General features: G+C 38.2%; 109 protein-coding genes, 1 rRNA gene and 3 riboswitches (1 of these 113 running past the window's edge). Of the genes, 22 read left to right on the top strand and 88 right to left on the bottom strand.

Annotated elements, in window-relative coordinates; genetic code table 11:
* A protein-coding gene (locus M3225_RS23445; protein WP_251398282.1) for a heavy metal translocating P-type ATPase crosses the window boundary here: on the top strand, positions 1 to 1,131 show its 3' portion. 789 nt of this gene lie to the left of the window's left edge; the window shows 1,131 of its 1,920 coding nt (coding positions 790–1,920); its start codon lies beyond the left edge, outside the window; the stop codon is at positions 1,129 to 1,131.
* Between the two features lie 232 nt (positions 1,132 to 1,363).
* Here M3225_RS23445 and M3225_RS23440 read toward each other — a convergent pair whose 3' ends face one another.
* Genes M3225_RS23440 through M3225_RS23430 form a run of 3 tightly spaced genes read right to left on the bottom strand, consistent with a single transcriptional unit; the run spans position 1,364 to position 3,066 of the window.
* On the bottom strand, positions 1,364 to 2,200 hold the full coding sequence (locus M3225_RS23440; RefSeq protein WP_251398279.1) for a YihY/virulence factor BrkB family protein: 837 nt from the start codon (positions 2,198 to 2,200) through the stop codon (positions 1,364 to 1,366).
* Positions 2,201 to 2,214: 14 nt separating this feature from the next.
* A complete protein-coding gene (locus tag M3225_RS23435) occupies positions 2,215 to 2,553 on the bottom strand; it encodes a YtxH domain-containing protein (protein WP_251398276.1) in 339 nt (112 codons plus the stop codon).
* A gap of 39 nt (positions 2,554 to 2,592) precedes the next feature.
* On the bottom strand, positions 2,593 to 3,066 hold the full coding sequence (locus tag M3225_RS23430; RefSeq protein WP_251398273.1) for a low molecular weight protein-tyrosine-phosphatase: 474 nt from the start codon (positions 3,064 to 3,066) through the stop codon (positions 2,593 to 2,595).
* Positions 3,067 to 3,242: 176 nt separating this feature from the next.
* Here M3225_RS23430 and M3225_RS23425 point away from each other — a divergent pair, with 176 nt between their 5' ends.
* Both M3225_RS23425 and ade read left to right on the top strand, forming a co-directional pair.
* Positions 3,243 to 3,470: a DUF1128 domain-containing protein gene (locus M3225_RS23425; protein ID WP_013055127.1), complete on the top strand. Its 228-nt coding sequence runs from the start codon at positions 3,243 to 3,245 to the stop codon at positions 3,468 to 3,470.
* 181 nt (positions 3,471 to 3,651) lie between these two features.
* A riboswitch (purine riboswitch) is annotated at positions 3,652 to 3,753 on the top strand.
* Positions 3,754 to 3,836: 83 nt separating this feature from the next.
* Complete coding sequence (gene ade, locus M3225_RS23420; protein ID WP_251398270.1) at positions 3,837 to 5,573, top strand: adenine deaminase; 1,737 nt, start codon at positions 3,837 to 3,839, stop codon at positions 5,571 to 5,573.
* Positions 5,574 to 5,810: 237 nt separating this feature from the next.
* On the opposite strand, the gene M3225_RS23415 is transcribed toward ade, so the two are convergent.
* The 4 genes from M3225_RS23415 to hmpA all read right to left on the bottom strand — a co-directional run bounded on the left by M3225_RS23415 (position 5,811) and on the right by hmpA (position 10,114).
* Entirely contained in the window at positions 5,811 to 6,557 is a 747-nt protein-coding gene (locus M3225_RS23415; RefSeq protein ID WP_251398266.1) for a CAP domain-containing protein, read from the bottom strand.
* Positions 6,558 to 6,914: 357 nt separating this feature from the next.
* On the bottom strand, positions 6,915 to 7,427 hold the full coding sequence (locus M3225_RS23410) for a type 1 glutamine amidotransferase domain-containing protein (protein ID WP_013081517.1): 513 nt from the start codon (positions 7,425 to 7,427) through the stop codon (positions 6,915 to 6,917).
* 143 nt (positions 7,428 to 7,570) lie between these two features.
* Complete coding sequence (locus tag M3225_RS23405) at positions 7,571 to 8,860, bottom strand: lysine N(6)-hydroxylase/L-ornithine N(5)-oxygenase family protein (protein WP_251398252.1); 1,290 nt, start codon at positions 8,858 to 8,860, stop codon at positions 7,571 to 7,573.
* Between the two features lie 72 nt (positions 8,861 to 8,932).
* A complete protein-coding gene (gene hmpA / locus M3225_RS23400) occupies positions 8,933 to 10,114 on the bottom strand; it encodes an NO-inducible flavohemoprotein (RefSeq protein ID WP_251398249.1) in 1,182 nt (393 codons plus the stop codon).
* Positions 10,115 to 10,329: 215 nt separating this feature from the next.
* On the opposite strand from hmpA, the gene M3225_RS23395 reads away from it, so the two are divergent.
* A complete protein-coding gene (locus M3225_RS23395) occupies positions 10,330 to 10,779 on the top strand; it encodes an RrF2 family transcriptional regulator (protein ID WP_251398246.1) in 450 nt (149 codons plus the stop codon).
* Positions 10,780 to 10,952: 173 nt separating this feature from the next.
* Positions 10,953 to 11,084, top strand: coding sequence for a YflJ family protein (locus M3225_RS23390; RefSeq protein WP_016762840.1), 132 nt, complete (start codon positions 10,953 to 10,955; stop codon positions 11,082 to 11,084).
* Between the two features lie 47 nt (positions 11,085 to 11,131).
* Here M3225_RS23390 and M3225_RS23385 read toward each other — a convergent pair whose 3' ends face one another.
* Entirely contained in the window at positions 11,132 to 12,217 is a 1,086-nt protein-coding gene (locus M3225_RS23385; protein ID WP_251398243.1) for a nitric oxide synthase oxygenase, read from the bottom strand.
* 99 nt (positions 12,218 to 12,316) lie between these two features.
* A complete protein-coding gene (locus tag M3225_RS23380; RefSeq protein WP_251398240.1) occupies positions 12,317 to 13,249 on the bottom strand; it encodes a D-2-hydroxyacid dehydrogenase in 933 nt (310 codons plus the stop codon).
* Between the two features lie 262 nt (positions 13,250 to 13,511).
* Between M3225_RS23380 and M3225_RS23375 the strand changes: the two genes are divergently transcribed.
* Positions 13,512 to 15,068, top strand: a complete 1,557-nt coding sequence (locus M3225_RS23375) for an ABC-F family ATP-binding cassette domain-containing protein (RefSeq protein WP_025752798.1) — start codon at positions 13,512 to 13,514, stop codon at positions 15,066 to 15,068.
* Between the two features lie 195 nt (positions 15,069 to 15,263).
* Here M3225_RS23375 and M3225_RS23370 read toward each other — a convergent pair whose 3' ends face one another.
* Complete coding sequence (locus M3225_RS23370; protein WP_251398237.1) at positions 15,264 to 16,160, bottom strand: amidase; 897 nt, start codon at positions 16,158 to 16,160, stop codon at positions 15,264 to 15,266.
* A gap of 161 nt (positions 16,161 to 16,321) precedes the next feature.
* Positions 16,322 to 17,668 (bottom strand): ATP-binding protein, encoded by a 1,347-nt coding sequence (locus M3225_RS23365; protein WP_251398234.1) that lies wholly within the window; start codon positions 17,666 to 17,668, stop codon positions 16,322 to 16,324.
* 368 nt (positions 17,669 to 18,036) lie between these two features.
* On the opposite strand from M3225_RS23365, the gene msrA reads away from it, so the two are divergent.
* The gene (gene msrA / locus M3225_RS23360) at positions 18,037 to 18,552 is read left to right on the top strand and encodes a peptide-methionine (S)-S-oxide reductase MsrA (protein WP_251398231.1); all 516 of its coding nucleotides are present in this window, start codon (positions 18,037 to 18,039) and stop codon (positions 18,550 to 18,552) included.
* 51 nt (positions 18,553 to 18,603) lie between these two features.
* Here the strand turns inward: msrA and M3225_RS23355 are convergent, their stop codons facing one another.
* Both M3225_RS23355 and M3225_RS23350 read right to left on the bottom strand, forming a co-directional pair.
* Positions 18,604 to 20,241 (bottom strand): family 14 glycosylhydrolase, encoded by a 1,638-nt coding sequence (locus tag M3225_RS23355; RefSeq protein ID WP_285885939.1) that lies wholly within the window; start codon positions 20,239 to 20,241, stop codon positions 18,604 to 18,606.
* 103 nt (positions 20,242 to 20,344) lie between these two features.
* On the bottom strand, positions 20,345 to 21,499 hold the full coding sequence (locus M3225_RS23350; protein ID WP_251398228.1) for an endonuclease: 1,155 nt from the start codon (positions 21,497 to 21,499) through the stop codon (positions 20,345 to 20,347).
* A 287-nt stretch (positions 21,500 to 21,786) separates the two neighbouring features.
* On the opposite strand from M3225_RS23350, the gene M3225_RS23345 reads away from it, so the two are divergent.
* Complete coding sequence (locus tag M3225_RS23345; protein ID WP_251398225.1) at positions 21,787 to 22,263, top strand: hypothetical protein; 477 nt, start codon at positions 21,787 to 21,789, stop codon at positions 22,261 to 22,263.
* A 50-nt stretch (positions 22,264 to 22,313) separates the two neighbouring features.
* On the opposite strand, the gene essA is transcribed toward M3225_RS23345, so the two are convergent.
* The 17 genes from essA to corA form a co-directional block, all read right to left on the bottom strand.
* A complete protein-coding gene (essA, locus tag M3225_RS23340; protein WP_251398223.1) occupies positions 22,314 to 22,811 on the bottom strand; it encodes a type VII secretion protein EssA in 498 nt (165 codons plus the stop codon).
* Positions 22,789 to 25,962: a type VII secretion protein EsaA gene (gene esaA / locus M3225_RS23335; protein WP_251398221.1), complete on the bottom strand. Its 3,174-nt coding sequence runs from the start codon at positions 25,960 to 25,962 to the stop codon at positions 22,789 to 22,791. The genes essA and esaA overlap by 23 nt, the downstream gene beginning before the upstream one ends.
* On the bottom strand, positions 25,959 to 30,437 hold the full coding sequence (gene essC / locus M3225_RS23330; RefSeq protein WP_251398219.1) for a type VII secretion protein EssC: 4,479 nt from the start codon (positions 30,435 to 30,437) through the stop codon (positions 25,959 to 25,961). Before essC ends, esaA begins: the two co-directional genes overlap by 4 nt.
* A 12-nt stretch (positions 30,438 to 30,449) precedes the next feature.
* Positions 30,450 to 31,754 (bottom strand): type VII secretion protein EssB, encoded by a 1,305-nt coding sequence (gene essB / locus M3225_RS23325; RefSeq protein WP_251398217.1) that lies wholly within the window; start codon positions 31,752 to 31,754, stop codon positions 30,450 to 30,452.
* Positions 31,755 to 31,768: 14 nt separating this feature from the next.
* Positions 31,769 to 32,008: an EsaB/YukD family protein gene (locus M3225_RS23320; protein WP_251398215.1), complete on the bottom strand. Its 240-nt coding sequence runs from the start codon at positions 32,006 to 32,008 to the stop codon at positions 31,769 to 31,771.
* A 93-nt stretch (positions 32,009 to 32,101) separates the two neighbouring features.
* Positions 32,102 to 32,395 carry a WXG100 family type VII secretion target gene (locus tag M3225_RS23315; protein ID WP_013055105.1) on the bottom strand — a complete coding sequence of 98 codons (294 nt, stop codon included), beginning with the start codon at positions 32,393 to 32,395 and terminating at the stop codon, positions 32,102 to 32,104.
* A gap of 382 nt (positions 32,396 to 32,777) precedes the next feature.
* Positions 32,778 to 33,167: an SseB family protein gene (locus M3225_RS23310; RefSeq protein ID WP_251398200.1), complete on the bottom strand. Its 390-nt coding sequence runs from the start codon at positions 33,165 to 33,167 to the stop codon at positions 32,778 to 32,780.
* A 61-nt stretch (positions 33,168 to 33,228) separates the two neighbouring features.
* Complete coding sequence (locus M3225_RS23305; RefSeq protein WP_251398197.1) at positions 33,229 to 33,828, bottom strand: WXG100 family type VII secretion target; 600 nt, start codon at positions 33,826 to 33,828, stop codon at positions 33,229 to 33,231.
* Positions 33,829 to 33,937: 109 nt separating this feature from the next.
* Positions 33,938 to 34,255, bottom strand: a complete 318-nt coding sequence (locus tag M3225_RS23300) for a hypothetical protein (RefSeq protein WP_013055102.1) — start codon at positions 34,253 to 34,255, stop codon at positions 33,938 to 33,940.
* Positions 34,256 to 34,507: 252 nt separating this feature from the next.
* Positions 34,508 to 35,713: a DEAD/DEAH box helicase gene (locus tag M3225_RS23295; protein ID WP_251398193.1), complete on the bottom strand. Its 1,206-nt coding sequence runs from the start codon at positions 35,711 to 35,713 to the stop codon at positions 34,508 to 34,510.
* A 373-nt stretch (positions 35,714 to 36,086) separates the two neighbouring features.
* Positions 36,087 to 37,394 (bottom strand): ATP-binding protein, encoded by a 1,308-nt coding sequence (locus M3225_RS23290; protein ID WP_251398407.1) that lies wholly within the window; start codon positions 37,392 to 37,394, stop codon positions 36,087 to 36,089.
* Positions 37,395 to 37,474: 80 nt separating this feature from the next.
* A complete protein-coding gene (locus M3225_RS23285; protein WP_251398190.1) occupies positions 37,475 to 38,227 on the bottom strand; it encodes an STAS domain-containing protein in 753 nt (250 codons plus the stop codon).
* Positions 38,214 to 38,591, bottom strand: a complete 378-nt coding sequence (locus M3225_RS23280; RefSeq protein ID WP_251398187.1) for a cobalamin B12-binding domain-containing protein — start codon at positions 38,589 to 38,591, stop codon at positions 38,214 to 38,216. Before M3225_RS23280 ends, M3225_RS23285 begins: the two co-directional genes overlap by 14 nt.
* Positions 38,582 to 38,872, bottom strand: coding sequence for a B12-binding domain-containing protein (locus M3225_RS23275; RefSeq protein WP_251398184.1), 291 nt, complete (start codon positions 38,870 to 38,872; stop codon positions 38,582 to 38,584). Before M3225_RS23275 ends, M3225_RS23280 begins: the two co-directional genes overlap by 10 nt.
* Positions 38,873 to 39,012: 140 nt before the next feature.
* Positions 39,013 to 39,738 (bottom strand): response regulator, encoded by a 726-nt coding sequence (locus M3225_RS23270; protein WP_251398181.1) that lies wholly within the window; start codon positions 39,736 to 39,738, stop codon positions 39,013 to 39,015.
* Positions 39,731 to 41,317 carry a DcuS/MalK family sensor histidine kinase gene (gene dcuS, locus M3225_RS23265; RefSeq protein WP_251398405.1) on the bottom strand — a complete coding sequence of 529 codons (1,587 nt, stop codon included), beginning with the start codon at positions 41,315 to 41,317 and terminating at the stop codon, positions 39,731 to 39,733. The genes M3225_RS23270 and dcuS overlap by 8 nt, the downstream gene beginning before the upstream one ends.
* A 154-nt stretch (positions 41,318 to 41,471) precedes the next feature.
* Complete coding sequence (corA, locus tag M3225_RS23260) at positions 41,472 to 42,437, bottom strand: magnesium/cobalt transporter CorA (RefSeq protein ID WP_251398178.1); 966 nt, start codon at positions 42,435 to 42,437, stop codon at positions 41,472 to 41,474.
* A 226-nt stretch (positions 42,438 to 42,663) separates the two neighbouring features.
* Between corA and M3225_RS23255 the strand changes: the two genes are divergently transcribed.
* Positions 42,664 to 43,044 (top strand): ferritin-like domain-containing protein, encoded by a 381-nt coding sequence (locus M3225_RS23255; protein WP_308215767.1) that lies wholly within the window; start codon positions 42,664 to 42,666, stop codon positions 43,042 to 43,044.
* Between the two features lie 54 nt (positions 43,045 to 43,098).
* Here the strand turns inward: M3225_RS23255 and M3225_RS23250 are convergent, their stop codons facing one another.
* The gene (locus M3225_RS23250; protein WP_251398175.1) at positions 43,099 to 44,265 is read right to left on the bottom strand and encodes a M20 family metallopeptidase; all 1,167 of its coding nucleotides are present in this window, start codon (positions 44,263 to 44,265) and stop codon (positions 43,099 to 43,101) included.
* A 254-nt stretch (positions 44,266 to 44,519) separates the two neighbouring features.
* Here M3225_RS23250 and M3225_RS23245 point away from each other — a divergent pair, with 254 nt between their 5' ends.
* A complete protein-coding gene (locus tag M3225_RS23245) occupies positions 44,520 to 45,272 on the top strand; it encodes a lipase family protein (protein WP_251398172.1) in 753 nt (250 codons plus the stop codon).
* Positions 45,273 to 45,297: 25 nt separating this feature from the next.
* Here M3225_RS23245 and M3225_RS23240 read toward each other — a convergent pair whose 3' ends face one another.
* The 9 genes from M3225_RS23240 to M3225_RS23200 form a co-directional block, all read right to left on the bottom strand.
* Positions 45,298 to 45,786, bottom strand: coding sequence for a DinB family protein (locus tag M3225_RS23240; protein WP_251398169.1), 489 nt, complete (start codon positions 45,784 to 45,786; stop codon positions 45,298 to 45,300).
* Between the two features lie 947 nt (positions 45,787 to 46,733).
* Entirely contained in the window at positions 46,734 to 47,183 is a 450-nt protein-coding gene (locus M3225_RS23235; protein ID WP_251398166.1) for a DUF4176 domain-containing protein, read from the bottom strand.
* Positions 47,170 to 47,481 carry a DUF4176 domain-containing protein gene (locus M3225_RS23230; protein ID WP_251398162.1) on the bottom strand — a complete coding sequence of 104 codons (312 nt, stop codon included), beginning with the start codon at positions 47,479 to 47,481 and terminating at the stop codon, positions 47,170 to 47,172. The genes M3225_RS23235 and M3225_RS23230 overlap by 14 nt, the downstream gene beginning before the upstream one ends.
* Complete coding sequence (locus tag M3225_RS23225; protein ID WP_251398159.1) at positions 47,478 to 47,720, bottom strand: hypothetical protein; 243 nt, start codon at positions 47,718 to 47,720, stop codon at positions 47,478 to 47,480. Before M3225_RS23225 ends, M3225_RS23230 begins: the two co-directional genes overlap by 4 nt.
* Before the next feature lie 415 nt (positions 47,721 to 48,135).
* Positions 48,136 to 48,348 (bottom strand): T7SS effector LXG polymorphic toxin, encoded by a 213-nt coding sequence (locus M3225_RS29980; RefSeq protein ID WP_374109850.1) that lies wholly within the window; start codon positions 48,346 to 48,348, stop codon positions 48,136 to 48,138.
* A gap of 14 nt (positions 48,349 to 48,362) precedes the next feature.
* Positions 48,363 to 48,647 carry a YwqI/YxiC family protein gene (locus M3225_RS23215; protein WP_251398154.1) on the bottom strand — a complete coding sequence of 95 codons (285 nt, stop codon included), beginning with the start codon at positions 48,645 to 48,647 and terminating at the stop codon, positions 48,363 to 48,365.
* Positions 48,647 to 49,012 (bottom strand): YwqH-like family protein, encoded by a 366-nt coding sequence (locus M3225_RS23210; RefSeq protein ID WP_251398399.1) that lies wholly within the window; start codon positions 49,010 to 49,012, stop codon positions 48,647 to 48,649. Before M3225_RS23210 ends, M3225_RS23215 begins: the two co-directional genes overlap by 1 nt.
* Positions 49,013 to 49,042: 30 nt before the next feature.
* Entirely contained in the window at positions 49,043 to 49,243 is a 201-nt protein-coding gene (locus M3225_RS23205; RefSeq protein ID WP_251398151.1) for a hypothetical protein, read from the bottom strand.
* A gap of 237 nt (positions 49,244 to 49,480) precedes the next feature.
* Positions 49,481 to 50,005: a type 1 glutamine amidotransferase domain-containing protein gene (locus M3225_RS23200; protein WP_251398148.1), complete on the bottom strand. Its 525-nt coding sequence runs from the start codon at positions 50,003 to 50,005 to the stop codon at positions 49,481 to 49,483.
* 305 nt (positions 50,006 to 50,310) lie between these two features.
* Between M3225_RS23200 and M3225_RS23195 the strand changes: the two genes are divergently transcribed.
* A complete protein-coding gene (locus tag M3225_RS23195; protein ID WP_251398145.1) occupies positions 50,311 to 50,733 on the top strand; it encodes a DoxX family protein in 423 nt (140 codons plus the stop codon).
* A gap of 65 nt (positions 50,734 to 50,798) precedes the next feature.
* Here the strand turns inward: M3225_RS23195 and M3225_RS23190 are convergent, their stop codons facing one another.
* The 7 genes from M3225_RS23190 to M3225_RS23160 form a co-directional block, all read right to left on the bottom strand.
* Positions 50,799 to 51,962 carry a M20 family metallopeptidase gene (locus tag M3225_RS23190; protein ID WP_251398142.1) on the bottom strand — a complete coding sequence of 388 codons (1,164 nt, stop codon included), beginning with the start codon at positions 51,960 to 51,962 and terminating at the stop codon, positions 50,799 to 50,801.
* Between the two features lie 229 nt (positions 51,963 to 52,191).
* Positions 52,192 to 52,989: a HoxN/HupN/NixA family nickel/cobalt transporter gene (locus M3225_RS23185; protein WP_251398139.1), complete on the bottom strand. Its 798-nt coding sequence runs from the start codon at positions 52,987 to 52,989 to the stop codon at positions 52,192 to 52,194.
* 133 nt (positions 52,990 to 53,122) lie between these two features.
* Positions 53,123 to 53,305: riboswitch (cobalamin riboswitch) on the bottom strand.
* Between the two features lie 105 nt (positions 53,306 to 53,410).
* On the bottom strand, positions 53,411 to 53,830 hold the full coding sequence (locus tag M3225_RS23180; protein ID WP_251398137.1) for an organic hydroperoxide resistance protein: 420 nt from the start codon (positions 53,828 to 53,830) through the stop codon (positions 53,411 to 53,413).
* A gap of 143 nt (positions 53,831 to 53,973) precedes the next feature.
* Positions 53,974 to 54,567 carry an undecaprenyl-diphosphatase gene (locus tag M3225_RS23175; RefSeq protein ID WP_251398135.1) on the bottom strand — a complete coding sequence of 198 codons (594 nt, stop codon included), beginning with the start codon at positions 54,565 to 54,567 and terminating at the stop codon, positions 53,974 to 53,976.
* Positions 54,568 to 54,750: 183 nt separating this feature from the next.
* Positions 54,751 to 55,683 carry an ABC transporter ATP-binding protein gene (locus M3225_RS23170; RefSeq protein WP_251398133.1) on the bottom strand — a complete coding sequence of 311 codons (933 nt, stop codon included), beginning with the start codon at positions 55,681 to 55,683 and terminating at the stop codon, positions 54,751 to 54,753.
* Positions 55,684 to 55,844: 161 nt separating this feature from the next.
* Positions 55,845 to 56,369 (bottom strand): ABC transporter permease, encoded by a 525-nt coding sequence (locus tag M3225_RS23165; protein WP_251398131.1) that lies wholly within the window; start codon positions 56,367 to 56,369, stop codon positions 55,845 to 55,847.
* Between the two features lie 36 nt (positions 56,370 to 56,405).
* Positions 56,406 to 57,620: a DUF418 domain-containing protein gene (locus tag M3225_RS23160; protein ID WP_251398129.1), complete on the bottom strand. Its 1,215-nt coding sequence runs from the start codon at positions 57,618 to 57,620 to the stop codon at positions 56,406 to 56,408.
* Positions 57,621 to 57,790: 170 nt separating this feature from the next.
* On the opposite strand from M3225_RS23160, the gene M3225_RS23155 reads away from it, so the two are divergent.
* From M3225_RS23155 to M3225_RS23130, 6 genes are all read left to right on the top strand, one after another.
* A complete protein-coding gene (locus tag M3225_RS23155) occupies positions 57,791 to 58,516 on the top strand; it encodes a response regulator transcription factor (protein ID WP_251398127.1) in 726 nt (241 codons plus the stop codon).
* Positions 58,513 to 60,267: a sensor histidine kinase gene (locus tag M3225_RS23150; protein WP_251398124.1), complete on the top strand. Its 1,755-nt coding sequence runs from the start codon at positions 58,513 to 58,515 to the stop codon at positions 60,265 to 60,267. The genes M3225_RS23155 and M3225_RS23150 overlap by 4 nt, the downstream gene beginning before the upstream one ends.
* Before the next feature lie 42 nt (positions 60,268 to 60,309).
* Positions 60,310 to 61,041 carry a response regulator transcription factor gene (locus M3225_RS23145; RefSeq protein ID WP_285885936.1) on the top strand — a complete coding sequence of 244 codons (732 nt, stop codon included), beginning with the start codon at positions 60,310 to 60,312 and terminating at the stop codon, positions 61,039 to 61,041.
* A gap of 3 nt (positions 61,042 to 61,044) precedes the next feature.
* The gene (locus M3225_RS23140) at positions 61,045 to 62,391 is read left to right on the top strand and encodes a HAMP domain-containing sensor histidine kinase (protein ID WP_251398118.1); all 1,347 of its coding nucleotides are present in this window, start codon (positions 61,045 to 61,047) and stop codon (positions 62,389 to 62,391) included.
* A gap of 72 nt (positions 62,392 to 62,463) precedes the next feature.
* A complete protein-coding gene (locus M3225_RS23135; protein WP_251398115.1) occupies positions 62,464 to 63,039 on the top strand; it encodes a PepSY domain-containing protein in 576 nt (191 codons plus the stop codon).
* A gap of 136 nt (positions 63,040 to 63,175) precedes the next feature.
* The gene (locus tag M3225_RS23130; protein WP_251398112.1) at positions 63,176 to 63,715 is read left to right on the top strand and encodes a PepSY domain-containing protein; all 540 of its coding nucleotides are present in this window, start codon (positions 63,176 to 63,178) and stop codon (positions 63,713 to 63,715) included.
* A 36-nt stretch (positions 63,716 to 63,751) separates the two neighbouring features.
* Here the strand turns inward: M3225_RS23130 and M3225_RS23125 are convergent, their stop codons facing one another.
* From M3225_RS23125 to M3225_RS23095, 7 genes are all read right to left on the bottom strand, one after another.
* On the bottom strand, positions 63,752 to 65,029 hold the full coding sequence (locus tag M3225_RS23125; RefSeq protein WP_251398109.1) for a DUF445 domain-containing protein: 1,278 nt from the start codon (positions 65,027 to 65,029) through the stop codon (positions 63,752 to 63,754).
* Positions 65,030 to 65,156: 127 nt separating this feature from the next.
* A complete protein-coding gene (locus M3225_RS23120) occupies positions 65,157 to 66,512 on the bottom strand; it encodes an amino acid permease (RefSeq protein ID WP_251398106.1) in 1,356 nt (451 codons plus the stop codon).
* Positions 66,513 to 66,736: 224 nt separating this feature from the next.
* The gene (locus M3225_RS23115) at positions 66,737 to 67,387 is read right to left on the bottom strand and encodes an amino acid ABC transporter permease (RefSeq protein WP_251398104.1); all 651 of its coding nucleotides are present in this window, start codon (positions 67,385 to 67,387) and stop codon (positions 66,737 to 66,739) included.
* A gap of 14 nt (positions 67,388 to 67,401) precedes the next feature.
* Positions 67,402 to 68,040 (bottom strand): amino acid ABC transporter permease, encoded by a 639-nt coding sequence (locus tag M3225_RS23110; RefSeq protein ID WP_251398101.1) that lies wholly within the window; start codon positions 68,038 to 68,040, stop codon positions 67,402 to 67,404.
* Between the two features lie 74 nt (positions 68,041 to 68,114).
* Positions 68,115 to 68,930 (bottom strand): transporter substrate-binding domain-containing protein, encoded by an 816-nt coding sequence (locus M3225_RS23105; protein ID WP_251398098.1) that lies wholly within the window; start codon positions 68,928 to 68,930, stop codon positions 68,115 to 68,117.
* 21 nt (positions 68,931 to 68,951) lie between these two features.
* Positions 68,952 to 69,680, bottom strand: coding sequence for an amino acid ABC transporter ATP-binding protein (locus tag M3225_RS23100; RefSeq protein ID WP_251398095.1), 729 nt, complete (start codon positions 69,678 to 69,680; stop codon positions 68,952 to 68,954).
* Between the two features lie 474 nt (positions 69,681 to 70,154).
* A complete protein-coding gene (locus M3225_RS23095; protein WP_251398092.1) occupies positions 70,155 to 70,676 on the bottom strand; it encodes a M15 family metallopeptidase in 522 nt (173 codons plus the stop codon).
* Between the two features lie 216 nt (positions 70,677 to 70,892).
* Here M3225_RS23095 and M3225_RS23090 point away from each other — a divergent pair, with 216 nt between their 5' ends.
* Positions 70,893 to 71,405: a hypothetical protein gene (locus M3225_RS23090; RefSeq protein WP_251398089.1), complete on the top strand. Its 513-nt coding sequence runs from the start codon at positions 70,893 to 70,895 to the stop codon at positions 71,403 to 71,405.
* 41 nt (positions 71,406 to 71,446) lie between these two features.
* Here the strand turns inward: M3225_RS23090 and M3225_RS23085 are convergent, their stop codons facing one another.
* The 4 genes from M3225_RS23085 to M3225_RS23070 all read right to left on the bottom strand — a co-directional run bounded on the left by M3225_RS23085 (position 71,447) and on the right by M3225_RS23070 (position 75,873).
* The gene (locus tag M3225_RS23085) at positions 71,447 to 72,667 is read right to left on the bottom strand and encodes a multidrug effflux MFS transporter (RefSeq protein ID WP_251398085.1); all 1,221 of its coding nucleotides are present in this window, start codon (positions 72,665 to 72,667) and stop codon (positions 71,447 to 71,449) included.
* Between the two features lie 67 nt (positions 72,668 to 72,734).
* Positions 72,735 to 73,556, bottom strand: coding sequence for a MerR family transcriptional regulator (locus tag M3225_RS23080; RefSeq protein ID WP_251398082.1), 822 nt, complete (start codon positions 73,554 to 73,556; stop codon positions 72,735 to 72,737).
* Positions 73,557 to 73,619: 63 nt separating this feature from the next.
* Positions 73,620 to 74,633, bottom strand: a complete 1,014-nt coding sequence (locus M3225_RS23075) for a nitronate monooxygenase (protein WP_251398080.1) — start codon at positions 74,631 to 74,633, stop codon at positions 73,620 to 73,622.
* A gap of 175 nt (positions 74,634 to 74,808) precedes the next feature.
* The gene (locus M3225_RS23070; protein ID WP_251398077.1) at positions 74,809 to 75,873 is read right to left on the bottom strand and encodes a lactonase family protein; all 1,065 of its coding nucleotides are present in this window, start codon (positions 75,871 to 75,873) and stop codon (positions 74,809 to 74,811) included.
* Between the two features lie 333 nt (positions 75,874 to 76,206).
* On the opposite strand from M3225_RS23070, the gene map reads away from it, so the two are divergent.
* Positions 76,207 to 76,953: a type I methionyl aminopeptidase gene (gene map / locus M3225_RS23065; protein WP_013055065.1), complete on the top strand. Its 747-nt coding sequence runs from the start codon at positions 76,207 to 76,209 to the stop codon at positions 76,951 to 76,953.
* Between the two features lie 27 nt (positions 76,954 to 76,980).
* On the opposite strand, the gene M3225_RS23060 is transcribed toward map, so the two are convergent.
* From M3225_RS23060 to gatC, 10 genes are all read right to left on the bottom strand, one after another.
* Positions 76,981 to 78,786 carry an ATP-binding protein gene (locus M3225_RS23060; RefSeq protein ID WP_251398074.1) on the bottom strand — a complete coding sequence of 602 codons (1,806 nt, stop codon included), beginning with the start codon at positions 78,784 to 78,786 and terminating at the stop codon, positions 76,981 to 76,983.
* 23 nt (positions 78,787 to 78,809) lie between these two features.
* On the bottom strand, positions 78,810 to 79,793 hold the full coding sequence (locus M3225_RS23055) for a BMP family ABC transporter substrate-binding protein (protein ID WP_251398071.1): 984 nt from the start codon (positions 79,791 to 79,793) through the stop codon (positions 78,810 to 78,812).
* A gap of 170 nt (positions 79,794 to 79,963) precedes the next feature.
* Positions 79,964 to 80,194: an excisionase family DNA-binding protein gene (locus M3225_RS23050; protein WP_057245309.1), complete on the bottom strand. Its 231-nt coding sequence runs from the start codon at positions 80,192 to 80,194 to the stop codon at positions 79,964 to 79,966.
* Positions 80,195 to 80,208: 14 nt separating this feature from the next.
* On the bottom strand, positions 80,209 to 82,947 hold the full coding sequence (locus M3225_RS23045) for a GTPase domain-containing protein (protein ID WP_251398054.1): 2,739 nt from the start codon (positions 82,945 to 82,947) through the stop codon (positions 80,209 to 80,211).
* A 195-nt stretch (positions 82,948 to 83,142) separates the two neighbouring features.
* The gene (locus M3225_RS23040; protein ID WP_013055060.1) at positions 83,143 to 83,958 is read right to left on the bottom strand and encodes a YitT family protein; all 816 of its coding nucleotides are present in this window, start codon (positions 83,956 to 83,958) and stop codon (positions 83,143 to 83,145) included.
* Between the two features lie 276 nt (positions 83,959 to 84,234).
* Positions 84,235 to 85,608 carry a 23S rRNA (uracil(1939)-C(5))-methyltransferase RlmD gene (gene rlmD / locus M3225_RS23035; RefSeq protein ID WP_251398051.1) on the bottom strand — a complete coding sequence of 458 codons (1,374 nt, stop codon included), beginning with the start codon at positions 85,606 to 85,608 and terminating at the stop codon, positions 84,235 to 84,237.
* A 95-nt stretch (positions 85,609 to 85,703) separates the two neighbouring features.
* On the bottom strand, positions 85,704 to 86,636 hold the full coding sequence (locus M3225_RS23030; protein WP_016762783.1) for a diacylglycerol kinase: 933 nt from the start codon (positions 86,634 to 86,636) through the stop codon (positions 85,704 to 85,706).
* A gap of 234 nt (positions 86,637 to 86,870) precedes the next feature.
* Positions 86,871 to 88,301 (bottom strand): Asp-tRNA(Asn)/Glu-tRNA(Gln) amidotransferase subunit GatB, encoded by a 1,431-nt coding sequence (gene gatB / locus M3225_RS23025; RefSeq protein ID WP_251398048.1) that lies wholly within the window; start codon positions 88,299 to 88,301, stop codon positions 86,871 to 86,873.
* Positions 88,302 to 88,315: 14 nt separating this feature from the next.
* Positions 88,316 to 89,773: an Asp-tRNA(Asn)/Glu-tRNA(Gln) amidotransferase subunit GatA gene (gatA, locus tag M3225_RS23020; RefSeq protein WP_013055056.1), complete on the bottom strand. Its 1,458-nt coding sequence runs from the start codon at positions 89,771 to 89,773 to the stop codon at positions 88,316 to 88,318.
* Between the two features lie 16 nt (positions 89,774 to 89,789).
* A complete protein-coding gene (gene gatC / locus M3225_RS23015; RefSeq protein ID WP_013055055.1) occupies positions 89,790 to 90,080 on the bottom strand; it encodes an Asp-tRNA(Asn)/Glu-tRNA(Gln) amidotransferase subunit GatC in 291 nt (96 codons plus the stop codon).
* A 365-nt stretch (positions 90,081 to 90,445) separates the two neighbouring features.
* Here gatC and M3225_RS23010 point away from each other — a divergent pair, with 365 nt between their 5' ends.
* Complete coding sequence (locus M3225_RS23010; RefSeq protein WP_251398045.1) at positions 90,446 to 90,931, top strand: DUF3920 family protein; 486 nt, start codon at positions 90,446 to 90,448, stop codon at positions 90,929 to 90,931.
* A 54-nt stretch (positions 90,932 to 90,985) separates the two neighbouring features.
* Here the strand turns inward: M3225_RS23010 and M3225_RS23005 are convergent, their stop codons facing one another.
* Genes M3225_RS23005 through M3225_RS22990 form a run of 4 tightly spaced genes read right to left on the bottom strand, consistent with a single transcriptional unit; the run spans position 90,986 to position 97,196 of the window.
* Positions 90,986 to 92,179: a CamS family sex pheromone protein gene (locus tag M3225_RS23005; protein ID WP_251398042.1), complete on the bottom strand. Its 1,194-nt coding sequence runs from the start codon at positions 92,177 to 92,179 to the stop codon at positions 90,986 to 90,988.
* 13 nt (positions 92,180 to 92,192) lie between these two features.
* Positions 92,193 to 94,199, bottom strand: coding sequence for an NAD-dependent DNA ligase LigA (gene ligA / locus M3225_RS23000; protein WP_251398039.1), 2,007 nt, complete (start codon positions 94,197 to 94,199; stop codon positions 92,193 to 92,195).
* A gap of 20 nt (positions 94,200 to 94,219) precedes the next feature.
* Positions 94,220 to 96,445, bottom strand: a complete 2,226-nt coding sequence (gene pcrA / locus M3225_RS22995) for a DNA helicase PcrA (RefSeq protein ID WP_308215766.1) — start codon at positions 96,443 to 96,445, stop codon at positions 94,220 to 94,222.
* Between the two features lie 52 nt (positions 96,446 to 96,497).
* Positions 96,498 to 97,196: a heptaprenylglyceryl phosphate synthase gene (locus tag M3225_RS22990; RefSeq protein ID WP_251398033.1), complete on the bottom strand. Its 699-nt coding sequence runs from the start codon at positions 97,194 to 97,196 to the stop codon at positions 96,498 to 96,500.
* 511 nt (positions 97,197 to 97,707) lie between these two features.
* Between M3225_RS22990 and M3225_RS22985 the strand changes: the two genes are divergently transcribed.
* The gene (locus M3225_RS22985) at positions 97,708 to 99,090 is read left to right on the top strand and encodes a glycine--tRNA ligase (protein WP_013055049.1); all 1,383 of its coding nucleotides are present in this window, start codon (positions 97,708 to 97,710) and stop codon (positions 99,088 to 99,090) included.
* 38 nt (positions 99,091 to 99,128) lie between these two features.
* On the opposite strand, the gene M3225_RS22980 is transcribed toward M3225_RS22985, so the two are convergent.
* Both M3225_RS22980 and M3225_RS22975 read right to left on the bottom strand, forming a co-directional pair.
* The gene (locus M3225_RS22980; RefSeq protein ID WP_013055048.1) at positions 99,129 to 99,434 is read right to left on the bottom strand and encodes a YerC/YecD family TrpR-related protein; all 306 of its coding nucleotides are present in this window, start codon (positions 99,432 to 99,434) and stop codon (positions 99,129 to 99,131) included.
* A 147-nt stretch (positions 99,435 to 99,581) separates the two neighbouring features.
* A complete protein-coding gene (locus M3225_RS22975) occupies positions 99,582 to 101,330 on the bottom strand; it encodes an adenine deaminase C-terminal domain-containing protein (RefSeq protein ID WP_251398030.1) in 1,749 nt (582 codons plus the stop codon).
* A gap of 102 nt (positions 101,331 to 101,432) precedes the next feature.
* Here M3225_RS22975 and M3225_RS22970 point away from each other — a divergent pair, with 102 nt between their 5' ends.
* Entirely contained in the window at positions 101,433 to 101,690 is a 258-nt protein-coding gene (locus M3225_RS22970) for a YgaP family membrane protein (RefSeq protein ID WP_251398014.1), read from the top strand.
* Between the two features lie 30 nt (positions 101,691 to 101,720).
* On the opposite strand, the gene purD is transcribed toward M3225_RS22970, so the two are convergent.
* The 14 genes from purD to rrf form a co-directional block, all read right to left on the bottom strand.
* Positions 101,721 to 102,995 carry a phosphoribosylamine--glycine ligase gene (gene purD / locus M3225_RS22965; RefSeq protein WP_251398011.1) on the bottom strand — a complete coding sequence of 425 codons (1,275 nt, stop codon included), beginning with the start codon at positions 102,993 to 102,995 and terminating at the stop codon, positions 101,721 to 101,723.
* A gap of 13 nt (positions 102,996 to 103,008) precedes the next feature.
* Complete coding sequence (purH, locus tag M3225_RS22960; RefSeq protein ID WP_251397997.1) at positions 103,009 to 104,547, bottom strand: bifunctional phosphoribosylaminoimidazolecarboxamide formyltransferase/IMP cyclohydrolase; 1,539 nt, start codon at positions 104,545 to 104,547, stop codon at positions 103,009 to 103,011.
* 103 nt (positions 104,548 to 104,650) lie between these two features.
* Complete coding sequence (gene purN / locus M3225_RS22955) at positions 104,651 to 105,229, bottom strand: phosphoribosylglycinamide formyltransferase (RefSeq protein ID WP_251397980.1); 579 nt, start codon at positions 105,227 to 105,229, stop codon at positions 104,651 to 104,653.
* Entirely contained in the window at positions 105,226 to 106,263 is a 1,038-nt protein-coding gene (gene purM, locus M3225_RS22950; protein ID WP_251397964.1) for a phosphoribosylformylglycinamidine cyclo-ligase, read from the bottom strand. The genes purN and purM overlap by 4 nt, the downstream gene beginning before the upstream one ends.
* Before the next feature lie 26 nt (positions 106,264 to 106,289).
* The gene (purF, locus tag M3225_RS22945; protein ID WP_251397951.1) at positions 106,290 to 107,705 is read right to left on the bottom strand and encodes an amidophosphoribosyltransferase; all 1,416 of its coding nucleotides are present in this window, start codon (positions 107,703 to 107,705) and stop codon (positions 106,290 to 106,292) included.
* Complete coding sequence (gene purL, locus M3225_RS22940) at positions 107,681 to 109,912, bottom strand: phosphoribosylformylglycinamidine synthase subunit PurL (protein ID WP_251397937.1); 2,232 nt, start codon at positions 109,910 to 109,912, stop codon at positions 107,681 to 107,683. Before purL ends, purF begins: the two co-directional genes overlap by 25 nt.
* Positions 109,896 to 110,582, bottom strand: coding sequence for a phosphoribosylformylglycinamidine synthase subunit PurQ (purQ, locus tag M3225_RS22935; protein ID WP_013055039.1), 687 nt, complete (start codon positions 110,580 to 110,582; stop codon positions 109,896 to 109,898). The genes purL and purQ overlap by 17 nt, the downstream gene beginning before the upstream one ends.
* A complete protein-coding gene (purS, locus tag M3225_RS22930; RefSeq protein WP_014461938.1) occupies positions 110,579 to 110,830 on the bottom strand; it encodes a phosphoribosylformylglycinamidine synthase subunit PurS in 252 nt (83 codons plus the stop codon). Before purS ends, purQ begins: the two co-directional genes overlap by 4 nt.
* Positions 110,831 to 110,837: 7 nt before the next feature.
* Positions 110,838 to 111,545: a phosphoribosylaminoimidazolesuccinocarboxamide synthase gene (gene purC / locus M3225_RS22925; RefSeq protein ID WP_251397918.1), complete on the bottom strand. Its 708-nt coding sequence runs from the start codon at positions 111,543 to 111,545 to the stop codon at positions 110,838 to 110,840.
* 74 nt (positions 111,546 to 111,619) lie between these two features.
* Complete coding sequence (gene purB, locus M3225_RS22920) at positions 111,620 to 112,912, bottom strand: adenylosuccinate lyase (protein WP_028412532.1); 1,293 nt, start codon at positions 112,910 to 112,912, stop codon at positions 111,620 to 111,622.
* Complete coding sequence (purK, locus tag M3225_RS22915; protein WP_251397915.1) at positions 112,909 to 114,054, bottom strand: 5-(carboxyamino)imidazole ribonucleotide synthase; 1,146 nt, start codon at positions 114,052 to 114,054, stop codon at positions 112,909 to 112,911. The genes purB and purK overlap by 4 nt, the downstream gene beginning before the upstream one ends.
* Complete coding sequence (gene purE, locus M3225_RS22910) at positions 114,047 to 114,535, bottom strand: 5-(carboxyamino)imidazole ribonucleotide mutase (protein ID WP_013055034.1); 489 nt, start codon at positions 114,533 to 114,535, stop codon at positions 114,047 to 114,049. Before purE ends, purK begins: the two co-directional genes overlap by 8 nt.
* 128 nt (positions 114,536 to 114,663) lie before the next feature.
* A riboswitch (purine riboswitch) is annotated at positions 114,664 to 114,765 on the bottom strand.
* A gap of 84 nt (positions 114,766 to 114,849) precedes the next feature.
* Complete coding sequence (locus tag M3225_RS22905) at positions 114,850 to 115,050, bottom strand: NETI motif-containing protein (RefSeq protein ID WP_057240125.1); 201 nt, start codon at positions 115,048 to 115,050, stop codon at positions 114,850 to 114,852.
* 166 nt (positions 115,051 to 115,216) lie between these two features.
* Positions 115,217 to 115,332 (bottom strand): 5S ribosomal RNA (gene rrf / locus M3225_RS22900).
* Between the last annotated feature and the right edge of the window lie 11 nt (positions 115,333 to 115,343).

Raw genomic sequence — 115,343 nt, 5'->3', positions numbered from 1 at the left:
GCAGTTATGCTGTTTCTACCACACTATGTGCTTGGATGGAGCTGGACCGAGACATTTTACAGAGCAATGATTCTCTTAGTTGTAGCGTCTCCTTGCGCCCTAGTTGCATCCATCACCCCTGCTTCGCTGTCTGCTATTTCAAACGGAGCAAAAAAAGGAATTTTGTTCAAAGGCGGCGTGCATTTGGAAAGATTAAGCCATTTAAGCGCAATTGCTTTTGATAAAACAGGAACGTTAACAAAAGGAAAGCCAGAAGTGACCAATGTCATTGTACGTTCTGATATGAACGAACAAGAATTTCTTATTAAAATAGCATCAATTGAACGTCAGTCCAATCATCCGCTTGCTCAATCCATTGTTGACTTTGTGAAAAACAAGCAGGAATTGACGCTCGTTCAGCCAGATTCACTTGAAGACGTTCCCGGATACGGTGTCATTGGGTCTCTTCAAGGAGATACGTGGAAGATAGGAAAAGCAGATTTTGTAGGTAAAGAAGATGCAGCTGAATTTGAAAATCAGATTTCATCTACGCTTGCCAGTGAAGGAAAAACGATTGTGTACGCAAAAGACCAGCATGGTATTGTGGGATTACTTGCGCTAAAAGACGTTGTACGAACAGAAGCTGTAGACGCTGTTAAATCTCTTAAAGAGCAGGGTATTCATACCGTCATGATTACAGGAGACAGCGAAAAAACAGCCGAAGCCATTTCAAAAGAATGTGCAGTCGATGAATACATTGCAGAATGTTTGCCTGAAGCTAAAGTAGATAAAATTAAAGCTTTAAAAGACAAATTCCCTACCGTTTCAATGGTGGGAGATGGCATTAACGATGCACCTGCTCTTGCTACTGCTAACGTTGGAGTAGCCATGGGAGAAGGAACAGATGTGGCACTTGAAACAGCGGATATTGTTTTAATGAAAAATGATTTATCGAAAATTTCGGATGCAGTAGCTCTCTCCAGACGGATGAACTCAATTGTGAAGCAAAACGTTATTTTTTCTATTGCCGTCATCTTTTTATTAATTTGTTCAAATTTTTTCCAAGTGCTTGATATGCCATTTGGTGTTATTGGTCACGAAGGCAGCACCATTTTAGTTATCTTAAACGGTCTTCGCTTGCTAAAATCTTAACGCAAAAAAGCCTAACGTATTTGTTAGGCTTTTTATTAGAGAAATCGAGGCCTTAATGGTAACCGTTTTGTCCATTTTGGCTGTTGCTTGTTTTATGCTTCGGCTGGCTCTTTTTATTTTGCTTTGTATTGCTTCCGTCTTTTTTCGTATGCTTTGTCATGATGTAAAACCTCCCTTTCACTTTGTTAGTATGCTCATATCTCGCGAATGATTTCATCCCAATTTGTGACTATTAAGATTTGACTCGACGGTCGTAGAAAATAGCGTTAATCTCTCCTCCAATAACGATAATCATCCCCGATAGGTACAGCCAAATAAGCAAGATAATAATTCCGCCCAAGCTTCCATATGTAGCTGTATAGTTATTGAAATGATTTACGTAATACGCAAATAGCATCGATACCACCGTCCAGCCGACCGTAGCAAAAGCTGCTCCTTTTACAACATTTCGAATCAGCAGCTTTTTATTAGGGGCAAAGTAATATAACCCCGTAAAAACAGTAAATAAAATGAGGCCGCTGATAATCCAGCGGGAAGCAGACCATAAAGCGAGAAAGGTTTCTGAAAATCCAAACGTAGACGATAAATAAAGTCCAATCATATGACCGAAAACAGGAAGTAAAAGCGCTACAATAATAACAAATATCATCGCAAAAGTAAGTAGAACTGCCATGCCTCTCGCCACTAAAAAAGGCCGATTCTCTTGTACGTGATACGCTCGGTTAAATGCTCTTACGATAGCATTAATTCCATTTGAAGCAGACCACATCGTGGCAATGATACCAAAGGACAATAGTTTTTCATTATGAGAACCAATGATATGAGAAACGTTGCTTTCAATCATGTGCAGCGTTTGCTGTGGCGCTACATTTTCGACCAAGTCAAGCAGGTCCGTCGATTCTAATGGCAAAAATCCAATCAGCGTAATTAAGAAAATTAAAAAAGGAAATAGCGAGAGCAGCAAGTAATAAGCCAATTCAGCTGATAAACTGGGCAGCTCATCTCGATGAATGCGGCCCATCAGTTCTTTGCCAAACCTTACGATGTTATTCATGTACATTCCAGCCATATGTGCCTCCTTATTTATTTTTGTTCATCACCATACTTCTCCACAAATGCCTCTTTTGTATCGTTTATAATTTCCATCACCTGAGGCGTTGTTTTTTTTAACTTTTCTACTTTTCCTGCTACAAACGATACATCTTCAGACACTTGCTCGATGGTCGTACGGATGGTTTCATATTTCTCTTTCACAGTATCCGTTACAAGTTCAGGGTGCTGAATAAGAGTTGTTGTTTTGTCTTTCAGTTTTTTACTTCCTTGAATGACGGAGTTTCTTGTTTCTTTATCAAATAAAGAAATAGCTCCTCCTATAATTGCTCCAATGACAATACCTTCTACTAGCTTATTTCGTTTACCCATTTGTCGTTTCTCCTCCGCTTTTTATTTTTTAAGTATCACTTATTCCGAGAAATGCTTCTCTATAATTTCGTCTAAAAGAGCCTTGCATCCTTCTTGAACTAAGTCATATACTTCGTCAAAATTTCCCGTGAAATAAGGATCAGGCACATCTTCAATATGTAAATCGGGCACAAAATCCAAAAGCCTTCCAATATAACCTGTTTTAGTATGTCCAGCCATCCTTCTCAGATTTCCTACATTTTCGACGTCCATTCCAATAATATAGTGGAATCTAGCTACATCCTCTTGAATAACTTGTCTTGCTGTTTGTCCCTTAAAATCAATATTATTTTTCGTTAAAATAGATTGCGTCCCTTCATGAGGAGGATTTCCTTTGTGCCAGCCTCCTGTTCCTGCAGAATCTACGTGAATTTGTCCTTCTAGCCCTTTTTTCTTCACCATATCTTTAAAGACCGCTTCTGCCATCGGTGAACGACAAATATTTCCCAAACAAACGAATAATACGTTAATCATAGTCTCGACTCCTTTCCCTTATTACAAACATTATATACAATCATTTTCAAACTAAAAAATAGTTTTCTTTTATTTATATTGTTTCCATTCTTCTGTGGATAAGAACCTGACATAAAAGTGTTCACACGATAAAAACATGTTACAATAAAAAAAACGCAACTGGAAGGATGAACAAAGTGGATTTATCAGTAAAATCTCCAGAGAATATTAAACATATGGTCGATAGCATTAGTGAAAAACTGCGCATGCTAAATATCGGAGCAATCAAAGCTGAAGCTTTTGACGAAGAAATGTACGAAGACTTAAAATACTTATACGATATGGTAATGAGAAAAGATTCTTTTAGCCCAAGTGAAATGCAAGCGATCGCGGAAGAATTAGGTACACTGCGCAAACAAGCTTGATGACAACTCCGTCAATGACTAATAGCCATTGACGGTTTTTTTTACATTTTTTTCTATACATGAATGTTGCACCTTTTAGCGAGCAAATAAGAGTTAAATCGTTTACATACACATAGATGGAATATTCCCAAAAATCTTTCTTTTCCATTAGGAATTGACGTTTTTATTATTTGTCTATAGAATGTATCGAAATACCTAAGCTCGTATAGTCTTGGAAATAGGGTCCAAGAGTTTCTACCGAACTACCGTAAATAGTTGGACTACGAGGGTTGAACATCATTCATCCTGCATTTTTATTCTTCTTTATGTTCTCCCTTACATAGTCCTTCATTGTTATCCAGTTATACAATGAGAGGAGTCACATTCATGTCAAATACAAAAACAACATTAAAAAAACAGCTTGCTGTTGCCAATAAAAAAACACCTGCAGATCTTGTAGTGAAAAACGGAAAAATCATCGATGTCTTTACGCTTTCCATCATTAAAGCCGATATTGCGATTGCTGATGGAATTATTGTTGGAATAGGTCAATACGATGGACATAACGTCGTTGATGCAAAAGGAAAATACATTTCTCCTACATTCATTGATGGACACGTTCATATCGAATCATCAATGGTTACACCCAAAGAGTTCTCAAAACTTCTTGTACCTAGAGGCGTCACAACTGTCGTAACGGATCCTCATGAAATTGCTAATGTTTCAGGAAAATCTGGCATTGAATTTATGCTTCACAACTCGGATTCCATCCCTTTGGACGTATTTGTGAACTTACCTTCAAGCGTTCCAGCAACTCCTTTTGAAAGCTCTGGAGCAGTCTTAAAAGCAGCTGACTTAGCCCCATTTTTCTCTCACCCTCGCGTGCTTGGATTAGCAGAAGTGATGGATTTCCCTGCTGTGCGAGATGGAGATGACGATATGCTCGATAAATTACAAGCAGCTAGCAGTGCAAACGGCGTAATTGATGGGCACGGCTCAGGGCTAGATGCCACGGGCGTTAATATTTATCGTACGGCTAACATTTCAACAGATCATGAATGCGTAACAGCAGAAGAAGCAATTGAACGTATTCAGCGCGGGATGTATGTTCTGATCCGCCAAGGTTCTGTCGCTAAAGATTTGAAACAATTATTACCTGCTGTAAATGAACGTAACGCGCGCAGATTTTTATTCTGTACCGATGACAAACATCTAGATGATTTATTAACGGAAGGTTCTATTGATTACAATGTTCGTTTTGCCATTGAACTCGGGCTGGACCCGTTAATTGCTATTCAAATGGCTTCATTAAATGCCGCCGAATGCTACGGGTTAAAAGATAGAGGTGCGGTTGCTCCTGGTTACAAAGCCAACTTTATTCTATTGGACGACTTAACCGATATATCTGCAGCACATGTTTATCAAAACGGAGAGCTCATTGCTGAAAATGGAGAGATGCTTTCTGTTCAAGAAGAACAAATTGGTCTTCCAACAGAACTAATGAATTCTGTTCATTTGAAAGAGTTTTCTATTAACAAACTTACGATACCACTTCAACACAATCGCGCTAATATTATTGAAATTAATCCAAACAGCCTGCTTACAAATCATATTGTAGAAGAAGTTCAAGTGAAGCAAAACGAATTTCAGTCTTCTGTAGAAAACGATCAGCTGAAAATGGCTGTTGTTGAGCGTCATCATCTAACAGGGAATATTGGTCTTGGGATCGTAAAAGGCTTTCAGTTAAAAGACGGAGCGATCGCTACTACGATTGCTCACGATTCACATAATATCGTAGCTGTAGGAACAAATGATGAGGATTTAGCAAAAGCAATTGCAGCAATTGAAGAAATCGGCGGAGGTATTGTTATTGTAAAAGGCAATGAAGTGATTGGCTCCCTTCCTCTTTCCATCGGAGGGTTAATGTCACCTCACCCTTACAATGAAGTGAATAGCTTACTTAAGCAGCTTCACGGCGCTCTTCATGAGCTCGATATCTCACAGAAATTTAACCCGTTGCTGACATTATCTTTCTTAAGCTTGCCTGTTATCCCATGTCTAAAGTTAACCGACAAAGGATTATTTAACGTAAAAGAATTTAAGCATATCCCTGTTCAAGCATAAAATAAAAGGACTCTTTCGAGTCCTTTTTATTTATACCCTTTAGACGGCGTAGTTCGAGTTTTACGATTTTTATAATGACGATATCCTTCTTTTAAAAGGATAGGAAAAACAGCGACTAAGATTTTTTTTAATATACGTCCCAATTTAAGGCACTCCTTTACGTGTTCTTACTTTACTATACCCAAATTGGACAGCTAAAAACGCAAAAAAGAGCAGGTATATCCTGCTCTTTTTGTATTACTTACCGATAAATTGTTGAGTCCAGTACGTAGTATCACCTTTTACGTATCCAACACCAATTTCAGTGAAATCAGGGTTTAGAATGTTTTTACGGTGACCGTCACTATTCATCCAAGCATTCATTACCTCTTCAGGAGATTGCTGACCTTTTGCAATATTTTCACCTGCAGTTGTATATTCGATGCCGAATTGTTTCATCATATCAAATGGTGAACCATATGTTGGTGAATTGTGGTCAAAGTAACCTTTTTCCATCATATCTTTTGATTTAGTACGTGCAACGTCACTTAATTTTTTGTTAAGTGTTAGAGGTTTTAAACCTTGTTTTTCACGCTCTTGGTTCACTAAATCTACTACCTTTTGTTCAAATTGACTAGCATCTTTTGTTTGTTCTGCTTTATCAGTATTTTCTGATTGTTGAGCTTTTGTATTTTGCTGTGTTTGCTCAGGAGCTTTTGCTTCTTCACTTTGCTCTGGTGCTTTTGCTTGTTCCTGTGGAGCTGCTTCAGCTTGATTTGGTGCTTGTGTTTCTTGTTGTGGAGCTGCTGCTTGAGCAGATTGTCCTTGAGCGTTAAATTTCTTTAATAGCTCATCTACATTTATATTTTGTGCTGCTTGAGCATCTTTAATGTTAATTTGTTTTGGAGTGTTGCAATCAGGAGCTGCTGCATTTGCTTGTCCTGCTGTTAGTAATCCTAATGATACGGCACCTGCGACAGTGGCAATACGAAACCTTTTCTTCATGTTTGAAATCCTCCTATGTGATAATAAAGTTTTTTATAAAACCGCAACGCATCTAAGCTTGTAGCAAGCCAATCTCGTGATGCACCCTCATTGTTGCACGAAAACTATGAAACTCGCAACGCCTTTTAAGCTACCAAAATTATACTTTCATTTATGTGAAAAATATTTCGATTGTATTACGTGGCTTCTATCTATTGATAGTAAAAGGTTTTCATATTCTTTTAGAAACCGCTTCACCCAATGCAGTAATATAACTGTAAATCTCTCGTCAAAATCGTTACATACAAAAAGGCGACAACAGAGTGGTAAATCACCCTGTTATCGCCTTTTGCAGAAAATTTTACTAATATTATTTACTTATTTTAAGACATTTACTGATTCACGTACGAATGCTTCCATATCGTCTGGTGTACGGCTTGTAACTAGTTGATTACCGCATACCACCACTTCTTTATCATGGAAGTTTGCACCTGCATTTTTCAAATCAATAGCAATTGATTTGAAACCAGTTACATCACGTCCTTTTAATGTTTCAGCATTGATTAGCAGCTGTGGTCCGTGACAAATAGCCATAACCGGTTTGCCTTCATCCATAAATGATTTTGTGAAAGCTACGACCTGATCGTCCGCACGCAAGATATCTGGTGAGAAGCCTCCCGGTAAAAACAATGCGTCAAAATCTTCTGGTTTTACATCCGCAATTGCTTTATCAATTGTTAATGTTGTTTCGCCTTGTTTACCTGTTACTTCACCTGTTTTAACATCGATTTTTGTTAGCGTATGGCCTTCTTCTTCAAAGGCTTTGGCTGGATCTGTATATTCCACATCTTCAAATAAATCTGTTACTAATACTGCAATTTTCTTACTCATTCTAAGCAACTCCTTAATTGATTTGTGTACTAATGTTCTATAAATAAAATACCCGTGCACTATTCTTTTAAACATGGTTTATGAGTAAAAAACTTTTCTCCAATAATCAAAAAACACATTGAAAGTTTTTATAAAGCAGAAATTCAAAACAAATTAAATGTCTGAAACGTCGTCTCTTCTGGAACTGGGTACACATCTCTACCTGCAATCACGTTCAGAATACGCTGATTGCGCTGAACGGATAAACCAAGATTTGTTGCGCCAGATCCATGTGAATGTTCGATATTGGTTAAAGTAAAAAAGTGGTGGTTACGGGGTTGTTTAAAGACAAGCCGGTAATCTTTTGTGACTTTGAAACGCTTGTCATCTTCCCATTCGATATCACCTTTTATTCGTTCGATGAACGGCGAAATCTTTGGCTTGTAGCCCGTGGATAAGATCAAGCGATCCGCTTCGTATTGAAAAGAGCGTTCAGTCTTTAATTGTTTGCACTCCAACTCATATCCATTTCCTTTTTTATGAATATCACTTACTTCTGTCGAGGCTTGAATCGTAACGGGTACTTTTTCTTTAATTGAACGATGATAGAGTAAATCATAGATTTTCGTTAAGGTAGAAGATTCAATTCCGTGACGTAAAGGATTTAAATCTTCAACTGTGCTTGTACGTTCTTCAAAAGGCAGCGAATGAAAGTAATCTACATAGTCTGGCGAAAATAACTCTTGAGCAAGCTTGGATTGATCAAGCTGAAAAAAATTAGAGGATCTTGTAAACCATGTAAGGTGGTAATGATGTTCAGTCTGTTCTTCTAGTAAATTAAGAAAAATCTCCGCAGCACTTTGCCCTGACCCAACGATCGTTACATGCTTTCCTTTTTGAATCTCTTCTTTTTTATGTAAATAGCCGCTGCTGTGTAAGATATGCTCATTCAGCTTTTCTTCAAAAGCCGGAGGCACAAGTGGAATGCTTCCTGTTCCCATTACGACGTGTTTAGCATTTACCGTTTGAATTCCTTCAGGTGTTTCTACCTTTACTTCATAATACTCTTCTTCATTTTTCGGTATCACATCCACGACTTTTGAAGAAAAATAGCAGGAAGATAGCTGCTCGGCTACCCATTTTGCGTACTCGTTATATTCTTGACGCGGAATGTCAAAACGATTAAAGAAAAAGAATGGATATAAGCGTTTTTGCTTATGAATATAATTTAAAAAAGAATAGGGACTTGTTGGATCCGCAAATGTAACTAAGTCTGCTAGAAACGGAATCTGCAAATCCGTGCCATCAATTAACATCCCCGGATGCCATTCAAATTTCTCTTCTTTATCAAAGAAGACGGCATCAATTTCATCAAGAGGCTCAGCAAGGGCCGCTAAACCTAAATTAAAAGGTCCTATTCCTATTCCCACCATGTCATACTGCTTATGTGTCATCTTTAAACTCCCTTTCATAAAAAAAGCTAACAGTATTGTCTACTGTTAGCTTTTTACCCTTTTTCCATACATTTATGCGGAAGGAGTCATACTCATTTTCGGGCCAAACGATTCATACATGATATTTTCTTGGGAAATACCCATTTCAGCTAAGCCTTCTAACACCATTTGCGTAAATGAAGAAGATCCACAGACATAATAATATGCATCTTTATCGCTTGCATATTTAGCTAGCTCCTTTTTAGTTAAGCGACCATACGTTATATGTTCATCATGCTGCCCTGCTTGCGCCTGACTATAGAAAACGTGTTGTTCAAACATATACTTCTCTGACAACGATTGAAGCTCTCGTTTCATTGCATGAAACTGCTCATTTTTAGCACTGTGAATAAATGTTACTTCTTGATTGTTTTCCAATGCTTGATGAAGCATTGACATCATTGGAGTGATTCCTACACCTCCGCTGATAAATACTGATTTTCTATTTTCTTTTAAGACAAAATCTCCTGCTGGAACGCTGACTTCAAGCAAGTCTCCTTCTTTCAATTGGTCATGTAAATAAGTTGACACGACCCCTTCTTCCATTTGTTTTTCTCTTTTCACCGTAATTTTATAGTATGGTTGGTTTGGATAGCCAGATAAGCTGTATTGGCGAATTGATAAATACTCTTGACCAGGAATTCGTACACTCACATATTGACCTGGCAGAAAAGCAGGCAGCGCTTTTTGATCAGGTGATAGTAAATAAAACGAATATACGTCTTCTGTTTCTTTTACTTTTTTATCAATCATTAGTTTTTTATAATCTTTCCATCCTTTTTCTTCAGCTTCTTCATATAACTCTTGCTCCACACTTATGAATACGTCTGCAATGGCACCGTAAGCTTCTTTCCAAGCTTCCATAATCTCATCGGTAGCAGCTTCTTTTAAAACATCTTTAATTGCCTTTAATAAGAACTCCCCGACAATTGGATAGTGCTCTGCTTTCACGCCGATACTGCGATGTTTATGGGCGATTTGCTTCACAACTGGAAGCAGCGTTTCAAGCCGATCGATGTACTGCGCAGCGGCATAAACTGTATTAGCTAACGCCATTTGCTGACGTCCTGTTTTTTGATTCGTTTGGTTGAATACATTTTTTAAAGAAGGATACTGTTCAAAAAGCATCTCATAAAAACGAGTTGTGATTGCTTGACCATGCTTTTCTAAAACAGGAACTGTACTTTTTACAATAGAAATAGTTGTTTGTTTCATAACTTTCGCCTCCGAAAGATTCATTTTAAAAGATATATTTTTAATACATCTTTATAATACTCATATCCAACTCGAAAAGATATATTTTATATACATATTTAAAGAAATGTTCACAAATTTACTCCTTCAAAAATGAGAGCATTCTTTCTGTATTTCTTAGATATAGACATGCTATTATAGATACATCAGTTGCTGATAAGAGAAGAGGTAAAAAGATGAGGCTCACACAATATACAGATTACTCACTGCGAGTTTTATTATATTTAGGCGTTCGCGATAATAATAAACTAAGCAATATAAAGGAAATTGCTGAAGCGTATAATATTTCAAAAAACCATCTTATGAAAATCATTCACGAGCTTGGAAAACTTGGCTTAATTGAAACGATCCGAGGACGAAACGGCGGTATTCGTTTAGCTCAGCTTCCAAAAGACATTAATATTGGCAAAGTGGTACGTCAAACAGAAGAAGATTTTCATATTGTTGAATGTTTTGACCGTGAAGGAAACTTCTGCATTATTAGCCCCGTCTGTAAGTTAAAAAGTGTTTTGCATGAAGCTATGCAAGCCTTCGTTAAGGTGTTAGATCAATATACATTGGAAGATCTAATCCAAAATAAAAATGAATTAAACCTCCTGCTTCTATCTCAAAAAAACGAGGAATGAGCAAACTAAATTTCACCTGAAATTATTCTCGTTTTTTTAACCTTTTTCCCTTTCATCATAAAATAAAAGATGTTACAATGAGGCACGTATTGGAAAGACAAGATGTCTCCATTCGAGCAGACAATGAACCTCATTCTGTTCATCCTAAAAAAATGACGAAAGGGTGTTTGAGTATGCACGTAGGAAGCAAAGGTTGGTATGTTGAGGAACTTAAAAAACGAGGAGTTCGCAACCACGAAGGCCGCAAAGTGGAAAAGTACAAAACATATGTACTTGCTAACTTGCTTGATAAACACAAAAATTAATAACGTGTAATAAGAGAGTACAAATGCGTACTCTCTTTTTTGTTCATTTAATAAGCAGCGTCTTGATAAAAATAATTTGGTGATAATACTTTATTTTTATAAGGCTTATGAAAAATATGTGTGGTAGCTGGCGAAATCGGTGGAATCAACCACGTCCAGTTCCCAGTCACTTCCCGGCCATTTTTTTGCTCTCTTTCTTCAAACAAGTGAAATTGCTGAGCAGCAGTGTGATGGTCTACAATGCTAACGCCTTCTCGTTTGAAAGAAGAAAGCACTGCAACGTTTAATTCAACAAGGGCCTTGTCCTTCCAAAGGGTCGCGTTGTAATCCATGTTCAATCCCATCATAGAAGCTATTTTTGGAAGTTGATTATAGCGATACGTATCCGCTAAATTTCGCGCACCAATTTCAGTTCCCATGTACCATCCATTAAATGGTGCTGCGACGTAATCAACCCCTCCAATTTCTAACTTCATATCTGAAATCATTGGGACAGCGTACCATTTTAACTGTAAGCCTTCAAATTCAGGAAGTTCTGGATGCGTAATAGCTACTTCTTTCACTAAATGTTTTGGGATCTCAAAACATCGAGGTGACTCTTCATTAACTTGCAGGACAAGAGGAAGAACATCAAAGTGAGTTTTCTCACCTTCCCACCCTAACTTTTGGCAGACTTCCGTGAACGCAACAGAATCAGGATCTCCTATCATACCATATTCCGTCTCGTACCCAGCATAGCGGATTAGCTGATGATTCCATATTCTAACCGGCTCTTTTGCTTGCATTTTCGGTTTAAACACCGTAATAGTAGGTCGGATTTTTCCGTCATTTGTTGCATTTTCAATATGGTGAAAAAGGGCGTCTCTTACCTCTTCAACTGTGCTCGCCTCTCGCTTATCAAATACATTGAGCGATTGCCAAAATAGTCGTCCGATACATTTATTGCTGTTTCTCCAAGCCATACGAGCTCCGTGCTCTAACTCTTCAAATGTATGATCATAATGTCCGAGTGACATAATTTGCTGATGAATTTCTTTTAATCGCTTGTTTTTGTCCGCTTCGCTTTTTTCAAGTTCAGCGTAACACGTCTCTATAAATACACGTGCTTGTTCAAATAATTCTTCTTGCTTCAATGTTTGTTCCCCCTAGAAGAACAGATTTCATTCTCTTCGTTCAAGAAAAGCAAGTTTCAGTATACCATTCCCATAGCGGAAAACGCGCATCATAATGCTTTAATAGCCTCTTTCAATATTAACCAAGTTAGAAGGCAATTCGCCTTGCTCAACTTTTTGCAGCGTTTCAACAAAACACTCGACGGCTTCTTCAGGCGTAGTCACCGCTGAAATATGAGGTGTTATGATGATATGTGAATGATTCCACCAAGAAGATTCTTTCGTTAACGGCTCATGTTCAAACACATCTATGTATGCTTTTCGAATACGCTTTTGCTCAATGGCTCCTACTAACGCATTTTCATCTACAGTTGCACCTCGTCCAACATTTATAAAGTATGCATTTTCAACTAAATTCATCCATTTTTGATCAAAGTAGCTTTTTGTTTCATTCGTTAACGGCATTGTACTAATAATCCAATCAGCTTCTTTTAGCAAGTCTTTTTCCTTTAAAATCGAGACCACTTGATCAAATGACGGCTTTTCATTTCCACTTTTAGATACTCCTATCACTCGTACACCAAAAGATTTTAAAACAGCTGCAAGACGTCCGCCGATTTCACCTGTTCCATAAATTATGACCGTTTGAGTAGAAAGCTGCTTAGGCTCTATTACTTTCCACTGCTTTTGTTTTTGCTGATGTTGAAACTGTGCGTGGTGCTGAAGTTCAGCTAGCATATAACTAAGGCAATATTCACTGATTCGCTGACCGAATGAACAAACCGTACGTGTTAACATCACACTCTTTTTCCAATCACCACTTTCTAAAAACCGATCGACTCCTGCGCCGAGAGAATGAATCCATTTAAAGGTATGATCTTCAAAGTAATCTGTTGGACCGAACGATAAAAGCGCGTCAGCCCAGTTTAAATCTTCAATTGTAACGTCTTGCTCTTCTATAAATCGAAACGTCTGTGTGAGCTGCTTTTGGTTGATCATCTCCCGCAGCTCTTTATGCATTCTTCCTGCCACTAGTATCGTATAAATTTTCATTTCTTCTCCCCCTGCCTTTTTATTCTTCTTTTACATACTCTATTTGAATAATTCCGTTTGACCGTTCCTTCGTCATGCCGGATTTTCTACTTTGATATATAGTATGGATGAAATGAAAGGAAGACGCGAGTGAATTTTATATGACTTTCAGGGCTAGAAAACTCATATGGATTTATGTATATAAGTTCGCTATAATCGTTATGAATCAATTTGTTTATAACGAAACGTACGATAGATATTTTAAAAGAAAAGGTGTGTCAGCATGAGTGTATTAAACGTAAAAAATCTAAGCCATGGTTTTGGTGACCGTGCGATTTTTAACGATGTATCATTTCGATTGTTAAAAGGTGAACACGTAGGCTTAATTGGAGCAAATGGTGAAGGTAAATCAACATTTATGAACATCATTACAGGGAAGCTAGAACCGGATGCTGGAAAAGTAGAATGGTCTAAAAAAGTGCGCGTCGGCTATTTAGATCAACACACGGCATTAGAGCGCGGTCTTTCTATTCGTGATGTACTAAAAAGTGCTTTTCAATACTTATTTGATTTAGAAGCTCAAATGAATGGTCTCTATGAGAAAATGGCGGATGTATCACCAGAAGAACTCGAAAAACTATTAGAAGAAGTCGGTACACTTCAAGACCTCTTAACAAACAATGACTTTTATGTCATCGACGCAAAAGTCGAAGAAATTGCACGCGGATTAGGATTAGAAGATATCGGCTTAGATCGCGATGTACAAGATTTAAGCGGTGGACAGCGTACAAAAGTATTACTAGCCAAACTGCTGCTGGAAAAACCAGAAATTCTATTACTTGATGAGCCTACAAACTACTTGGATGAACAGCATATTGAGTGGCTACGACGCTACTTGCAAGAATATGAAAATGCCTTTATTTTAATTTCTCACGATCTTCCATTTTTAAATAGCGTGATCAATTTGATTTATCATATGGAAAACCAAGAGTTAAATCGCTATGTAGGCGACTACGACGATTTTATGAAAGTATATGAGATGAAAAAACAGCAGCTTGAAGCAGCTTATAAAAAGCAACAGCAAGAAATGGCAGATTTAAAAGATTTCGTAGCGAGAAACAAAGCGCGTGTGTCGACAAGAAATATGGCCATGTCCCGTCAAAAAAAGCTGGATAAAATGGAAGTAATTGAGCTAGCTCAAGAGCGTCCAAAACCAGAGTTTAACTTTAAGAGTGCTCGTACTTCAAGCAAATTAATTTTTGAAACATCTGATTTAGTCATCGGATACGAAGAGCCGCTTTCTAAGCCATTGAATTTAAAGATGGAGCGAGGTCAAAAGATTGCCCTTGTAGGAGCGAACGGAATTGGGAAAACAACTCTTTTAAAAAGTATTTTAGGAGAAATCAAACCGATTTCAGGCTCTGTAGAAAAAGGAGATTACCAGCACATTGGCTATTTTGAACAAGAAATCAAAACGGCTAATTACAATACGTGTATTGAAGAAGCATGGAATGAGTTTCCTCACTTTACTCAATATGAGATTCGTGCAGCTCTGGCTAAATGCGGCTTAACAACGAAACATATTGAAAGTAAAGTAGAAGTTCTAAGCGGTGGAGAAAAAGCAAAAGTTCGTCTATGTAAGCTGATTAACAATGAAACCAACATTCTTGTACTGGATGAGCCTACAAACCACTTAGATGTAGATGCGAAAGATGAATTGAAGCGAGCTTTAAAAGAATACAAAGGAAGTATCTTAATTATTTGTCACGAACCTGAATTTTATCAAGATGTTGTCACAGACGTGTGGAACTGCGAATCTTGGACGACTAAATTATTTTAAAAAAACAGGTTAAAAGAGGAATATCTTTTAGAAAAAGTGGGAATGATAAGATTAAGTTCCCCCCCCTTTGTGTGAGTAGCCATTTTTTAAATGGTTACTTTTTTTATGTATAGTCCTTTAATAAAATGGCTATATTGTATCTATACTCCCTAAACCCAAAAAGACCGCTGCAGCGATGCAGCGGTCTTTTCATTGTCATGGCTTCATCTGTAGCCAGCTATCAAAACGATGAACAGCTATACTGCTTGGAGGATTTTTAGCTTGACACTCCGTAAGCAGAATATCCAGCTCTTGCATCATCATTTCTTCTCCTTTAGCGGAAAAAGAAATGTATTCTCCTTCATCTGAGGACATCGTTTCTACCCCTATTTCAATTGGAGTGGATAGCACACGCCCCCACTTGCGTTCATTTTCCGTTATTTCAGCAATACCGTTTTCTTTACCTGCGTGGTTTCGGTACCCCATGATTGTGACTTCATCAGCGTATTGAATAACCCACCGCCCCAGCGAACCAGAACCGTTGCTATTTTTGAAGGGAACTTCGTCAAACCAGAACGGTATATCTACAGCAAGCGGCAAGTCTAACTGACGAGACTGTACAACGGCTTGAGAAATGACATATTGGTACTGCAGAATACTTTTCGCTCGATTATTTCCCCAGCTTTTATACAAATATGGCTCTACATCCAAATGAACCCCTGAAAATTGCTGTAGTTCTTCCGCTTCTGCTTGGTAAGCTTTTATCCAATTAAAAAATGCGTCTTGCTTTTCTATACCAGAAGTCCCTATCCAATAAGGAGCGCCGTCAAGTGCGTAAACACTTATACCCTGGACTTGCGCTTGTTCAATAAAATGCTTATATACGAAGAATGAAAAATGAGTATCAATTTGTAAATAAACCTTTGTGACCTTTTTTTCTTGAAGTTTTTCGAGGATAGCCTCTTGGTGCAACATCCATTTTTTTGTATCCCACACCCACGTCGACAGCGGTATATTCATCTCTGCATTCACCTTTGATTCACACCCTATTCCTTTCCCCATATTAAACAACCATACAACCACCAGAAAAATAAGAACGCACTTGCTTTTCACACTCTTTTTTCCTCCTTTATACGAGCCAGAACTCATATAAAGAGAGTCTGGCAGCTTGGCAACTTTATGGTGAATTTCTCCCTTAGATCTGTAGCTTTCAGCAAACTCGCCCTTATCAATTTTTTCAGCCTAATCTTTATATGTTCTATCGGTTGCTTGATTTACTTCTCTATTTCTTTCTTATTAAATAAATATGCCTGCTTTGGATGGTTTGGCTGATTTGGATATTTTAACTGTAATTGTCCTTTTCGTAATAGCTTTGTTAAATAATTATTACGTACTCCATCCGGCGTTCTTTCTAATAAATAAGCAAACTCTTTAAGCATGAGCGGTTTTTCTTTGCATAACTCAAGAATAATATGCTCCATCTGATTCGGCGAAAGCCGTTTTTTTTCACGAGCCAGCGCTGCAATATCCCATAACTTCGTATCAATATCCTCAACATTCACTGAATTAGACAAATCATCTTTCGGTTCTTTATTATAGGAGTTATAAATATTATTATAGGAGTCAACTTCTTTATTATAGGGGTTATACCCACTATTATAGCAGTTCTCTCCTTTATTACAGGAGTTTTCATCGTTATTATATGACTCTAACTCCTCTATTAACTCTTCATCACCTTTATTATAGGAGTTGTCATTTTTATTATAGGAGTTTATTTCGACATTGTTTTTAGGTGTATTTTGATATTTTTCGACACCTTTAAAATTATTTCCCGAACCGGTTATGGACGTATTATAAGTGTCTTTTTCAGAAGAACTCACCTGTCTTTCTTGAGTGGACAGAGATAAAGTAACCACTGTACGATGCATAGAAGCATCTTGATCAATAGCCGGCGTTTTATAATGATGCAAGCTCCAATTTTGCTTTACTTTTTTCAAACCAGAGCCCGAACGTTCACATAGCCCTAGTAAACTGAATAACTTAACGATATTTGGGTTTCGAAGCTGACTAACGGTATTGCTAAAAACTGAATCTGAAGGTACTAATAAAAGACCAGGGTTAGAAAAAACGTAATAAGAAGGTTGCTTTTCTAAAATAACGCCGCCCTCGCCATTATAATCTGCATGAATAAGCATATTGATTAAAACTTCTGTTAAAGAGGAAGCGATTGACGGCTGGGGTTCGCTATTACGAACAATTTCATGAATATGAAAATAAAAATCAAAAATATTTCCTGACCAAGTCCCGTCTTGAGAGGTAAAGCGCTCTGTCCATTCTTCATTCCCTTTACTTTCCCGGTATTCTAAAAAGTATTGTGGTAAAACTTCTGTAATAATCCGTTCTTCACTGAATAAAAGCAGGCCTGCGAGTGTGACCCCTTCTTTATGGGTATCTCTAACCTTTCCCCAAGCTCCTACTTTGTATAAAAACTCCTTTGTTTCAAGCGCATTCCAAGGATGAGCTGGTTTTACTTCAGCAAATCGATCCCGGTAGCTTTTGATCGTATCAAAATTTAATTCGTTTAATCCATAGTGCTCTAGGATGAGATTATCTTGTAACATATTCAACTCTCCTATTATCTTTGTATATTTATTTAACAGCGCGAATATGCTGTTTCTTACCCCTTATTAATAGCGTACTCAATTTACTTATATAGATGACATCGGCACCCTAAAATACTGCGCGTAAATTGCACTTCTGTCGCGCAATCTCTTCTACATCGATATATACATCTCATCTATTCTATCATTTTTTCTTTATTCTCTCCTTCATTTTTCAATCTTCAAAAAAGTAGAGTTTATTGTGTAAAAGCTGTGGATATTTACCTTTATCCACAGCTTTTACACAACCTACAAATCCTTTTCTAGCTGTTTTAATATAAATTTGATATAATACCCTTCATAACAACGGAGTAAGTGAGGGATTACGTATGGAAAAAGCTACATTTGCAGGTGGATGTTTCTGGTGTATGGTTACACCTTTTGAAGAGCTAGAAGGTATTCACGGCATTGTATCAGGATATATGGGGGGAACTGTGGATAACCCTACTTATGAGCAAGTGAAATCTGGCACAAGCGGTTACTACGAAGTGGTTCAAATTACATTTGACCCTGAAGTATTTCCCTATAAGCGTTTATTAGATCTTTATTGGCCACAAATTGATCCAACAGATGACGGAGGTCAATTCCAAGATCGCGGTTCGCAATATCGGACAGCAATTTTTTACCATAACGATAGTCAAAAACAGGCAGCTGAAGAGACGAAGCTAGAGGTCGCAAAAAGCGGACGTTTTAAAAAACCAATCGTGACAAGCATCCTTCCTGCCTCTAAGTTTTATGAAGCCGAAGAGTATCATCAAGATTTTCACAAGAAAAATCCAGACCACTATAAAGAAGACCGCGCTAAGTCCGGTCGGGATGAATTTATTCAAACTAACTGGAAATAAACTTCCTGTATTCAAAACAAAGCCGCATAGCAAACGCTATGCGGCTTTGTTTTACCAATTATCTGTATAAGTTGTTGTTGTCGACGGCACGCTCCAATATTGCTGTGCAGGCTGCCATGCTTTTAACGAGCCATCAGCCTTCTTCACAATTGCTTTAAATTGAACATTTTGACTCGCAGGAAAATAAACGGTGCCTCTCCAATCAGCTGTAGATGAATTGTATGTTAATTTAATTGGATAAATGGACGTATCCCACTGACCTAGCTCAGCTCTGTCTCCAACAATATAAACCGTTTCTCCTACTGTAGCTGGCGCATTTTTTACTACAACCGTTTGCGCAACTGGTGTAACGCCCAAAGTATTTTTAAATTGCCCCATAAGCGTATCATTGTTAATTACATCGTAGAAACGAAGCAAAGTAAATCCTGCAAAATTATAGTTAAAGGCCATTTCAGCTGCTTTTTTATATTGATCTTCACTGCCTATAGTTAAAGCATTTTCTCCATTTAAAACAATTCCTTTTGCATTCGCAATACCTGCTACTTGGCGTACAAGCGTCTTTGGCATAGAATATTCCGGATAACTTCCGCTGTCCGTCATTTCTAAACACGTAAAAGTGATATCTAATTTAGCTGTTTTAAACGCATCTAAAAGCGCATTGTAATCATTGTATCCAGCCGGTTTTTCTGCAGCATGAGGAATCGTCGGATTATTGTATTGCCAATGGATTCCTGCCACTTTTGCACCGATTGGTACGTTAAAGGTGGAATCAAAAGCCTGATGAGCTAACTGTCCAATACGTTTTGTGTGATCTTCCAAAGCTCCTTGATACCACGCTAAGAAATCTTTTCCATAAGCTGTTGAATAACCATCTTTTAAGAACTGATAGCCATCTGATGGCGGTAAAATTTGCGATATAGAGGTTAAATTGGTTCCCCATGCCTGATTAACGCCGGCGAGTGAACCGTATTTAGTCAAAGCATATGATTGAAACTTGCTTTTGGCGAAGTTCGTATACACTTGAAATTTCCCTCTAGACGGATAGCCGGTTCCGTCTGCTGCTGTATAGGACGGATAACGAATTTCACCTGCAGGACCTCCGGATAAATAGATTTTAGCAATCACGTCTTTATAAGGTGCTAACGCTTGCGCAAATGCCGTATAGAGCTCTCCATATTGCTTAGAAATAACGTCGGTTGCAAGCGGGCTTAGCGTTTCTTTATTTATCGTACCTGTTTCAGATTTAAAGTAAAGGCTGTCATCACTTTTTAAGTTCCATACCCAAGACGGAAGCGGAACGTTACAATCATCTCCTACATTACCGCCGCACTGATGAGTAGAAATAATTGGAACGATCTTTATACCCGCATTACGAGCAGCTTGAGCAAAACGCTGAGCATAGGAAAAATCGAACTGCTGATCACCGTTTTTCTCCATATCTCCCCACCAGAAGTCTACTGTCACTGCATAAAATCCATTTTGTTTCGCTTTGCGTAAATCGTTCTCAAACACTTCCCATGTCGTATAGTCTGTTACCTTTTTTAACGGCGCCATTAAATAGGTTTTATAACCCGGATTCATTGATTTTCCATCTACGGCAGCCGCTCCATTAATTGGATTCAAAATGAAAACGCTAACAAAAATGGCCATCAAAACGAAAGCCGATCCTTTTTTACATAGCTGTTTCATATCTTCCCTCCATTTTTCAAAATCACCTATAGGTATTCGGCGGATTTTGGTTTTTTCCTTTTTCTTTTATAAAAAAAGACGCCCTGCCAGGACGCCTTCTTCATTAGTTCCAAATCTCATTTACCCATTCAGGATGATCAATAAATGGATTGCGGTTATGCTGATAGTCTGAATAAATAATATCATTTCTACGTCGTTCTCGATCATCTACTGGGTCTTGGGCGTTCCATTGAAGAAGCACAGATACCTTTCCGTGATAAGGAGCAGTGCCATTATTCACTACGTTATTAAGTTCTAAGTCAGGCTCATCACTTACATCGCCTTCATAGCGCACAGCCATATAAAACAACATACGAGCCACGTCACCTTTTACTTCATCTCGAGGTTCCCATGAATCACTGTCAAAATAATTTCCGAGTGCTTCGCTATGTTCCGTCCCTCCGTTATCAAAATCTAAGTTTCCTCTCGTACTGTTTACAGACACATCGGTTGGACGTAAATGATGGAGGTCTGTTCCAGGCCCCATAGCTGTTCCAAAATCCCCGTGAGACTTTGCCCAGACGTGCTCACGATTCCAATCGTCCACTCCGCCTCCATTTGTACTCTTAGCCTGTGAACGCCCCGTATAGAGCAAAATAACGTTATTTGCGTTAGCTGGATCTTCATCCGTTTTCTTTAAAGCTTCCCATACGGCTGAATACGATAGTTCTGTGTGATGGTCAATAATGTTATGAAGCTCTGTTTTTAAGGTGTTTCCTGTTTTTCCAGCTGCGGTACGATAATAGTCTTCTACTGGAATGGTTGGCTCTGTAGGATCTGGAGTCGGATCAGTTCCTCCTGTTTCTGTACTGATAGAAGTAACTGATTTTATTCCTGGGTGTGAAAAATAAGGAGTGAGTGTTCCTGTAACAGTAAGACTTTTCCCTTTTAACTCCGGGTGACTTTGAAGTCCAAATGTACTTCGTAAATTTGAAGGAATTTGAACGTATACCATTTTGTCTGTGTTGGTTTCATTTGAACTGTCAGCAAGAGCAAGTGCATAATCGTTTGAGTAATTGCTCGTAATAACTGTAGATGTGCCTGTAGGTTGACCTACTACATATCCTTTAACCGTTTGTACACTGTTGTTTTGATTCTCAAGAGCTTGTGCAACAGATAAAGATGCGGCTGCTTGACTAATAGGAGTTAAGCTCACTAAAAGAGCAAAAACAAGCAGGGACATTGCCCATGTTTTTTTATACAGAGCGTGTAATCTCACTTTTTTATTCCTCCTTATGATAGGTTTGAAAACTAGTTTTCTTCCACCTCTTTATATTATTTTTTTGCTGTGAATTCCCTGCCTCTTTTTTGTTAAGTTTTATAGTGAAAAAGATGTGTTCTTCTTTACAGTGACAGCCACTTTATGCGAAGGGTTATATTTTTAAAAGTTCACATTGGAAAAAGCATTATGTGTCTTTCTTTATATATGGTATAATCAACCGAATCATAAAAGAGCTTATACCATTTCAGAAAATGAAATGATTTAAATAGAAATGAGGATTGTCTATGCTTAGTTTTGACGAAAAATTAGCTATTATTTCATCGTTTCCAGAGCTGCATCGAAAAGATGTATCTTTAGGACGCGTGAATTTTCATTATGAAGAAAGCGTGTACGATAAAACGGTTGTTGTGCATCACCTGCATCCTAACGGAAATGGTTTTGTATATGCAGGGTTTTTAAAAGGGTATGAAGCAAATGACAAAGGTCTTGTGAATATCCGCGATTATACAGAAGAAGAGCTTCGCTCAATTATTCAAGCTTCTATTGAATCTTTGTCTACCCTTCCTGATACAGCTAGAGAAGAAGCTATTGTAGGAAATGGAAATGAACAGCGCTGGAACGGCCCAGACAACGCAACGCTTTTACTTGTTCATGAAGATGACCTGTGGAATATTTATTCTGGCTTGAATTTAGAGGCAGCATTCTTATCTTACGAAGAAGCAGAAGATTATTTGTTTGAAGAAGGCTTCCGCCGCCTATAAATTTGCGTCTATACGCAAAAACCTCGCTGTTGATTAACAGCGAGGTTTTTTCATTTTTTTGCAGAAGGCTGAGGGCTAATTCGCGGTATTAAAACGGCAAATAATACAACAACCCCCACACCAATCAATACTAAATAAAACCATTGTAAGTCTGATGACTTTTCAGAAGCAGTTTGTTCTGTTCGATCTTTCTTGTAGGAAGTGTTTTTAGAAGAAAACAAGTTATATTCTTTTGCTTTCGCAGAAATCGTATTATCTTCAGCTGATGCGTTCGCAAAAAGACTTTCTTTTAAGCTCTCTTTCTCTACATCTTCCTCTTTTTCAAATGTAAGATCTTTTATTTCCTCCGGAATATTGCCTACTTCTTTTTTATTTTCTAGCAGAGATTCAGGGTCCAATTTAATCGGATCATCTTTATATACATTTGGTTTGATACCTTCAACGTTTCCGTCATCGGCTTCAGCCGCTGCTGCTATAGGGAAACAAAGAAGAGAAAAAATAAGAACAATACTTCCAATCTTCTTATTAAGCACTATAGGTTTCATCATTTTCAACCTCTTTAGTCGTCTTTAAAGCACGAATAATAGATGGTAGAACACTTAAAACGGAAGTCATTCCCAGTAATACAATAAGCGCCTGTCCAAACAGAGACTGCGTATCATATTGAATTGACATATACACTTTAGATACTGGGTCTTCGTAATTAAAGTTTGGCATAGATAAGTTAAGAAGCGGGGTAATATAAAATAAAATCAACCCTACTGTCGTCACCCATCCAGCGAAGCTTCCTAATAAGAAAGCAATACGTACGAGTGTAGATGAAGCAAGCAATAAGACGATCGTAAAGATTGACCATTCCATTGCCCGGTCTCCCGATAACGAATAAATATTAAAGCTAAAGATACTTACCATTAACCCTACAATCAAATTCAATAACCCAAACAGCGTACCTTTTACAAGCATCGGTGCATGTCGATAGTATTGACTGAAATAACCAATTAGTAAGCTGCTGATTAAGATAATAACCAAAATGACAACCGGTGGAACCTCTTTTACTTTTTCAGCCGGCACTTCACCGCTTACTTGAAGAGGATTGGCTAAATAATGATAAACGTAATCATTATTCTGTCCATCCACTAATGTATTATTTAACAAACGGTATACCTGGCCGCGAACCAACTTCGTTGAATCTACGTTTTGGGCCCACTTGCTGTTAAGCGTATCAGCTTTATCCTGTACTTCATTTACTCGCTTCTGCAACTCATCCGTGTATGTGACAACATTAGCTTGTCTTTCACCTAAAGATGAAATGAGTTCGTTCATTCCTTGTAACTCCTGACCCATGCTTTGCTGCAGCGTCATTAAGCCTGTTACACCCGGAGCTTCTTTCTTTTCTAATGCTTGATCTTCACTTGAACTAGATTGAAGCTCTTGATTCATTGCATTTGCTTTTTCTTGGATAGCTGATAGCTCTTCCATAATAGATGCTTGTTCAGCATCAACTGTTTGTCCATATTGATCAGCAAAATCTTGCACTGAACTTTGGAACTGCGCTAACTCTTCTTCTGTTAGAGACAGGTTTTGTTGGATTTGCTTACGCGCGTCTTGAGAAGAGACGGTTCCAGTTAACACCTGCTGCAAACTTCCTTTAATAGAGTCATTGTTAAGGATGCTGTTCTGTATGTCTGTATTTCCTACTTGAGCTAAAGTCAAATCATACTGCGATAAATCACCGTAGTACTTTAGCATATCCTCTCCATTGCTGCTTTTAATCTTACCTGAGAATATATTGCTCAGCTTTTCCTTGCGAGAAGCTGAAAGGTTTGGAGAAGATAAGATTTTATCTTCTTTGTTTTTAATCATCGTAATAAGATTGTCTACATCCACACTACCTTTAGAAGGCTTTTTGCCGTCTTCTTTCAACTTTTCATTCTCTTTTTTTAATCGTTCATTTTCTTCTTGAAGCTTAGCAATTTGACTGCTGGACGACTTTGTTGCTTCTTCTAAGTCTTTCTCTGCTTTTTTTTTCTGTGCTGTCAAAGACTTAACGTCTGCCTCCAAACTTGCAATTTTCTGCTTCAGCGTATCCGTATTTTCTTCTGAAGTCTCAGGCTGAACTGTTACGTTTTGCAGCTCATCTCTGACTGCTTGTACCTGCGTTTTCAGATTGGTCACTTTTTCAAGCGCACTTTTCACAGCATTGGATGTACCTGATGCGTCCGGTGTTTCAGGTGTTTCAGGTGTTTCCGTTGCCTCAGGTGTGTCAGGCGCTTCAGGTGTTTCGCTCGTCATTCCTTGGAGCTGCTGTTCTAAATCCTCAAGCCCTTTTGATATGTCATCAAGCTTTGCTGTTTGCTGAGATAAATCCACTTTAATTGGTGCTGACGTTCCTTCGCCTTGACCTGAATCTGGCTGAGTTCCATCGCCTTCTCCAGGATCCGTTGGCGTCTCTCCACCTTGATTTGGATCGGGCTGAGTTCCGTCATCTTCCCCTGGATTCGTTGGCGTCTCTCCGTCTTGATTTGGATCGGGCTGAGCTCCATCGTCTTCCCCTGAATCCGTTATATCATCTGAGCCTCCGCCACCATCATTTGATGAAGCTGTCTCTAGCTGTGCACGAAGCGGCTTTAGCTTGTTTTCAATTTGATTTAGCGTTGTTTGCTCAGACTGCTGTTTGTATGAACTGATTATTTGGCCGTTCAAATCTTGCAGAGCTTTTTCTTGTTCACTGACGTTATCCGCTTGTTTGTCCCCAAGTTCTCCAACGGCTTTTTGATTTTCATCCAGCTGCTGTTGAATGGAAGACAAGCCGCTGAATAATTGATTGGCCTGTTCGTCAAAGTTTTGCTTGGAGCTTGGCTGATTAGATTCAAGGGAAAACAACCCTTCTTGAATCGCAGCGACGCTTTGAGCCTGCGTTTTTTCAAGCATTTGCTTCTGTGTTTCTTGATATGTTTGATACTGGTTCACATATTCAATGAAGCTTTTTAAATTCTTTTCAACCTGTTCTACGTCGCCTTGTCTGTCGCTAGAACCTTTTTCCGCTTTATTTACATTATCTTGGATTTGCTGAAGAATTTTCTTTTGATCGTTTAATTCACCCGCTAAATCTTTTGAATTTGGTTTATAAAAAGCGACCATTGTTTTTTGAAAGGCGATTTCTTTATTTAAAATTTTATCAAACTGTCCGCGTACCTTATCCACTTCTTGTGATACATAACTCCAGTACAAAGAGGACATTTCATTATTAACCTTTGTAGTAGCATCTTCTAATTCCCCTACTACTTTTTCCTTATTAACTGCGTTAAGCTGACTTTGAACTTTATATTCCAAATTAGCTTTTTCTGGCTTTTTTTCCTGATACGATAAAATATTTTGTGAGAAAGTCGAGGGAATATAGATAACCGCATCATATTTCCCATTCTGTAAACCGCTTGTAGCCGCGCTTCGTCCAAGTACGGTCCATTGATAATCCGACCCCTCCTGTAAAAGAGGAGTCACTTTTTCTCCAAATTCTATCGCTTTTTCACTGTTTTCTTTTACTCCATTATCTTCGTTAACAACCGCAATCGTTCTTGTTGAGTTTTCTATGACTTGCAGCGGGTTGTCTCCAATATACTGGAAAAAGAAAGAAGGAAGAGCCAAAATTAAAACAACAGCTAATATGACTTTAAGTGTATACTTGCGCTGTTCGGTCATGTTAAGATCTTCCTTTCACTTACACATAGCGGGATTTGAATTCTCGTTTCTTTTCCACTTTTAATATAATAACCGAAGCCAGGATTAACGTCGGCTTCTTTTCGGTCATAAGGAAGTGTAAATAAGCTTTGCTCCGTTTTCTTCATCAGCAACACGGCTTGGCCAATTTGCTTCACTTCTGTTGTTAACGCGTCAAATCCTTTTGAAAACTCATTGTTGTTGCCTGCAACAATCAAGTTAAAGCCCAAGTGGCTATAATTTTTCATCAATTTCGTAATGCGATCCTGCAGGACGCTGTCTAAGTTTTGCTGGAATCGTACAAATCCGTCTACTACAAGCATTATCGGAGCAAATGAAAGGCTGTGTACTGTTCCTTCCTGCACTGCTTCCAAATACTTATTTTCACGTCGCTGCAATCGTTCTTCGGTTAGATTAAGCCAGTCGATAATCTGTTCTTTTGTTTCCATGTAAAAAACTTGCTCTTCAGCTGCATAGCTTGATAAACCACGGTCAACCGAATCAAATAGTCCGATTTGCTTTACGCCTTGTTCAAGCGCTGTTTGCAGTATGACTTTCACTACATTTGTCTTTCCTTTTTGCGTCTGCCCCATGACGATACAATGCTTATTTTTCGTAAAGTTCATATGCACTGGTCGAACAAACTCTTCATCTAATCCAAGAGGAATAACTCCTTTTTCCCGAATAACTCTTCTGTCCGTCATAAACTCGGCAAGTACAAGTTTCGGTGACAGCATTGGCACAGGCTCCGGAAGAATAGCATCAGCATATTGATCTTTTAATCGTTGAATGTGCAGTTTAACCTCATCATAAATTTCAAAATCATCTTTTCCTTCCGCAGGTAAAAACAGCTGCGCAAAATAAGGGTGATCCGTTTTGATAATAGCCCGGCCAGGAATAGACTCTAGCGCGTACGGCGTACGTCCTAAAATAGAATACGCTTCTGAATGATCCATTAAATAATGAACAACCTTTGTTTTCAAGTTATTCATAAGCGACTGACGAATAGAATTCACGCGCGTCGCGGTAAAGATCATATAAATTCCTAAAGACTGACCGTCACGCACAAGCTGTGTGAACTGCATTTCTAGATCTTGCATTTCTTCTTTGACAAGATCAAAATTATCAATCGTGATAAAAATTAGAGGAAGCTCTTCTGGACTTAGAGCATTATACATTTTGATATTGCTAACTTCCTGCTGCTGAAATAACTGCTTTCGCCTTGCGATTTCTTGTTTGATAATCGTCATGAATTTTTCAATTTTACGCATTTGATCCATTAAGAAATAATCCGCCGTATGAGGCAGCTGACGAAGCGGCAGCAGCGTACCGTTTCCAAAGTCAAAAATGTAATAATGAAGCTGCTCCGGACTCTGTCTTTCAGCTAGACTAAGAAGCAACATCATGACTGTAAACGATTTACCGTATCCTGACGAACCAAATATACCAATATTTCCATCGTCCATCAGCTGATAGTTATATACCGTTTGACTTTGCTTTTCCGGTTCATCAATCAAGCCAATTGGGAATACTCCGTCTCGCTTCTCTTTGTACTCACTGCGAAGCAATCTCTCTTTAAGAGGCGGAAGCCATGGACTATTTAATTTTTTGATACCTAATTCTTGCTGCGTTTGTTCAATTTTTTGCACCACAACATCAATTTCTGCTTCCGCTTGTTTAGATGATGTCTGCTGAGTGGATACATCAGATAAAGGAACCAACCCTAGGTCTGTTACAATGGCTACTTCATCTTCAGCTCCATACGTATCTTCCATATACGGCGCGCCGCTCCAAGCTGACTGAAACAGTTCATACACTTCATTGTTTCCAACCTGCAGATAGCCTCGACCAGTCACCGTAATAGAAGCAGCGTCCGCATTTTTTAAGATTTCTTTACTATCAGCGGCATCTTGGACTTTTAACGCTACTTTAAAGCGCGCATTACTCCAAATTTGATCGTCAATAACACCGCCTGGCTTTTGAGTTGCTAAAATTAAATGAACGCCTAGACTACGTCCAATGCGCGCCGCGCTGACTAATTCGCGAATGAACTCTGGTTCTTCACTTTTTAACTCGGCAAATTCATCCGAAATTAAGAATAAATGAGGCAGAGGTTCTTCTGCCATACCTTGCTTATATAAATCTGTATAATCATTAATATGATTTACTTCATATCTATCAAACAAGCGTTGGCGTCGCTTTAATTCACTTTTAATAGAAGCTAAGGCTCTTGTACTAAAATTCTTACTTCCTTCAATGTTTGTAATGGTTCCAAGCAGGTGAGGCATGTTTTTAAACGGCTGAGCCATTCCTCCGCCTTTATAGTCAATCAATAAAAACGCGACTTCATGGGGGTGGAAATTCACCGCTAGAGAAAGAATGTACGTTTGTAAAAATTCACTTTTCCCTGACCCCGTCGTACCTGCAAGCAATCCATGAGGGCCGTGAGCTTTTTCGTGAAGATTTAGTTCAACAATATCTTCTTTTCCTTTTAAACCAACCGGAACTGCTAGCGACTTAGCTGATTCATTGCCGTGCCACCTTTGCACGATATCCAATTCACCAATTTCTCTTGCTTTAAATAATTCTAAGAATGAAACGCTATTTGGAATTGAGTTGGTCATGCCAACTTGGTGATCCAATGTCCGCAGCATCCTTGCAAATCTTTCATTATAATCAAGCATGTGTTTATCAAGCTGAAATGGAATATTCACAGCTTTTTGCTTTTGAATTAATATATCCCCCTCGGATTCGTTAATATAACGAACGAGTGTGTGAACATGCTCCGTTAAGCTTTCCTTTGTCTCTGCTGCAAATATCGTAGAGAACCCAAGGTGAGGGTGATATCCTTCTAAATACTCTAAGATAACGTGATCTGCAATTAACTGCTGATTCGTAATAAGAAAAACAAAATGAGGCAGGAAAACCCCTTCCCCTTTTGCTTCATCTAAGTCGCGTTCTCTTAGCATTTCATAAATAGAAGATAAAAGCTGATCCCTCGTTTGTTCATTATAAATGAAACCTTTCGCAAAAGAATGCGGAAGCTGAAAATGAGGAAGCCACTTCATCCATTCCCACTCTTTATATTCTTCTTCATCAAAAATGAATACGAATCTCACATCATGATAACTGTGAGAAAATGCCAGCTGTCCTACGAGCTGATGCAATTCATTCTTCACCGTTTTCATCTTTCCTACCAGACCGATAGAACCTCGGCCTAAATGAGCGGTAACGGGGGCATTTTTCACTTCTCGATAGACCTTTTCCATATGCTGAGACTGCTCAAGCAAATCATCAATTTCTCTATTAGCCATATCTCCGCTATTTAAGGAAATTTGATAGCTTCCCGGAACTGTTCCTGTTCCAAGACGCACCTGTAAAAAATCACTGCTCTCCACAGTTCGTTCCCAAATCCGATCAGAAATCTGTTCAGTTAAATATTTCATTCGTTCAAACGTCGGAAAATGATAAGATAATACATCTCGTTGAACTGATACTAGTTCTTGTAATTCCTCACGTTTGTTTTCTAAGTACTTTGTATAGATTCGACGACGACGCTCTTGTCGCTTCTTGCGCTGTTTCTTGTCTTTGAAATATTGAACGGTAGATACAATCAGCGTGGTCGTAAACATCATGACAGATATAATAATAAAAATTCCCCTAGGCTGAATAATCGATACCGTACCCATCACTAACAGCATGACTAATGGCGGTAAAATGGTAAGCCATAAGCTTCGGCTATTTTCATCATTGTCTTGAGATGGGAAGGACAAGCTCACCTTATCATCAGGCAAATCATATACCATACGCGGGGTCCGTCTATAAACCGGATACTTCTTTTTCATTTCAGAAATAGGCTGTGCCGTAGCTGGAAGCTTAGATGCATAATCATAGTAGCCTTGAATTTTCAACAAATCTTTTTCAATCAATTGAATCGTCATAGAGGACCATAAAATAAGATCTCCCGGCTGAAGGTTCGTATTCTCTTCTAGTCGGTGTCCGTTAAGATAAAGCGGTTCTTGGTTATAAAAGACCTTCCATTTCCCATTGATTTTTGATAAGTAAAATCCTTCTTTTGGCTCTACTACACACTTTTCTTTCTGCTGATGCACATCAGCTGCTTCATCGCTTATGGAAAACGAAACTTCTGATCCGTAATCAATATAATAGACAGCTTCTTTAACAGCTGACTCTGTAAAAACAAAAGTTAAAGCCTGTCCTTGTTCTTGCCATACAAACGACTCAGAAACAGATAACTCTGCTATCCTTTCTTCTCCGTAGGAAATCAAGAGCCTGCCGTTTTTTTCAGACGACAGCGTCATTTGCCCTTTCTCAAACGGATAGGAAAAAGTAAAAGTTTGATGCTGAGTGTTCCCAACCGTTGCTTGGCGAAAGGTTTTAAAATCTATAGGCAGCTGCTGATACGTTTGCCCACTAACTATCCAAAGCATATTCATACAACTACCTCCCTACTTCGATTGATCTTCCTGCTGTTTTTTCTGCTCTTCTTGTTTCTTTTTCTCGGCTTCTGCAGCTTTCTGTTCTTCTTCCTGCTGCTTGGCCGCCTGTGCTTCCTCAGCCTGTTTCTCTTCTTGCTGCTTGGCTGCTTCCGCTTCTTGCTGATCATTTTCTTTCTTAAATTCTTCAAGTTCGTTTGCTACTTTATCAAGCTCTTCTTGCTTTTTATCAGCCGCTAAATCGTTATCTGTCTTTAGCTGACCTTCGTATTTCATTAGTGCATAGATAATTAACGAACGTTCTTCTAACAACCTGCTAACTTCTAGAGCTTTTTTGTTGTCTCCTCGGCCAATGTAAAACCAATAGGCAAAATACTGAGGATCTGACTGAAGCGTAATAGTCTTTAAAGCATTTGCTTTTTGCTCCTCTCCTAACTTTTCATTAACAAGATAGGAAGTTGCTATTTCGTATTGCACAATTTTAGGCATGCTTTCAATATCGTAATCTTCAAGTGTGTCGACTACTTTGCTGTAGTTTTTTTCAAGAAAGTATTCGTTGCTTTCTACAAACGCTTCTTGTTTGGGCTGAGCAAAAAAGTAAGAGTAAAAAGTATAAATAAGAGCTGGAATTAATAAGACAAGTATACCCACAGATGAAAACTTAAAAATGGTCCAGCGTTTTTGAGGAAGTTGAACGAGTGTCTTTTGATGTTTTTCAATTTGGGTTAGCTTATGCTGAACGAATTGACTCAGCTCTTCCTCATTGCTGATATGCATTATTTTTTTAGCGTCTTCTTTTAATTGCAAGGTCTCATATAACTTAAAATACTGTTCAAATGTATGCGATGAGTCAACGGCCGCTGCTATCGTAGCCTTTAACTCTTGAAAGCTTTGTTCCTCGTTAGACTCATAAGGAGGTAAACTTTCTTTCACTCCATAATGTAAAAAAGCAGGACTTAAACTTTTATCAAAAATGATATTTTCTGGACAAATCAACAAATGCAGCCTTGAAAAAGAATGCTGCTTTACCTTTTTAATAAGCTGATCTGCAAACAGCCACTTTTGCTGTTCTTCTTTTCCCCTTAATGCGGTAAAAGGTTGAAATTCAGAGGTAGGCTTAATTGTTATTTTAAGTTCATTATCGCTCATCATGATTTCTTTTTGAAAAGCCGTGTTTACATCCTTTAACATTTCAATTTCAACAGAACGATTAAGTCGAATTTTTTCTTTTTGAAAAACAAATGTATATTCATTGTTATGACGCGTCATTACAGCTTCGAGCTGTTCTTCTAAGTAAGTCGGTTTCTTCTCTGACATTCTAATAGACTCCTTTAGAGAATTTCGATACAATCACCTGTGGCAATTCCGCAGTTAATCATCGTCTCATTTCCCGAGAAAATAAGATTTTTATTTGAAACACGTATCCACGCACCGTCCTTTGGTGATTGAGTAATCTTTTTAGCTTGCCAAACGATCTCGACTACTTTTTTGATTGAATGATAGTTTGATAGTCGCAAATCGAACCGATCACCTGTATAGTGCTTTAAGTCTACTGTTACTTCTATATACATAGGGTTTCATCACCTCAAAACATAGAAAAAGCGCCTTCATCTTTTGAGAATGGGGCGCTCCTTTTATTACTTCACTTAGATTATTAGATGAAGTTAACCGCGGATTTGGCTAGCGATTTGGTTATCTGTATCTTCAAGGACATTTGCAGAGTCATCTAATTGCTTAGCAATCTTTGTAAGTAAGTTAGACATTTCAACGAAAGAAGGTTTTAATTCTTCGTATTGAGCAGCAAACGCTTCGCTTGAAGCACCTTCCCACATGTCTTGAAGTTGATTTTTCATTGTATCAAGACGGCTTACTAATTCTTGAACTTGACCGCTTTCGTTAGTATAGCGACCTGCCATGTCGCGAAGCTCTGCTGGTGTTACGCGAATAATTCCTGACATACATATCTCTCCTTCGGTTTATATATTTACTATTATTGTAAGAAACTCTAGTGATAAGGTCAAAGGTTACTTGCAAAAGCCTCCAAAAATGAGAATATGTATCTACAAACACCCCTAAAAATGCAAATAAAACCTGAAAAACCAAGATTTTGTTCTCATTTAAACCTTTTCCATCTGATCTATAGGTACCTATTTAAAGGAAAATAAAAACTATAAGACTATTAAATTACATTTTTGTTCATTATCTATAGAACTATTTGCTAGTAATAAAAAAGCAGCAGCCTATTTAAGGCCCTGCCTCCTTTTATCTACCTTCTATTTACTTAGGCTTCAGACATGATGGAACAAGCATATGCGCTTGTTATTGTTATCGCTTTGGCTACTACTTAAAATAATTTTGATCTTCTTTTAACATCCTTATTTCTTCGGGGATGAATAATTTTGAAAGAGGCGTGTCAGGATTAAGTAATATCGCTGTTTCCTCATTTAATACAGGCAACATATCCTTAAATGATACGCATACGGTCTTTTCATCTTTTAGCATCTGTTCGATAGGATATTTTGACGAAAAAACAGGTAAATATCGGTACGCTGCACTTTTCATTGTCTGAACGTAGTGCTCTGCAATTAATATATCTGATGCTCCATGCTCTGAGCTAACAACTAGCCATAATTTGCTATTCATTAATGTTTTATAAAATTGAGCAATTTTCTTATTATCTTTCATTGCTTCAATTAACGATTTTTCTAATAAGTTAAACGTATACTTCATTTACGAGACAACCCTGTAAGGAACTGTACCATTTCACTTCCAGCGCCATCATATACTTCATTCATTCTCTCTTCACTTCCTCTGTACTGTCACTAAACGTAATGTTTGGAGGGTTCATCTCCTGATTTAAAATGCCCAATCCCATTTGAATAACGCCATAAGTAAAAAATTCCGTTCGACTGCATGTAGAACCATTCACTACTTTTTCTTCCCAAGACATAGAAAGCGAATTCCACATAACATTAAGAGTACCTAAAGGTTTGTCAATCGTTCTATGCATATTGTCATAAGTATTCCATTCTTTTAAGTTCTTTATGTCATTCCACGTATCTTGTGAATGGGTGCTCCCATCGCTCCATACGCTCGACCAAAACTCCGTCCAGCCTGAAGAGCCTTCTAGCTCTCCATCTGCTTTTCTCATTTGTTCTGCAGTGTCTTTTACTAATAAATGTGCATTTTCCGTTAGCGAATCAAGTTTGCGAATCATATGCTGTAACTCTTCCTGCAAGTCCAGCACTTTATCAATATCTGCAACAGACAAGAAATGTAGATTTGTAGCTTCCCAGCTTAGTTTTTGAAGTGCATCAGCCGTCTGTGAATGAGACTGCTGAATTCGCTCTGCAAATGTCTGCAGCACCTCTGGATTTACTTTTATCTCCATGTATGTCCGTCCCCCTATCTCTTGTAAGCCTTCAGTCATCATCCAAACATTTTTTAAGCCTATACGGAAAGACTCACTTTCTAAAGGAGTGAGTCGATAATGTTATTTATTACGCCGATGCTAACTCTCTTAATCGTGAAATTTCTAAGCGTAAAGTTTGAAACAATTCATCCCTTACGTCGTACAGATGAAAAGTAGATTGCGTAATATCATTATAAATATCCTCATATGAGCTCTTAGAACGCCCTGACCAATCTGACGCATATTGTTGGTGCGAATTTTGAAACAGATAGATACCCTCTTCAAGAAATTCCATGATACGTTGAACTTCATGTAAATATGATTCTAATTGATCTGCATCTCGACTATATTCTTTGCTTTTTCTTCTTCGCTCTATGTCGTCAAAGAGATCATCAATTGCATCCATAAAATGTCCCCACGTCCTTCTTCCTCTTTTATTAGAAGTCTCTTAAAGTAATGTTAAAATAAGGTTACAAAAAACAAAATCCATCATTCAAACTATTTTCATACCTAGGAAAAAATATCTACATTTCTCTTTTTTTACTTATTTATACAGGAAAAATAGAGAAAATAAACAACGCCAAGCTGCTGGAATAAAGCAGTAGACGTTGCTTTTTATGTTATGACACTGCTGTTGTAAAAAGGCAGAATACCTAGTTTACATTCGACCTTTTTGTTTCTTTTTCTTGTTAAATGGCTTTTTCGAAGGTTTTTTATCTGTACGGGACTGCTCTTTTGTTCCTTCATCGACGATTTCGCCCATATAAAGCTCTTTTTTCGCTAATGAAAGTTGAAGTTCACGTGCGATTTGTTTTAAATTTCGTTCTTCTCGTTCAGTCACAAGAGAAATGACTGTACCTTCTGCTCCCGATCTGCCTGTTCTACCTGAGCGATGTACGTATTGATCTACATCTTGAGGAACATCGATGTGAATCACATGCGTCAATCCCTTAATGTCTAATCCTCTAGCTGCGACATCCGTTGCTAATAAGATAGGGAAATCTCCTTTTCGAAACCCTTTAATCGTCGTAGCACGATCTTCTTTTTTCGTTTCACTGTGTAAAGAGCCTGCTTCTACATGCTTAAATGTTAATTTTTCTTCAAACTCGATGAGAGTATCAATACCTTTAAAAAAGGCTAAAGCTTTCATTGGTTCTTGACGAACTAGTTTTCTAAGCACGTCCACTTTATCTCTAGCTTCACTCTTGATGTATACATGCTCTACCTTAGAAGCTGGGAGCTCATCTCTTCCTACCTCTATTTCAAGAGGGTGGTTCATCATATCTTTCGCTAGCGATTTGGTACGTTCTGATACAGTAGCTGAGAAGACTAGGATTTGACGATCACTTAACGCCATTTTTACAATCTGTTGAACCGTTTGAACATGTTCAGGCACAAATAATTGATCCGCTTCATCAATCACAATTGTTTTGACCTCGTGCATTTTTAATTTCTTCATTTTAATTAATTCGTTCAAACGTCCTGGGGTACCAACAATGATATTAGGACGTTTTTTGAGTTTTTCTAATTGACGTTTCATATTCGCTCCGCCAATAAACGCCGCGCTTGAAATACCGCTTCCCTGTGACCAAGTTTGAATTTCACCATGAATTTGCATAACCAATTCATGGGAAGATGCTAAAATAACCGCTTGAATATGAGATGGTCCCGGCTGAATGCGATGTAAGACAGGTAACAAGTATGCCAGTGTCTTCCCTGTTCCCGTTGGGGATTCTCCTATTACATCTTTATTAGCTAAAATCTCTGAAATAGCTTTTGTTTGAATGGCAGTAGGCTCATTGAACCCTGCTTTTTTCCACGCCTCTTGTAAAAAAGGCTGTAAAGTCTCTATAAACTGACTCATATCTATCTCCTTTTCCATGCTTTTCTCGATATTATAAACGATTTTTTCATTTCAATTAAACGAATTTATCAGTGGCCATGTGCATTAAATCTATACCGACCTCAATTTCCGTATATTCACAAATAAACCTTTCTTATCTCAAGGGGCCCTGTCAATCCATCAGTAGAAAAATCGGTTGTTGCCTTAACTTTTCTACATCAATATACATAGCTTCAACTATGATACACTATTGCTTCTATAGAAAACAATATGATCCTCTTTATTATGGACGAAAACTTGTATAAGAAGGAGGTTTTATGTCCTATATGGATCCAGACGTAAAGGGCTCAGCCACTTACTTCCTCTTTTTCAAGAAAACAGCCGCCTCCCTGAACTACGAGAGGCGGCTGTTTCGTTCTATAATTGGCATATCAATAGTAACCGTTGTCCCTTTTCCTTTACCGCTTTTAAAATGCATGGTACCTTGATGACGCTCCATGATTTTGTAACATACGGCCAGCCCTAAGCCGGTGCCAGCTTCTTTCGTAGAATAAAACGGCGTACCCACTTGTTCAATCCTCTCTTGACTCATTCCGACTCCATTGTCTTCAAAGTGAATCAATGCTCGTGTATCTTTTTCTTCAACTATTATTGTAATATGACCTTTCTCAATGATAGCTTCTACACCGTTTTTGATAACATTGATGAACACTTGTTTCAACTGATTTGCATCAGCCGAAACATAAATAGGCCTTTTTGCTTTTTCTTTCAATAAAATAGAAACATTATTTAAATTAGCCTGCGCTTCCATTAGCGTAATAACTTGTTTTAAAATCTCGCATAAATGGGTCTTTTCAAAAGATACATGCTGCTTTTTTCCAAGAATGAGCATTTCACTGGAGATTAAGTTGATGCGGTCAATTTCAGACATCATGATATCTAAATATGTGTCATTTGTTTCCTTAGATGCTTGCATAACCTGTACAAAACCTTTTAAAGAAGTAAGCGGATTTCTAATTTCATGTGCTACGGCACCTGCCATTTGTCCAATAACCGACATTTTTTCCGAGGTTATCATAAGCTCTTCATCTTGACGGTATGTAGTAATATCGCGTGCAATCATAAATACACCTACCACCTGCTTATGAACGACGATGGGAAGCAAAGAACACCTAAGCAACCGTCTTTCTTGCTTTCTATTGATAACATTCATTTCGAACTTAGCACCTTTTCCATTCAGCACTTCTTTAAAATAATCTTTGCACATATCAAACTCTTCAGCTGCGATAAGAGCTGAAGGTTTCATCTTTTGCAATTCTTCACTGGAGTATCCAACGATTGCTTCACCTTCTGGATTAGCAAGAAGAACTTCACCTGTTTTACTTATTTCAAAAACGCCATCGGGATTATGTTTGAATAAAGATTGATAGTGCTGATTGCTCGTTTGAAGTTCGTGTTCTTTCACTACGAGCTCTTGCTGGGACTCCACTAGTTTATAAGCTCTCCTATATACCAACCCATATAAAATAATCCCCGTAGCTAAAATAAAAAACCAACCTTTGTATTGTTGAAAAAAAATATATACTTCAAAACGACCTTGCGCTAATGTTCTAGATATATTATCAGATATCAAGATCCATACAGCACCAATAATAATATATATAATTGAAATTCTTAAAGCTACTTTGCGCGCGTGTTTCACCAAATTTTAATCACCTGTTTATCAGTATTGATCCCCTGTCTTATTGTTTTTATATGAAGTGTTCACTTTTCGTAGCCATTTCATGCCGTGGGAAAAAATTGATGAATGGCCTGACCTAAGTTACTAATAGATTTTACATTTGCTTGAAAATGATACTGATGAAGCCATTGACTATGATCGGGTGTCACACCTGTTAGATAAATCTGTACGCCCATTAGCTGAAATTCCCATATTAAATGTTCTAATGCTGCAACACCTCGTTCATCAATTTGACCTATTCCATTAAAGTCAATGATAACTCGATCAACCGTTTCTTCATCTATCTGTTTGAGCAACCGATGTTCATTTTTCATGATGACTTCCTCAAATAAATCGCCAAACAGAGGTATAAGTACCATGTTGTTCGATAAATGAATAAACGGTCCCGACAGCTCTATAACTCGGTTCATTGCTTTTTCTAATCGTTCTTTTTGCAGCAGCAGTTCTAAGTCTGTTTCAGATAAACGCGCTGTATGTTGTTCGATTTTTTCTGAAAGGATTCTAATTTGAGAATCTTCCTCTACACATATTACATGCGCCTTATCTTGCTCCCATTTGCAATTCACTGTATAAAGAGACATCTTAGCTTTGCGCGAATGCATGACTAATTCTGTTTTTATTTTCTCCTTCTTCCCTAATCGTTTTCTAGCTTTGTTCTGACTATCTTCGTCAACAATTTCTAAAAAATGTTGAACCTCTCCGAATAAAGCAGCTGCTTCATCAGATTGCGCTAGAATATTCATTTCCTCATCCATAATAAAAACAGGAAGCGGAGCATATTTAATAGTCGACAACCTTAATCCCCCTAATTGATTGATAATGAAAAAGCTCTTTCAACTCCTCTAGCTGTGCAATAAATCGAACTTGATTTGTTTGAATAAGAGGAAACTTATAGTTTGAAACAACTCGGCCTCCAACTAAAATAAGCGGCTGATGTTTTGTCTTTTGTAATCCTTTTATATATTCGTTTGCTTTTTCTATATAATGAGTCAAACTGAACGAAATTCCTACTAAATCAGGTTTCCATTGTTCAACAGTATGCCTTGCATGTAAAAGCGGAGAATCTGCTCCTAAAAGTTTCGTCTGCCATCCGTGCTCCTCAAATAGAATGGAAATCATTTTTATATCTAAAAAATGCTGTTCATTCTCTATACACAAAAACAGACCTTTTTTTCATTTTTAATAACTTCTTGTCTTATACACAATTGATAGCGTGACAAAACATAGTCACAGGTAGTAGTAGCTAAATGTTCATCAGCCACTGAAATTTCATCTTCTTCCCACATCATACCGATTTGAGCCATTGACACTGAAATGAATTGCTGAAAAATATAAAATGTATCGAAACCCTGCTGTCTTTTTTTCCACACAATATTCCAAGCTTCATCTTGATTCCCTGATAACAGTAGTTCAGTCAAGCGTTCTATGCTTTCAATCAAGAAAACACCTCTTTTTCAGTCAAACGACTTGTTTTTTACTCTGTTATTATCAACCATACCACTTAAAGCACTGGCACTCTACAGTAAAATATTCTCACACCGACAAAATAGCAGAGTACATCTCTGACGGCTCAATCCTTTCACTTTTCAAAGTCAATGAGGTAATGATGCAGCAAGTGACGGTTTTGTTCATTATATAAGTACGCATAAACAGGACGTCCTATTGTGCCGTAAGTCATTCTTTCCCCCAGAAGACCTATATCTGTTAGAAATTTTAAATATTTTCGAATAGACACTCTTGAAATTCCCGTTTTTTCAGCTACATCATCAGTTGAAAAAGGGTGATTTTTAAGATACTCAATGGCTTCTATGATGACTTCTAATGTTCCTGTCGTTAGACCCTTAGGCAACGGCTCTACCGGAACTTCTTTTATTTTTTTATTAGACAGCAGCCCGTCTAATTCCTGTTGATTGAGCTGAGGTTGCTGTTTTAACGTACGAAATGTTTGTTTGTAAGCCGAAAGTGCTTGATAAAAGCGTTCAAACGTAAAAGGCTTAATCAGATAATCAATCGCTCCGTAGCGTAAAGCTTGCTGAATCGTTTGGGCATCCGAAGCAGCGGTGATAAAAATAACGTCTATTTCCTCTTGTTTTGTTCGAATCTCTTGTAAAACTCTCAAACCATTTTGCCCAGGCATAAAGATATCAAGCAGCACTAAATCAACTTGATATTCATTTACCTTCCCCAAGGCTTCATGACCCGAATGAGCAACAGCGACCACTGTAAATCCCTCTATCTCTTCAATGTACTTTTGATTAAACTGAGCAACCATTGGGTCATCTTCAACAATTAATACTTTAATCAACTTGATCTCTCCTTGTTTCGTACGGAATATCAATATAGAATGTGGTACCGCTATTTATAAATGAGTCAATGACGATTTGGCCGCCTAGTTCATCAATCGTTTGCTTCACTAAATGCAACCCAAACCCTCTGCTCGTTCCTTTTGTAGAAAAGCCTTTCTTGAAAATCTGATTCATTATATCGGAAGGAATGCCGCAGCCTGTATCCATAACTTGAATCGTAAGTTTATTGTTTTTATACACAAGCATAACGGACACTTTTTTAGAGGCTTGATGACAAACTGAATCAATTGCATTATCAATTAAATTCCCAATAATGGTAATAAGATGATGAGTAACGTGTGGATCTGAAGGTTCTGGAATAACTTCATCAGCAGAAAACGTCAGTTCTACGCTTTCTTCTCTAGCATAACTCATTTTGCCCATCAGAAACCCTGCCAACGCATGATCTTTAATAGATTTAGTCACTGAACTAGATTCATCGAGACGGTGATTGATAAGCTGATGAATATACGTTTTTAGTTCATCATAATAATTCATCTGCACCATTCCTAAAATCACATGAAGTTTATTCATAAATTCATGTGATTGCGCTCGAAGCGCTTCCACATACATTTTAACACCTGTTAGCTGTTCTGCTAAGATATTAACTTCTGTTTTATCCCGAAACGTAGAAAGTGCCCCTACAATCTCTTCATTTACCACTAGCGGAACCCTATTAACCACAATGGCTACTCCATTTATGACTTGCTCTTCATCATAATGAGATTCCCCAGTAGACAAAACGTCATCCAACCTGGAGGAGGGCATATATTCTCGAATAGACAAACCGATTGGCTCTGGTGCTAATCCTGCTTTAACAAATAAGCGACGTGCAGAGCGATTAGCAAGTGTAATATTACCTTCTTTATCAACAGCTATCACTCCTTCACGAACCGACTGCAGCATTGTGCTTCTCTCTTCTAGAATTTTAGCAATTTCGGAAGGTTCTAAGCCAAATAAAATTTTCTTTATGTAATTCGCTAATAAAATAGCACCAAGAACTCCTACAAGCAAACCAATTAATGAACCTAAAACAATACGACGATGCCCATCTCTAATTGCTTCATTTACATTATTCAAAGAAATTCCAACAGCTACTGCGCCAATCTGTTGATTTTTTTCATTATAAATAGGTGCAAAAGCGCGCAGAGATTTATCAAGCGTTCCTTTTGATACAGATACATAAGATTTCCCGTGCAATGACTTTTGCTCATCTCCTCCAGCAAACCTCTTTCCTATCTTTTTAGGATCTGGGTGAGATTGACGAATTCCGTTCATATCCATAACAACGATAAACAAGACGCTTGATTTTTCACGAATTCGTTTAGTAAATTCTTGAATTGACTGAGGTGTTTTTGTCTCTAGTCCTTCTTTCACGTTCGTTGATTCCGAAATAATCGTAGCAATAGTCCGAGCTTTTTCAGCCTGTTGATCTCGAATATTTTTTCCAATTGAATTGCTAACTAATAAATCCGTTAACAATAGCGATAGAATCACCACCATGCATACAAGCAGCACCGTGATGCTTCGCAGCCCCATTCTTCCGTGTTTCACATTCTTCCCTCGCTTCCCTGCTTTTCTTGTTTATAGCACAAGAAAAAGATCTTATCTAGAGCCAGATAAGATCTTCGCTTATTTAATTTCATTTTTACTGAGTTGATTAACATTTATACAGGAAGGTTAACAGTCTACTTTATAGTTTAGGTCCTTTTCGATACTTGAACCATCCCATTTTATAAAAGGCAAATACCATTACGCCTACAAGCCCAATCATCACGCCTAGTATAATAAAATAATTATATTTCCCTGTCAGTTCCGGCATGTATGAAAAGTTCATGCCATAAAGGCCAGCAATAAACGTTAAGGGTAAGAAAATAGCTGACATCAGCGTTAGCGTAAACATAATTGAATTCATACGGTCCGAGTTAATGGACATAAAACTTTCTCGGATATCATTTGATAAATCCCTGCTCGCCTGCATAATTTCAATCATATTTAATAAATGATCATAAATATCATTAAAATAGCGAACCTGCTCTTTTGCTTTTAACGCATTGGTTGACATAATACGATACATTAAATCTCTCATAGGATTCAAAATGCGGCGCATTCGTGACAAATCACTTCGGATGTCATAAAGCTGCCTCATTAATTCGTCCATCGGCTCGTCTTTTGCATTGTCTTCAATGTCGTCTATGTGATCTTCAAATTTATAAAGCACAGGGAAATATTCATCAACCGTATGATCTAAGAGTTCATACATGATATCCCACGTTCCATCTTCGGTAGCCTCAGGGTCTTTTTTGATAAGCTCCCACACCCTAGCCACGCTCGTTAGCTTATCCAGATGGTAAGTGACTAAAAAGTTATCCCCTACAAAAGCAGACACTTCTAAGTGCTCAAGCTCTTCTTTATGAAGTGCATAATAGACTAAAAAATAATGCTCGTCATACAACTCGAATTTAGCCCGCTGACCTTGATTTAAACAGTCTTCAACTGCTAAGGGATGAAAATTGAATTGTTCAAGTTGCTTTTTTTCTTCATCGGTAGGGTTGTAAAAATCAACCCAATACCATTGAAAGTCATGGCTTGAACGAATCTCATTCATTTCTACTTCTTTAATAGCCCCTTCTTTGGTTTTAGCTACAATTTTAATCATAAGATAACCTCTGTCTTTTTTGATACTATTCTCTGCACGTACCCTCTTTACCATTTTGTTAAACTTTTTTCTTTTAATGTACGCCTTTTCTTGTCTATACATACGATGATGGTGACTACAAGATAACAAAACGGTGAGGAGGTTTATCCATATGTATGAATTTTACTCCTAGCACGAAGAATATTGGGAAGATGATACAAGACAAAACGAACAGCTTTTAAGAGATATAAATAAAGCTGTAAACGATGAGTTTTCTGCTATTCACTACTATACACGCCTAGCAGAGCTGGCTCCTAATAATCAATTTCGACAAGCTATATTAGGTATTCGGCAGGATGAAATTAAACACTTTGACTGGTTTTCTAAAGCCTATTGTGATTTATCGAGTAGCTATCCACAAATTTCATTAAATATAAAACTGCCAAATACTTTTCAAGAAGGGATCTCTGAATCCATTAAAGACGAGGTAGAAACCGTTCCATTTTATCAATCAATCGCTGGAAGAATCACAAATGCTCGGATTCAAAGCCGCATTTTTCGAGCCGCAAGCGATGAACAGCGCCACGGTCAAATTTTTCGAAGCATTCAGTCCCATTCCTCATACTAAATAATACGCTTGCGGCTGCAAGCGTATTATTTAGTATGGCTTTATCATTACCCCTTACTTTATAGCACTAAATTCTTCTTTGATTTTTTGAAGCAACGTTTGATTTGTTAATACATCATACCCTGTTAATGCCATTGTTTTTGCACCGAGTATCATTGCTTCTCTTCCCTGCTCACTTAAAGCTGCTTCTCTAAATTCGTGCGTATGACAAACAAAATAATCATCACAAATTTGAATATACGGATGAATAGCCGGAACAACTTGGCTTACATTCCCCATATCTAAAGATCCATGATCGCCTTGGTCTTCTGTAATGCTTTGTTCACTCACGCCTAATGAGATTAGATTTTTTGTATAGACATCAGATAATGTTTGATTCGTTTGCATATCATCATAAGAAAACTCATAGTTTGAGATTTTTAATTCTGTTCCTGTTGCTAGAGCAGCACTATTTGCACAAGCCTTCACCTTATCTGTCACTTCATCTACATATGCACGAGTTGAGGCGCGGACATAAAATTGCGCTACTGCATAATCAGGTACAACGTTGGCTGCCTTGCCTCCCTCTGTAATCACTCCATGGATGCGTACATCTGGCTTCACATGCTGGCGAAGCGCATTAATACTGTTGAACGTTTGTAATACGCCGTCTAACGCGTTGATTCCTTCATGAGGAGCAGCAGCTGCGTGCGCAGATTTCCCGAAAAACTCAAACTGAATGGCATCCATCGCAAGAGAACGCCCGCTTTTTTGGTGACAGTAATAAGGATGCACCATCATCGCTACGTCTAAATGATTAAAAATACCTTGTTCAGCCATCGTTACTTTGCCGCCCCGTGTTTCCTCTGCAGGCGTGCCGTATACGTATATTTTACCGCCTGTTTCTGCTACTGCTTTACTAAGACCGATACCAGCTGCGATTGACATTGTTCCAATTAAGTTATGTCCGCATGCATGTCCGAGATCCGGCAGTGCATCGTACTCAGCCATGAATCCAATCGATGGACCTGGCTTTTGACTGTCATAAACAGCAGTAAAAGCCGTTGGCAAGTCACATGTGCCCATTTCAACTGTGAACCTTTGTTCTTTTAAAACATCCGTTAATGCTTTGCACGCTTTGAATTCTTCGTGGCCAAGCTCAGGGTTTTGTCCAATATATTTGCTTACATCGTAAAATGTATCCTGTAATTTATTAATTGTTTCATTTATTAGTTGTTTCATTAGTCGTACTCCCCTTTTAAATATTTAAACAAATTATAGTATATTCATTCATTTTTTAAAAGCTAGTTTTTAAGACTTGTTTTCCTACCTTCTTATTTTTGGTCAAAATATATAAAAACATTTAGAAAACCTTCAAACTCATTTAACGATAAGCTATGCACATTCCACAATTATATATAGAGAAATACCTGCACTTTTTTCTCACGAACACATAGGCTATAGGAGTTATTTTCTATTAGAAGGTGTGAAAAACAATGATGAGAATAGAGCCTTTATTTGATCGTCCTTTAGCTTTAAACCTTCTTTATGCGTGCGTCTTAGCTTATAAGCAATACGCACAGGGAGGCACATTTGATGTACCTGAAAGCTATAGGCTTGTTAAATCGTTTAAAGCTTCTGCCGTAGGGGTGCAAGAGTGGTTTGGTTTTATTTTAGAATCCGATGAATCCATTGTGATTGCCTTTCGAGGAACTCAATCCGAGGCAGACTGGATTGCTGATGCCCGCATTAGGCAGTGCCCTTACCCATACAATCAACAAGCTGGTCTCGTCCATGAAGGTTTTTTAGCGGTTTACGAATCATGCCGTGATGAAATTTTTGAAACGTATCAATCGCTTCCCCCCAAGCCGCTTTATATAACGGGGCATAGCTTAGGTGGTGCACTTGCTATTCTTCATGCCTTAGACGTCGCCACAAACGCATCTTTTCCAGAGGTTACAATGTACAACTATGGAGCTCCTCGAGTAGGTGATCCTCAATTCGTTCAAACATACACAAATCTTGTTTCAAATAGCCGCTGTTTTGTTAACACGACGGATACGGTTCCTAAAATCCCTCCGAAGCGACTTTATTCCCCTTCCACCAAGCAAATAATTTATTACGATCAAGACCCTCTTCAACTCTCGTTTACGATTCAAACAGGTTCTACCGTAGGGAACCATAATCCCCAAACATACAGTGTTGGTATTTGGATGATGGCGGACTATCCTATTTTGGTCCAAAAATAAAAAAACAGGCGGACTGCCTGTTTTTTTATGCACCAATTGCTGTTTTGATTTCTTCTATTTGTTCTTGATGGCGCTTTTCGTGATAACCAATAAAGTCAATCCATTGCTTTAAATCCATTAATCCAAATACAGGATGTGGAAACGACTTTTGTTTTAGCTTATCTTCACTTGCTGTTTTTTCTAGCTCTACTAAAGCCGCTCTTGATTCTGCCAGCTTACTTTTCATTTCTTCTAGCTTCTGCTTTTCATTAGACGGTGTAACCTGTGCTGGTGCATCTAATTTTCGTGAACGGTCTACTGCTAAATGAAATGGCTTTTCTTCAGTCGGCTGATCTACACCATTTTCTAACTGATCTTTTATACGTGAAACAATCATGCGCTCCATCAAATATAAATGTTCTAATACTTGCATAACACTCCATGTATTAGATGCTGGCTGCTGATTTAATTGTTCATACGATAATGATTCTACACTGCTCAATACGTCATTTCGAAACTGTTCATTCTTGTTCATTTTTAATCCCCCCTCTAACTTATCGTATCAAAAAACTCTTCTATATAAAAAAGATATCCCTTTACTTAACCGTGTTTTAGCTGCAATTGTTTCACGTGAAAAAAATTATATTTTCTATTTGACATAGATCAACCGGGGTGTTATATTTATATTTCCGGCTTTTCTTTAATAGCTAGACATAGTGAAAGTAACTTGAAAGGATGTATCGTACAATGCAAGGTAAAAATACTGGCATTCGACACATGTCTTTGAACAAAACTTATTCACACTGGATCGGCTTCGGAGCCGTAAGGATGCAAGAGAGGTAGGGCTTGCGTCGTTTAGGTTAATCGATCATGTGGAAAAACAAACCGCGGCAATGGATGAAATCCATGCAAGCACAATCAATGCTAATTGTGCCCTAACAACAACGAAACATACAAAACCCAAAATCATGGATTTTATAAAGAAAGTAATCATTTTGTTTTTACACTTGCAAAAAGCAAGTTACTGATAAGAAACACGAACAAAAGCGAGCAGATGCATCTGCTCGCTTTTTTAATGATAATTTTTCATTATACTCTATTCAAATCCTTTTTATTAGTAATCATATAAAAGCCTCTGGCATATTTTTTATACATCACGTAATTAAATAAATTAAAGCGAGCAGTGATATGCTCGCCTTAATTTAATATATTAATTTCTCACTTTATTTTTTAGTAACCTGTTTCTTATAAACAAAAAAATAAAAGATATGAAATAGAAAGGAACTAAAATGACAACAATAGCCCAAGGAGAAAATGGATTTCCCAATGCAGTTTCCTTTATGTATAATAAAACAGTTGAAACAGTACTAAATATTAAAATTAATAATGCAACTACAAATAATAATTTTGCAATCACTTTTTTGGTTTCGAACTGACTAGACAAAAAATGTTCACCCTCTTTTATCATGACTAAATTTCTTTTTACATTCCTTTAGAAGACGATTGTTTATCTTGCTCCTCTAGAAATTTTTCTCCTTCAGGAGTATCGTAGCCTTTATATAGTACTTTTTCAATACGGCTTCGATCAAAAAACACATTGTAATCACTAGAAATATTACCTTCAGGATAAGGTACTGATACATAATCAAAGATTTTCTGACTTGACTCTTGCTTTTGATTTTGTCCATAAATCATCACTAGCTTCTCTACATTCTTCAGCTTGACAACTGTTCCAATTGGTAACAATTTAGAAGTGTCTACGTCCACATTCTTCTTGGTAGGTTGAGACGTATTTTCTTTTTGAATATTCGTTTTTTCCTCTGTCTTCTTCTCTTCATCGTTTTTATTCTCACTAGAAGTGTTTGTCGAACATCCTGCTAACGCCAAGAAGACTATCGCTGTAACACATAAAATTAATTTAATTTTTTTCATCACTATTTTCTTCCTCTACTCTAGTCATAATATCGCTCTCGATTTTTTCTCTCATTTTTAATTCAGTTTCAGACTGCATTCCAACATGTTCAATAGTTTCAATCATATTTCGATTAAAAAACACATTATACTCATCTGTAATGTTACCTTCAGGATAAGGTACTGCCACATAGTCAAAAATTTCTTCTGATGAAGTCTGCTTTTGATTTCTTCCATACACCATTACCAACTTACGCACATTATATAACTTCACAACACTTCCAATAGGTACAAGTGTATTTTTATTTAAATTATTCATTTGACCTCGTCCTTTCCAATTCTTTTAGTAGCTTTTGCTCTGATAAACAAGGAAATGGCTGATGTACCATAGAAAAAACCGCCTACACCTAAGTATATAGGTGCAAAACTTAAACCTGGATAATCAGCAGCAAAAAACATTAAGCATACCATAACGACAGTTCCGGCTACAGACATGATAACTGCATATAACAACAACCCAATTCTTAAACTTCTGTTAAAATATGTTTTCGTATCCATATATTCCCCTTAAAATTATTCATCTTTTTCAAAACCAAAATGAACTCCCGTTCCTACACCAAACGAGACTTGAGCACCTGTTTCCTCAGGGCTTAAACTTCCTGCTATAGATGCACTTCCTAATAAAATATCTCCACGTACATAAGGATCGTATTTAATACCAAACCATTCTTCTAAGGGCTCATATCCCAACCAATTTAATGGTTCAACTTTCACTTCAATTTTTGCAGCAGTTGCCTCTGCTCCAGCTGATATCCCATAATTCTCATAAGCAGCACTAGCTTCAGCTACACCTTCTGTTATATCTACACCAATTGGAGATTTTTCGTGTGAAAAAGAACTTTTTGATACAACAGCACCGGCTTTTCCTCCAATTAATTGTCCATATAATAATTTTTCAGATAAGGACGATATGCTATATGGTATAGAACATAAGAAAAGGCTTGTGACATTCTTGATAGAATTGACGAATTTTTTCTCCTCCCTCACCTTTAAATGAAGATTCGAGAGCAATAATTCCATCAACGCTATTCCCTATCTGGCTCACCATCTTTTGTTGAACTGCTATATTTTTTTTTGTATTTAAAATTGCTTCATGAAAAGCATGAGCATCTAACACTTTTGCCATGGCATACACTCCTTTTATTTTAAGATAGAAGTAAATACAGTTGAAAGCTTTTGATCAGCTTCCTTCATTAATTCTACTGAATTTCCAGCCATTTGTTCGCTCTTTATTAGTAAGGCCTGATAAGACTTAAGAAGCGCCTCTAATTTAGTGTTAATATCGCTTAACCTATCCATTGTGTCTAGGACATTAAGCCCCTTCATATCTTGAGGAAATGAGGGATCTAAAGCTTGAGCAGATAATTGAAGCTGTGAAAGCGCAGTATCAATTTCAGAGTACTTCATTAAAATTTCTTTTCCCATCAATAGGCTCCTTCCTTATTATTTTTTTCTTTTTCAAGAGCTTCTTCATGTTTTATAATTAGCTGCTGAGTTGCTTGAATGGAGCTTTGAATAGACTCTATCTTTGTATCAATTTCCTCAAAAATTTGGGTAAATTGAGTTGTAAGTATATTTTGGTACTTTTCTTGTATATCGTGATCTCTTAAAGTATAAAAAGTAGTTGCTTTATTGCCTTTAAAACTGTCTGGTGAGCTAGCTGGATGCTTAACTAAACGTTTTTTATCAGCAAATTCTTTTTCATATTCCTCTAAGCTTTTTCTACAACTTTGTAGGCGTTTTAAATTTTCTTTTTCATTACTCAACGTTGTGTTATAGAATGTTAACATGACATCCAATACGTATCTCCCCCTTTTCCATTACTTTAATAACACCCGGTTAGCTACTTTATACGCAATAAATATAAGCGCAGTTGTAATTAAAAACTGTACAATAATCATAATCCAGAATAGACTCCGACCGTTCCAAATTAAAAATGTTGTTGTCATTTGCATCACAAGCGCAAAAATATAAAAGATTATACAAGCAATTTTTCCGTAGCGCCCCCATAATTCACTCACCAGTATCCCTCCCTTTCTTTGAAGCTACTGCCTAATAAATTGATCCACCTTCCATCATACGCGACCTATTCTTTACCAATAAATAGGTCATCCCTACGGTCTTTTACACTATTTGTATATGATTTATTCAAATCAATGTAATTTTTTTCATAACCTTTAGTCTCATATACCCGACACCCCTCAAGTTGGAAACACCTTACAAAAAAAGCCGAAACCAGTGTGGTTTCGGCTTTTTGCTTATTGCTCTGCTAGTACATCAGCAAATGCTTTTGCATAAGGAGGAAGGTCTGGCGGACGGCGGCTTGAGATGACGTGTCCGTCGATTACGACTGCTTCATCATGCCAAATGGCTCCGGCATTTTCCATATCATCTTTGATTCCTGGCGTACTTGTTACGTTTCGGCCATCTAAGATTTTTGCAGAGATTAATACCCATCCTGCATGACAGATTTGGCCGATTGGCTTTTGCTGTTCATCCATATGACGAACCATTTCAATCACTTCAGGGTAGCGGCGCAGTTTATCTGGCGCCCAGCCTCCAGGTACTAAAATAGCGTCATATTCAGCTGGATCTACATCTTTAAATGAATAGTCCGATACGGCTGGAACACCGTATTTCCCCATGTACGTTTCATTTGCTTTTTCTCCAACTAAATGTACTTCTGCTCCTTCTTCTCGAAGACGCATCACTGGATACCATAGTTCTAGATCTTCAAAGTCTGCACTAACAAGCGCAATAACCCTTTTATTTTCTAAACGCATCGTAACACCTCCGCCATCAGTATAGCATGTTGGAGAATGAGATTGAAAATAAGGGACTGACTTGTACATAATTAAAGGAGTTTTCAAGTGCTCATTAGGAAGCTTTTGTATGCCAAATGGTCTAATTTCATATTTTCACTTGACTAAGGACGAACATCACACTACAATGTGTAGTGTGATGTTCATAATGTTGAAAAATTATCCAAATCAGAAAGACTTTCTGATTTGATTGCTATATTTCTTTTTTCGGGCTTTCACACTACATAATGTAGTGTTTTTCAAATACACTTAAAGGAGGAAGTAAAGTGAATAAAAACGTCGAAATTGGTTCACTTATTATTCGTTTAGTATTAGGTTTTACATTTTTAGTACACGGTCTTCAAAAATGGCAAGGCGGGATTGAAAATACAGTAGGGTTCTTTGATAGCCTAGGAATCCCTGGTTTCATGGCATACATTGTTGCAACGATTGAACTTGTAGGTGGGGTTCTTATTATTCTTGGTCTAGCAACAAGAGTCGTAGCTGCTTTATTTGTAGCGATTATGCTTGGCGCTATTTTCACAGCAAAGCTTAAAAGCGGATTTGTAGGCGGATTTGAGTTTGATATCGCCTTAATTGCAATGTCTGCTCACTTGTTTCTTGCAGGAAGCCAATTCCTTGCTCTTGATCAAGTGGTATTCAAAAAGAAAGAAACTGCCTTTTCTCTTCAAGAAGAAAGCAGTAAATAAAAAAAAGCTTATACTCTCCCAATATAAGCTTCTAACTTAATCCCCGCCTTTTGAGGCGGGGATTTTTATATTTGCAACAACAAATTCGCAAATAAAGAAGAACGCTCGGACAACGTATCAATTTGGATATGTTCATATTCCGCATGTATTCCTTTTCCGCATGCTCCCAATCCATCTAGTGTGGGAACGCCAATGGCCGCTGTAAAATTGCCATCGCTTCCGCCTCCAACAGCTGCTTCTTCTAATTTCATTCCCAGTTTGGCCGCGATTGACTGAGCGCATTCAAATAACTCTTCCGTTTGTTTAGACTTGACCATCGGAGGACGGTTCATGCCTCCCGTTACTTCTAGCTTAATCCCTTTTAAAATGGGGGTTAAATTCAAAATAATATCCGTCATGCGTTTAGCTTCTTCTTCTGTAGAAACACGTAAATCCACGTGCGCTTCTGCATATTCCGGCACTACATTTGTACCGCTGCCTCCCGTAAATGTCCCAACGTTCACCGTTGTACCTTTTTCGTAATCTGTTAAACCTTGAAGGAAAATCACTTGGCGCGCCAGCTCTTCAATAGCATTGATTCCTTCTTTGTGGTGATTACCCGCATGTGCTGCTCGTCCCCATACTTTTACGGTGAAAATTCCCGCTCCTTTGCGCGACGTTTTTAACGCGCCAGAACCCGCGACCGCAGGTTCTGCTACTAGCACTGCTTCACTTCTTTGTGCTTCTTCTTCAATATATTTTTTAGAAGAAATCGACCCAATCTCTTCATCTGAATTGCAGAAAAACACAATTTTTTTATCCAGCGCTAAGCCGAGCTCTTGAATCGCTTTAATCGCCCATATAGATTGCACAATGCCACCTTTCATGTCTAAAATTCCCGGACCGTACAGCTTGTTTCCCTCTGTTCTTAAGCTCAGCCTTCCCTTTTCCCATACCGTGTCAAAGTGACCAATGATTAAAAGCTGCTTTTCTCCTTCTCCAATCGTAAATTTCAAGTGGTTTCCTACTTCTTTTTCTTCTATGACTTCGTGCCCTACGCCTAGACGCTTTTGAAACAGCTGCGTTAAATACATTCCACACTGATCCACTAACTCTTTACTATAGGATGGTGATTCTTTTTTCACAAATCCAACTAAATCTTCAAGCATCTCTTGTTCATGTTCTTTTAAATAACTAAATACACTTTGTTCTACCATTACCTGACTCAAATCAATTCCTCCTCCAAACAACCCCTGCTGCCTGCATTCACTAATTTTATTTATCGTACGTATGAGTATGTTCTACGTTTCACATAACGATCTTAAATTATCCTTAATTATAATGGTTTTCAGACAATTTTCCATCCTTAAAATACAGATAATACTTTAACTTATTCATAACCGACCGAAAATAGCCATAAACTTCAACAAATTCATACAAAAAAGCTTCAATCTTCAACAGATTAAAGCTTTCATTTTATTAATTGACATTTATTTTGATATTTTTCCCTTTTGATTTCACACTCACAAAAACAAACATAGACACTAAGAAAATAAACAGAATAACGCCAACCATTTCAAAATTCACTTCGGCCCACGGATTAAAGAAAGTGAACGCTAAGTAGAATGACACACCATATGCGAGAATAACAATAACCCAGCCCATCAAGCGGGAAGCAGATTGTCCAAATTTACTCGATTCATTCACCATTTTATGTACAATCATTGAATCGATTGTATCTGTCAGCATCATGCCAAACATAAATACTAGCCCTAATAAAAGCGGCGTATACTTGCCTGTGTTCCCTACAGCTAGAGACCACACGGCCGTTTGACTGACCGTTTCGGCTGCTAAAGCAAACAACGCTCCTACAAGAATAATTAGGAAAGGATTAGTTGTTCCTTTTGCGATTTTCGGCATAAACTTCCCTTTTAATCCGCTCAGCTGAAACTCTTCCTCTTTATTTTTGGTTCGAAGCAAATGATATGCGTTTAATGTCCCAATTAGAAAAAGCGAGATAATTGATACCCAAGATGCAAAATGATCGAAATACGATGGAAACGTAAAATTTTTCATCACCACGCCCAGCACCCCAGCCGTGACGGCCACAATTCCTCCGTGACCTAGTGAAAACAGTGTTCCGACCCACGGGGCAAAACGGCTGCCCATTCGCCAATTATATCGGGTCTGGCCGTCGATAAAAGCCAAGTGATCGGCATCCAATCCGTGTCTGATTCCTAATAAAAAGACAAGTAAAAAAACTGATAAACCTTCCATTTCCTACACTCCTTTTTTTAAAATAAAACGTAAAAAAGCCTCAATTCTATAGAAATTGAGGATGTGTCGGTATATGAAAATAAACAGCAATTGCTCACTGCGTACCTTGATACACCGCCTCTTTCCTAGAAGAGTCAAGTGTACAGAATAGGTAGGTCTCCTGGCTTGAGATCATCATTTTCTACCGCCTTCCCCATTTTGAGTGACGATATGATAGAAAACTCCCTGCTTACAGTGGCTGGACCGCTCGAGATTTGCACTCGATTCCCTGTTACCTCTTACGCTATGTAAGAGCACCTAAACTGTGCGAATGATTTCATTTTCTTCCTCATTATACTAGTACTGCTTACAAATGAATAGAGAAAATTCAAATAAAAAAATCCCGCTAAGCTTTATATGCTTAGCAGGATTTTTAAAGCAATTAAACTACTTCTACTGTGACGTCTACGTTACCGCTGATTGCTTTTGAATACGGGCAGTATGAGTGAGCTAGGTCTACATATTTTTTCGCTGTTTCTAAATCTAGTCCTTCGATATGAGCTTCAAGCGCTACTCCAATTTTTACTCCTTGATCAGCTTTATCTGGAAGCAGCTGAACCGTAGCTTTTACTTCACTGCTTTTGATTTCTACGCTGTGTTTTTTCAACATAAATTCTAACGCACTGTTGAAACAAGCACTGTATCCAGCTGCAAATAGCTGCTCTGGGTTTGTTGCTGTTGTTGCTTCTCCACCAAGCGCTGGAGGTGTTGCAACATCCAAATTAAAGATGTTATCTAAAGAATGAACTTCTCCTGTTCTTCCACCTGTGTTAACGACTGTTGTTTCATATAAAGCTTTCATGTATAAACCTCTCTTCTTTTTTATTAAAAGTTTTTCATTTATCGTTTCCGTAATTTAATTGTACACAATTCAATTTTAAAAAACAAGTATTAAATGCATTAAAAATTCCCCAATAAAAAAAGCCGCATATTTGCGACTTTTTCTTAATAATATTGAGACTGTTCGTCATAAGCTGATTTTCGAAAAATAGACAGGTTGGTAATAGCCCTCATCAGTTTCGTATTAAAAATAACATAATGAATAAATAACGCCAACACGCAGCCTAAAATGGCTCCTGTTAATACATCGAATGGATAGTGAACACCTACCCATACGCGTGAAAATGCAATGAGTGCACCCATTACAACCCACATGCGCCCTGAACGCTTGAAGTGCAGCCAAATGGTAAAAGTGATAACTAATGCAGATGTAGCATGATCGCTTGGAAATGAAGAATTCGCGGCGTGATCAATAAGCTGATTCACGTGGTGAGAGATAAACGGACGATCTCGATAAGCAAATAAACTAATCACTTTATTGATAAAGACTCCTGTGGCACAAGCACATAAGGCTTGAAATGCTATAACACGGCTGCCGTTTTTATTAATAAGTAAAAACAAGCCGAGTAAAACGATAAGTACATACTGGGCATAATCTGCAAAGAATACCATCAGCGAATCTACAAACTTCACATGCGAGGCATACTGATTCACCGCGTGGAAAATGGTATAATCTACTGAATTAATAGCTGATAACATAATCGAAATCCTTTCTTATTTTTAAATGTCATTAGCTATCTTATCAGTTTCTTGAGAAAATGAACATGATTTTGTCAGAAGCTTCCTAACTGGTATTTATAAATAACGTATTTTAATTTCTTACTTATTTTCTTAACTCTTGCTGATAAAAGGCCGAATAGTAAATCAATAGGCTTTCGCTCATCAACTTACTTGTGAGTGATCCACAACATTTTTTTGCAAAAAGATTTCTTCCAAAGAAGGTTCTTCTACGTGAACTTGATAAATGTCGATGCCGCATTGAATCAATTCGCGAATAATAAGAGGGATATTTCTTTCTTTTTGAAGCATCACTTTTGTGTACGTGTGATGGTATTCAACTTCGGGACTCAACGTACGGAAAAACTGTTGAATATATTCTTTGTGGCTGTTTGGATAAGGATCATGTTTGATAATCACCGTTTTTTTCGCTTGATATTGAAAGCGGAGCTCTTCCATTGTACCTTCTATTAAAATGACGCCATTTTTCATAATCGCTACACGTGTACAAATCTTCTCGACTTCATTTAAATTATGAGACGTCATAAAAATCGTCTTGCCTTGACCTTTAAGTTCTCTTATTAGTTCATGAATGTGAAGAGCAGATTCAACATCTACTCCAGAAGTTGGTTCATCTAAAAAGATAATATCTGGGTCTGTTACAATTGCTTGAGCAATTCCTAACTTCTTTTTCATTCCAAATGAAAAATTTCCAACTTTCTGATGCTCATGTCCTTCTAAGCCTACTTTCTTCAGTATATTACTACAGTGTTCATTGGAAAAGCGATGGCCGTTTATCTTTACAAAATAGCGCAGGTGATTGAGCGCTGTCATCTCATCGTAAAAGTTGGCATAGTCAGGAAGAACGCCTATTTTCTTCTGAAGCTCTAAATCAATATCACTCTGTCCCAGCAGCGTAAATTCTCCTGCTGAAGGAAATGAAACGCCGGTAAGCATATTAATAAATGTAGACTTTCCTGCTCCGTTTCTTCCTAAAAACCCGTAAATTTCTCCTTGTGGGACTTGTAAATTAATACTGTTAACAACTGTTTTAGATCCATACTTTTTAGTTAATTTACTTGTTTCAATGGCATACATGTTATACTTCTCTCCTTTTAAAACTCCAAAGTGCCGTACATAAACAAAATGCTGCAAAAATAAAGAGAACTGTTAGATAGCCTTTCTCCAGCTCTAAATAGTAGTAGGGTGTCACATACTTAAACCATGCAATATATTCTTTTGATGAAAACATGCTCCATTCACTCAGTACCGGTAAAACAAGCGATAAAATAAGCGATAAAAACATGGTATGAGTTGGATTTGGCATCAAAGCTGAAAGCATTAATACAAATGAAATCATACACACAGTGAATAGTAGACACTCTAAAAATATAAAAAAAGAAAAATGATGCGAAATAAACGCAATCAGTAGAAATGAAATAGAGATACAAACAAGCCAGAAACAACACCCCCCCCAAGAATTTCCCTAGTACAATACGTTCTCTTGATGTTTTTGTAACTAAAAACCTGGCTGTTCTTGCTTTAATTTCTTGATTAATAACATTATGAGAAAGACTTGAAATAAATAAAGGTCCAAACCCGAGAAGCATTAGCAAAATTCCCCCATTGGCTCCATCTTGAATCTGTGCACTTGTCAATTGACCTCCAAATTGACTAACTACATAAGCTATTCCATAGGAAGCACCGCATACTACTAAAATAACAATAATTGATTTAATACTTTTAAATAAGCTTTGAAACTCTTTTACACTAATGGCCCACATTTTGAAAATCTCCTTTATACATAAGTTTAATCCCGATCACCCAACAAAAGGATGATTCACTTCTGCCGGTAAAGCTTTTTTCTCTTTTGGCTTTCCACTCCAAGAAAAATTTGTCCACATGCGCAGTAGCTTTTCCACCGGTCCAGTTTTAAATTTTTGCACGTACATATAACTGCCGATAAGCTGAATTCCGTAAATACCTATGCAGACAAAAATTCCTGCAATCATGCCGAGCTTTCCGAAATAACCTAATCCATAGCCATAAAAAATCGTCGTGCATATAACCGTTTGCATTAAATAATTGCTAAGTGATATTCTTCCTACGCTTTCAAAAGCCTTCATCAAAAATGACTGTTCACATTTCGCATATAGCCAAGCAAATCCTGCAATATAACCAAGAGATAGGAGACTTCCCCCTAACATATTTGTAGAGCCAGCCCAATTAGCATCTGGCCACACGTACATAGTTCCTTTTAACAGTAAGCTCAGTGGAATCAGTGCGGCCGCCCAGTGGCCATACTGTTTTTGATTAGCTGAAACATCGTAAAACCACTTTTTCTTCCCTGCGTACATACCAAATAAAAACAAAGCGCCCATTATAAATGGTGTAAACAAGAAGGCAAAAGCAAATTTATATCCCGCCATATTCATCGGGTCAACATTGTTGCGGTAATCTTTAATTTGTTCATAAGTTCCACTTCCATACACATGAATCGTATCTTTTACATATGTCGTAAGCGTTTGTTTATCACTAAGAAGATACATGTTATCGTTTAATGAACCGTACCCAGCTGCTCCTGTAAGAATCAGCAAAATCGATGCCCACACCAACAGTGTTTTGGCTTTACGGTTTAAAAAGAAAAGTAATAAAAATACCCCCATCATTCCGTAAAACGTAAGAATATCTCCTTCCCATAAAAACACGCCATGCAGTATGCCAAACCCTAGAAGCAGAAGAAAGCGGCGAAAGAAATGCCTTTTTACTCCTAGCTGCCTTCTTTCTAAGCTTTCTTTCATCTTTACCATTGAATAGCCAAATAAAAAAGTAAAAATGGGCATAAAGCTTTCTTCTACCGCGACTTTTAAAAAGGTATAGGCTGCTGAATCACTTGGTGATAGCGAAAAAAGATGAATCATATCCTTTCCGTAAATGCCATATTGAAAAATCAGCATATTCGCTAGTAAAATACCAAACAAGCTAAACCCTCTCATACTATCAATTACTTTAACCCGCCTAAAATCATTACTCATCCTTTTAACTCCTTTACTACGTGTCTGTACATTTAGTATATGAAATGAAGTTTTCAGGAAAATAACCGGGAGATTATCTTTTCCTTAACATTTTCCAATTTTGTTAATCTTTTTGTAATGTTCTTATGCTAAAATCGAATACGTATGAAATGAAACAGAGGTGGTTTATATTGGAAGGTGCGTCTATATTGCTAGTTGATGATGAAATTGCCATCGTCAAAATGCTGGAGACAGTATTAAAAAAAGAAGGATTCAACCAAATTTATAGAGCTCACACCGCTCAAGAAGCGCTAAATGTTTTAAACAATCAAACGATTGATATTATTTTATTGGACGTAATGCTTCCTGATCAAAGCGGGTTTGATATCTGTCCTAAAATTCGCGAGCTCTCAAACGCGTATATTTTATTCATTACAGCTAAAGTATCTGACTTAGATGTGCTAACGGGGTTTGCTATGGGCGGAGACGACTACGTAACCAAACCGTTTAATCCTTTAGAGATTGCGGCACGAATTAAAGCACGACTGCGCAGAAAGCAAACGCTGACCGAAAAAAACCCTGTAAAAATGGAATCACAGCCTTCTAATCGCTATGAGTTTGATCGTTTTATCTTAGATGAATCTGCTGGAGAACTCATTGTGGACGGTCAAGCGGTTCCTTGCCCCGCACAAGTGTTTTTGCTGCTTCTTCACTTTTGCAAAAATATGAATATTGTTCTTTCTAAATCACAGCTGCTTGAAGCGGTCTGGGGATATAACCAGTTTGTAGACGACAATACGGTAACCGTGCATATTCGAAGAATTCGAGAACGAATTGAAGATAATCCTAGCAACCCAAAACATTTAGTTACTGTACGAGGTCTTGGATATAAATTAGTGAACGGAAAAGCACTATGAAATCAATTAAAAGAAGATTGACCTTTCATTTTTCATTTCAGTTTATTGCGGTTATTGTATGTGTTTGCTGCGTTCTTTTTTGCGCTTTAATGTTTTTAGGCTATTACCTTACAAAGCAAGATATAAAAAGAGACTTGCCCTCTGGATCACTTAGCGTGTTAACCGCGGACATAACAGTTGAAGATGGAAAAGCAACCGTTTCAGACGATTTAGCAAAACAACTTAAAAAGGAAGGACTATGGTATCAAGTACTGAACAAGCATGGAAAAGTAATTGGAGAAATTAACTCACCAAAAGACTTACCCCACCAATACGGCATTTCAGAATTATTAGAAATGGATAAAAATAAAAAATTTAGAGGCTATAATGTAGTAACAGAACTTGATACCTTTTTGACTACACCTACTTATTATATTTTGGGCTATAAAAGTGATTTAAAAGAACAGCTATATGCTTTGTATGCTAAATATAATAAAGAAAGTGTGCCTCAAAAAAGAGATATCTCTCTTATCAAAAAGGCATTAAAAGAAAAAGATGCTTCGCTTCAAATTTTAAATGATAAAGGTGATATCTTAGCTTCGATTAGAATGCCCAAAGAAAAAACACGTTACGACCCTTTAGAAATTATTTCCCGAAAAATTGAACAAGATAAATATGATTCAATGGCTACTGTATTCCATGACTCAAAGAAGAAAATTTCATGGGTTTTTTACACTCCTAACAATCACCAGATTCTAACTGATGAATCTATTATTCGAAAAGCCTGGATTATCTCAATCATCGTGGCTGTTTCTGTTCTTTTAGCCACCATCGCTTTCTCCATCTGGAACGCTTTTCGCTATGGCGGGCCCTTACTTCTCTTCACCAGCTGGCTCGGGCGAATGGGAAGCGGGAATTATTCAGAAGTGCTAACAGAAAAAGAGCGGAAACGCGTCTTTCGGAAGAATGGAAAAGTACGTTTTCAATATCGCTTGTACTCAGAAGTAATCAAAGCCTTTTATGAGATGGCGGAGCAGCTTAGTTTAGCTGAAAAAGAACGAAAGCAGCTAGAATCCACTCGTGAAGAATGGATGACGGGGATATCACATGATTTGCGGACACCTCTTTCGACGATTCATGGATATGGCCATATGCTTGAAAGCGGCCATTACAATTGGAACGAAGAAGAGTTAAAAGAAATTGGCCAAACGCTGCGTGATAAAAGTGAATACATGGTGGAGCTTGTAGAAGATTTTTCATTGGCCTTTAAGCTTAAAAATAATGTGGTTGTCTTAGAAACAAAAAGAGTGGACGTGCATCGATTACTTCAGCATATTGTTTTAAAATTCGTTAACGATAGAACCATTGAAGATGTTCATTTCTCTTATATGCCCGTTCATCTCCAACCTTTTATTCAAGCTGATCCACGCTGGTTTGAACGAATGCTTGATAATTTAATTTTTAATGCTATTAAGCATAACCCTGAGAACACCACTATTACAATTTCGACTGCAATAAAAAATGACCACGTCTTGATTACGATTCAAGATGATGGGATTGGAATGGATGAAGACACGCAGAAAAATTTATTTGACCGCTATTACCGCGGCACAAATACAACAGAAAAAACAGAGGGTGCTGGACTTGGCATGAGCATCGCAAAAGCTATTTGTGAACTTCATAAAGGCCATATCGAAGTAAGATCTACTCTTCACGAAGGCACTGCCATTATCTTGCACCTTCCTCTTTCAGCAGATCAACAGCCGGACTAACCTCCGGCTGTTTTTATACACCCCGACCCTCTCCGTGCTATAATGTACGCAACTATACATAGACACAAGGGGGAATTTTTGTTGAGTAAAGGCAAGATTTTAATTGTAGAAGATGAGCGCAAAATTGCTCGTTTAATTCAGCTAGAGCTTGAACATGAAGGGTACGAAACGGGCATGGCTTATACAGGAACAGAAGGATTGGGAAAGTTTCAAGAACACGATTGGGATTTGCTGCTTTTAGATGTGATGCTTCCTGAATTAAGCGGGCTTGAAGTACTGCGTCGCATTCGAGCAAATGATGATCAAACGCCCGTTATCTTATTAACGGCTCGAGACGCCCTTCCTGATAAGGTAAGTGGACTAGATTTAGGAGCGAACGACTACATTACAAAGCCTTTTCAAATTGAAGAACTTTTTGCTCGCATTCGCGTATGGCTTCGCCATCCTGCATCAACATCGCCTGCTGAACAAGAAACGTCCACTCTGCAACTAGGCAATTTAGTTGTTAACGAAAAAACACGAGAAGTCACGCGCGAAAATGAAGCTATTGAGCTGACTCCTAAAGAATATGATTTGCTTGTTTATATGCTTCAAAACAAAAATCAAGTGCTGAGCTTTGAACAGCTTCTTACAAACGTATGGGGATTTGATTATTATGGAGACACAAATATTGTATACGTATACATTCGTTATTTACGTAAAAAGATTGATGCTCCATTTTCAACTCCTTACATTCAAACAGTGCGCGGCGTTGGCTATATGCTTAAGGAGTAGCTTATGAAACTACAAACAAAGATTATCCTTACATCAACTGCGCTGCTTTTTATTCTGCTAGTGATTGCAAACAGTTCGATTTACTTTATTTTCAAGAAGACAATGGAAGACAATGCGATTGAGCGTTTGCAAGCGGAAACAAGCAACGTAACGAATGGGTTAAAACAAACGAGTACGACGGTTAAACAAGCCAATTTGCTTCGTGCCTATTTGCCTCCTAACGGAATGATTCGTATTTTACCTAAATCCGGCAGTCCTTTAGTTGTATCGGTTACTGATCAAACGAAAGAGCTTGAAGACTTACCTTATTCCTATTATTCAAATGAACAAACAACCATCAAAGAAGATGACGGCCATCTATACGCAATCTCACATACTCCCGTCATTTGGACGAGCGGTGAAGTCGTTTCTTTGGAAGTCACGGAACAACTCGCAGACGTGGAGCAATCTCTGCAGACATTAAAATTTATCTTGCTCATCGCCTCTCTTGTTATATTAATTCCAACCATATTTGCTGGGCGGCTTTTAAGTAAAATTATTTTGCGGCCTATCAAATCTCTTATTCAAACTATGGAAGAAATTCAAGTGTCCCGCACGTTCAAAAAAATCGAACGATCGTCTTCTTCTAAAGATGAGTTAGATCAAATGGCCAATACCTTCAATAATATGATGGATTTATTAGAGGAAAACTATAAAAAGCAAGAACAGTTCGTATCGGATGCTTCTCATGAATTAAAAACACCCCTTACCGTGGTAGAAAGCTATGCCAATATGCTAAAACGCTGGGGAATGAAGCGGCCAGATATTTTAGAAGAAGCCATCGAAGCCATTCACTCTGAGTCTTTGCGCATGAAACAGCTTACGTCTCAAATGCTTGTGCTCGCGAAAGATGAATCGCAGTGGGAACTTCAAATGGAACCCGTAGATGCGGCGGCCGTCTGTACACAAACAATCAAGCATCTAGAACAAGCCTTTGAACGAACCATTTATTTAAATGTAAAAACTGATCACCCAATCGTAACAGCCGATGAAAAACGGTTAAAGCAGCTGTTGTACATTCTCTTAGATAATGCCATTAAATATAGTGAAAGAGCTGTAGAAGTAATCATAACAAGAAACGAAAGCTTTATGATTACCGTCACAGATCAAGGAATTGGTATTCCAAAAGAAGACTTGTCAAACGTGTACGAACGTTTTTTTCGCGTAGATAAAGCAAGAAATCGAGAAACCGGTGGTTCTGGACTCGGGTTATCCATTGCTCGAAAGATTGTAGAAGCCCATAACGGGCGTATTGAGATTAGCAGCCAAGAAGGAAAAGGGACATCAGTAACGGTTTGCTTTCCTCTTTGATTTCTCACCTTTTCTTAGAGATTTTTAAGAATTGACTGTTATACTACTTTTCATGATACTGGAGGTGAATGTATGAAGAAAACGGTGCTTTTTATACTTATCTTTCTTGCTGTTGGTTCAGCTTGCTTTTACGGAATAGCAAAAGCAGTGAATCGGCCTGATACAATTTTATCCGAATCTGACGTCAGCCGTATGATTCAGCAGAAATATGGCGGTACTATTGAAAATGCAAGCTTTTCTCAAAAAGATGATGAACCGATTTATCGAATCACTTTGCTTAAAGATGATATTCCATACCACATCACAGTAAATGGAGAAAATGGAGAAGTTCAGTCATTAATCAAACAAAAAGTAGAGAAACAAACATCTACTCAGACTAAAAATAATACAGAAGAAGAGCAAAAAAAGAGGAAGCAACCACCAGTTTCTCCTACATCCGACGAGCCTCTCATTTCAATGGAACAAGCAAGAGATATTGCTTTACAAAAAGTAAAAGGAACATTTTCCTCAGTTGAAATAGAAGAGGAAGAAGGCCAAACCTTCTACGAAGTCGAAATTGATCAGTCTAAAACAAGAGAAGCTAAAGTGATGATAAATGCTTACTCTGGACATGTAGATTCCATCACCTATGAAAATGACGATGATTAAAAGGTACAGCGGAAAGCTGTGCTTTTTTCTTATCCACTTTTATTTATTTCTAAGAAAATTTTAAACTTCTTCTTCTTTTCCTTTAAAGTTCATTGGCTAAGATAGTCTTAACAACAAATCGAGGAGGCCATAACATATGAAAGTTATTACAACCGTTTTAGCCAGTGTAGTATTAGTCGGTGGATTAGGTGCAAGCGCATATGCCATGACAGATCAGTCTAAAAGCAATGACAAGACGCAAACAACGATCGAAGAAGCAAAGGCAAAAGACATCGCCCTTCAAAAAACAGACGGCGGTGACATTACACATATCCAATTAGCCGTAGATGACGGCGTTAAGCAATATGAAATAGAGATCACAAAAGGTAATAAAGAATATGATGTAGACATTGACAGCAGCAGCGGTAAAATTATTGAATTTGATGAAGAGCAAAAAGACGATGATGATGATGAGAAAGAAGAAAAGCTTCAAAACGCTTCCCCTGCTATTCCATTAGATCAAGCAATCAAAACAGCTTTAAAAAGTGCTAAAGGAACCGTTGATGAAACGGATCTACACCAAGAAAACAACCGTTTAGTATACGAAATTGAAATTGACACAGTCGATAAACGTGAAGCAACTGTTTCAGTAGATGCCCAAAATGGCAACGTAATCAGTGTAGAAATAGATGATTAATAAAAAAAGCACGCTCCTTTTGGAGCGTGCTTTTTCTTATACTGCTAATTTAATAACCGTTAACAAAATACCGATCAAAAATCCACATAGAGCTCCGTTCACTCGAATCCACTGCAAATCTTTTCCGACATTGTTTTCCATCATATCCACAAGTGTTTCATCATCTAATTTGTCTAAGTTTTCTTGAACCAGCTGTCCAATTTTCGAATGATTATCGTCTACAAAGCTCATGATTTGCTTTTGAATAGCAGTATCAATTGCTTCTTGACGCTGTGCATCCGCTTCAAGAGCATTCAGCCAGCCTTCTACGTAAGGAACGGCGTAGCTTTTCATAAATTCAGGGCTTTCAATGAATGCCGTCATTTTCGTTTTCATTTTATCGGCGATTTCTGTTAATTTATTCGTTACATTTAATTCATTAATTGATTTCTGTTTCCATGCTTCTAATTTTTCAAGAAGCTCTTCATTCTGCTCCAAGCATTGCAGCTCTTTTCTAATTCCATTTACCAAAGCAAGACGATATTCATCATCTTCATTACGAAGACGTCCTGTAATGGAAAGCAATAAATTTTGCAAAATAGACCCTAGCTTCTCTTCGTTAATCATGCTTTGAAATGATTTGAGAGCAAATTGTAAAATACCATCAAGTTCAATATTGTCCAGCGCATTTTTAGCAATACTTCCAAGCTGATATTGTGTCTCTTCTTTTTTAATCCAGCTCTCTCCTTTATTTAAAAGAACATCGAGCGCTTTTTCATCATACTGATTTTTGACCACTTCTCCGACAATCGAATGTACAATAGGTTTTAACTCTATTGCTGAAAGCGATGATTTGAGCTCTTTTTCAATAATAGGAACTACTTTAGCTGTATCCACACGATTAATCGCATCAACAAGCAGTGCTGTTCCTTTTTTTTGAATAGTTTCCGAATGAACACCTTTTCGAACAATCGGAAGCAAACGTTTTGTAAACGCAATTCTTTTCACTTTTTCTTGAATACTTTCCTTTGACAGCCAGTCATTTTCAAGCGTTGAGACTAACCCTCTTGTAATACGCTTCCTGTTTTTAGGAAGCAGCGCAGTATGTGGAATAGGAATGCCTAAAGGGTGACGAAAAAGAGCCGTAACGGCAAACCAATCCGCTAATCCACCGACTAATCCAGCTTCGAATCCACCTTGAAGCAACCGACCCCAAATTGAATCACCAAAAGGCATTGTGGCAACGAAGCCCACTCCCATAATCGCCAAAGAAATCGTGGCTAAGTGCTTTGATTTCTTCTTTGGGTTTGTTGTTAATACATTATTTGATTCCATTGTAGTCCTCATCCTTTATTTATTTAACTAAACATTTCATCTAGAAATATGTAACGTGATGCAGAAATTTCCACAAAAAAAGAAAGACAAGCTTTTACCCTCGTCTTTCTAGTATATTGCCTTTTTGCTATACTTCAAACTTTTTTTCTTTTCGACTTTTATTAATAAATGAAAAAATAAGGAGTACGACTAAGATAACCGCACATACGCTTGATCCAATCACATTGTTTTTATTAAACATAAACGATACAAAAATAACAAGCAGTGCTGCTGTTGCAAAGAGCGTTGTATAAGGGAACCACTTTAATGCGAAAAATGGCTTTTCTTTATACCCTTTACGGAGCTTTAATTGAGCTAAACAAATGCTCACCCAAATGAGAATAATCGTGAAGCCAGGAATAGTCATTAAATAACTAATTACATTATCTGGTGTTTTATAGGCTAAAAACACACCCATTAAAATACAAACAGCTGTAATCATCAAACCATTAATCGGAATACCGTTTTTCGAAACTTTTAAGAAGCGCTTTGATGCTTCTCCGCTTTGAGCCATAGCATAGAGCGTACGCGAAGTTGCATACATCCCTGAATTCGCTGCTGATAAAACGGCCGTCAATAAAACGAAGTTCATAATATGAGCCGCACCCGGCAGTCCGGTGATACTAAACACTTGCACAAACGGACTGTCTTGCCCTGATACAGAATTCCAAGGCATAAGGCCGCAAATAATTAAAATAGGCAAAATATAAAAGCCAATTACTCGCCATACTGTGCCTTTGATCACTTTCGGTAGCACATTTTTTACATTTTTTGTTTCCGTTACGGCCACACCAATTAGTTCAGCTCCACCATAAGAGAACATCACAATTAAAAAGGCACTCAGCACACCGCTCATGCCGTGAGGGAAAAATCCTCCATGAGCCGTATAGTTTGCCCAAGGGTTTTGCACATCGCTTGGAATCACACCGAATAAAATGAAAGCTCCCAAGATGATAAAAGCGGTAAGAGCAATTACTTTAATACCGGCAAACCAAAACTCAATTTCTCCGTAATATTTCACTTGAAATAAATTCATTCCTACAATCAACACTGCACAGAGAAAGCTTAAGAGCCAAAGAGGTACAGAAGGGAACCAAAACTTCAAAAAGCTTCCTCCCGCAAGCAGTTCAACAACTGTCACGACAATCCAGTTCACCCAGTAAAGCCATCCTACAATAAAAGAAGTTTGCGTACCGAATGCCTTATGCACTAAATTTTGTACATTCATATTCGGATAGACAATTGCCATCTCCGCCAATGCTGTCATTACAATAAATAAGATAAGGCCGCCAAATAAATACGCAAGTACAACACTTGGTCCTGCAATACCCAGCGTATCAGCGCTACCTTTAAAAATGCCTGTCCCAATCATACCGGCAAGTGCAATGAGCTGCACATGACGAGGCAACAGACCTTTTTTTAAATTTTGATCCTGTTTTTCCATGATGCCCGTCCCTTCTGTTCATTTTACGTGTTAGTTTAACCAAATCACCTCTTGCTCAAAAACCCCTACCGGATATTCAGTAGGGGTTGGGCCAACACTGTTTTTTCTTCTCTATGATGAATGAAAATGATCTGATTTAACTACTATTACTTTAGTCATTTTATGCGTTGAATCAATACATTGTCAATGTTATTTATTTTCCAAAAATAAAGTCAAAAGAGCCTCTATACCCTTTTGACTTCTAATTTTCGTGCAATGATTGATAAAGCATAATTCACAATAAAATACATCATGGCGATGATCAAAAACATCGGTACCACGTAACTTTGTTTCTGCCCGTAAATAATTTGAGCGTTATGGAGCAAATCGGGAAGTGCGATGACCACTGCAAGCGATGTATCTTTTAATAATGAAATGAATTGACTAACCAAAGGAGGCACCATTCGTCGCAAAGCTTGTGGCAGCACAACGAAACGAAGCGTTTGATAATAGTTTAAGCCTGATGAACGTGCCGCTTCAATTTGTCCTTTTTCAATTGATTTTAATCCGCTTCGGATAATCTCTGAAATCATAGCAGATTCAAATACAGTGAGGGCCACAATAGCTGCTGACGTAATTTCCATATCAATTCCGATCTCAGGTAAAGCAAAGTATGTAAAAAAGATGATTAAAAGCAGCGGCAAATTCCGGATAATTTCTACGATAAAAGCAAGCACATGAGACAGAACTGGAATACGAGCATACCTTAAAATACCAACTATACTTCCAATAATAAAACTTAATACAATCGAAATGAATGCTACTTTTAAAGTGACCCAAAAACCTTCCATTAAGAAGGAAAGATGATCAAGAGAATAAGCACCCATAAAATCCATCACTTTCACTCCTTTCAGCTTGTTTTACCAAGACGTTTCTCAAGATAACCAACTCCTAAACTTAACGGAACGGTTAAAACTAAATAAAACAAGGCCACAAAAATATACACATCGAACACTACATAAGTTTGAGAGGACACAAGATCTGCCTGATACATTAAATCAAAACCAGCAACAATCCCTAACACAGATGAGTTTTTTACTAAATTAATAAATTGATTCCCAAGAGGAGGAATGACGATTTTAATGGCTTGAGGTAATATAATAAACCGCATCGCCTGACCGTACGTAAGGCCAGATGAACGAGCCGCTTCAAGCTGCCCTTTTGGAACAGCCATAATTCCTGCTCGTATAGCTTCGGCGATAAAAGCTGCCGTATAAATGGTTAGTCCCAGCACCCCAGCCGCTGTACCGCTGATTCCTGCTACAATAAAAATAAAAAAGACAATAACCACAAGTGGAATATTTCGAATGAACTCTACATAGACAGTACCAATTGCATTGACTACTTTGAGCGGTGCTATTCTCATCACCGCAATCACAGTACCAAGTACAAAACTGGCTATTAAAGCGATTAGACTCGCAATAATAGTGTACTTAAAACCCTCTAAATAAAGGTCAATATTGTTCGTCAGAATTGAAAAATCCAACAATTTTCTTCCTCCCTTCAACTAAGCAAGCAGGATGAGCAGTATACTGCTCACCCTGAAAAAAGAAAACTATATGCTTATTTTTTAATCCACTTGTCGTGAATTTCATCATATTTCCCAGAGTCTTTCATCTTTTTGAGCGCATCATTTAAGGCATCTACAAGCTCTTTGTTTCCTTTTTTCACAGCAATGCCATAAGGCTCTTCTGTGAACGGCTTTCCTACTAATTCATAAGAAGGATCTTCATCAGCCATTCCATAAAGAATAGCATCATCAGTTGTTAAAGCGTCTCCTTGCTTAGATTTTAAAGCCGTAAATGCTTCTGCGTAGTTTTCAAACTCTAATACGGTTGTCTCTGGTGCTTTTTCGCGAATATTAATAGCCGAAGTTGATCCTTTAACAGCCAACACTTTTGTACCTTTTTTCAAATCATCGATGCTTTTAATTTTACTGCCTTTTTTCACAAGAAGAGACTGTCCAGCTTGAAAATACACATCCGTAAAATCCACTTCTTTTTTACGTTCGTCTGTAATAGTCATTGTCGCAACAACAGCGTCAATATCTCCTTTTTGAAGAAGAGGAACCCTTGTTTTGGACGTAACTTCTTTAAATTCTACCTTGTTTTCATCTCCTAAAATCTCTTTAGCCAACTGCTTGGAAATATCAACGTCAAAACCTTCTACTTCACCCGTCTTCGGATTTTTTAATCCAAACAACCGAGTATCATTTTTGACCCCAATGACGATTTTCCCTCGGTCTTTGATTTCAGTGAGAGCATCTTTTTTAGCTGACGACCCACTCGTTTCTTCACTTTTCCCTCCGCAAGCTGCTAACATCATAGCCGCTGCTAATGAAAGCACAGCTGCCTTTAAAAACGTTTTTGATTTCTTCATGTTACTCCCCCTATTAAACAATTAATGATTTAAAATACGGCTAAGAAATAAGCGAGCCCTTTCTTCTTGCGGGTTTTCGTAAAACTCAGCCGGAATTGCCTCTTCTAAGATTTTTCCTTGATCCATAAATACAATGCGGTCTGCTACTTCTTTTGCAAACCCCATTTCATGAGTTACTACTACCATCGTCATTCCTTCTTTAGCCAATGTTTTCATGACATCTAGCACTTCTCCAATCATTTCTGGATCAAGGGCAGAGGTAGGCTCATCAAAAAGCATAATCTCTGGTTTCATCGCGAGTCCCCTCGCAATGGCTACACGCTGCTGCTGGCCGCCTGAAAGCTGGGATGGATAAGCATTAGCTTTTTCGCCAATTCCTACTTTATCTAAATAATATAGAGCTGTTTTCTTAGCTTCTTCGGAAGACTGTCCCAGTACTTTCATAGGTGCTAAAGTGATATTTTCTAAAACCGTTTTGTGCGGATATAAGTAAAAATGCTGAAACACCATACCTATATTGCGGCGCAGTTTATTAATATTTGTTTTTTTATCCGCAACCAATATATTATTTACGGTTAACTGTCCATCAGATATTGTTTCTAAATAATTTATGCATCGGAGTATCGTACTTTTACCTGAACCCGAAGGTCCAATTACGACGACCACTTCGCCTTTTTCAATGGTTAAATTGATATCTTTTAATACGTGAAAATCACCGTAATATTTATTCACCCTGTCAAAAACAATCATTTTCCCCCTCCTAATCTGTGAAAAATAATGAATATTTAAATTTTTGAAATATTTAAAATATATTAAAAATTATATTCTTACCCTTAAAATAAAGTCAATAGTTGACAAATTATCTCTTTTTTGTAATCAAAATGAACTATCTTCAAATAAAATATGCTAGAAAAGTAAAAGGTTTTGTCGGCATTTTCCAATATGTAAGCATACATTCGCTGGGCTGAAGGTACTTGTATAAGCTTAATCAATAGATTATATTAGTTAACGCATATCTTTATACGAATTGTCCTTCATTTTTGTGAGGCAGTTCTCTCTAATCATCCTTCTTCCTAATTATTTGTCTACATTTTTTATTATATTAATATATAATTTTCTTAGCAGTAAATTTATAAAAAAAGAAATTACAAGCTTCTAGTCATGTTAGAGGTTCTGACATAAATATAGTAAAATTATATTATTCCTCTAAAAAAACACGCTTTGTTAGCGTGTGTGGTCTGTTATATTTTCGGGAATCATTTGCAAATGAGGATAGTCTTTAAAACCTTGCCACTCTCCTCCCCATTCGAACCCTAAATTTTTTGCTATGTCTACAACTTCCATCCAATCAGATTGATTGTTATTATTGCCGTTATATTCCATGTCCCAAATGACTCGTCCATCTTTTAACTGAATAGTGAAATCAATAGCTAATCCATAATTGTGATAAGATTGGCCGCCTTTTGAATAGGTCACAATATCGCCTTCTTCCGTCCTGCCTTTTGCATAAAGCTTATTTTGTTCTTCTTTTGAACGGAAACCTTCCGTGATTACAATTGAAATTCCTTGGTCACTTGCTTTTTGAACAAGTTCATTTTTCTTTTCTTCTAAGACAGGATGCAACTCAGTTGCTCCTGAGAAATCTTCTAACGTTGGACCTGGCTTTAATTCATCTCGAAACAAAAACACTAGGTTTACCGCTATTGCAACTATCAAAGCTATTCCTAATTTTTCAAGAACGTTCATCTATATAAAGTCTCCATTCTTTTATGTTATTACTTAGATAAAATCATATCGAATTTCATTTTGTTGTCCAATAAAAGAGCTGTAGGGTTCAAGAAATGCCCCTATATTTTTTCGTTTTTTATCTATTTTCACCATTTTTTCACTATTGGTGGTTACATTAACAATTGTGGACAGCTCTGTACCACATCCCTATAACTTTTAAGGAGTGACAACAGCATGAAAAAGAAACTATTCGGTTATATCATGGCAAGCGGTTTAACATTAGGAGTTATGGCCGCTGCAAATTCCACGGCATTTGCAGCAAGCAAAGATGAAACAAACTCTTCAACAGTTGTAGAGCGAACAAATGGCAGTACAACAAATACAGATGATGCAACAAAACAAAAAGTTGATGATATTATGAAAAAAGCGCAGGAAAAATTACAAAAACTCGGCGTAAGCTTGCCTCAGCACAAAGACGGTCCCTTCAGCAATCTAGATGCGGCTACTAAGAAAAAAGCCAAAGCTATCATGGATCAGCTTCGCGACGGCACGCTGACTAAGGAACAAGCTGAGGCCAAATTAAAAGAACTCGGCGTCCAACTTCCTGCTAAAAAGAAAGATTTTCTAAATGGATTAGATGCTGAAACAAAAGCTAAAGCTGAAACCATTTTAGAAAATGCAAAAAAAGAAATTCAAAAGCTTGGCGTCACAATGCCATTTGAAAAGCACGAGCATACAGCTCAATAACTAAAAAAGCTACTTGGCTCTCAACAGCCAAGTAGCTTTTTTTATGATGCAGTTTTTTGTCTCACTAACGTCATGTACACACCTAATGCTAATAAATCACAGACCATAATTACAATGCCCATCGGCAAAGCATTTTGCCCTCCTCCAAGTCCAACAAGAGGAGCTACAGCTGCTCCGAGCAAGAACGGAAGCAATCCTAGAAGCGCTGAAGCACTTCCCGCATTAGAAGCTTGATTTTGCATAGCAAGTGAAAAAACAGTTGTGTTCACAATTCCTACGCTTGATACAACAAAGAAAAGCAAGATGCAGACCAAAACAACTGATGTGTGAGTAGCAATCACGACCACTAAAAGCACGCTTCCAACGGCTGCTTGAAACAATCCATAAATAAGAAGAGTAGCTTCTTTTACTTTACCCGCTAAACGTCCTGTCACTTGAGTAGCTATAATTAGTCCAAGGCCGTTAATAGCAAAAACAAAGCTGAACATCTGCGGAGACAGTCCATAAATGTCTTGAAGGACAAATGTAGAACCTGAGATATAAGCAAACATAGCACTCATAATAAAACCTTGCGCCAGCGCATATCCCACGAAGACACCATCTTTTAGTAATACGCCAAACGTACGAAGTACTTCTGTTAATCCACCTTCTTTACGACGTTCGACCGGCAGCGTTTCTTTTAAACCAAATAAAACGGCAAAAAACATTAGTGCACCAATCACGGCTAACACACCAAATACTCCGCGCCACGACATAACCGTCAGCAGCTGTCCACCGGCAACCGGAGCCAAAATAGGAGCTAAACCATTTACAAGCATAAGCATGGAGAAAAACTTTGTTAAATCCGAACCTGAAAACAAGTCTCGCACGCTCGCTCTTGAAATAACCATTCCTGCTGCTCCTGCCATACCTTGAACAAATCGTAAAACAATAAAAATCCAAATAGACGGCGCAAACACGCATAAAATAGATGCAATCGCATAGGTGATTAATGCTGCTACAAGCGGCTTTTTCCTTCCGCGAATATCACTGAATGGCCCCATTACCACTTGCCCAAATGCTAAGCCCAATAAGCAAGCTGTCAGACTGACCTGTGCTAAAGAAGCTGAAGTATTCAATTCTCTAGCAAGCGTCGGTAGCGCTGGCAAATACATATCGATTGATAACGGGCCAAATGCGCTCAGTGAACCCAAGATTAAAATAAATAAAATTCGATTTCCTCGGCTTAAAGACATTCCTTGGGAAATACTTTGCTGATTCATCTATTGTTGTCTCTCCCTTCAGCAGTTTTACAATATTCTCATCTTAAACCCTCCAGCTACTGGATAGTCAAGACGTAATTCGAAGCTGAATTTCCGTCAGCCGCTCTTCTTCATGATGAGAAATAAATGAATCTACAATTCGCCGAATTAAAAAAGGACCTTCTGCTTTGTATCCTTCCGCATGGATAAAGCTCAGTAACGCATCATAATAGACTCCTGTTGTATCTCTCTTTTCTCTCATATAAATAGATGCATAATTGCCTTCAGGTATTAACGTAACGAGTTCATGCTTAAAAGAAACATCGCTTTCTACTAATAAAAAAATGCCATCGTAATCTGTAAATTGGCGTTTTTTCGTGTTTTCTACCGATAGCATAAATCCTACTTTCCCAATCATAATCGGGGTAATATGACTAATTTTCTTTTTTAAATCACGGAGAACACTTTCAGTCCCATCTAACGTACCTACCTCTGCTTTTACTTGAACAACTTCACGAGAAGGAAGGTGTTTAATGAACGGGACTCCTATTTGTTTAATATGTCTCGTCTGTTCTAATTCCTTCATTCGAGTTGTTAACTGCGCATTCACTCTTTGAAGGTGACGAATTTTTTCTTTTGTTACCTGCTGATATTCCGCTAAGGTCCCAATAAATTCATCCAAACTGCTGTGCTCCATCTTTCTTTTAATTTCTTTTAACGGAACTCCCATCAGCTTTAAATAGACAATGATATCTAATTTCTTAAATTGTTCTAACGTATAATAACGATATCCGGTTTGCGAATCAACTTCGTAAGGCTCGAACAGACCAATTTCATCATAATAGCGAAGTGTTTTAATCGGAATATCATGCAGTCTGGCCATTTGCCCAATTGTAAATTTGTTTTGCACTATGAGTTCACCTTCTTTATGTAAAGCTGCTTGTACTTACAGCAAGCAACAGCGTCATTCTCGTCATTTATTTAATCCTTGTACAAGCTCTTCCATAATAAGATGTGCAGGCAGTTCTTTTGCCATTGTAAATCCGGTTCCTGCCCACAAAGAAGTATACTCTGGATTATTCATTTGTGTAGCTTTTGTTCGAATAGGCTTTGTCATGTAATGAATATGAGGGTAGGCAGATGGTGCCGATTTATCATAGGAAATAAAAAAGGCATTCACAAATCCTCTAGCACGTTTCCCTGTAAAAGCTCTTGTAACTCCTGTTTCATTAAAACGCTTTTGAAGAATGCTTTCTTTATGAAGAGCACTCGCTCCGCTTTCTGAACAACAAATAAAAGCCGTACCTAACTGTGCAGCAGATGCCCCTTCTTGTAACACACTTTTAATGTCAGACCCCGTCATCAACCCTCCTGCAGCAATCAATGGCTTTTTAGTGATTAGGCGAACTTCTTTTAGCAAATTTACAAGCGAGTAATCCACCGAACTCTCTAAAAAAGTAGACCGATGGCCGCCGGCTTCAATTCCTTGCAAACATAGCGCATCTGCTCCTGCTCTTAAAGCCACTTCCCCTTCTTCAGGTGTTGTAATCGTAACGAAAACACGGCTTCCAATTTCTTTTAAACGTTCTATAATCTCTCGATCCGTGCACCCAAATGTAAAGCTCACAGCAGGGACTCGATGTTTTTGAATGATGTCGAGCTTAGCATTCCATTCATCATCGTCATTCTTTGGTATACCAACTTGACATTCCAAATATTCAGCTGCTTTTGACAGTTCTTTTTGATAACAATCAAGTGCTTCAACTGCTACTTTTTCATTTGTCGGAACAAACAAATTCACTCCATAAGGTTTTTTCGTAAGTGAGTGCATCTCTATAATTTCCTGCTCCATTTCACGCGCACTTTTATATCCCGCAGCTAAAAACCCTAGCCCTCCGCTATTGGATACAGCTGCAGCTAGTTTAGGCGTCGAAACTCCTCCTGCCATGGGAGCTTGTACAATTGGATATTTACATATATTTTCCACACTTATCACCTCACCCTTTTTATGCATTCTCTCTTCATTTTACTATAACTCCAGAAAAAAAAGCCCTCCAAAAGGGCTTTTTTTCCATATATACTTTCTTTTACAAAGGGACTCTCACGCAAAAAAACAACCATTGCCTGATTGTTCTTTGATCAGGTCTGATTTTCTACATCAATTACTTATAGTGTAGGAACTTTACACAAACAGCTTCTGGAACCGTAACGTTAGATTGAAGAAGCGTTAGTTTTCCACTTTCTTGGTCTCTTTCAAACAGTACCAAGTTTCCTGTTTCTTGATTAGACGCTACAATGAATTGTTCGGTTGGATCCAAAACAAAATCGCGCGGCCAGTCGCCTTCAGTGCCTGTCCATTCTACGAATGTTAACTGTCCAGAATCCTGATCTACTTTGAATGTTGCAATCGAGTTATGTCCACGGTTTCCTGCATAGACAAAGCGGCCATCTGAAGAAATGTGGATAGCACTCCCTTGATTATTTTCTGTAAAATCAGCCGGAATCGTTGAAATAGCTTGTTGTTGAGTAAAGCTTCCTTTGCTTTCGTCATAAGTTAAAAATAAAACTTCGGAGCTGAATTCTGTCATTGCATACGCATAGCGGCAATTTGGATGGAACGTTAAATGTCTAGGGCCTGAACCAACAGATGTAGAAAGGCTGCTGACTTCCTTCAATTTATTCTCTTCCACCTCATATGTCACAATTTCATCAATCCCCAGGTCTACAACGGCCACGTGCTTTTCTCCAGGAGTAAAATCCGCATAATGTACATGTGGTTTTCCCTTTTGTCCTTTTTTGAGGTCTGAATGAGGATGTTCCACTACCGATGCTACATATTCAATTTCTCCTGTTTCTTCATTAACAGAATACGTCTCAACGCTCCCTTTATGAAAATTAGCAGATAAAACAAGCGTATTATCTTCATTCACTGAAACGTAGCAAGGAGGCGCGCCGTCTAGCAGCTGTTTGTTTACAAATTTTAGTTGCCCTGTGTTTGGATCAATCTTAAAAGCAGCTACTCCGCCTTTTTCTCCTTCTTTAATAACTGTATAAAGATGTTCATTGTCTTTGCTTGCATTTAAGTATGTAGGATTTTCAATTTTAGCCACTGCTTTTACTTCTACAATCTTTTTAGCCTTCGTATCTAACGTAAATGTATAGACACCTTCACTGCCTGCTTTTGTATATGTACCTGCAAATCCAATAAATTTTCCATGTTCACTCATTTTCCTATACCCCTCCTAAAGAATTGTTTTGTTTCATTTATTTTACTATATCACACCGCATTTGTTATAGAGAATGCTCCAATTCAACGTTCATTTATCAGTTTTCCCTATATACCTATCGTCAAACCCTTCCTTTTTAAGCCTGCATCTTGCATTTTCCTGCCATTGGGCGTTATGATTAAGGATGATTTTATATCGCCAAATGGCAGATGGCTTCTATATTTCTTAGATTTTCAAATAAAGAAGAATGAACTGATGGATAGTCGACTTCCATCGCTATAACCGCTGCTTAACTTTTTTCGTAAAGTTACATCAAAAAAGGAGTGAACAACAATGATCACATTAAAAAGTGAACGCGAAATTAATTTAATGCACGAAGCAGGTAAATTATTAGCTTCTTGTCATAAAGAAATCGCTAAAATGATCAAACCAGGCATAACAACAATGCAAATTGATAAATTTGTTGAAGAGTACTTAGCAAAGCACGGAGCAACGCCGGAACAAAAAGGATACAAAGGATATCAATATGCAACGTGCGCTTCTTTAAATGATGAAATTTGCCACGGTTTCCCAACAAATAAACCGTTAAAAGACGGTGATATCGTAACCATTGATATGGTTGTAAATTTAAACGGAGGTTTAGCAGATTCTGCATGGACTCATACCGTCGGAGACATTTCAGACGAAGCACAGCGTCTAGTAGATGTTACATACGAAGCGCTTTTAAAAGGAATCGAGCAAGCACAGCCAGGAAATCGCACAGGTGACATTGGCCACGCTATTCAAAGCTATGTAGAAGGCGAAAAATTCTCTGTGGTACGCGACTTCACAGGACACGGAATTGGAAATACCATGCACGAAGCGCCTACAATTCTTCACTACGGAAAAGCTGGCAAAGGTACACGTTTAAAAGAAGGTATGGTTATTACAATTGAGCCAATGGTAAACGCGGGTACATGGCATTCTAAAATGGATAAAAACGGCTGGACTGCCCGTACAACAGACGGTAAATTATCCGCTCAATTTGAACATACACTTGCGATTACTAAAAACGGTCCTCTTATTTTAACAGCACATTAAAAAAACAGCCCTTTTGAGGCTGTTTTCTTAATGTAGAGGAAATTTAATAACAAAAACTGTGCCGCGGGAAGAAGTAGATAATAATTTGATCTGTCCTCCGTGGCTTTCTAGAATACGCTGAGCAATTGGCAGACCAAGACCTGTTCCACTATCTTTTGAAGTGGAAAACGGCTGGTACAGCGACTGCTGCATATGCACAGGAATTCCTTTTCCAGTATCCTCAATATATAGACAATACCTATCTTCATGGACCTGCGAGTAGATTGTAATGACTCCTTCTCCATCCATAGCTTCCATACTGTTTCGAATTAAATTATGAAGAACTTGTTTGATTTGTTTTTCATCTACCTTTAGTATATACGGCTGCAATTTCACATCAAATATAAGCTTATCTTTTTCTGTAAATTTGCTTGAGTGAGTAATCAAAGGCAATAGCTCATTAATAATATCCTGCATGCTGACTTTTTTCATCACCGGAGTTCCTGGTTTTGATAACAACAGCATTTCTTCAATAATATAATTGATCCTCTCTAGCTCTTTCATAAGCAGAGGCAGGTAAAAACGCTTTTTCTCCTCATCAGAAAGAGACTGATTCATAAGAGATATAAATCCATGAATCACGGCGAGCGGATTACGAATCTCATGAGCAGCTCCGGCTGCCACTTCTCCAACCAGGGCAAGTTTCTCAGACTGATGCATTCGCTTTTCTAATTCTTCGGTATCCGATATATCAATGAAATAAAAAATTCTTCCGATGCTTTCGTTCTTCTCATTAAACAGCTGCGTTTGAGAGACTAAAAAGCAATAGCACGTCTCTTTCGTTCCAAATAACACTTTTTTATTTTCGTGAATTTCTCCCGAATTCAACATGCTCCAAAATTCAGTATTATATTCAGGACATTCCTCCATATACCTGCAAATATCCTTTTCGTCGAGATCTAAAAACTGCTTTGCTGAGGTATTGGCAAATATACTATTTGTCTCATCTTCCATTGTGATAATTCCAACAGGCAGTGAATTTAAGATCTGCTGGCGATACGCTTTATCTTTAATGATTTTCCAAAATGAATCTTCTAAACTAACCGACATTTGATTGATAGAAGTCGAAAGCTGCTTCAGCTCGATTTGCTTTGTGCCTTGAAGAACAAGGCCGTATTCTCCGTCCGCAATATCATTCACTTTTTCAATCATTTGTTCAATTGGTTTCGTAAGGCTCGCACTCATACGATAAGAAACATACAGAGAAACCACAATAGCACTTACTGTTAAAATCAATAGTAAAATTAATGAATCTTTAATAATGACAGACAGTGTATCTGATAGTGTATCAAGTGAATCAACCGTCTCTTCTTTTGAACTATTAATATCTTTTTTCATCTGATACAGGTCCGGCAAATAATTTCCCTTAAGATACTCTTGTGCTCCTTTTACATCTCCGTACTTCAGCAGTCCTTGCACGTTATTAGAAATCTTAAAATCCAGCAGCTCAATTTTTTCTTTCAGTGGAATCAACGATTTTGGCACAGGCTGCTTATATCTTTCATTGTTTTCAATAACTCGTGTATCATATGATTGATATTCTTCTATCAAAGAGACAGTGGGGTTCTTTAGATTATTTTTTACAATGTATTCTTTTATGTTCAGCTGCTCTTCCCAATAAGAAAGCCACACCATTTGGGGAACATCTTCATCTTTAATTTCGTTGCTTACATGATTCATTTTATCAATGGCATGCACTAAAACTAAAGAGAACCCGCTTAACATGAATGTAATCAAAAGAAGAATCGTTAATATTTGGCTACGGAATGACATGTTGCGAAATAATTGATTCATAATCATCTCTTTCTTTTTCATAGTTACTTCGGCTGTGTAGACATTCTAACTTTCGAATATAAAATTTGTTTTTCCTGTTTACTGTACATCGGTCCAAAAGGCGCTAGTTTATAAACACCGTCCCTGGCGTCAAGTTTGACTTCTCCAGATGGAAGACCTTTTTTACTGAAATAGTCTTTCATAATCACGTTGTAAGCTTGAGGAACATCATTTATCACACTTGTTAAAATAACAGACCTACCCATGTACGCCTGATCATCTAAATATCCTATTACGTACATTCCTTGTGTTTTCGCTTCTTGAATAACTTCTTGATTATACGAATTTCCTTTAGTATAGACGATATCGACACCTTGATCTTTTAACTCACGGAGCAGCTTTACTGCTTTTGCTCCATCGTCTCGGCTGTTTACAACTCGATAATAAAAAGCAATCGATGAATCATACGCTTTGATTCCTTGTTCAAATCCTGGATTCTTTTCTTTTGCAAATGTATCGATTAATCCAATTTTTTTCGTTTTTGTCTTCATGGCAGCTGCCGTGCCTGCCAGATGCTCTATTTTTGTTTGATCAAATGTATATACAGTTTGGTTTTTATACCTTGAAGTACCGTGAATGGTGACGAAATGAACATGAGGATACTTAGGAGCGAGTTCTGTAAAAACGGTAGAAAATTCTCTTCCATGTCCAATTACGACTTTTGTTCCATTTTGAATAACTTTTTCAGCAGCTTCCTTCATTTTTTGGTTCGTATTTACTTCGCTAATAACTTGAGCCGAAACAGGGTACTGCTGCTCAATGTTGATTTTCCCTTTATAAGCTAGACTGCCCCAGCTTTGATCTGTCAGTACATCAGAGGTGAGAATTGCAACGCTTGTGTTTTCTACTTTTTTTGTAGTTTGCTGACTTATAATCCCATGTGTTTTCGAAATAATAATAATTAAAAACGAAGCGACAGCAATCAGGGCAAGCAATAAAATCAGCCTTAACTGTCTTGATCGTTGCATAGACCTTCTCCTTTTTGTTTAGCATACTTTCATTATATAAAAAAAGCAGCTAAAAAGACTACATCTTTAACGAAATTCCAACTTTTTTCGACATTTCTTTCATATCTTACCTTTTTTAACACTTTCACTCCAAAAGAAAAGCAGAAAACATCTGTTTTCTGCTTCTGCCTTCAATCTTCATCTTTTACGTCCATATCTTCAGGGATAGGCTCATTTAGATACTCTTCAATTTGTTTTTTGTACTTTTCCATTTGCTCTAAGTGGGTGTTAAACTGCTCTTTATTTAATAAGTAGTTTTCACCATCGAATATAGCTCGTACTTTTCCTTCTTGAATCAATTTCTTCACGTACTCTTCGGGAAAAGATAGATATTCCGCTGCTTCTTTTATTGTTAAATACATCTTGCTCCACCTTTTTATACGTTGTAGTGTACCTCTTCTGTAGCTTTAACCATTAACTCATACTGACGCAAGCGAAGCTGGAATAATGTTAACGGATCATAGTAAGCTTCAGGATTGGCTTTCATATGACTTAACACGTCTTGATTTTCATTAATATGCGCCTGTGTTTCTTCAATCGTTTCTTTTAGAACCTCTTTTGGCTTTTCAAAGAATAATTCAATATCAACTTCTAAATTTTTCTCAAACAAATTAAACTGCATAAAAAACTTTGTTAGCATAGATTCTGTAATATCGTGATATTCTTGACTTTCAATGTACTTTTTATATTGATTATAAAGCAGCGTTTGGTTTTGAAGAATTGAAGAAAACAGTTTTCCTGCTCCTTTTAACAAGAGCTGCGTTGGATTAACGCGAAGTAAAATATTTTCTTCATCCAGCTGAACGCGATTAGCCATACGATTAACGTCGCGTCGCCAGTCATCCAGCACTTTAAAATCGCAGGCTAACGTTAATTTTTGCTCATTGTACATTTTATTTAATGACTCTGCTACTTCTTCAATATCTACTTGACTCGCAATCAGCTCTTCATTTGATGTAGCAATCCAGTCCTTTAAAGAAATGCGGAACTTAGGTAGGACATCTTGCTGCAAATGCTCTTCCACGCGCATATTCATTTGCTTATTCAGCTCAATATGAACCGTACTAAAATCACTGTCTTCCTTCACTAATTCTGAAGACTTTTTGAGTAAACGAGGAATTTTATTTTTTAGCTTTTTGCTAATATCCTCTTTGATGCCGTGATAAGCCGAAACAATACTAATCGCTTTTTCTTGTTCTAAGTCATCCACTCGATGCAAGAAGCCATTTAATCTCACAAGCATATCTTCGTTCCATTTAATACTTTCAATCAAATGATTTTCTGTTTGATTTCTCTTCTCCACTAAGCTCTTTAGCATGCTTTGAATGAAGAACAGAAGTCTGCGCGCACGCTCTTCTACTCCAACGTCGTTTGGATCGTAATAGAAATTAGCTTTAATAAATTGAGCCAAGTCTCCGTGGTGCTGACTCGATACGTAGTGAGGCGTATAGGCTAATACATGTGCCTGCGGGAAATCAGCTCCAATGCTTGCTTCAAATTCTTTTGTGATTCGCTCAATCGTTGCTTGATTATAAAGACTGTCCATATTGTTGATGACAAAATGAACTGGCGTATTTGGCGCATGCTCTTTAATCTCCAGCAATAATTCTCTTTCTTCGTCAAGCAGCGATTCTTTTGCATCAAGCACAAACAGTAAACCATCTACTAAAGGAGCATATTTAAATGCATCCTGCTCACGTGCCTCTTGTTCTGTAAAGCTTGGCGTAACAATGCATGAACAATTATGCTTATCAAGGAACCCAAAAGGCTTTTTCACTTCTACAAGCGCCTGGTGAGGAGATTGCTCCGCTCCATCAATCGTTTCCATCGGAATGATTTCTTGATTAGCGATTTGCTGGATAGATTCTTCTTCTTCATGAATGAACACAAAGGTTGTTTCGTGATTTTGCGGTACCTTTTCTTCTGTAATCGATCCCACAAATGACGAAGTTGCGGCATTTGTTCCTGTAATTAATAAGTGTGTCGTATGAGCGTCTAATAGAAAATCTACCCACCATTTAAATGTGTGCCCCACTTCTAAACCATTTTCATTGGCCCATTTAATAATGCCATGGCAAAGCTTGTAGTGATATTCGAGACCATCAATGTCGTTACGCGCCTCAAAAATTAATCTGCCTGCATTTTCGATGGTGATTGTATCAATAGTTGACGGAAACTTTTCATTCCATGACAGCACGGCTGCAGACGGAAATAATGCACGTGACTTATTTGTAATTTTAAGCCAGTTTGTTAATACGTTTGGAATGACTTCATGCAATTCTTTTACAGAATGATCACTTTCCATTAAGTCAGTGTACGTCTCTTGATAAAGAGTTGAAATCTCTTGCCAATAATCATAGAGGCCCACTTCAATATTCAAGAAAATATCATTGATGGTTTTAATCCAAGCAAGATAAGGAGGCTGGCTCTTATATTGTTTCCATAAAGCTGAGACAAGCTGTTTGAAATACACTTGATCCACTTTGTAAAATGCAATCATCACTTGATAAAAATAGTTAGGGATAAAGTTTGTTGTATATCCTTTATCTACGTAAGCCTTTAATACCGCAAACCAATTTAGCGATTCTGTTCGAATACACTCATCTACTGCAAGCTCTACTGCGCTATTAAAATCTTCTTGCTCTTCATAAAATCTGCGCGCAATCGCCGTGACGTTTGGATAATCCGGCTGAGAAGCAACCAGCTCGTTAATGACTTCATAAGCTCGTTCAATATTGTTATGGTCCGTATAAAGTGAAAACAGCTTTAGCGCTATTTCAGCTTTTAATACTTTTGAATCCGTTTCAATGGATAAGTAAAGCTCTTCAGCGAGCGTAGACAACCCCAGTTCATAATGCGCGTCGGCTGTATTTTTCTTCGCCCACAGCTTAAATTCGCCATTTACATTCTCCCACTTAAAAATCGCGGACTCAAAATCTTGATTATGAAAATACACTTCTCCCTGCGCTAAGCGAATGAGCGATAAGTCGTACCACTCTTTTTGCTGCTCTTCGTAGTAAGCTTGTCCAAGGACTTTTACAGGCGGCTGATTTTCATTTTCTTGCATAAACGTTTCGTAATATTTCTTTTTGGTTAACTGATATTCTACCGTCATATAGTCTCTCCTTTTTGATGTCAATGTTTTATGTACTCTATCAAATTCCCTTTTTTATACTTTTCATACACGATATTTTCTTACTCATATTTTACGCAAAAAAAGCCTCAAGAACTACTCTTAAGGCTTTTTTTATAACTTTTATACTATAAAAATGGCTATTTATCATAAATCGGCGCTGAAATAACAGATAAATTAATAGGCATCCCGTCGAAACAGCCCCATTACCTCTACCGTTTCCGTAATATTCACGAAAGCTTCAGGATCAACCGATTGAATTAACTGCTTGAGGTTTGCAAGCTCATAGCGTGAGATGACCGTCATTAATATTTTACGGTCTTCTCTTGAATAAGCACCTTCACCATTCATTAACGTCACCCCGCGCACTAAATTGGTAAGAAGCTGCTGCTTCATTTCTTCGCCTTTTCTCGTAATAATGGTTAACGTGAGCTTAATATGGCGAGTATGAATCGCATCCACTACTTTTCCTGTGACGAAAATCGAAAGCATCGTATATAAAGCCGCGTCCCAGTTCACAAAAAAACCTGAAACAAATACAACCACGGCATTCATCGCTGATAATATAGCGCCAAGCGGAAATTCTTTTTTATGCGTAAGAAGCATCGCAATAATATCAAATCCACCTGTCGAAGCTGACTGACGAAAAACAAACCCTACACCAATTCCAGTTAAAACTCCTCCAAAAACAGCTGACAGAATAGGGTCTGTACTAACAGCTCTCAAGGGAATCACGTATAAAGCAATTGATAAAGCCACAACGGACAGCAGCGTATGTAAAACAAACCGCTTTCCTAACTTCATAAAACCAATAATTAAAAGGGGTAAATTCAACAAAAAATTCATTGTTCCCGTGCTTGCAGGCGTTAAAATTCCTATAATCATAGCAATACCGCTAATACCGCTGCTTAGCACTTTATGGGGGATTAAAAACCAATTGTATGCAAATCCAATTAACACAGAACCCGCTATAATAGCAATTGCTCTATACATGATGTCCCTTCACCTCTTACCACAAATATAATGTTTTCATTTATTGCTTCTTTATTATAATTCCTAAAATATTGAAAACCTTAAAAAAAGTATATTCAGAAATTTGCTGTGTTGGTGGGGTGGACAAACGGCCAAATAAAACGGACATAAAAGCAATTAGTGCTTTTATGTCAAGCTTTATCTGCTTTTGTATGAGCGCTCTAACTTTACCTTTTTCGTGCTTATTTAAAATAAAAAAGCTGCTTTCTTTACTAAGATAGCAGCTTTAATGAAGAGTTATTTTAATTTTAATACCGCCACATTCTCCACATGCGTCGTGTGTGGAAACATATCAACAGGCTGCACTTCAACCGTCTCATAGCCACCTTTTTCTAAAATAGCTAGATCACGTGCAAGAGTTGCTGGTCCGCATGAAACATAGACCACTTTTTTCGGTTTCATGTCGATGATGGTATTCAAAAGGGCTTCGTCGCACCCTTTTCGCGGTGGATCTACGACGATGACGTCCGCTTTGATGCCTTGTTTGTACCAGTTTGGAATGACGACTTCTGCTTCGCCTACTTCAAATTCAGCGTTGTGAATACCGTTTAGCTCAGCGTTGCGCTTTGCATCTTCAATAGCTTCAGGAACGATTTCAACGCCATATACTTTTTTCGCTTTTTGAGCGAGAAATAACGAGATTGTTCCGATTCCACAGTAGGCGTCAATTACCGTTTCTTCTCCTGTTAAGTTTGCATACTCAAGCGCTTTGTCATAAAGCACTTTCGTTTGCTCAGGATTTACTTGGTAGAATGATTTTACTGAAATGGCAAATTTAACATCACCGATATAGTCGTAAATATATTCTTCTCCCCAAAGTACGTTCGTTTGATTCCCTAGAATGACGTTTGTGCGCTTGTTATTGACATTCTGAACAATTGATTTGACGTTCGGCACAGCTTCAATAATGTCTTCTACAATGCGCTTTTTGTTTGGCAGCTCAGCTGTACGAGTCACAATTACAACCATAATTTCACCCGTTACAAGTCCGTAGCGCGCCATGATATGACGAAGCGTACCTTTATGTTTTTGTTCCTGGTAAGCAGAAACTCCATGCTTTTCACAGATTGATTTGACAGCTTGAACAACATCATCATTTGCCTGCTGCTGAATCAAACAGGCATCCATATTAATGATGTCGTGGCTTCGCTGCTGATAAAACCCAGCGACCAAACCGCCTTCTCGCTCTGCTACGGGAACTTGAGCTTTGTTTCGGTAGCGCCAAGGATCGTTCATTCCTAACGTCGAATGGACCGGAACATCAGGTAAGTGACCAATTCGCGCCATGACGTCTTTTACTTGCTTTTGTTTAAATTGCAGCTGTCCTTCATAGCTTACATGCTGCAGCTGACAGCCTCCGCACAGCTTGTAGACCGGACAGGGTGCTTCAACACGCTGTTCACTAATTGTATGGTGCTTGATGATCTTGCCAAACGCATAGCCTTTTTTTACTTTAATGACTTTTACTTGGCCGCTTTCGCCAGGCAGCGCATTTTGAACGAAAATAGGAAATCCGTTCACTTTCGCTACACCCGCTCCGTCATGCGTTAAATCTTCAAACGCAACATCTATATATTCATTTTTTTCTACAGGTGGTTTTAATTTTTCCATTTATCGTTACATCCTTTTAGTCATTTGAAAATGCTGAACTGATTGTACCATAAGAGCGAAAGCCAAACAAAGAAAAGCATGAAAAAAGATCGCAATTAGGCGATCTCATTTTTTTCCATCAATTCAGCTGTTGCTTTTGGAACAAAGATTTCTACATGGCGATATAAGTTTACAAATTCCCCAGGCAATAACCCTCCGTACTCGCCATCTAGATTTAGCTGCATTTTATCATTCGTATGAATTTTAACACGGTTCGCTTTTGTATAAATAATATGAGGATCATTGATATGTTCTCCTCGCAGCGCAAGTGTCGCAATTCGAATAAATTCAGCTAAATTTGCTTTCTTTAAAATAATTAAATCAAACATGCCGTCATCTAAAGAAGAATCTGGTGCCAGCTTTTCAAAACCGCCGACTGAGTTCGTTAAGGAAACGAGGAAGAACATAATCTCGCCGCCAAAGAATTTTCCGTCATACTCAATTTCAACAGATGTTGGTTTAATAGAAGGAAGCATTTCCATGCCTTTTAAATAGTAAGCTAGCTGTCCAAGCATTGTTTTTAACTTACTTGGCACTTCATATGTTAATTCAGTTAAACGGCCGCCTCCGGCGATATTTACAAAGTAATGCGTTTCTCCGTCGTTTGTTACACAACCTAAGTCAATTGGCTTCGTTACACCTTCTACAATGACATCAATAGCACCTTCAATCGTACGCGGTACATTAATGGCACGAGCAAAGTCATTTGTTGTTCCAACAGGAATAATACCTAGCTGCGGACGATAGTCTTGTCCAGCGATACCGTTTACGACTTCATTGATGGTACCGTCTCCACCAGCTGCAATTACAACGTCAAAGCGACGTTCTACTGCTACTTTAGCAGCTTCTGTTGCATCACCAGCGCAAGTTGTAGCATGACAAGATGTTTCGTAGCCTGCTTGCTCTAGCTTTTGCAAAACTTCCGGTAAGTTTTTCTTGAAAATTTCACGGCCCGATGTCGGGTTATAAATAATTCTCGCTCTTTTCATATTCATCATCCTAATAATGATAATTTGTCACAAATCTTTGCCTACTTTTATCAGTGAAAGAATGCCCCCTCACATTACATCATCAACAAGAGGGGGCATGAACAAACATATTATAAAGAAATTAACCTTGATATACAATATTCACGTTTCGGTTTTTATTCATACCTTCAGCGCGATCGCCCTTACTCATAATAAATGTGAGATGGATACCCACCTCACATTTAGTTATCAAATTTAGCGTTTATTAATTTCTTCTAAAAGAATTTTATTAACCATCGGTGGGTTCGCTTGGCCTTTTGAAGCTTTCATAATTTGACCAACTAAGAAGCCAATTGCACGATCCTTACCGTTTTTGAAATCTTCAATAGATTGAGGGTTTGCATCTAATGCATCTGTTACGAATTTACGTAAAGTTGCATCATCAGAAATTTGTACAAGACCTTTTTCTTTTACAATTTTCTTTGCATCTCCGCCATTTTCAATTAATTCTTTGAATACTTTTTTCGCAATTTTAGATGAAATTGTACCTTCTTGAATTAATTGAATCATACCAGCTAGGCCTTCAGGTGTTAATGCTACATCTGAAAGTTCTTTTTGGTTTGAGTTTAAGTAAGCAGAAACATCACCCATTAACCAGTTAGAAGATAGCTTCGCGTCTCCGCCTGCAGCAAGTGTTGCTTCAAAGAAATCAGACATTTCTTTTGTTAGCGTTAATACCATTGCATCATAAGCAGGTAAGCCAAGCTCTTCTACATAGCGCTTTTTACGAGCATCTGGAAGTTCAGGAATCGAAGCACGAACGCGCTCTTTCCACTCTTCGTCGATGTGTAATTCTAATAAATCAGGCTCTGGGAAGTAGCGATAGTCGTCAGATCCTTCTTTTACACGCATAAGAATTGTTTCACCCGTAGACTCATCAAAGCGGCGTGTTTCTTGCTCGATTAGGCCACCAGACAATAACACTTTTTCTTGACGAATTTCTTCGTGTTCAAGACCGCGGCGCACATAGTTAAATGAGTTTAAGTTCTTTAACTCAGCTTTTGTACCAAACTCTTCTTGTCCAACTGGACGTAAAGAAATATTGGCATCACAGCGAAGTGAACCTTCTTCCATTTTACAGTCAGATACGCCTGTATATTGAATGATTGATTTTAATTTTTCTAAATAAGCATATGCCTCTTCAGGGGAACGCATATCTGCTTCTGATACAATCTCAATTAGAGGTGTACCTTGACGGTTGAAGTCTACTAGTGAATAGCCATCGCCTGTATGCGTTAACTTACCAGCATCTTCTTCTAAATGAAGTCGGTTGATACGAATGCGCTTCGTTTCACCTTTAACTTCTACTTCAATCCAACCGTTCTCGCCAATTGGTTTATCAAATTGAGAGATTTGATAAGCTTTTGGGTTATCCGGATAGAAATAGTTTTTACGATCAAACTTTGTATCTGTTGCGATTTCACAGTTTAGCGCAAGCGCTGCTTTCATTGCAAAATCAACTGCTTCTTTGTTTAACACAGGTAGTACGCCAGGATAACCTAAGTCAATTACACTTGTGTTAGCATTTGGAGCTGCACCAAATGCGTTTGGACTTGCTGAGAAAATTTTAGATTTTGTCTTAAGCTCAACGTGTACTTCAAGACCAATAATCGTTTCAAAGTTCATCTTTATCTCACCCCTTACAGTGCTGGTTTCGCTTTATGATGCTCAGTTGCTTGTTCGAATGCATGAGCAACACGATAGATTGTGCTTTCGTCGAAATGCTTACCGATAATTTGTAAACCTAATGGCAATCCATTTGATAAGCCGCAAGGCACAGAAATACCAGGTACTCCAGCAAGGTTTACTGGGATTGTTAAAATATCGTTTGCATACATTGTTAATGGATCATCTGTTTTCTCACCAATTTTGAATGATGGAGTTGGTGTAGTTGGTCCAATGATAACGTCATAGTTTTCAAATACAGACTCAAAGTCTTGCTTGATTAACGTACGTACTTGCTGTGCTTTTTTGTAGTAAGCATCATAATAACCAGAGCTTAACGCAAATGTTCCAAGCATGATACGGCGTTTTACTTCGTTTCCAAAGCCTTCGCTTCGAGACTGCTTGTACATTTCGATTAAGTTCTCAGCATTATCTGTACGGTATCCGTAGCGAACGCCATCAAAACGAGATAAGTTAGCAGACGCTTCAGAAGAAGATAATAGATAATACGTAGCTAATGCGTATTTAGAGTGTGGAAGCGATACTTCTTCCCAAGTTGCGCCTAGTCCTTCTAACACTTTTAGTGCATCTAAAACAGACTGGCGAGCTTCTTCGCCCACACCTTCGCCTAAGTATTCTTTTGGAACAGCAATTTTAAGACCTTTTACGTCACCTGTTAAAGCAGATACATAATCCGGTACATCAACATTGGCAGAAGTAGAATCCATTGGGTCTACGCCTGAAATTGCTTGAAGTAAATATGCATTGTCTTCAACAGAATTTGTGATTGGTCCGATCTGATCTAAAGAAGATGCAAATGCCACTAATCCGTAACGAGATACGCGACCATACGTTGGTTTTAATCCGACAACACCGCAATAAGCAGCTGGCTGACGAATTGAACCACCTGTATCAGAACCTAAAGAAAACGGAACTTCGCCTGCTGCTACAGCTGCAGCGGAACCACCGCTAGATCCACCTGGTACGTAATCTAAATTCCATGGGTTGCGCGTTAACTGAAGACCTGAGTTTTCAGTTGAAGAACCCATTGCGAATTCATCCATATTTAATTTACCGATTGTTACCGCTTCAGCTGCCTGCAATTTTTGAACAACTGTTGCATCATAAATCGGATCAAAGTTTGCTAAAATTTTACTAGAGCAAGTTGTACGTAAATCTTTTGTGACAATATTATCTTTTACACCGATTGGCATACCAAATAATAAGCCAAATTCATCTTTTGTTTGTAATGCTTCATCTAGCTCTTTTGCATAAGCACGAGCATTGTCTTCATTAAGCGCTAAGAACGCACCTACTTTATCATCTACTTCATTAATACGTTTGTATGATTCGTCTACTAAATCTTGTACACGTACTTCTTTCTTGTGTAAAAGGCTATGTAGTTCTGAAAGTTTACGATCAAATAAAGACATCGTAAAGCCTCCTTCCTTATTCTAAAATAGTTGGTACTCGAATGTAGCCATCCTTGTGGTCTGGCGCATTTTTTACTACGTCTTCAATTGGTAAACCTTTAGCTGGCTTATCTTCACGCATTACGTTTTTCATATCCAATACGTGAGAAGTTGGTTTTACATTTGTAGTATCTAACTCATCTAACTGTTCTGCATATGTAATAATAGCATCTAATTGTTTTGTAAATAGTTCTGCTTCGTCATCCGTCACCGCAAGTCTCGCTAAGTTTGCAACGTGTTTTACTTGATCAACAGAAATTCTTGACATGTTCCTTCACCTCCGAATATTCGTCCCACTACAATATACTGATAATACCAAACTTCACTAGCAACAGGCAACATTTCTGAGACTAGTTCCTAAAATATTAAAAACCCCGCCAGACAAGACAGGGCTTACATTTATCACTTCTATTTTATACCAAATCTATTTCATTCAAACAACATTCCATACTTTTCCTTCGTCATAAAATATTTCTCTCTTGCATAGGTATAAAATAACCTTCTTTTTAGAAAAGATAGATAGAAAGAGAAACATGCTTTATATGAACACACCACCATGTTTTAATTTCACTAGTCTTTGGGAAAGTAAAGAAAACGAATAACTACTTTACCGTAAAAGAGGTGCTATAAAAATTGAATAAAATACTTATACAGTCAGTCATCCACCTGCGCCCAGTGTACCAGCAAAGCGGAAGATGGTTTGTATTAGATGAAGAATTCAAGTGGGATTTGCCCACCTTGCAAAAAGATGTTTTTGCTTGTTTAAATAAAACCTTTCATATTCCTATAATTTTTTGTGATTCATGTGAAGCCAATAAAATTGTCTCCGCTCTTGGAGAAGAAGAAGCAGAATACCTGCAGTTTGCATCAGGCGTCTACTGGCGAGAAGTTGGCATTATATTTATTTTTAAATTTGATAACTACCTCCCGCTTGTTGAAACTATTTTTCACGAGCTGCGTCACTATATTCAAGATCATATCCCTTATTATCAGAAAGAATTTGAGCTGGATAAAAAGCGCCCGTATGAAGAGCGGACAACCGAACAAGATGCGTTTGCGTTCGCTACTTACTATCTCGCTAAGTTTACGAGACAAAATCCTCACGCCATTCCTTCATAAGAGGCAATTTCATAGGAATAGAAAAAGACACTGCTCACGCAGCGTCTCTTTTGCTTACTCTTCGTAAATATGAACGAACGGCTTGTCTTCATCTGCTTTTCTAACAATGAGAGCTTCCGGTCCGCTTACTGAGTTAATAGAGATACTCGTTTCCATATATGAAGGGAAATGATCAAGCATTAAACCAGCAACGTACTGAGTAAATCCTACAATTTCACCTTTTCCGTAAAACTGTACGGGAATATCAATCGTCATTTTTTGAAGCTGTCCATCTTTGTAATACCCTTTCCCTACTACGCTTGTAAAGTTCGGGAAGTAGTCTTCGATTTGTGCTTTAAACTCATCAAATTTCATCGCATCATCTCGATGATCTTTCGTTGCATCTGATGATGGGAATAAATAATATTGCTCGTCTAAATTATCCCAGCTGCCAACGGCCGTATCATTTGAACCTGCATTTCCTACAGCTATAAAATTACCTGGTGTTAAAGAGGACTTAGCACTTTGTTTGAATAGCGCTACTCGAACTGGCACATTTTCTAAGCCTTTGATGTCGCGCATACGCTTAACAATCTCATCTGCCATTTGCTTTCCTTGGGCTTCAATCTGTTTATTTGTAAGCTTCACTTCACGGGCATAACCATTTTCTTCTGTATAATAATGAACAGAATTCATCGCTAAGCCAATTGTGACGCCTCCAAGTTTGACTTTGTCGTCTCCGTCTTGAATAAGGTAGTCTTGTTCAGTAATGTTCGCTAAGTACATTGGACTTGTTTCGTTACGAGTTTTCAAATCGCCTTTTTCTGTATCAATTGGGTTTAACCCGTTGTTTTTAATCTTCTTTTTCGCCGTATCATCTTTTGCTTTGCTTTGAAGATCTTTGAACTGTTTATCACTCAGCTTACGGCTTAACCATGAGCGAATGGTATCTTTATCAAGATACTGACCTTCTTGATACACATATTTTTTCGGAGAATAGCTATCTGTCGACAAGCGCATTAAGCCTGTTTCGAATTCTTGTGCATCCAAGCGGTTGTTTAAGTTAGCTGCCACTAAGCCCCTTGCTACTCCCGCTTTAAATGGAAGAATCGTTCGGTAATAATCATCTGAAATACTATACTTCGGAATAACTGCTTTTTCTTTCTTGTTGTTGGTTTGTTGAACAGTCTCTTTATCGTCCGAAAGGTTCGGTGCACACGCTGAAGTTACAAGCATGACCGCAAGAGAAAGTAACAATATCTTTTTCAACTACACACACCTCTTATTTATTTAATTCCGTAAGTAGCCTTGCCTCATCCCATACTTCAATCTCAAGCTCGTTAGCTTTTGTCAGTTTGGAACCAGCCTCTTCCCCTGCCACAACAAGGTCTGTCTTTTTACTTACGCTTCCTGTGACTTTACCGCCAAGTGCTTCAATTTGTGCTTTTGCCTCATTGCGAGATAGCTGTTCAAGCTTACCTGTTAATACAACGGTTTTACCAGCAAAAACAGAATCTACATTTTCTACACTTACAAGCTTGGGTCCTTTGTATGTAAGGTTTACTCCATACTCTTTTAATTCATGTATAAGTTCTTGAACCTCTTCTTGTGTAAAGTAAGCGACAATAGCATCAGCCATTTTGGCACCAATTTCATTAATTGCCACTAATTCATCATACGTTGCTTTTGTTAACTTGTCTATGGTTTCAAAGTGCTGAGCTAACGTCTTGGCAGCTTTTGCTCCGACATGGCGAATGCCCAAACCAAAAAGCAAACGCTCAAGCGAATTTTCTTTAGATGCTTCGATGGCCGCAATCAAATTATCAGCAGATTTTTCCCCCATGCGCTCAAGCTCGATTAACTGCTGTTTTGTCAGCGTATAAATATCCGCTACATCTTTAATTAACTGTTCGCGAAATAATTGTGATATAACTTTTTCACCAAGTCCATCAACGTTCATCGCATTTCGGGATACAAAATGAATAAGTCCTTCACGAATTTGAGCAGGACAGCTTGGATTAATGCAGCGAAGCGCCACTTCTCCTTCTAAACGCACCAGTTCACTTTCACATTCCGGACAGTGAGTAGGCATGGTAAACTCTTGCTCTTCTCCCGTTCGCTTCTCGTCAATCACATTCACTACTTCAGGAATAATATCTCCTGCTTTTTTTACCACTACAAAATCTCCGATGCGAATATCTTTTTCACGAATTAAATCTTCATTGTGAAGAGACGCACGCTGTACCGTCGTACCTGCTACTTGAACCGGCTCTAAGATAGCTGTTGGCGTAATGACACCTGTTCGCCCTACCGTCAGCTCAATATTTACAAGCTTGGTTACAACTTCTTCAGCAGGAAACTTATAAGCAATAGCCCAGCGTGGACTCTTAGCTGTTGTTCCAAGCTCAGCCTGCTGATCAAATGAATCTACTTTTACAACAATGCCATCAATATCATAAGATAGCTCCGGACGTTTCGTTTGCCAGCTTTCGATGTAAGCAATCACATCGTCAATGGTTTCACACGTCTGTCTTTCCTTATTAGTTTTAAAACCAAGCTCATCCAGTAAATTCAAACTTTCACTGTGAGAGTCAATTTCTAATTCTCCTGTATCGGTCATGGCATATACAAAGATATCTAAATTACGTTTTGCCGCAACTTTAGGATCTAGCTGACGCAGTGAGCCGGCAGCTGCGTTACGCGGATTAGCAAACGGAACTTCATCGTTTTCCATTTTTGCTTCATTAAGTGCTTCGAATGATTTTCTAGGCATAAATGCTTCTCCGCGAACTTCCATTGATAATGGTTCTTTAATTCGCAGAGGAATCGATCGAATTGTTTTTAAGTTTTCAGTAATATTTTCACCAGTCGTACCATCTCCGCGCGTAGCACCCAGCACTAAGTATCCATCTTCATAACGAAGAGATACAGCAAGACCGTCAATTTTAAGTTCACATACATAAGAAAACTCGTCTTCAACGGCTTGGCGCACTCGGCGATCAAAATCCCGAAGATCTTCTTCATTAAATGCATTTCCTAAACTTAGCATAGACGTTTGATGCTGAACCTTCTCAAACGCATCGAGCACTTGGCCGCCGATGCGCTGAGTAGGTGAGTCAGCTGTTTTTAATTCTGGAAATGATTCTTCTATCTCAATTAACTCATTCATTAATTTATCGTATTCTGCATCTGGAACAGATGGCTGATCTAACACATAATATTCATAACCATATTGATTTAATAAGTCACGTAATTCTTGAACGCGTGATTTTGCTGTCTCAAACTCCATATTCTAGCTCCTTTTCACGATTACACTTTCGTAACCGGGGCAAATTTAGCAAGCAGTCTTTTTACACCTATAGGACTAGGAAAAGCAATGTCTAATTCTTTTGAGTCTCCTTCTCCTTTTACACTTACAACTGTACCAATTCCCCATTTTTTATGCTCGGCCTTATCTCCAACGCTCCACCCAATTGATTCACTGCCTGTTGACACAAGCTTCGTTTTTGCCACGGCCGCTTGTCGGCGCGCTGCAAACGGCGAAGATGAAGCCCCTGAACGACCAGCAGCAGGTTTGCGCATTGTTTCATTTAAAGATTCCACAAGCTCGCTTGGGATTTCTCCAATGAAGCGCGATTTTGGATTGACGTTTGTTTTACCAAATAGTGTACGCATTTGAGCATTTAATAAATACAATTCTTGTTCAGCACGTGTAATGCCTACATAGGCTAAGCGTCGTTCTTCTTCCATTTCATTATCTTCGAATAATGATCGGCTATGAGGGAATACGCCTTCTTCCATACCCATTAGGAAAACAACCGGGAACTCTAGACCTTTTGCCGAGTGAAGCGTCATCAGAATTACTTGTTCGTTCTCTTCTTCTTCCTCGTCGTCAAGCTTATCGATATCAGCAACAAGCGCTAAATCGGTTAAAAATGCTACTAAGCTTTTATCTTCGCTTGCTTCTTCAAACGTTTTTGTTACAGATAAAAACTCGTCAATATTCTCTAAGCGGCTTTGTGCTTCAATTGTTTTTTCAACTTTAAGCGCTTCACGGTACCCTGTTCTTTCTAACACCTGTTCCACAAGCTCTGTTACAGACATATAGTCTTGCATTTGAGCTAAGTTCGAAATCATCGATTGGAAATCACGAAGAGCCTTTGTTGCTTTGCCTGTTAACCCCATTAATTCTACTTCATCCAGCGCTTTGAAAATAGAAATGTCATGAACGTTTCCGTAATTGGCCACTTTATCGACTGAAGTAGCTCCAACTCCGCGCTTTGGAACGTTCACAATACGAGCTAAGCTAATGTCATCATCTTGGTTGGCAATTAAGCGCAAGTACGCAAGTAAATCTTTAATCTCTTTGCGGTCGTAGAACTTAATGCCGCCGACAATTGCATAATTAATATTGGATTTTAACAGCACTTCCTCCATCACACGAGACTGTGCATTTGTACGATACAAAATGGCAAAATCGCTGTATTTACGTTTTCCGCTGTCTACTGCTTCTTTAATTTTACTTGCTACAAACTGTGCCTCATCATGCTCACTCATTGCTTGATAATGATAAATCTTCTGGCCTTCATCGTTTTCTGTCCATAAGTTTTTCACTTTACGATTCATATTGTTTGCAATGACGCCGTTTGCCGCAGCCAAAATAGTTTTCGTTGAACGATAATTTTGTTCAAGCAAAATGGTTTTGGCTTTTGGGTAATCTTTTTCAAATGACAAGATATTTGTAATATCAGCCCCGCGCCAGCGGTAAATAGACTGATCTGAATCCCCTACTACGCACACATTTTCAAACCGTGCAGCTAGCAAGCGAACCAGCATATATTGTGCATGGTTTGTATCTTGATACTCATCCACATGAATATATTGAAACTTGCGCTGATAGTAAGTTAACACTTCAGGAACTCGTTTAAATAACTGAATCGTTGTCATAATCAAATCATCAAAATCGAGCGCTTGGTTTTTCTTTAAACGTTTTTCATACTCTTTGTAGACTTTACTTACAACTTCTTCATATGGTCCCGCTGCTGTTTTATCAAATTCTTCTGCTACTTTCAGTTCATTTTTAGCTGAACTAATGCTTCCTAATAACGAGCGCGGATCGAATTTTTTTGGATCGATGTTTTGATCTTTTAAAATGTTTTTAATAACGGACAGCTGATCCGTTGAATCTAAAATCGTAAAGTTACGATTAAAGCCAATACGATCAATGTCTCTTCTTAAAATACGCACGCACATCGAGTGGAACGTTGAAATCCAAATATCTTCCGCTACTCCACCAACGATACTTGCCACACGCTCTCTCATCTCACGAGCTGCTTTGTTTGTAAAGGTAATCGCCAAAATACTCCAAGGCGCAACTTCTTTTTCCGCCATTAAAAACGCAATTCGGTGCGTTAATACACGTGTTTTTCCACTTCCTGCACCGGCCATAAGTAATAATGGTCCGTCTGTTGTTTTAACTGCCTCTTGCTGCTGAGGGTTTAGTCCTGTTAATAATTTTTCACTTAAAAAATTCACGTTTTCACCGCCTATATCGAACATATATTCTCTATTCTACTTCATTTATTTTTCACTGTGCAATATTCTTTTTTACCGCTTGTACAGTTTTTAACGCTTCAGATAAATTCGTATAAATAACATTTCCTACGATAACCGTATCCGCTAGCTCTCCCATCTCACTCGCTTGCTCTTTTGTCACAATACCCCCGCCGTAAAATAACTTCGTCTCATTTAGCGAATTTTTCACTTCTGTCACTAATGCAGGATCTCCATACGTTCCGCTGTATTCTAGATAGAAAACGGGCAAATGAAACATGCGTTCAGCCATACGAGCATACGCTACAACGTCTTCTGCGTTCAAATCAGTTTTCGCTTCCGTTAGCGCAGCTACTTTTGCTTCCGGGTTAAGGACGCAGTATCCTTCTACAAAAATTTCATCCCAGTCCATGATCTCTCCGTATTCCTTCATCGCCGCATGATGTAAATCAACAATCCATTTTGGGTCTTTGCTGTTTAAAACAGTAGGAATAAAGTAAGAATCAAAACCAGGTGTTACAGAGTCAATTGTTGATACTTCTAGCGCACATGGCACGGTGTAGCGGCGAATACGCATTAACAGCTGCAGCACATTGTCTAGAGTCACTCCGTCAGACCCTCCTACAAGAACCGCATCCGTGCCTGACTCGCAAATTTTTTCTAAATCTGCATCTGAAATCTCTTTATTGGGATCTAATTTAAAGACATGTCTCCACTCTTTAATATCATACATACGTGTTCCTCCATTTCTTTACACTTAAAAGTTCGCGCTCGTCCATTTGTTCATTATAACAAAACTAAGAGGGTGAAATGAAAGGAAAACCCAACTTTTCATTACGTTTTTTGTTTTCAAAAAATATGTACGAAAGATACTATTTTATCCTTGAATTCCGGAAAAAACATCACAAATAAAGCCCATTTTGCACAAGGTTATTGTTTCTCTGCATAGGATATGCTAATATATAGCTACTAAAATTTATATGATATACGCTGAAGGATCAATAGTACTTAAATCCTCTTCACAAAGCGAACTAGGGACGGTGGGAGCCTAGAGAATGATTTAAGGAAAAGGCAATCTGGAGTATATACAGACGAAGGTGGATACATTTTGTATCAACCAGGGTGGAACCGCGGGAAAAACTCTCGTCCCTGGGCATATTGTTGATATGCCCAGGGACGAGAGTTTTTTTGTACCCGCTCTTTTTGTTTCGCTTGAATCACTACCATTTACAGGAGGAATTAGAATGTCAAAAACAATGGATCAAATCGTATCTCACGCTAAACATCGCGGTTTTGTATTTCAAGGTTCTGAAATTTACGGCGGTCTTGCAAATACATGGGATTACGGCCCGCTTGGCGTAGAATTAAAAAACAATATTAAAAAAGCATGGTGGAAAAAATTTATTCAAGAATCTCCATACAACGTTGGCTTAGACGCTGCGATTTTAATGAATCCAAAAACATGGGAAGCTTCTGGTCACTTAGGAAACTTTAATGACCCAATGATCGACTGTAAGGATTGTAAAGCTCGTCACCGTGCCGATAAGTTGATTGAAGAAAAACTTCAAGAAAAAGGCATTGAAATGATCGTAGACGGCCTTTCATTTGATGCGATGGCTGACTTAATTAAAGAACACGAAATTACATGTCCTGAGTGTGGTTCAGCTAACTTCACTGAAATTCGTCAATTTAACTTAATGTTCAAAACTCACCAAGGTGTAACAGAAACATCAACAAATGAAATTTACCTTCGTCCTGAAACAGCTCAAGGTATTTTCGTAAACTTCAAAAACGTTCAGCGCTCAATGCGTAAAAAGCTGCCATTCGGTATCGGCCAAGTGGGTAAAAGCTTCCGTAACGAAATTACGCCTGGTAACTTCACATTCCGTACGCGTGAATTTGAACAAATGGAACTTGAATTCTTCTGTAAACCTGGTACTGAATTAGAGTGGTTTAACTACTGGAAAGAAACATGTAACAAATGGCTTCTTTCTCTTGGTATGAAAGAAGAAAACGTTCGTCTTCGCGACCATGATGATGATGAACTTTCTCACTACAGTAATGCAACAACAGACTTTGAATACAAGTTCCCATTCGGCTGGGGCGAACTATGGGGCGTAGCTTCTCGTACAGACTACGACTTAAAGCAGCATATGGAACACTCTGGAGAAGACTTCCAATATGTTGATCAAGAAACAAACGAACGCTATGTACCTTACTGCATCGAGCCTTCTTTAGGTGCTGACCGTGTAACATTAGCTTATATGATTGATGCGTATGAAGAAGAAACGTTAGAAGATGGCTCTTCTCGTACAGTTATGCAGCTTCACCCTGCTTTAGCACCATTTAAAGCTGCTGTATTACCACTTTCTAAAAAGCTTTCTAACGAAGCTCGCGCTGTCTTTGAAGATTTAGCAAAATACTTTATGATTGACTATGATGATGCTGGTTCAATCGGTAAACGTTATCGTCGCCATGATGAAATTGGTACGCCGTTCTGTATTACATTCGACTTTGATTCACTAGAAGACAATCAAGTAACAATCCGTAACCGCGACACAATGGAACAAAAACGTGTAGCGATTAGCGACCTTAAAAATATCATTGAAGAAGCAACTCAATTTTAATTAAAAAAATAAGCGTATGGCTGCTTCAGCCATACGCTTTATTTTTGGTTTGAATCTTCTTGAAGGCGTTCTAACACCATTTGATACGCATCGCTTCCATAATTCAAGCAGCGTTTAACACGGGAAATAGTGGCTGTGCTTGCTCCAGTTTCCGTCTCAATTTTATGATACGTGTTGCCTTCTCTTAGCATTCTTGCTACTTCTAAGCGCTGTGCTAATGATTGAATTTCATTAACTGTACATAGGTCATCAAAAAATTGATAGCATTCTTCAATGTTTTCTAATGATAAAATCGCTTGAAATAGCTGATCTAATTCTTTTCCTCGTAGTTTGTTGATTTGCATCGTATCGAACTCCTTTATCATTGGCTTTCTTTACTGGTTGTTTCTATCTATAAAATACAGTTTCTATATTTATTTGCACATACATTCATTCTGTATGAAGACAGCCAATTTCATACAAATTTCAAATTCCTTTGATACTTTTATATTTTAACGCATTATAGACGGAAAAAGTACTTTTTTATTCATAACATCATAAATTCCTACTGGCGTGATACGAATATAAGGCAAATGTGTAGACGAAAAGAACAGCAGTGAATAGACAGGATCATCGTGTTTGTATCCTCGTTCACCTAACACTTTCTTGAGTTCCACCTCCCGTTTACTTAACTCCTCCATCGGCAGATTCGACATGACTCCTTTTAACGGAAGATCCAGTTCATATACTACTTTCTCATCTTCTGTAATGACAATACCGCCTCCAATTTCTTTCATACGTTTAAATGCACACATCATATCTTTTTTCGATTTTCCAATTAAAATAAAATCACCTGTATTTGAAAACGAACTCGCCAGTCCCGATACATTTGTGGCAAATCCTTTTAAAAGCGTATTGATCCGCCATTTGCCTTCTCGGTCCACCAGCACTAAGAAGCTTTCATCATGGTCAGAAGCTAATACATCTCCGCTCACATTTAAGTGAATTGAATACGGCTCCATAATAACGGCATTTTTCATTTTTACGCCTACTGGCATTGAGAATTGAAAATCGTCCATCGTTAAATCAAAGTCTAACTTTAACGGTGAAAAACCAAACTTTTCCCACGGAAATTCTACTGAGGCTACCGCTTGTTCTTTACCTTCTTTTTTCATCCACTTTCCTTTTGCTAACACAGATATCGGGGTAGGCTGCATCGGATCTTCTAAAATATTAATATTAGCCACACATCCCGTTGCTACATGCCCGTGCAAATGTTCCATATTATAATAGCGAGCAATATTTACAGACACCATATTATAAGCATCTAACACGGGAACCCCTTCTGAAATAGCTAATGTAATTAACATATCTGACACCCCATTTTGGTAAAACGAAGGCGGAGAGCCGTCTGTATTCATCGTAATATGGTCAAAATAATCTACCTGCAGCTCTTTTAACTCCTGCAGCAATTTTGGCAAATCTGGCCGAATCGAAGAGTGGCGCAAAGCGACGTCATACCCTTGCGTTAACCGAGCAACAACATCTTCCCCTGTCATAGACTCATGATCGCTGTCTGCCCCGAGCAATTTCATTTTTGCCAAGGTAAATGCTGACGCCCCTGGAAAATGTCCTTCAATATGCTTCCTCATCCGTTTTGTCTCTTGAACCCAGTGAAGCATTAAATCATCTCCGTCTAAAAGCTTCGGCCAACTTGTCAGTTCGCCTCCTTGTAAGACAGCTTCATTTTGTAGCCAAGAAGTAATGTTCGTATGCGAGAAGATATCAGCCTCTTCATCAATTTCCGTCTGGGAATCAAATCTGCACCACCAATACAGCGACTGTGGTAACGTTTTCATTTCTTCAATCAATGAAAATGCCGTTTTTTGTTCAAGCTGTAAAGCGAGAATTAAATTATCATTAAATAAAGTCGTTGTTCCATGCTTGGCTGCATATTGGGAAAAAGTCTGGGGATTATATAACTGAAATGGGTGAACATGCGGCTCAATATACCCAGGAACCACATATTTCTCACGGCAGTCTATAATCTCTGTAGAAGCGTCTGTGTGCTTAGGCATCTCTGCGCCAACGTATACAATACGATCTTGGTAAACCCAAATATGTGCTTTTTTCCACTGCTTCATTCGAGCGTTCAAATATGTTGCATCTTTTAAGACAATAGTTGGTGCTTTTTGACCGTTTAATACTAAAAGCTGCTGTCTAATATGTTTGCTCTTCCAGCGGTATCTTTGTTCCGGCATGCTAAATTCCCCCTAATTTACTATGTATTTTTATCGTAACACATCCGTGATGTAAACGCATTCAGAAACTGTTATTAATTTTATGAATAAAGGTGATAAAACATGAAACCGAATATCGGCATTGTTAACGCATTAATTCGACTTACACTAGGCTTTACCCTTCTTTCTTGGACCACATCTCGTTTATCTCGTAGACCGTACAAAAATTCATACATCTTCTTAGGGTTAATGGGAGCTTTAAAAGTTGCAGAAGGCATCACGCGTTTTTGCCCCCTTACGTACTCATATGATTCATGTCAAAAACACGATGAACATGAACACCATCCAAATGGAAATGAAGAAACATATAATCCTTCATAAGGTAAAAAGGAGAGCCGGAGCTCTCCTTTTTTATTTTAAAGCTGCTTTTGTTAATGCACGATGGCCGATGTCCTTGCGATAGAAAAAGCCTTTTTCTACATCGATATGAGCCATTTGTTTGTATACTTCTTGCTGTGCTTCTTGAAGTGTTGCTCCCTTAGCACCTACTAATAGAACGCGGCCGCCGTTTGAGACGTATGTGTCGTTTTCTAAAGCTGTACCAGCGTGGAAAACAAGCGCGTCTTCACTGATCGCATCCAACCCGTTAATTGGCGCGCCTTTTTGATAATCTTCTGGGTAACCGGCTGCTGCTAATACAATTCCGATAGCCGCTTCGTCATCCCATTCAATTTCTACTTTTTCTTCTTTCAAAATGCGAAGAAGCACATCGACTAAATCGCTTTTCATACGCGGCAGTACAACCTGTGTTTCAGGATCTCCAAAACGCGCATTAAACTCAATCACTTTTGGTCCTTTTTGTGTTTGAATTAGACCAGCGTATAAAATTCCTGTATATTCACAGCCTTCTTCAGCTAATCCTTTAGCCATTGGAAGTAAGATGTTTTCTACAGCCTCTTGTACTTCTGCATCGCTGATTTGCGGAACAGGAGAGTAAGCTCCCATGCCGCCTGTGTTCGGACCTTGATCGCCGTCAAAAGCACGCTTATGATCTTGTGCAATTACCATTGGATACACATTCGTACCGCGTACAAATGCCATTAATGAAAATTCTTCACCGTCCAAAAATTCTTCTACAACTACTTTTGTACTTGCTTCTTTAAATTTTTGGTCAACTAGAAAATCACGTAATGTGTCTACAGCTTCTTCCACTGTTAAAGCAACAGTTACACCTTTTCCAGCCGCTAAGCCGTCTGCTTTAATAACAATTGGAGCGCCTTGCTTTTCCACATATGCTTTTGCTTCCTCGTAAGACGTAAATGTTTCATACGCTGCGGTTGGAATATCATACTTTTTCATGAGCTCTTTTGCAAAGCTTTTGCTTCCTTCAATCATCGCTGCTTGTTTGCGCGGTCCAAAGACTGGAAGACCTTCTTGTTCAAATCGATCAACAATGCCTTCAATTAGCGGATTTTCTGGTCCAACAATTGTTAATCCAATCTTATTTTCTTTTGCAAATAGCACAAGCTCTTCTTGGCTGCTTTCATCGATTGGTACAATCGTTGCAACATCTCTCATGCCTGGATTTCCTGGTGCTACAAACACTTCGTTAACAAGTGGACTTTTTGAAGCTTTCCATGCAATTGTATGCTCTCTTCCGCCTTTTCCAATAACTAAAACATTCACGTTCTTCACCTCATTAATGTTTAAAATGTCTTACGCCTGTAAATACCATTGCAATGCCGTATTCATCCGCTTTTGCAATTGACTCTTCATCACGAATTGATCCGCCTGGCTGAATAATAGCTGTAATTCCTGCTTTAGCTGCTGCTTCTACTGTATCGCCCATTGGGAAGAAAGCATCTGAACCTAAAGCTGAACCTTGTGCTTTTTCACCAGCTTGTTCAATCGCAATTTTTGCAGCGCCCACGCGATTCATTTGACCAGCACCTACGCCAATTGTCATGTCATCTTTTGCAAGTACAATAGCATTAGACTTAACATTTTTAACAACTTTCCATGCTAATTTTAAATCTGCCCACTCTTTTTCTGTTGGCTCACGTTTCGTTGGAACAGTAATCGTTGCATCATCAAATCCGAATACGTCTTCATCCTGAACAAGAACGCCGCCTTTTACAGATGTTAAGAAAGCTTCTTTTTCTGCTTTTTCATCAAGTTCTATCGTTAGTAAACGAAGGTTTTTCTTAGCTGTTAATACATCTAATGCTTCTTGATCAAACGCAGGAGCAATGATGATTTCCAAGAAAATTTCTTTTAACTGAATAGCCGTTTCACGATCAATAGGGCGGTTAGCTGCTACGATGCCGCCAAAGATAGATGTAGGATCCGCTTCGTATGCTTTTTGATAAGCTTGAGCAATTGTCTCACCTACACCTACACCGCAAGGATTCATATGTTTAATCGCTACTATAGCCGGCTCTTTGAATTCTTTTACGATTTGAAGAGCTGCATTTGCATCGTTGATATTATTGTATGATAACTCTTTTCCATGCAGCTGCGTAGCTGTTGCAATAGAACCTTTTTGTGTTAATGGCTTTTTATAGAAAGAAGCTTGTTGATGAGGGTTTTCTCCGTATCGTAAGCCTTGAACACGCTCATACGTTACTGTTAATTTCTCAGGAGTTGTTTCACCTGTAATCTTTGTTAAGTATTCAGCGATTAATGCATCATAAGCTGCCGTATGACGGAATACTTTTGCTGCTAATCGTTGATTGGTTTCAAATGACACATTGCCATCAGCTTTTAACTCTTCTACTACGGTTGCGTAATCGCTTGGATCTACTACAACTGAGACAGAACGATAGTTTTTCGCAGCTGAACGAAGCATTGTAGGTCCACCGATGTCAATATTCTCAATCGCTTCAGCAAGCGTTACATCCTCTTTTTCAATTGTCTTTTTAAATGGGTATAAGTTTACAACTACAAAGTCGATTGGCGAGATATTATGCTCTTTCATTTGTGCTTGATGCTCTTCATTATCGCGTAACGCTAATAAAGCACCGTGAACATTAGGATGCAATGTTTTTAAACGACCGTCTAAAATTTCTGGGAAACCAGTTACTTCAGAAATTCCGATAACGTCAATGCCGTTTTCTTCTAGCGTACGTTTTGTACCGCCAGTTGAAATAATTTCTACTCCTAAGTCCTTTAATTCTTGTGCAAATGAAACAATACCTTCTTTATCAGATACGCTAATAAGTGCGCGTTTTGCTGTCATTTTGTAAACTCCTCCTGATCCGATCTCTCATTTAAAATCTTTCTTTCACTACTACTCTACCATAGTAAAGGGTTGAAACTTTTTTGACAAGGTTACATCCTATTTATTTAACTGCGGCTTGTTCAAATAATTCATTCAGTACCGCGGGGTAAAATTGATGCTCAATTTCATGAATACGGGCCTCAACTGTTTCTCTTGTATCGCCTTTTTCAATGCGAATAGCCTGCTGATCAATAATTGGTCCTGTATCCATTCCTTCATCTACAAAATGCACGGTAATTCCAATCACTTTTACTCCTGCATCAAAAGCTTGACCAATAGCATCAATACCAGGAAATGCAGGTAAAAGCGACGGATGAATATTAACAATACGATTTTTGTATGGCTTAAGCAACGTCGAACCAACTAATCGCATATATCCTGCTAAAACAAGAAATTCTACTTTAGCTGATGTAAGCTCTGCAAGAATTGCTGCTTCATACGCTTCTTTATTTTCATAGTTTTTAGGAGAACAAACAAAGCATGGTATTCCACATGCTTTTGCTCGTTCAATTACGTATGCATCCGGTTTATTACAAACAACAAACGCAATATTTGCTTTTAATCGACCTGACTGAGTTGCTTCGTAGATGGATTGAAAGTTACTGCCGTTTCCAGAAGCAAACACTGCAATATTTATCATGCAAACGTCCCTCCAGCAAATTCAACACCTGTTCCTTCTTTTACACGTCCGATAACAAATGCTTTTTCGCCTTCGTTTTCAATTGCTTCAATGACTTTATTCATATCTTCGGGTTCAACAGCTAAAACAAATCCGATTCCCATGTTGAATACTTCAAACATTTCTTTACGGTCTAGCTTGCCTTGCTCTTCAAGGAAATCGAACACGTATGGAATTGGCCAAGAACCGTAATCGATTTCTACACCTAAACCTTCAGGAAGCATACGAGGGATATTTTCAACAAATCCACCGCCAGTAATATGAGCCATACCTGCAATTTTAGCTGCATGTAGTGCTTTTAGAACCGGCTTCACGTATATTTTTGTTGGCGTTAATAACTCAACTCCAAGCTTTTCATTAAAACCAGCGTAAGTTTCGTGCAGATTTAACCCTTGATCATCAACAATTTTACGTACAAGAGAGTAGCCATTACTGTGAATACCGCTAGATGAGATACCAATCAACAGCTGACCAGCCTTAATCTTATCTCCAGTAATAATTTCTGACTTTTCTACTGCTCCTACTGTAAACCCTGCAAGATCATATTCATCTTCTTCGTATAAACCTGGCATTTCAGCTGTTTCTCCGCCAATTAACGCACAGTTGGATTGTTCACAGCCGTCTGCAATCCCTTTTACAATTGATTCAATTTTTTCAGGAACTGCTTTCCCGCAAGCAATATAATCTAAGAAGTAAAGAGGCTCTGCTCCTTGTGCTAACACGTCGTTTACACACATGGCAACTGCATCCACACCGATTGTGTCATGCTTATCCATTTGAAAAGCAAGTTTCAATTTTGTTCCTACTCCATCTGTACCAGAAACAAGAACAGGTTCTTTTAAATTCAATGTAGATAAATCGAACATTCCGCCAAAGCCGCCGACTGTTCCCATAATACCTGCACGAGCAGTGCGTTCTACGTGCTTTTTAATACGTGAAACAGCTTCATATCCTGCTTCTAAGTCAACTCCAGCTTGTTTATATGAATATGACATGTTGTCACTCCTTTTTTACGTTAAAACTAACAAGTTACCTTTTCATGAGGGTGTACAGTATCTGGATAAATTTCAGTTGGATACTTTCCAGTGAAACATGCCATACACTGTCCGCCGTTGCCTTCATACTCTCTGCCGATTGCATCTACTAATCCTTCGTTACTTAAGAAAACAAGTGAATCAGCTTCAATCAATTCACGAATTTCTTCAACAGAGCGCGTAGCAGCAATTAGCTCAGAGGATGACGACGTGTCAATTCCATAAAAACATGGATTTTTAATAGGTGGTGAACTGATGCGTACATGTACCTCAGTTGCTCCTGCTTCCCGAAGCATACGAACAATGCGACGGCTTGTTGTGCCGCGAACGATAGAATCATCTACCATGACAACACGTTTACCCTCTACAATTTTACGTACTGGAGACAGCTTCATTTTTACACCTTGTTCACGCAATTCTTGTGAAGGCTGAATGAATGTACGGCCTACGTATCGATTCTTAATTAAACCTAATTCGTATGGGATACCTGACTGTTCTGCAAAACCGATCGCTGCTGAAATACTTGAATCCGGAACTCCTGTTACAACGTCTGCTTCAATCGGTGACTCAACTGCAAGTTGTTTCCCCAAATTTTTACGAGCAGAGTGAACATTAATCCCATCAATATTACTATCTGGTCTTGAGAAATAAATATATTCCATACTGCAAATTGCACGGTTTACGTTTAATGTGAATCGCTCTGATTGGATACCTTCATCATTAATAATGAGTAATTCGCCAGGCTCTACATCACGCTCATGAACTGCTCCAACAATATCAAACGCACATGTTTCAGAAGCTACTACATAGGCATCACCTAATCGTCCAATCGATAACGGACGCAATCCGTGAGGGTCAAGTGCAACCATCATAGCCTCTTCTGTTAAAATAACGAATGCGTATGCGCCTTTAACCATTGATAAAGCATTTTTCACTTTATCTTTCATATCCTCATAGCCGCTTCGTTTAATTAAATGAGCAAGTACTTCTGTATCAGATGTCGATTGGAAAATACTCCCTTGGTTTTCTAGCTGATGCTTTAATGCATTTGCATTAACCAAGTTTCCATTATGAGCTAACGCAATGCTTCCGCTATGAGAGCGGAAGTGAAGGGGTTGAACATTTTCAAACCCTCCTCCTCCAGCTGTTGCATAACGAACGTGTCCAATTGCTGCTTTACCGTTTAATTGCTCTAACTCTCCGTGGCCAAATACTTCGTTAACAAGACCGACACCTTTCATTACTGTCACTTTTTCACCGTCTGTTACAGCAATACCAGCGCCTTCTTGTCCGCGGTGTTGCAAGCTATGCAAACCGTAATAAGCAATCTGGCTTGCATTTTCATGTCCCCATACACCGAATACGCCACATTCTTCGTTTAAGCCTTTGATTTCAGCAAGCATGGAAGCGCTCCTTTCCAAGCAGTAGTTAATTCTTCAACTGGTAATTGAACAAGAACATTTTCTTGATTTTTAACAGTTAATGTTGCGTCTTCTGTTACGCGTCCTACTAATGTTGCATCTTGTACAAGCATTTCGAATTTTTCTTTATTCTCTGGTGAAACCGTTACGATAAAGCGTGATTGTGTTTCACTGAATAGCTCTGCTGTTGCTTCGCCGTTTACCGTTACGTTCACACCTAATCCGCTGCCGTTCATCACTTTTTCAGCTAGGGCTACCGCGAATCCTCCTTCTGCAATATCGTGAGCAGATTGAACTGCACCTTCACGAATTGCTTGAAGAAGCTGATCTTGACGTGTTTTTTCAACTGCTAAATCTAATTTAGGTGAACGGCCGAATACCGTACCGTTTTCTAGTACTTTTTGAAGTTCAGTACCTGCGAATTCTGCTTCAGCTTTACCAATAACATAGATTAAGTCATCTTTTTGCTTCGCATATTGAGTTGTAATATGGTTAATATCGTCGATCAAACCAACCATTCCAATAACAGGAGTTGGGTAAATTGCTTCACCTTTTGTTTCATTGTAAAGAGATACGTTACCGCCGATAACCGGAGTCGATAGCTCACGGCAAGCGTCGCTCATACCGTCTGTTGCTTTTTCAATTTGCCAGAAGATTTCTGGTTTTTCAGGGTTACCGAAGTTTAAGCAATCTGTAATCGCAAGAGGCTGTGCACCTGAACATACAAGGTTACGAGCAGCTTCTGCCACCGCAATACGGCCGCCTACTTCCGGGTCTAGGTATAAATAGCGAGAGTTACAGTCTGTTGTCATCGCTAATGCTTTATTTGTATCACGTACACGAACAACCGCAGCATCAGATCCAGGAGATACAACTGTGTTTGTACGCACTTGATAGTCATATTGATTGTAAACCCACTCTTTGTTTGCAATAGTAGGCTGTTTTAAAAGTGTTACTAACATATCACTGTGATTTTCAACAGTAGGAGCGTATGCTGACTGCTCTTGGAACTCACGATAGTATGCTGGTTCTTGAGATGGTTTGTGGTATACCGGTGCATCTTCTGCTAATGCATCTACAGGAACATCTGCTACTACTTCTCCGTTATGAGTTAAACGAAGGCGCTTATCGTCGGTTACGTGACCAACTGAAACAGCTTCTAATCCGTATTTTTCAACGATTTCTACGATTTCATTTTCACGGCCTTTTTCAACAACGATGAGCATGCGCTCTTGAGATTCTGAAAGCATCATTTCATATGGTGTCATACCTGTTTCACGCTGAGGTACAAGATCAAGGTTCATTTCAATACCAGAACCTGCTTTACTTGCCATCTCTGCTGAAGAACTTGTTAAGCCCGCAGCACCCATATCTTGAATACCAACTAAAGCGTCACACTTGATAAGCTCTAAGCAAGCTTCAAGAAGAAGTTTCTCCATAAATGGATCTCCTACTTGTACAGCAGGACGTTTTTCATCTGACTGATCAGACAGTTCTTCAGAAGCAAATGTTGCGCCGTGGATACCGTCGCGTCCCGTTTTTGCTCCTACGTACATAACCGTGTTGCCAACACCTTTAGCTTGACCTTTTTGAATGTCTTCATGGTTAATCAAACCAACACACATAGCGTTAACAAGCGGATTCCCTTCATATGAAGCTTCAAACTGAATTTCTCCGCCTACTGTTGGGATTCCTACACAGTTACCATAACCTGCGATTCCCGCTACTACTTCCTCAAACAAATGACGAACCTTTGGAGATGTTAATTCACCAAAACGCAAAGAGTTTAAAAGTGCAATCGGTCTTGCTCCCATTGAAAAGACGTCACGAATGATACCACCTACACCAGTTGCTGCTCCTTGATAAGGTTCAATAGCTGATGGATGGTTATGACTTTCGATTTTAAATACAACGGCTTGGTTGTCGCCGATATCAACGATACCCGCTCCTTCACCAGGACCTTGTAATACTTTTTCACCCGTGATAGGGAATTTTTTCAGTACAGGCTTAGAGTTTTTATAACTACAGTGCTCTGACCACATAACAGAGAATAAGCCTGTTTCTGTATAGTTAGGAGTACGACCAAGCAATTGCTCTACATTCGCAAACTCTTCGTCTGTTAATCCCATGTCTCGATATAACTTTTGTTCTTTAATTTGCTCTACATTTGGTTCAAGAAGTAACGACATTTTGTTCCCTCCACTGCTTTACGATTGATTGAAATAATTTAAGTCCGTCCGCGCTTCCTAAAAGATCGCTTACCGCTCTTTCTGGGTGAGGCATCATTCCTAATACGTTGCCTGTTTCGTTCGTAATCCCTGCAATATCTTGAAGACTTCCGTTTGGATTATCACCTGCGTATTGGAAAAGAATCTGGTTGTTTTCAATCAATTTTTGTAACGTGTGTTCATCACAATAGTAGTTGCCTTCACCGTGTGCCACTGGAATAGCAATTACTTCATCTTTGCCATAAGCATTTGTAAACATTGTTTCGTTATTAGCTACTTTCAAATTCACTGTTTTACAGATGAATTTTAAGTTTTCATTACGGCGCATAGCACCTGGCAGTAGTCCTGCTTCTAATAAAATTTGGAATCCATTACATACACCTAGTACTGGTTTCCCTTGGCTTGCTGCTTTTTTTACAGCGTCCATTACATTTGAGAAGCGAGCGATAGCACCTGAACGAAGGTAATCTCCATATGAGAAACCACCTGGAAGTAGGATACCATCATATTGATCTAATGATTCTGTATCGTGCCAAACGTAATCTACTTCTTCACCAAGCTCATCTTTGATAGCATGATACATATCTACGTCACAGTTTGATCCTGGAAAAACAATTACAGCAAATTTCACTGTACGACAACCTCCTCAACCTCGTAACGGTAATCTTCAATTACTGTATTAACTAAAAGCTTTTCACACATTTCTTTTACGCGCTCATCTAATGAATCTGTGCTGTCGATTGTTAGCTCTAAAAATTTACCGATGCGTACTTCTTGTACTTCTTCATAAGACATACGGTGCAATGAATTTTTAACGGCTACTCCTTGAGGGTCTAATACACTTTCTCTTAATGTGACAAATACTTTTACTTTATACATGGTTGGGTTATCCTCCGATTCGCTGTAAGATTTTTTCGTATGCTTCTGTTAAACCGCCTAAGTCTCTGCGGAATACATCTTTATCTAATTTTTCGTTCGTATGAACATCCCAGAAGCGGCAAGTGTCAGGTGAAATTTCATCCGCTAAAATAATGTCGCCTTGAGAAGTACGGCCGAATTCTAATTTAAAATCCACTAAGAAAATATCTTTATCTTTGAAAAATTTCGATAATACTTCATTGATTTGAAGTGCTTGTGCCTTTAAACTATCAATCTCTTCTTGAGTTGCAGCCTTAAGGAAAATCGCATGTTCTGCAAGAATTAATGGATCACCAAGCGCATCATCTTTGTAGTAAAGTTCAACGATTGGCTGTTCAAAACGAATACCTTCTTCTACGCCAATTCGCTTCGCAAGGCTTCCTGCTGTAGCATTTCGTACAACGACTTCAAGCGGGACAATTTCTACTTTCTTAACCGCTTGTTCATAATCTGAAATCTGCTTCACAAAGTGAGTTGTAATCCCTTGCTCATGTAACATTGAAAATAGTAAACTACTGATTTGATTGTTCAACTGTGCTTTTCCGCTAATCTCTGCTTTTTTCTGACCGTTGAATGCTGTAGCTTCATTTTTATAAGCAACCCACAATACATCTTGCTCATCAGTAGCGTAAATTTTTTTCGCTTTTCCTTCATAAAGTAACTCTTGCTTTTCCATGCTGTCACCTCTACATACAGAATATTCAGATACACTTTCTTAGATAAAGGCAAGGACGTGCCTTGCCTTTTTTATTAAAGACCTAAACGTTCAAAAATCATGTCTACATTTTTTAAATGGTGCTTATGATCGAAGCAATCTTCAATCTCTTCTGGTGATAAGTGGCGAGTAATACGCTCTTCGCCTTCAATTAAAGAACGGAAAGGAACTTGCGTTTCCCATGCTTCCATTGCTTTTGGCTGTACTAAGTCGTATGCTTCTTCACGTACCATGCCTTTATTAATTAGTGTTAACAGTACACGCTGTGAGTAAATTAATCCTAGTGTACGATCCATGTTGCGCTTCATGTTCTCAGGGAATACTGTTAAGTTTTTAACAATGTTTGCAAAACGATTTAACATGTAATTCAAAGCAATTGTTGCATCAGGTAAGATGACACGCTCTGCTGATGAATGAGAGATGTCACGTTCATGCCAAAGTGGTACATTATCATAAGCTGTAACCATATAGCCGCGAATTAAGCGAGCAAGTCCTGTTACGTTCTCAGAACCGATTGGATTACGTTTATGAGGCATTGCAGATGATCCTTTTTGACCTTTTGCAAAATATTCTTCAACCTCACGTGTTTCACTTTTTTGAAGACCGCGAACTTCTACTGCAAATTTCTCAATAGATGTCGCAATTAACGCTAGTACTGACATATAGTGTGCATGACGGTCACGCTGTAATGTTTGCGTAGAGATTGGTGCTGGTGAAATCCCTAACTTCTCACATACGTATTTTTCAACGAAAGGATCGATGTTAGCGAACGTTCCAACTGCTCCTGACATTTTACCGAATTCCACTTCAGCTGCAGCACGTTTTAAACGCTCTAGGTTACGCTTCATTTCTTCGTACCATAATCCCATTTTCAAACCAAATGTCGTTGGCTCAGCGTGTACACCGTGCGTTCGTCCCATCATAACCGTATACTTATGTTCCTGAGCTTTTTCTTTTAGTACTTCTACAAAGCGCTCTACGTCACTTAGTAAGATTTCATTAGCTTGTTTTAATAAATAAGATAGAGCTGTATCAACTACGTCAGTTGAAGTCAAACCGTAGTGTACCCACTTGCGTTCTTCGCCAAGCGTTTCAGATACTGCACGAGTGAAAGCTACTACGTCATGACGCGTTTCTAGTTCAATTTCATTGATGCGGTTAATATCAAAAGATGCATTTTGACGAATTAACTTTACATCTTCTTTCGGAATATGTCCTAATTCTGACCATGCTTCACAAGCTAGAATTTCAACTTCTAACCAAGCTTTAAATTTATTTTCTTCTGTCCAAATAGCTGCCATTTCTGGTCTTGTATAACGCTCAATCATGTTGTTACTTCCTCCGTTCTTTCCCAAATTCCTAGAGATTCGGCTTTTTCTATCGCCTCATCTATCTTATCAGCTAATACCGTGATATGTCCCATTTTTCTCTTCTCTTTTGCAACTTTTTTTCCGTACAAATGCAAGTGCATATCATTTAAACATTCGATTTTTGCCATTGTGTTCTCAATATGTTCCCCTAATAGGTTAACCATAACAGCAGGTTTTAATAAAGTCGGCTGTGCTAGGGTCCAGTTACAAATGGCTCTTACATGCTGCTGAAATTGAGAAAGATCACAAGCATTGATTGAATAATGACCTGAATTATGAGGTCTAGGTGCCATTTCATTTATATAAAGCTGACCTTCTTCAGTTAGGAACATCTCAACTGCTAATGTACCAACTAAATCTAATCCTTTTGCTATTTCTTGCGCATATTGAAGAGCTTTCGCTTCTTGATCTGCTGTAATACGTGCCGGAACAATCGTTTGGTGCAAAATATGATGCTTATGAATGTTCTCAGCTACTGGTAAGCATACCGTTTCGCCTTTTGCATTGCGGTGTACAATAACTGATACTTCTTTATCTAAGTTCATCCATTGTTCTACAATACATTCCGATTGTGCTAATAGCTCAGCTGCTTCACGAATATTATTCTCATTTTTCACTAGAACTTGCCCTTTACCGTCATATCCGCCTCGGCAAGTTTTTACGACACATGGATAACCAATTGTGTCGACAGCTTTTAAAAGTTCTTCTTCAGTCGTAACGATTGCGTAATCAGGAACGTCTAGATTAAGTTTTGTAATCATTTCTTTTTCTAAACGACGATTTTGTGTAACGGCTAGCAAATGACTGCCCTGTGGCACGTAGCATTTTGTTTCTAGCCATTTCATCATCTCAACATCAACGTTTTCAAATTCATAGGTGATGACATCTGACACTTCAGCAAGCTGTTCAACTGCTTTTCTATCATCATAGTTGCCAACGACTTTGATATCTGCTACTTGACCGCAAGGAGAATCCTCTGTTGGTTCAAGCACTGCAATGTAATAACCCATTTCTTTAGCAGATAGTGCAATCATTCTTCCTAGCTGTCCACCGCCTACGATTCCAATTGTTTTACCAGGAGGTATAAGTAAATTAGACAAGTTGATCACTACTTTCTAACACAGATGATTTAATAGACTCTCTACGATTTTCAAGTTGATCACTTAACGTTGGATCCTGTGTTGCTAAGATTTGTGCTGCTAGCAGGCCAGCGTTCGTAGAACCAGCTTTTCCAATAGCTACTGTAGCTACCGGTACGCCGCCTGGCATTTGAACAATCGATAAAAGTGAATCTAAACCGTTTAAGTTACTTGATTTAACCGGTACACCTATTACAGGTAAAATTGTTTTTGCAGCAATCATACCAGGTAAGTGAGCAGCGCCACCAGCGCCAGCAATAATAACTTTAATACCTCGTTCTTTAGCAGTTTCAGCGTACTCAAACATATAATCCGGCGTTCGATGTGCTGATACAACTTTCTTTTCATATTCAATATTTAATTCATCTAAAATGTCACACGCATATTTCATAGTGCTCCAGTCTGACTGACTGCCCATTACAACAGCAACTTTTACATTCATGAATAAAAGCTCCTTTTTCACGTTATAAAAAAACCTAGGGTATGTTATGGCTCACTAAAGGAAAGCCACAACTACCCTAGGTTCCATGTATCAATATTCCTTTTGAAAAGGAATCATGTTTACCTATTTAGTAATTGTACTCTCCTCATAGTCCAATGATTTACGGTCATCGGGTAGAAACTCGTGGGCCATATTCCCACTATTATATGAGGTTTCGGATATCTCAATTGACAACTTAATAATAACAGCCAAACCAGAAAAAAGTCAACCCAAAAATCGAATATTTACTATTTTTATCATTAAAATGTTCGTATTTAGAGGCTTTTACCCTCAAAAACAATCTGTTGTCTTACTGGAACATACTCTTTTTTACCATTTATTTCTTTTTCTTCAAAGATAGGCTTTTCCATTCGTCGAACGGGCATATACCCATCTTTTTTCATCCGATCTAAACAACTTGCGATCGTTTCATTTTCTTGTAATTCATATAGTACTTTTTTTGATTTCTTACCCAAAATGCAGCCTCCAGTTCGAAAGAAGTTTCTTACAACGTCAAAAAGAACTTTTATAATAAAAAATTAAATGAATCCACTATAGTGTAACATAATTTAAAAGTTAAATTCATGCTGTAATTTTTAGAAACAAAAAAGACTAGTCATTGAATGACTAGTCTTTTTATTTGCCTGGCAACGTCCTACTCTCACAGGGACAAAGTCCCAACTACCATTGGCGCTAAAGAGCTTAACTTCCGTGTTCGGTATGGGAACGGGTGTGACCTCTTCGCTATCGCCACCAGACATATTATATT

Origin of the sequence: Priestia aryabhattai, assembly GCF_023715685.1 — a bacterium.
In the GTDB taxonomy this organism is placed as follows: domain Bacteria; phylum Bacillota; class Bacilli; order Bacillales; family Bacillaceae_H; genus Priestia; species Priestia aryabhattai_B.
Note: the sequence above shows the minus strand (reverse complement) of the source record. Positions and strands in the feature narration are given on the sequence as shown.

What these genes read in the sequence shown, in the direction of transcription:
- M3225_RS23440 (WP_251398279.1), bottom strand. Translation starts at nt 2,200, where the DNA reads ATGGCTGGAATGTACATGAATAACATCGTAAGGTTTGGCAAAGAACTG.
- M3225_RS23435 (WP_251398276.1), bottom strand. Translation starts at nt 2,553, where the DNA reads ATGGGTAAACGAAATAAGCTAGTAGAAGGTATTGTCATTGGAGCAATT.
- M3225_RS23430 (WP_251398273.1), bottom strand. Translation starts at nt 3,066, where the DNA reads ATGATTAACGTATTATTCGTTTGTTTGGGAAATATTTGTCGTTCACCG.
- ade (WP_251398270.1), top strand. Translation starts at nt 3,837, where the DNA reads ATGTCAAATACAAAAACAACATTAAAAAAACAGCTTGCTGTTGCCAAT.
- M3225_RS23415 (WP_251398266.1), bottom strand. Translation starts at nt 6,557, where the DNA reads ATGAAGAAAAGGTTTCGTATTGCCACTGTCGCAGGTGCCGTATCATTA.
- M3225_RS23410 (WP_013081517.1), bottom strand. Translation starts at nt 7,427, where the DNA reads ATGAGTAAGAAAATTGCAGTATTAGTAACAGATTTATTTGAAGATGTG.
- M3225_RS23405 (WP_251398252.1), bottom strand. Translation starts at nt 8,860, where the DNA reads ATGACACATAAGCAGTATGACATGGTGGGAATAGGAATAGGACCTTTT.
- hmpA (WP_251398249.1), bottom strand. Translation starts at nt 10,114, where the DNA reads ATGAAACAAACAACTATTTCTATTGTAAAAAGTACAGTTCCTGTTTTA.
- M3225_RS23395 (WP_251398246.1), top strand. Translation starts at nt 10,330, where the DNA reads ATGAGGCTCACACAATATACAGATTACTCACTGCGAGTTTTATTATAT.
- M3225_RS23390 (WP_016762840.1), top strand. Translation starts at nt 10,953, where the DNA reads ATGCACGTAGGAAGCAAAGGTTGGTATGTTGAGGAACTTAAAAAACGA.
- M3225_RS23380 (WP_251398240.1), bottom strand. Translation starts at nt 13,249, where the DNA reads ATGAAAATTTATACGATACTAGTGGCAGGAAGAATGCATAAAGAGCTG.
- M3225_RS23375 (WP_025752798.1), top strand. Translation starts at nt 13,512, where the DNA reads ATGAGTGTATTAAACGTAAAAAATCTAAGCCATGGTTTTGGTGACCGT.
- M3225_RS23365 (WP_251398234.1), bottom strand. Translation starts at nt 17,668, where the DNA reads ATGTTACAAGATAATCTCATCCTAGAGCACTATGGATTAAACGAATTA.
- msrA (WP_251398231.1), top strand. Translation starts at nt 18,037, where the DNA reads ATGGAAAAAGCTACATTTGCAGGTGGATGTTTCTGGTGTATGGTTACA.
- M3225_RS23355 (WP_285885939.1), bottom strand. Translation starts at nt 20,241, where the DNA reads ATGAAACAGCTATGTAAAAAAGGATCGGCTTTCGTTTTGATGGCCATT.
- M3225_RS23345 (WP_251398225.1), top strand. Translation starts at nt 21,787, where the DNA reads ATGCTTAGTTTTGACGAAAAATTAGCTATTATTTCATCGTTTCCAGAG.
- essA (WP_251398223.1), bottom strand. Translation starts at nt 22,811, where the DNA reads ATGATGAAACCTATAGTGCTTAATAAGAAGATTGGAAGTATTGTTCTT.
- esaA (WP_251398221.1), bottom strand. Translation starts at nt 25,962, where the DNA reads ATGACCGAACAGCGCAAGTATACACTTAAAGTCATATTAGCTGTTGTT.
- essC (WP_251398219.1), bottom strand. Translation starts at nt 30,437, where the DNA reads ATGAATATGCTTTGGATAGTTAGTGGGCAAACGTATCAGCAGCTGCCT.
- essB (WP_251398217.1), bottom strand. Translation starts at nt 31,754, where the DNA reads ATGTCAGAGAAGAAACCGACTTACTTAGAAGAACAGCTCGAAGCTGTA.
- M3225_RS23320 (WP_251398215.1), bottom strand. Translation starts at nt 32,008, where the DNA reads ATGTATATAGAAGTAACAGTAGACTTAAAGCACTATACAGGTGATCGG.
- M3225_RS23315 (WP_013055105.1), bottom strand. Translation starts at nt 32,395, where the DNA reads ATGTCAGGAATTATTCGCGTAACACCAGCAGAGCTTCGCGACATGGCA.
- M3225_RS23310 (WP_251398200.1), bottom strand. Translation starts at nt 33,167, where the DNA reads ATGAAGTATACGTTTAACTTATTAGAAAAATCGTTAATTGAAGCAATG.
- M3225_RS23305 (WP_251398197.1), bottom strand. Translation starts at nt 33,828, where the DNA reads ATGGAGATAAAAGTAAATCCAGAGGTGCTGCAGACATTTGCAGAGCGA.
- M3225_RS23300 (WP_013055102.1), bottom strand. Translation starts at nt 34,255, where the DNA reads ATGGATGCAATTGATGATCTCTTTGACGACATAGAGCGAAGAAGAAAA.
- M3225_RS23295 (WP_251398193.1), bottom strand. Translation starts at nt 35,713, where the DNA reads ATGAGTCAGTTTATAGAGACTTTACAGCCTTTTTTACAAGAGGCGTGG.
- dcuS (WP_251398405.1), bottom strand. Translation starts at nt 41,317, where the DNA reads ATGGGGCTGCGAAGCATCACGGTGCTGCTTGTATGCATGGTGGTGATT.
- corA (WP_251398178.1), bottom strand. Translation starts at nt 42,437, where the DNA reads ATGATTAAAATTGTAGCTAAAACCAAAGAAGGGGCTATTAAAGAAGTA.
- M3225_RS23250 (WP_251398175.1), bottom strand. Translation starts at nt 44,265, where the DNA reads ATGAAACAACTAATAAATGAAACAATTAATAAATTACAGGATACATTT.
- M3225_RS23245 (WP_251398172.1), top strand. Translation starts at nt 44,520, where the DNA reads ATGATGAGAATAGAGCCTTTATTTGATCGTCCTTTAGCTTTAAACCTT.
- M3225_RS23240 (WP_251398169.1), bottom strand. Translation starts at nt 45,786, where the DNA reads ATGAACAAGAATGAACAGTTTCGAAATGACGTATTGAGCAGTGTAGAA.
- M3225_RS23235 (WP_251398166.1), bottom strand. Translation starts at nt 47,183, where the DNA reads ATGAAAAAAATTAAATTAATTTTATGTGTTACAGCGATAGTCTTCTTG.
- M3225_RS23230 (WP_251398162.1), bottom strand. Translation starts at nt 47,481, where the DNA reads ATGAATAATTTAAATAAAAATACACTTGTACCTATTGGAAGTGTTGTG.
- M3225_RS23225 (WP_251398159.1), bottom strand. Translation starts at nt 47,720, where the DNA reads ATGGATACGAAAACATATTTTAACAGAAGTTTAAGAATTGGGTTGTTG.
- M3225_RS29980 (WP_374109850.1), bottom strand. Translation starts at nt 48,348, where the DNA reads ATGGCAAAAGTGTTAGATGCTCATGCTTTTCATGAAGCAATTTTAAAT.
- M3225_RS23215 (WP_251398154.1), bottom strand. Translation starts at nt 48,647, where the DNA reads ATGGGAAAAGAAATTTTAATGAAGTACTCTGAAATTGATACTGCGCTT.
- M3225_RS23210 (WP_251398399.1), bottom strand. Translation starts at nt 49,012, where the DNA reads ATGTTAACATTCTATAACACAACGTTGAGTAATGAAAAAGAAAATTTA.
- M3225_RS23200 (WP_251398148.1), bottom strand. Translation starts at nt 50,005, where the DNA reads ATGCGTTTAGAAAATAAAAGGGTTATTGCGCTTGTTAGTGCAGACTTT.
- M3225_RS23185 (WP_251398139.1), bottom strand. Translation starts at nt 52,989, where the DNA reads ATGGAAGGTTTATCAGTTTTTTTACTTGTCTTTTTATTAGGAATCAGA.
- M3225_RS23180 (WP_251398137.1), bottom strand. Translation starts at nt 53,830, where the DNA reads ATGAAAGCTTTATATGAAACAACAGTCGTTAACACAGGTGGAAGAACA.
- M3225_RS23175 (WP_251398135.1), bottom strand. Translation starts at nt 54,567, where the DNA reads ATGTTATCAGCTATTAATTCAGTAGATTATACCATTTTCCACGCGGTG.
- M3225_RS23170 (WP_251398133.1), bottom strand. Translation starts at nt 55,683, where the DNA reads ATGTATGCCATTGAAACAAGTAAATTAACTAAAAAGTATGGATCTAAA.
- M3225_RS23165 (WP_251398131.1), bottom strand. Translation starts at nt 56,369, where the DNA reads ATGTGGGCCATTAGTGTAAAAGAGTTTCAAAGCTTATTTAAAAGTATT.
- M3225_RS23160 (WP_251398129.1), bottom strand. Translation starts at nt 57,620, where the DNA reads ATGAGTAATGATTTTAGGCGGGTTAAAGTAATTGATAGTATGAGAGGG.
- M3225_RS23150 (WP_251398124.1), top strand. Translation starts at nt 58,513, where the DNA reads ATGAAATCAATTAAAAGAAGATTGACCTTTCATTTTTCATTTCAGTTT.
- M3225_RS23145 (WP_285885936.1), top strand. Translation starts at nt 60,310, where the DNA reads ATGTACGCAACTATACATAGACACAAGGGGGAATTTTTGTTGAGTAAA.
- M3225_RS23140 (WP_251398118.1), top strand. Translation starts at nt 61,045, where the DNA reads ATGAAACTACAAACAAAGATTATCCTTACATCAACTGCGCTGCTTTTT.
- M3225_RS23135 (WP_251398115.1), top strand. Translation starts at nt 62,464, where the DNA reads ATGAAGAAAACGGTGCTTTTTATACTTATCTTTCTTGCTGTTGGTTCA.
- M3225_RS23130 (WP_251398112.1), top strand. Translation starts at nt 63,176, where the DNA reads ATGAAAGTTATTACAACCGTTTTAGCCAGTGTAGTATTAGTCGGTGGA.
- M3225_RS23125 (WP_251398109.1), bottom strand. Translation starts at nt 65,029, where the DNA reads ATGGAATCAAATAATGTATTAACAACAAACCCAAAGAAGAAATCAAAG.
- M3225_RS23120 (WP_251398106.1), bottom strand. Translation starts at nt 66,512, where the DNA reads ATGGAAAAACAGGATCAAAATTTAAAAAAAGGTCTGTTGCCTCGTCAT.
- M3225_RS23115 (WP_251398104.1), bottom strand. Translation starts at nt 67,387, where the DNA reads ATGGATTTTATGGGTGCTTATTCTCTTGATCATCTTTCCTTCTTAATG.
- M3225_RS23105 (WP_251398098.1), bottom strand. Translation starts at nt 68,930, where the DNA reads ATGAAGAAATCAAAAACGTTTTTAAAGGCAGCTGTGCTTTCATTAGCA.
- M3225_RS23100 (WP_251398095.1), bottom strand. Translation starts at nt 69,680, where the DNA reads ATGATTGTTTTTGACAGGGTGAATAAATATTACGGTGATTTTCACGTA.
- M3225_RS23095 (WP_251398092.1), bottom strand. Translation starts at nt 70,676, where the DNA reads ATGAACGTTCTTGAAAAATTAGGAATAGCTTTGATAGTTGCAATAGCG.
- M3225_RS23090 (WP_251398089.1), top strand. Translation starts at nt 70,893, where the DNA reads ATGAAAAAGAAACTATTCGGTTATATCATGGCAAGCGGTTTAACATTA.
- M3225_RS23085 (WP_251398085.1), bottom strand. Translation starts at nt 72,667, where the DNA reads ATGAATCAGCAAAGTATTTCCCAAGGAATGTCTTTAAGCCGAGGAAAT.
- M3225_RS23070 (WP_251398077.1), bottom strand. Translation starts at nt 75,873, where the DNA reads ATGAGTGAACATGGAAAATTTATTGGATTTGCAGGTACATATACAAAA.
- map (WP_013055065.1), top strand. Translation starts at nt 76,207, where the DNA reads ATGATCACATTAAAAAGTGAACGCGAAATTAATTTAATGCACGAAGCA.
- M3225_RS23060 (WP_251398074.1), bottom strand. Translation starts at nt 78,786, where the DNA reads ATGAATCAATTATTTCGCAACATGTCATTCCGTAGCCAAATATTAACG.
- M3225_RS23055 (WP_251398071.1), bottom strand. Translation starts at nt 79,793, where the DNA reads ATGCAACGATCAAGACAGTTAAGGCTGATTTTATTGCTTGCCCTGATT.
- M3225_RS23050 (WP_057245309.1), bottom strand. Translation starts at nt 80,194, where the DNA reads ATGTATTTAACAATAAAAGAAGCAGCGGAATATCTATCTTTTCCCGAA.
- M3225_RS23045 (WP_251398054.1), bottom strand. Translation starts at nt 82,947, where the DNA reads ATGACGGTAGAATATCAGTTAACCAAAAAGAAATATTACGAAACGTTT.
- M3225_RS23040 (WP_013055060.1), bottom strand. Translation starts at nt 83,958, where the DNA reads ATGTATAGAGCAATTGCTATTATAGCGGGTTCTGTGTTAATTGGATTT.
- rlmD (WP_251398051.1), bottom strand. Translation starts at nt 85,608, where the DNA reads ATGGAAAAATTAAAACCACCTGTAGAAAAAAATGAATATATAGATGTT.
- M3225_RS23030 (WP_016762783.1), bottom strand. Translation starts at nt 86,636, where the DNA reads ATGAAAAGAGCGAGAATTATTTATAACCCGACATCGGGCCGTGAAATT.
- gatB (WP_251398048.1), bottom strand. Translation starts at nt 88,301, where the DNA reads ATGAACTTTGAAACGATTATTGGTCTTGAAGTACACGTTGAGCTTAAG.
- gatA (WP_013055056.1), bottom strand. Translation starts at nt 89,773, where the DNA reads ATGTCTTTATTTGATCGTAAACTTTCAGAACTACATAGCCTTTTACAC.
- gatC (WP_013055055.1), bottom strand. Translation starts at nt 90,080, where the DNA reads ATGTCAAGAATTTCTGTTGATCAAGTAAAACACGTTGCAAACTTAGCG.
- ligA (WP_251398039.1), bottom strand. Translation starts at nt 94,199, where the DNA reads ATGGAGTTTGAGACAGCAAAATCACGCGTTCAAGAATTACGTGACTTA.
- M3225_RS22990 (WP_251398033.1), bottom strand. Translation starts at nt 97,196, where the DNA reads ATGTATGATATTAAAGAGTGGAGACATGTCTTTAAATTAGATCCCAAT.
- M3225_RS22985 (WP_013055049.1), top strand. Translation starts at nt 97,708, where the DNA reads ATGTCAAAAACAATGGATCAAATCGTATCTCACGCTAAACATCGCGGT.
- M3225_RS22980 (WP_013055048.1), bottom strand. Translation starts at nt 99,434, where the DNA reads ATGCAAATCAACAAACTACGAGGAAAAGAATTAGATCAGCTATTTCAA.
- M3225_RS22975 (WP_251398030.1), bottom strand. Translation starts at nt 101,330, where the DNA reads ATGCCGGAACAAAGATACCGCTGGAAGAGCAAACATATTAGACAGCAG.
- M3225_RS22970 (WP_251398014.1), top strand. Translation starts at nt 101,433, where the DNA reads ATGAAACCGAATATCGGCATTGTTAACGCATTAATTCGACTTACACTA.
- purH (WP_251397997.1), bottom strand. Translation starts at nt 104,547, where the DNA reads ATGACAGCAAAACGCGCACTTATTAGCGTATCTGATAAAGAAGGTATT.
- purN (WP_251397980.1), bottom strand. Translation starts at nt 105,229, where the DNA reads ATGATAAATATTGCAGTGTTTGCTTCTGGAAACGGCAGTAACTTTCAA.
- purM (WP_251397964.1), bottom strand. Translation starts at nt 106,263, where the DNA reads ATGTCATATTCATATAAACAAGCTGGAGTTGACTTAGAAGCAGGATAT.
- purF (WP_251397951.1), bottom strand. Translation starts at nt 107,705, where the DNA reads ATGCTTGCTGAAATCAAAGGCTTAAACGAAGAATGTGGCGTATTCGGT.
- purL (WP_251397937.1), bottom strand. Translation starts at nt 109,912, where the DNA reads ATGTCGTTACTTCTTGAACCAAATGTAGAGCAAATTAAAGAACAAAAG.
- purS (WP_014461938.1), bottom strand. Translation starts at nt 110,830, where the DNA reads ATGTATAAAGTAAAAGTATTTGTCACATTAAGAGAAAGTGTATTAGAC.
- purC (WP_251397918.1), bottom strand. Translation starts at nt 111,545, where the DNA reads ATGGAAAAGCAAGAGTTACTTTATGAAGGAAAAGCGAAAAAAATTTAC.
- purB (WP_028412532.1), bottom strand. Translation starts at nt 112,912, where the DNA reads ATGATTGAGCGTTATACAAGACCAGAAATGGCAGCTATTTGGACAGAA.
- purE (WP_013055034.1), bottom strand. Translation starts at nt 114,535, where the DNA reads ATGAATGTAAAAGTTGCTGTTGTAATGGGCAGTCAGTCAGACTGGAGC.